The organism is Pseudomonas sp. R4-34-07 (genome assembly GCF_003852375.1).
In the GTDB taxonomy this organism is placed as follows: domain Bacteria; phylum Pseudomonadota; class Gammaproteobacteria; order Pseudomonadales; family Pseudomonadaceae; genus Aquipseudomonas.
The window spans coordinates 56,744-172,086 of the sequence record NZ_CP027760.1 but is presented as its reverse complement, the minus strand read 5'-3'; the positions used below and the strand labels follow the sequence as shown (position 1 = coordinate 172,086).

At 59.8% G+C, this 115,343-nt stretch carries 83 protein-coding genes, 2 tRNA genes and 4 rRNA genes (2 of these 89 running past the window's edge); 43 read left to right on the top strand and 46 right to left on the bottom strand.

Going from position 1 to position 115,343, the window contains the following annotated elements:
- The 4 genes from C4J85_RS00710 to C4J85_RS00695 form a co-directional block, all read left to right on the top strand.
- A protein-coding gene (locus C4J85_RS00710) for an outer membrane assembly lipoprotein YfiO (protein ID WP_124408751.1) crosses the window boundary here: on the top strand, positions 1-2,112 show its 3' portion. It extends 51 nt beyond the left edge of the window; the window shows 2,112 of its 2,163 coding nt (coding positions 52-2,163); its start codon lies off the left edge, out of view; the stop codon is at positions 2,110-2,112.
- Complete coding sequence (locus C4J85_RS00705; protein ID WP_124408750.1) at positions 2,109-2,813, top strand: DUF3142 domain-containing protein; 705 nt, start codon at positions 2,109-2,111, stop codon at positions 2,811-2,813. The genes C4J85_RS00710 and C4J85_RS00705 overlap by 4 nt, the downstream gene beginning before the upstream one ends.
- 105 nt (positions 2,814-2,918) lie before the next feature.
- The gene (locus C4J85_RS00700) at positions 2,919-3,278 is read left to right on the top strand and encodes a helix-turn-helix transcriptional regulator (RefSeq protein ID WP_124408749.1); all 360 of its coding nucleotides are present in this window, start codon (positions 2,919-2,921) and stop codon (positions 3,276-3,278) included.
- Positions 3,256-4,479: a type II toxin-antitoxin system HipA family toxin gene (locus C4J85_RS00695; protein WP_124408748.1), complete on the top strand. Its 1,224-nt coding sequence runs from the start codon at positions 3,256-3,258 to the stop codon at positions 4,477-4,479. The genes C4J85_RS00700 and C4J85_RS00695 overlap by 23 nt, the downstream gene beginning before the upstream one ends.
- A 36-nt stretch (positions 4,480-4,515) precedes the next feature.
- Here C4J85_RS00695 and C4J85_RS00690 read toward each other — a convergent pair whose 3' ends face one another.
- The 8 genes from C4J85_RS00690 to C4J85_RS00655 all read right to left on the bottom strand — a co-directional run bounded on the left by C4J85_RS00690 (position 4,516) and on the right by C4J85_RS00655 (position 15,875).
- The gene (locus tag C4J85_RS00690; RefSeq protein ID WP_124408747.1) at positions 4,516-5,964 is read right to left on the bottom strand and encodes an efflux transporter outer membrane subunit; all 1,449 of its coding nucleotides are present in this window, start codon (positions 5,962-5,964) and stop codon (positions 4,516-4,518) included.
- Positions 5,961-7,019 (bottom strand): HlyD family secretion protein, encoded by a 1,059-nt coding sequence (locus tag C4J85_RS00685; protein ID WP_124365327.1) that lies wholly within the window; start codon positions 7,017-7,019, stop codon positions 5,961-5,963. The genes C4J85_RS00690 and C4J85_RS00685 overlap by 4 nt, the downstream gene beginning before the upstream one ends.
- Positions 7,020-7,034: 15 nt before the next feature.
- On the bottom strand, positions 7,035-8,570 hold the full coding sequence (locus C4J85_RS00680; protein WP_124408746.1) for an MFS transporter: 1,536 nt from the start codon (positions 8,568-8,570) through the stop codon (positions 7,035-7,037).
- 335 nt (positions 8,571-8,905) lie between these two features.
- Positions 8,906-9,826: a LysR family transcriptional regulator gene (locus C4J85_RS00675; protein ID WP_124365325.1), complete on the bottom strand. Its 921-nt coding sequence runs from the start codon at positions 9,824-9,826 to the stop codon at positions 8,906-8,908.
- A 60-nt stretch (positions 9,827-9,886) separates the two neighbouring features.
- Positions 9,887-10,753, bottom strand: a complete 867-nt coding sequence (locus C4J85_RS00670) for a TauD/TfdA family dioxygenase (protein ID WP_124408745.1) — start codon at positions 10,751-10,753, stop codon at positions 9,887-9,889.
- Positions 10,754-10,966: 213 nt separating this feature from the next.
- Positions 10,967-12,331 (bottom strand): HlyD family type I secretion periplasmic adaptor subunit, encoded by a 1,365-nt coding sequence (locus tag C4J85_RS00665; RefSeq protein ID WP_124360684.1) that lies wholly within the window; start codon positions 12,329-12,331, stop codon positions 10,967-10,969.
- Positions 12,321-14,477: a type I secretion system permease/ATPase gene (locus C4J85_RS00660; protein WP_124365323.1), complete on the bottom strand. Its 2,157-nt coding sequence runs from the start codon at positions 14,475-14,477 to the stop codon at positions 12,321-12,323. The genes C4J85_RS00665 and C4J85_RS00660 overlap by 11 nt, the downstream gene beginning before the upstream one ends.
- 39 nt (positions 14,478-14,516) lie before the next feature.
- Positions 14,517-15,875, bottom strand: coding sequence for a TolC family outer membrane protein (locus C4J85_RS00655; protein WP_124360682.1), 1,359 nt, complete (start codon positions 15,873-15,875; stop codon positions 14,517-14,519).
- A 338-nt stretch (positions 15,876-16,213) separates the two neighbouring features.
- On the opposite strand from C4J85_RS00655, the gene C4J85_RS00650 reads away from it, so the two are divergent.
- A complete protein-coding gene (locus C4J85_RS00650) occupies positions 16,214-32,290 on the top strand; it encodes a LapA family giant adhesin (protein WP_124408744.1) in 16,077 nt (5,358 codons plus the stop codon).
- Positions 32,291-32,441: 151 nt separating this feature from the next.
- Positions 32,442-32,780, top strand: a complete 339-nt coding sequence (locus C4J85_RS00645; RefSeq protein WP_124408743.1) for a tryptophan synthase subunit beta — start codon at positions 32,442-32,444, stop codon at positions 32,778-32,780.
- Positions 32,781-32,904: 124 nt separating this feature from the next.
- Here C4J85_RS00645 and lapD read toward each other — a convergent pair whose 3' ends face one another.
- Both lapD and lapG read right to left on the bottom strand, forming a co-directional pair.
- On the bottom strand, positions 32,905-34,851 hold the full coding sequence (gene lapD, locus C4J85_RS00640; protein ID WP_124408742.1) for a cyclic di-GMP receptor LapD: 1,947 nt from the start codon (positions 34,849-34,851) through the stop codon (positions 32,905-32,907).
- A gap of 14 nt (positions 34,852-34,865) precedes the next feature.
- Positions 34,866-35,558, bottom strand: coding sequence for a cysteine protease LapG (gene lapG, locus C4J85_RS00635; RefSeq protein ID WP_124360679.1), 693 nt, complete (start codon positions 35,556-35,558; stop codon positions 34,866-34,868).
- 250 nt (positions 35,559-35,808) lie between these two features.
- On the opposite strand from lapG, the gene C4J85_RS00630 reads away from it, so the two are divergent.
- From C4J85_RS00630 to C4J85_RS00615, 4 genes are all read left to right on the top strand, one after another.
- Positions 35,809-36,519, top strand: coding sequence for a GntR family transcriptional regulator (locus tag C4J85_RS00630; RefSeq protein ID WP_124369113.1), 711 nt, complete (start codon positions 35,809-35,811; stop codon positions 36,517-36,519).
- A 373-nt stretch (positions 36,520-36,892) separates the two neighbouring features.
- Complete coding sequence (locus C4J85_RS00625; protein WP_124369112.1) at positions 36,893-37,651, top strand: DUF3050 domain-containing protein; 759 nt, start codon at positions 36,893-36,895, stop codon at positions 37,649-37,651.
- Positions 37,648-38,595, top strand: a complete 948-nt coding sequence (locus tag C4J85_RS00620; protein WP_124408741.1) for a diiron oxygenase — start codon at positions 37,648-37,650, stop codon at positions 38,593-38,595. Before C4J85_RS00625 ends, C4J85_RS00620 begins: the two co-directional genes overlap by 4 nt.
- Positions 38,592-41,966 carry an amino acid adenylation domain-containing protein gene (locus C4J85_RS00615; RefSeq protein WP_124408740.1) on the top strand — a complete coding sequence of 1,125 codons (3,375 nt, stop codon included), beginning with the start codon at positions 38,592-38,594 and terminating at the stop codon, positions 41,964-41,966. Before C4J85_RS00620 ends, C4J85_RS00615 begins: the two co-directional genes overlap by 4 nt.
- 69 nt (positions 41,967-42,035) lie before the next feature.
- Here C4J85_RS00615 and C4J85_RS00610 read toward each other — a convergent pair whose 3' ends face one another.
- From C4J85_RS00610 to C4J85_RS00565, 9 genes are all read right to left on the bottom strand, one after another.
- Positions 42,036-43,916 (bottom strand): methyl-accepting chemotaxis protein, encoded by a 1,881-nt coding sequence (locus C4J85_RS00610; protein WP_124360674.1) that lies wholly within the window; start codon positions 43,914-43,916, stop codon positions 42,036-42,038.
- Between the two features lie 274 nt (positions 43,917-44,190).
- A 5S ribosomal RNA gene (gene rrf, locus C4J85_RS00605) occupies positions 44,191-44,306 on the bottom strand.
- A 109-nt stretch (positions 44,307-44,415) separates the two neighbouring features.
- Positions 44,416-44,531 (bottom strand): 5S ribosomal RNA (gene rrf, locus C4J85_RS00600).
- A 168-nt stretch (positions 44,532-44,699) separates the two neighbouring features.
- Positions 44,700-47,591: ribosomal RNA gene (locus C4J85_RS00595) — 23S ribosomal RNA — on the bottom strand.
- A gap of 249 nt (positions 47,592-47,840) precedes the next feature.
- A tRNA-Ala gene (locus C4J85_RS00590) sits at positions 47,841-47,916 on the bottom strand.
- Between the two features lie 30 nt (positions 47,917-47,946).
- A tRNA-Ile gene (locus C4J85_RS00585) sits at positions 47,947-48,023 on the bottom strand.
- Positions 48,024-48,184: 161 nt separating this feature from the next.
- Positions 48,185-49,721: ribosomal RNA gene (locus tag C4J85_RS00580) — 16S ribosomal RNA — on the bottom strand.
- The 16S, 23S and 5S rRNA genes sit together here with 2 tRNA genes alongside, the layout of an rRNA operon.
- 564 nt (positions 49,722-50,285) lie before the next feature.
- Positions 50,286-51,506, bottom strand: coding sequence for a CaiB/BaiF CoA-transferase family protein (locus C4J85_RS00570; protein ID WP_124408739.1), 1,221 nt, complete (start codon positions 51,504-51,506; stop codon positions 50,286-50,288).
- Positions 51,507-51,519: 13 nt separating this feature from the next.
- Positions 51,520-52,701, bottom strand: a complete 1,182-nt coding sequence (locus tag C4J85_RS00565; RefSeq protein WP_124360672.1) for an acyl-CoA dehydrogenase — start codon at positions 52,699-52,701, stop codon at positions 51,520-51,522.
- A gap of 157 nt (positions 52,702-52,858) precedes the next feature.
- Here C4J85_RS00565 and C4J85_RS00560 point away from each other — a divergent pair, with 157 nt between their 5' ends.
- The 19 genes from C4J85_RS00560 (at position 52,859) to C4J85_RS00470 (ending at position 73,240) form a co-directional block, all read left to right on the top strand.
- A complete protein-coding gene (locus tag C4J85_RS00560) occupies positions 52,859-53,758 on the top strand; it encodes a LysR family transcriptional regulator (protein WP_124408738.1) in 900 nt (299 codons plus the stop codon).
- 452 nt (positions 53,759-54,210) lie between these two features.
- Positions 54,211-55,332 (top strand): Re/Si-specific NAD(P)(+) transhydrogenase subunit alpha, encoded by a 1,122-nt coding sequence (locus C4J85_RS00555; protein ID WP_124408737.1) that lies wholly within the window; start codon positions 54,211-54,213, stop codon positions 55,330-55,332.
- A 15-nt stretch (positions 55,333-55,347) separates the two neighbouring features.
- Positions 55,348-55,668: an NAD(P) transhydrogenase subunit alpha gene (locus C4J85_RS00550; RefSeq protein ID WP_003187417.1), complete on the top strand. Its 321-nt coding sequence runs from the start codon at positions 55,348-55,350 to the stop codon at positions 55,666-55,668.
- Positions 55,668-57,104 carry an NAD(P)(+) transhydrogenase (Re/Si-specific) subunit beta gene (locus C4J85_RS00545; protein ID WP_124369107.1) on the top strand — a complete coding sequence of 479 codons (1,437 nt, stop codon included), beginning with the start codon at positions 55,668-55,670 and terminating at the stop codon, positions 57,102-57,104. The genes C4J85_RS00550 and C4J85_RS00545 overlap by 1 nt, the downstream gene beginning before the upstream one ends.
- A gap of 233 nt (positions 57,105-57,337) precedes the next feature.
- Positions 57,338-58,831, top strand: coding sequence for an acetyl-CoA hydrolase/transferase family protein (locus tag C4J85_RS00540; RefSeq protein WP_124408736.1), 1,494 nt, complete (start codon positions 57,338-57,340; stop codon positions 58,829-58,831).
- 318 nt (positions 58,832-59,149) lie between these two features.
- A complete protein-coding gene (locus tag C4J85_RS00535; protein WP_003187413.1) occupies positions 59,150-59,365 on the top strand; it encodes a DUF1127 domain-containing protein in 216 nt (71 codons plus the stop codon).
- Between the two features lie 331 nt (positions 59,366-59,696).
- On the top strand, positions 59,697-60,017 hold the full coding sequence (locus C4J85_RS00530; protein ID WP_057725665.1) for a DUF2388 domain-containing protein: 321 nt from the start codon (positions 59,697-59,699) through the stop codon (positions 60,015-60,017).
- An 81-nt stretch (positions 60,018-60,098) separates the two neighbouring features.
- A complete protein-coding gene (locus C4J85_RS00525; RefSeq protein WP_124360666.1) occupies positions 60,099-60,407 on the top strand; it encodes a DUF2388 domain-containing protein in 309 nt (102 codons plus the stop codon).
- 38 nt (positions 60,408-60,445) lie between these two features.
- The gene (locus tag C4J85_RS00520; protein ID WP_124405927.1) at positions 60,446-60,766 is read left to right on the top strand and encodes a DUF2388 domain-containing protein; all 321 of its coding nucleotides are present in this window, start codon (positions 60,446-60,448) and stop codon (positions 60,764-60,766) included.
- On the top strand, positions 60,763-62,724 hold the full coding sequence (locus tag C4J85_RS00515; RefSeq protein ID WP_124408735.1) for a DUF4105 domain-containing protein: 1,962 nt from the start codon (positions 60,763-60,765) through the stop codon (positions 62,722-62,724). The genes C4J85_RS00520 and C4J85_RS00515 overlap by 4 nt, the downstream gene beginning before the upstream one ends.
- A gap of 368 nt (positions 62,725-63,092) precedes the next feature.
- Positions 63,093-64,400 (top strand): CitMHS family transporter, encoded by a 1,308-nt coding sequence (locus tag C4J85_RS00510; RefSeq protein WP_049710719.1) that lies wholly within the window; start codon positions 63,093-63,095, stop codon positions 64,398-64,400.
- A 68-nt stretch (positions 64,401-64,468) separates the two neighbouring features.
- On the top strand, positions 64,469-65,236 hold the full coding sequence (locus C4J85_RS00505; protein WP_124408734.1) for a TerC family protein: 768 nt from the start codon (positions 64,469-64,471) through the stop codon (positions 65,234-65,236).
- A 251-nt stretch (positions 65,237-65,487) separates the two neighbouring features.
- Complete coding sequence (locus C4J85_RS00500; RefSeq protein ID WP_124408733.1) at positions 65,488-67,146, top strand: Na/Pi cotransporter family protein; 1,659 nt, start codon at positions 65,488-65,490, stop codon at positions 67,144-67,146.
- A 58-nt stretch (positions 67,147-67,204) separates the two neighbouring features.
- Positions 67,205-68,587 (top strand): pitrilysin family protein, encoded by a 1,383-nt coding sequence (locus C4J85_RS00495; protein ID WP_124408732.1) that lies wholly within the window; start codon positions 67,205-67,207, stop codon positions 68,585-68,587.
- A 70-nt stretch (positions 68,588-68,657) separates the two neighbouring features.
- Complete coding sequence (locus C4J85_RS00490; protein ID WP_124365304.1) at positions 68,658-69,689, top strand: DUF5924 family protein; 1,032 nt, start codon at positions 68,658-68,660, stop codon at positions 69,687-69,689.
- A gap of 54 nt (positions 69,690-69,743) precedes the next feature.
- Positions 69,744-70,892, top strand: coding sequence for an ABC transporter permease (locus C4J85_RS00485; RefSeq protein WP_124365303.1), 1,149 nt, complete (start codon positions 69,744-69,746; stop codon positions 70,890-70,892).
- The gene (locus C4J85_RS00480) at positions 70,889-71,692 is read left to right on the top strand and encodes an ABC transporter ATP-binding protein (RefSeq protein WP_124365302.1); all 804 of its coding nucleotides are present in this window, start codon (positions 70,889-70,891) and stop codon (positions 71,690-71,692) included. Before C4J85_RS00485 ends, C4J85_RS00480 begins: the two co-directional genes overlap by 4 nt.
- A 1-nt stretch (position 71,693) precedes the next feature.
- Positions 71,694-72,632 carry an MlaD family protein gene (locus C4J85_RS00475; protein WP_124369096.1) on the top strand — a complete coding sequence of 313 codons (939 nt, stop codon included), beginning with the start codon at positions 71,694-71,696 and terminating at the stop codon, positions 72,630-72,632.
- Complete coding sequence (locus C4J85_RS00470) at positions 72,629-73,240, top strand: ABC-type transport auxiliary lipoprotein family protein (RefSeq protein ID WP_124408731.1); 612 nt, start codon at positions 72,629-72,631, stop codon at positions 73,238-73,240. The genes C4J85_RS00475 and C4J85_RS00470 overlap by 4 nt, the downstream gene beginning before the upstream one ends.
- A 40-nt stretch (positions 73,241-73,280) precedes the next feature.
- On the opposite strand, the gene C4J85_RS00465 is transcribed toward C4J85_RS00470, so the two are convergent.
- From C4J85_RS00465 to C4J85_RS00445, 5 genes are all read right to left on the bottom strand, one after another.
- Positions 73,281-74,510, bottom strand: a complete 1,230-nt coding sequence (locus C4J85_RS00465; RefSeq protein WP_048721443.1) for a nucleoside recognition domain-containing protein — start codon at positions 74,508-74,510, stop codon at positions 73,281-73,283.
- A 98-nt stretch (positions 74,511-74,608) separates the two neighbouring features.
- Positions 74,609-75,940: a glutamate/aspartate:proton symporter GltP gene (gene gltP, locus C4J85_RS00460; RefSeq protein WP_124360655.1), complete on the bottom strand. Its 1,332-nt coding sequence runs from the start codon at positions 75,938-75,940 to the stop codon at positions 74,609-74,611.
- Between the two features lie 715 nt (positions 75,941-76,655).
- Positions 76,656-77,123 (bottom strand): inhibitor of vertebrate lysozyme family protein, encoded by a 468-nt coding sequence (locus C4J85_RS00455; protein ID WP_124405923.1) that lies wholly within the window; start codon positions 77,121-77,123, stop codon positions 76,656-76,658.
- 2 nt (positions 77,124-77,125) lie between these two features.
- The gene (locus C4J85_RS00450) at positions 77,126-77,290 is read right to left on the bottom strand and encodes a DUF1328 domain-containing protein (RefSeq protein ID WP_003170804.1); all 165 of its coding nucleotides are present in this window, start codon (positions 77,288-77,290) and stop codon (positions 77,126-77,128) included.
- Positions 77,291-77,368: 78 nt separating this feature from the next.
- Positions 77,369-77,653, bottom strand: a complete 285-nt coding sequence (locus tag C4J85_RS00445; RefSeq protein WP_124360653.1) for a hypothetical protein — start codon at positions 77,651-77,653, stop codon at positions 77,369-77,371.
- Positions 77,654-78,052: 399 nt separating this feature from the next.
- Here C4J85_RS00445 and algB point away from each other — a divergent pair, with 399 nt between their 5' ends.
- Both algB and C4J85_RS00435 read left to right on the top strand, forming a co-directional pair.
- Positions 78,053-79,399, top strand: coding sequence for a sigma-54-dependent response regulator transcription factor AlgB (algB, locus tag C4J85_RS00440; protein WP_124405922.1), 1,347 nt, complete (start codon positions 78,053-78,055; stop codon positions 79,397-79,399).
- 10 nt (positions 79,400-79,409) lie between these two features.
- On the top strand, positions 79,410-81,197 hold the full coding sequence (locus tag C4J85_RS00435) for a KinB sensor domain-containing domain (protein WP_124408730.1): 1,788 nt from the start codon (positions 79,410-79,412) through the stop codon (positions 81,195-81,197).
- Positions 81,198-81,255: 58 nt separating this feature from the next.
- Here the strand turns inward: C4J85_RS00435 and C4J85_RS00430 are convergent, their stop codons facing one another.
- The 6 genes from C4J85_RS00430 to C4J85_RS27590 form a co-directional block, all read right to left on the bottom strand.
- The gene (locus C4J85_RS00430; protein WP_124365298.1) at positions 81,256-82,032 is read right to left on the bottom strand and encodes an N-acetylmuramoyl-L-alanine amidase; all 777 of its coding nucleotides are present in this window, start codon (positions 82,030-82,032) and stop codon (positions 81,256-81,258) included.
- An 88-nt stretch (positions 82,033-82,120) separates the two neighbouring features.
- Positions 82,121-84,166: a GGDEF domain-containing protein gene (locus C4J85_RS00425; RefSeq protein ID WP_124408729.1), complete on the bottom strand. Its 2,046-nt coding sequence runs from the start codon at positions 84,164-84,166 to the stop codon at positions 82,121-82,123.
- Entirely contained in the window at positions 84,163-85,041 is an 879-nt protein-coding gene (locus C4J85_RS00420) for an endonuclease/exonuclease/phosphatase family protein (protein WP_124402603.1), read from the bottom strand. The genes C4J85_RS00425 and C4J85_RS00420 overlap by 4 nt, the downstream gene beginning before the upstream one ends.
- Positions 85,042-85,051: 10 nt before the next feature.
- The gene (locus tag C4J85_RS00415) at positions 85,052-85,687 is read right to left on the bottom strand and encodes a thiol:disulfide interchange protein DsbA/DsbL (RefSeq protein WP_124408728.1); all 636 of its coding nucleotides are present in this window, start codon (positions 85,685-85,687) and stop codon (positions 85,052-85,054) included.
- A 168-nt stretch (positions 85,688-85,855) separates the two neighbouring features.
- Entirely contained in the window at positions 85,856-86,467 is a 612-nt protein-coding gene (locus C4J85_RS00410) for a cytochrome c4 (RefSeq protein WP_124408727.1), read from the bottom strand.
- 33 nt (positions 86,468-86,500) lie between these two features.
- Entirely contained in the window at positions 86,501-86,647 is a 147-nt protein-coding gene (locus C4J85_RS27590; RefSeq protein WP_372237514.1) for a cytochrome C, read from the bottom strand.
- Between the two features lie 266 nt (positions 86,648-86,913).
- Between C4J85_RS27590 and yihA the strand changes: the two genes are divergently transcribed.
- Positions 86,914-87,555, top strand: coding sequence for a ribosome biogenesis GTP-binding protein YihA/YsxC (gene yihA / locus C4J85_RS00400; protein ID WP_124360645.1), 642 nt, complete (start codon positions 86,914-86,916; stop codon positions 87,553-87,555).
- Positions 87,556-87,825: 270 nt separating this feature from the next.
- Here the strand turns inward: yihA and polA are convergent, their stop codons facing one another.
- A complete protein-coding gene (gene polA, locus C4J85_RS00395) occupies positions 87,826-90,621 on the bottom strand; it encodes a DNA polymerase I (protein WP_124408726.1) in 2,796 nt (931 codons plus the stop codon).
- 74 nt (positions 90,622-90,695) lie between these two features.
- Here polA and C4J85_RS00390 point away from each other — a divergent pair, with 74 nt between their 5' ends.
- Both C4J85_RS00390 and C4J85_RS00385 read left to right on the top strand, forming a co-directional pair.
- Positions 90,696-90,986 (top strand): DUF2782 domain-containing protein, encoded by a 291-nt coding sequence (locus tag C4J85_RS00390; RefSeq protein ID WP_124360643.1) that lies wholly within the window; start codon positions 90,696-90,698, stop codon positions 90,984-90,986.
- 55 nt (positions 90,987-91,041) lie between these two features.
- Entirely contained in the window at positions 91,042-91,995 is a 954-nt protein-coding gene (locus C4J85_RS00385) for a homoserine kinase (RefSeq protein ID WP_124408725.1), read from the top strand.
- Between the two features lie 126 nt (positions 91,996-92,121).
- Here C4J85_RS00385 and C4J85_RS00380 read toward each other — a convergent pair whose 3' ends face one another.
- Positions 92,122-93,051, bottom strand: a complete 930-nt coding sequence (locus tag C4J85_RS00380) for a zinc ABC transporter substrate-binding protein (protein ID WP_124369085.1) — start codon at positions 93,049-93,051, stop codon at positions 92,122-92,124.
- 58 nt (positions 93,052-93,109) lie between these two features.
- Between C4J85_RS00380 and zur the strand changes: the two genes are divergently transcribed.
- From zur to C4J85_RS00360, 4 genes are read left to right on the top strand one after another with little or no spacing between them, the layout of a single operon-like run.
- Positions 93,110-93,592, top strand: coding sequence for a zinc uptake transcriptional repressor Zur (gene zur, locus C4J85_RS00375; protein ID WP_124365291.1), 483 nt, complete (start codon positions 93,110-93,112; stop codon positions 93,590-93,592).
- Complete coding sequence (gene znuC, locus C4J85_RS00370; RefSeq protein WP_124369084.1) at positions 93,592-94,377, top strand: zinc ABC transporter ATP-binding protein ZnuC; 786 nt, start codon at positions 93,592-93,594, stop codon at positions 94,375-94,377. The genes zur and znuC overlap by 1 nt, the downstream gene beginning before the upstream one ends.
- A complete protein-coding gene (znuB, locus tag C4J85_RS00365) occupies positions 94,370-95,158 on the top strand; it encodes a zinc ABC transporter permease subunit ZnuB (RefSeq protein ID WP_124360638.1) in 789 nt (262 codons plus the stop codon). The genes znuC and znuB overlap by 8 nt, the downstream gene beginning before the upstream one ends.
- Positions 95,159-95,195: 37 nt before the next feature.
- Entirely contained in the window at positions 95,196-95,915 is a 720-nt protein-coding gene (locus C4J85_RS00360) for a PA5502 family lipoprotein (RefSeq protein ID WP_124405916.1), read from the top strand.
- Positions 95,916-96,031: 116 nt separating this feature from the next.
- Here the strand turns inward: C4J85_RS00360 and katE are convergent, their stop codons facing one another.
- Positions 96,032-98,173, bottom strand: coding sequence for a catalase HPII (gene katE / locus C4J85_RS00355; protein ID WP_124408724.1), 2,142 nt, complete (start codon positions 98,171-98,173; stop codon positions 96,032-96,034).
- A 265-nt stretch (positions 98,174-98,438) separates the two neighbouring features.
- On the opposite strand from katE, the gene C4J85_RS00350 reads away from it, so the two are divergent.
- Genes C4J85_RS00350 through C4J85_RS00340 form a run of 3 tightly spaced genes read left to right on the top strand, consistent with a single transcriptional unit; the run spans position 98,439 to position 100,942 of the window.
- Positions 98,439-99,446 (top strand): methionine ABC transporter ATP-binding protein, encoded by a 1,008-nt coding sequence (locus C4J85_RS00350; protein ID WP_124365288.1) that lies wholly within the window; start codon positions 98,439-98,441, stop codon positions 99,444-99,446.
- Complete coding sequence (locus C4J85_RS00345; protein ID WP_124365287.1) at positions 99,446-100,120, top strand: methionine ABC transporter permease; 675 nt, start codon at positions 99,446-99,448, stop codon at positions 100,118-100,120. Before C4J85_RS00350 ends, C4J85_RS00345 begins: the two co-directional genes overlap by 1 nt.
- Positions 100,121-100,171: 51 nt before the next feature.
- Positions 100,172-100,942 (top strand): MetQ/NlpA family ABC transporter substrate-binding protein, encoded by a 771-nt coding sequence (locus C4J85_RS00340; RefSeq protein ID WP_124365286.1) that lies wholly within the window; start codon positions 100,172-100,174, stop codon positions 100,940-100,942.
- 130 nt (positions 100,943-101,072) lie between these two features.
- On the opposite strand, the gene C4J85_RS00335 is transcribed toward C4J85_RS00340, so the two are convergent.
- From C4J85_RS00335 to C4J85_RS00315, 5 genes are read right to left on the bottom strand one after another with little or no spacing between them, the layout of a single operon-like run.
- On the bottom strand, positions 101,073-101,708 hold the full coding sequence (locus C4J85_RS00335) for an SCO family protein (protein ID WP_124408723.1): 636 nt from the start codon (positions 101,706-101,708) through the stop codon (positions 101,073-101,075).
- Complete coding sequence (gene cyoE, locus C4J85_RS00330; protein ID WP_124365285.1) at positions 101,705-102,604, bottom strand: heme o synthase; 900 nt, start codon at positions 102,602-102,604, stop codon at positions 101,705-101,707. The genes C4J85_RS00335 and cyoE overlap by 4 nt, the downstream gene beginning before the upstream one ends.
- Positions 102,592-103,671 carry a heme A synthase gene (locus tag C4J85_RS00325; protein ID WP_124408722.1) on the bottom strand — a complete coding sequence of 360 codons (1,080 nt, stop codon included), beginning with the start codon at positions 103,669-103,671 and terminating at the stop codon, positions 102,592-102,594. The genes cyoE and C4J85_RS00325 overlap by 13 nt, the downstream gene beginning before the upstream one ends.
- A 10-nt stretch (positions 103,672-103,681) precedes the next feature.
- Positions 103,682-104,266, bottom strand: a complete 585-nt coding sequence (locus C4J85_RS00320; RefSeq protein WP_124365284.1) for a hypothetical protein — start codon at positions 104,264-104,266, stop codon at positions 103,682-103,684.
- Positions 104,232-104,996, bottom strand: a complete 765-nt coding sequence (locus C4J85_RS00315) for an SURF1 family protein (protein WP_124408721.1) — start codon at positions 104,994-104,996, stop codon at positions 104,232-104,234. Before C4J85_RS00315 ends, C4J85_RS00320 begins: the two co-directional genes overlap by 35 nt.
- A 32-nt stretch (positions 104,997-105,028) precedes the next feature.
- On the opposite strand from C4J85_RS00315, the gene C4J85_RS00310 reads away from it, so the two are divergent.
- Complete coding sequence (locus C4J85_RS00310; RefSeq protein WP_124365282.1) at positions 105,029-105,232, top strand: twin transmembrane helix small protein; 204 nt, start codon at positions 105,029-105,031, stop codon at positions 105,230-105,232.
- Between the two features lie 6 nt (positions 105,233-105,238).
- Here the strand turns inward: C4J85_RS00310 and C4J85_RS00305 are convergent, their stop codons facing one another.
- The 4 genes from C4J85_RS00305 to coxB all read right to left on the bottom strand — a co-directional run bounded on the left by C4J85_RS00305 (position 105,239) and on the right by coxB (position 109,633).
- The gene (locus C4J85_RS00305; RefSeq protein ID WP_124365281.1) at positions 105,239-106,126 is read right to left on the bottom strand and encodes a cytochrome c oxidase subunit 3; all 888 of its coding nucleotides are present in this window, start codon (positions 106,124-106,126) and stop codon (positions 105,239-105,241) included.
- 35 nt (positions 106,127-106,161) lie between these two features.
- On the bottom strand, positions 106,162-106,713 hold the full coding sequence (locus tag C4J85_RS00300; RefSeq protein ID WP_124408720.1) for a cytochrome c oxidase assembly protein: 552 nt from the start codon (positions 106,711-106,713) through the stop codon (positions 106,162-106,164).
- A gap of 147 nt (positions 106,714-106,860) precedes the next feature.
- A complete protein-coding gene (gene ctaD / locus C4J85_RS00295; RefSeq protein ID WP_124360624.1) occupies positions 106,861-108,447 on the bottom strand; it encodes a cytochrome c oxidase subunit I in 1,587 nt (528 codons plus the stop codon).
- A gap of 58 nt (positions 108,448-108,505) precedes the next feature.
- Positions 108,506-109,633, bottom strand: a complete 1,128-nt coding sequence (gene coxB / locus C4J85_RS00290) for a cytochrome c oxidase subunit II (RefSeq protein WP_124408719.1) — start codon at positions 109,631-109,633, stop codon at positions 108,506-108,508.
- Positions 109,634-109,998: 365 nt separating this feature from the next.
- On the opposite strand from coxB, the gene C4J85_RS00285 reads away from it, so the two are divergent.
- Positions 109,999-110,646, top strand: coding sequence for a hypothetical protein (locus C4J85_RS00285; protein ID WP_124408718.1), 648 nt, complete (start codon positions 109,999-110,001; stop codon positions 110,644-110,646).
- Positions 110,647-110,774: 128 nt separating this feature from the next.
- On the opposite strand, the gene C4J85_RS00280 is transcribed toward C4J85_RS00285, so the two are convergent.
- The 4 genes from C4J85_RS00280 to C4J85_RS00265 all read right to left on the bottom strand — a co-directional run.
- The gene (locus C4J85_RS00280; RefSeq protein ID WP_124360621.1) at positions 110,775-112,322 is read right to left on the bottom strand and encodes a SulP family inorganic anion transporter; all 1,548 of its coding nucleotides are present in this window, start codon (positions 112,320-112,322) and stop codon (positions 110,775-110,777) included.
- Between the two features lie 85 nt (positions 112,323-112,407).
- Positions 112,408-113,136 carry a carbonic anhydrase gene (locus C4J85_RS00275; protein WP_124402587.1) on the bottom strand — a complete coding sequence of 243 codons (729 nt, stop codon included), beginning with the start codon at positions 113,134-113,136 and terminating at the stop codon, positions 112,408-112,410.
- 230 nt (positions 113,137-113,366) lie between these two features.
- Entirely contained in the window at positions 113,367-114,425 is a 1,059-nt protein-coding gene (locus tag C4J85_RS00270; protein WP_124365274.1) for a PA0069 family radical SAM protein, read from the bottom strand.
- Between the two features lie 70 nt (positions 114,426-114,495).
- Positions 114,496-115,343, bottom strand: partial view of a cytochrome c gene (locus C4J85_RS00265; protein WP_124408717.1) — the 3' portion only. The gene runs 451 nt beyond the window's last position; 848 of the gene's 1,299 nt are visible here — the last part of the coding sequence; the start codon falls outside the window, past its right edge — the gene reads right to left on this strand; the stop codon is at positions 114,496-114,498.

Below are 115,343 nucleotides of genomic sequence, written 5' to 3'. Positions count from 1 at the left end.
CCCCTGGCAGCCCAGGCCAGTTCCGACGACTCGTGCTACCCCGACTGGCGGGTGTCGCGTGACAGTCTCGAACCCTGCAGCAACCAACCCTTTCTCAGCCCAGGCAACGATAGCCGGGTAAACCTGCGCCTGTTGCTGGCCGACAAAAAGGCCGCACCCCTGGCGCCGAATGCCCTGGGCGAAGACGACCTGGCCCAGGGTTTCGGCCCGGTGCCGTTTCCGGTGTATCGCCTGGTGCCGGTTCCGGCCGCAGAGGACGAACCCGATAACCAAGCGGACGATTCGCGCACCGCCGAGCTCGACACCCTGCTCGCGCCGCTGGGCATCAAGCGTGAGGAGTACAAGACGGCAGGCGAAGCGTTTCTCGATGGCGAAGGCAGCCGCTGCCGCAGCAACGCTGATGACAGCGCCACCGCGTTTATCAGCCAGGTGATCAAGGCCGATATGCCGCCCGCCGAGCGCGACCTGCTGGTGAAAGCACGTCTGCAGCTGCTGACCACCTGTGACTGGGACGGCCAGGTGGTGGATGCGCAGCTGACCCCTTCGGCCAGCGCCCAACTGTTTCGCACTTATCTGCAGGCCGCCGCTGACTTCTACAGCGGCCGCTTCGGTAACGCCGAGCGCGGTTTCGCCGCCGCCGCGACCAGCGATGTGCCCTGGCTGAAGGAAACCGCGCTGTACATGACCGCGCGCACCTCGCTGAACCAAGCCCAGGCCGAAGCCTTCGACGAATACGGTGTGCCCCAGCGCGAGCATGTGGACAAGGCCGCGTTGAGCGACGCCGAAGAAGGCTTTCTCGGCTACCTGAAAACCTACCCGCAGGGCGCTTACGTCGCGTCCGCCCGTGGCCTGCTGCGTCGGGTGCACTGGCTGGCGAATGACGAGGCCAAGCTCGCCGCAGACTTCACCTGGCAATTCACCGAGGCCAGCGACGCCCAGCGCAATGTGAGCGTGGACGCGTTGGTGGAAGAAGCCGACCTCAAATTGCTGATGGCCAGCAACCAGGCGGCCAACAGCCCGATGCTGCAAGTGGTCAGCGACCTGATGGCCATGCGTGCCCATACCCCGCCCCTGTTGAGTCGCGAAGCCCTCGACAAGCAAAGGAGCACCTTCGCCAACGAGCCGGCCTTGTTCGACTACCTGCAAGCGGCGTATGCCCTGTACGTCGAGCACCAACCCGACACGGCCCTGAAGCATCTGCCGACGGACCTGCCGTCAAACCTGGATTACTTCGCCTTCAGCCAGCAGACCCTGCGCGCCCTGGCCCTGGAAGCCAAGCAAGACTGGAAAGGCGCCGAAGCGCTGTGGCTGCAACTGCTGCCGCTGGCCAAGCAACCGCTGCAACGCGATCAATTGGAGCTGGCGCTGGCGATGAACTACGAGCGCAGCGGCCAACTGGCCAAGGTGTTCGCCGCCGACTCGCCGATCAGTGCCAGGCAGGTGCGCTATATCCTGCTGCGCAACGTGGCCGGTCCCGACCTGTTGCGCCAGCAGATCGCCAAGGCCAACGACCCCACTGAACGCCAGACCGCCCAATTCGTGCTGCTCTACAAAGACCTGCTGCACCGCCAGTTCGCGACCTTCGCCGACGACCTCAAGCAGGCCTCGCTGTCTGACGACAAACTCGGCACCAGCCTGGGTTACACCTACAGCGGCGGGCAAAGCTTGAAGCTGTTCCAGTGGAACGGTGACAAGGCCGAATCCGGCTATGCCTGCCCGAGCGTCGCGCAAACCGCCGCGACCTTGCAAAGCGACGCAAAAAACCCGCAAGCCCTCAACTGCCTGGGGGAATTCATCCTGCGCAATGGCCTGGACGGCATGCCGCTGGAGCAAGCTCGCGCCACCGGCAGCCTCGGCAGCACCGCCTCGGAGTTCAAAGGTGAAACCTTCTCGCGCCTGGACGGCTACCAGCAGGTGATCGCCAATGCCAAGGCGCCCAAAACCGACCGGGCCTACGCACTGTTTCGCGCGATCAATTGCTACGCGCCGGCCGGCTACAACAGCTGCGGCGGCGAAGACGTGGCGCCGGCCGTGCGCAAAGGCTGGTTCCGCCAGCTCAAGAGCGGTTTCGCCGACACTCAGTGGGGCAAATCGCTGCAGTACTACTGGTGAAAACCCTGTGGCTGGGCCTGCTATTGCTGGCAAGCCCAGCCTTCGGCGCTGTTGACGCCCGTGACTACGACGCTTTCTGGCTGTGGAGCGGCGTCGCGCCCCAGCCGGTGCTCACGCAGGCCAAGACCCTCTACATCCTGCAGGGCCAGATCAACTCCACCCGCCGCGCTCCACAACGCGGTGTGCAACTGATCGCCCAGGGCATGAACGTGCCGCGCATTACCCAGGGCGACATCTGGGTGGTCTACCGCGCCCATACTCTGCGATGGCCGGAACAGGTCTACACCCAACTGCTTGGCCAGGTGCAACGCTGGCGCGAGGCGGGCAACCCGGTGGTCGGCATCCAGATCGACTTCGACGCCCGCACTCAATACCTGCACGAATACGCGGCCTTCCTGCGCGACCTGCGCCAACGTCTGCCGACCGACCTGCGCTTGAGCATCACCGGCCTGTTGGACTGGAGCAGCAACGCCGACCCCGCCGCCATCGCCCAGCTCAAGGGCGTGGTGGATGAAGTGGTGGTACAGACCTATCAAGGGCGGCACAGCATCCCCGACTACGCCGCGTATTTGCCCCGCATGAACCGGCTGGGCGTGCCGTTCAAGGTCGGCCTGATTCAGGGCGGGGACTGGCAAGCGCCGGAGTATTTACAGGGGAGTGAGTGGTTTCGGGGGTATGTGGTGTTTTTGCAGAACCGGTAAGTCCTCCGACAGGGAAAAATCCGCATCGAGCTGGAGTTTATGCACACTGGCTTAAACAGAGTGGATGATATAAGTTACTCTTACCGCATTAAAGGGTGATATATCATGCAACCGTCGGGCAAGCCGAACCCTCACAAAGGGTACATCTCAGAGCGAAGCGATGAGCTGATGAAAGGTATCGGAAACGGTATCGAAATAGCCCGTGTTCGTCGTCGGCTGAAAATTTCCACCATATGCAGCCGCGCGGGTATCACCCGGCAAACGTATCAACGACTGAGACAGGGAGAAGCCGGCGTATCCCTCGGTGTACTGATGAATGTGCTCAGCGCGATGGACCTGGAGGAAGGGATGGCGAGCATCGCATCGCCAGACCTTGACCAGGTTGGGATAACCCTGAGCCTCGCCCGTGAGCCTGACCGAATTCGCACAGAAGGAGACCCTCATGTCCTGGAAGCCGATTGGTAATGCATTTGTTTTTTCGGCTCACTCAGTCGGTGATCCGGTCCCCGTCGGTGAAGTGGCGATGCACGGGGGCGGGTTCGTTTTTCGCTACGCGAACAGCTGGCTCGCAAGACCCAACGCATTCGCGATTGACCCGCTGAATTTGCCACTGACCTCTAACCAATATTCCTCCACGCGCATGTTTGGGGTGCTTGACGACGCCACTCCGGACAATTGGGGCCGGCGTGTTCTGCTGGCCACTCACAAGCAGCATCCACAAAACGACATAGAATGGCTGCTTGCCTCGCGGGGTGCCGGGGTTGGATGCCTGCTTTTCAGTGCTTCACGACATCTGTTACCTACCCTGCACCAGCCGCCACAATTTGAAGATCTCGAAAAAATCATGGTGGGCCTCGATCAAGTCGAGAAAGGCGATGTAGACCTCCCTGCGGAAATCGCACGGCTATTCGAGTTCGGAAGCTCTATGGGCGGCGCCAGACCCAAGGTCACCGTGACTCATGAAGGTAAGGAATGGATTGCCAAGTTCGGCCGTAGCGACGATGTTTTCGATCAGCCCCGTGCTGAATTTGCCAGCCTGCAAATGGCGAACGCGGCGGGTCTACCGGCAGCGGGGCACAAGTTGGTCGAGGTAGCCGGCAGGCCGGTATTGATGGTCGAGCGCTTTGACCGGCATGAAGGAACGGGCCGCGAGCACTATGTCAGCTGCAACTCTTTGGTAAGCGCCGAGAAGCCGAGAATGCGCGTTGGCGCGGTTGATAGTGACGTTTCCTATTCCAGAATCGCCGACGTTTTGAAGAAGGTCAGCGACGATGCAACGCTCGACATGCGTGAACTTTATCGACGCATGGCATTCAATGTGCTCATCGGAAATAGCGACGACCACCTGAAACAAACCGGACTGCTGTTGACCAGCTCGTCGGGCTACTCCCTTGCGCCAGTATTTGACGTGCTGCCCCATCCGACGCAACCAGGCTTGCAGGCGCTGATCATCGGGAATGAAGGAAGGGTATCGTCTATCAGCAATTTGCTGAGTACGCCCGAGCGCTTTGGCTTGGGAATGGATGAAGCAAGATCCATCGTCACTGACGTCTATGCCGTCGTGCGAGAAGCCTCCGGCTTTTTTGAGGCCACAGGCTGCAGCAGTGCCGATACCAGCATGCTTTCCAAGGTATGCACCCGGTTTGAAACGCAGCTGATGGCATGACCCGGGTGCGCAGCCGAAGACGACCTCACGTCCGTCCTATTGCGCATCTGAACGCGCCAGTGGATACACCGACTCCCAGCCGCCACCCAACGCTTTATACAAGCCCACCATCGCCAACGACACACTCGTAGAGCTTTCCACCCACTGTTCCTGGGTCGCCAGCAGCGCGCTTTGCACGGTGAGCACGTTGACGAAATCCGCCACGCCTTCGACGTACTGGTGTTGTGCGGTGGTCAAGGCGATCTGGTTCTGGCGCACGGCTTCGGCGAGGCTGTCGCGGCGCAGTTGGCTGGCGTTGTAGCGGGTCAACTGGTCGTCGATTTCATGCCAGGCGCGCAGCACGGTTTGCTGGTAGGCCAGCGCCGCTTCCTGTTGCTGGGCTTCGCGCAGATTCACCATGCCTTGCAGGCGCCCGCCGTTGAATAGCGGCAGGCTTAACTGCGGGCCGAAGGCAAAGGCGCGCGAGCCCCAGGAGCCGAGATCCGCGAGCTGCATGGCCTGGGAGCCGAGGCTGCCGGACAGGGTGATGCGCGGGTAGAAATCGCCCTTGGCCACGCCGATGCTGGCGGTGGCAGCGTGCAAGCGGGCTTCGGCCTGGCGGATGTCCGGGCGGCGCTCGGCCAGTTCCGACGGCAGGCCGATAGCGACCTGGCGCTGGGTCTGCGGCACGGCGGCGTCCTTGGACAGCTGCGCGTGCAGGGCCTGCGGAGGCTCGCCCATCAGCAGGCTCAGGGCGTTGATCAACTGGTCCTGGCGCTGCTGCAAATCCGGCAGGCGCGCTTCGATGGCGGCGACTTGGGCGGCGGCTTCGGCCACGTCCAGGTCGGTCGCCACGCCATCGGCCAGGCGCAGTTGCGAAAGCTTGAGGCTGTGGCGGGCGACGTCGAGGTTCTGCTCGGTGACGGCGCGGGTGTTTTGTACGCCGCGCAGTTGGATGTAGTCCTGGGCGGTCTCGGCCAGCACCGACAGCAACACGGCGCGGCGGTCGTTTTCCGCGATTTCCAGGGTGGCGTCGGCGGCTTCGGTCTCGCGCTTGACCCGGCCCCAGAAGTCCACTTCCCAAGCGGCGGAAAAGCCCATGTCCCATTGGTTGAACGCCGAGCGGCCGTTCTCGCCGGAGGGGTCGTTCAAGCCTTTGCCACTGTTGCGCTTACGCTGGTAAGCGCCGCCCGCGTCGACGTTGGGGTAACGCTCGGCGGTGGTTACCTGGCGCACGGCGCGACTTTGTTGCAGGCGGCTGCTGGCCAGTTTCAGGTCGAGGTTATCCCTGAGGGCGCGGCGTGTGAGGGCCGACAGTTGCTCGTCGTGGAATACGTCCCACCAGCGCTCTTGCAACGGGTCGCTGGTGGCGCGACTGGCCGCCTGACGCCCCTGGGGCTCAGTCCATTGGGCCACAGACGGCCCCTGCGGCCGCTGGAAATCCGGGCCGACGGTGCAAGCGCTCAAACTGATCAGGCTCAGGGTGAGCCAGGCGAGATGTCTCATTGCTGGGCCACCTCATGTTGTTGTGCGGCGGCGTGGGTGTCGACACTGGCTTCCACCGACATCCCTACGCGCAAGCGTTCGGTCAGCGGTTGGTTTGGCTCAAGCACAATCTTCACCGGAATACGCTGCACCACCTTGGTGAAGTTACCGGTGGCGTTGTCCGGCTTGACCGAGGCAAAGGTCACCCCCGTGGCAGGCGCCAGGCTTTCCAGATGGCCGTTGAGCAACTCGCCATCGAGACTGTCGACCCGCACCTGCACGGCTTGGCCGGCCTGCATGTGAGACAGTTGCGTCTCCTGGAAATTGGCCACGACATAGGCTTGGGCCAGCGGCACCACGGCGAGGATCTTGCTGCCCGGCGTGACATAGGCGCCCACCCGTACCGCACGCTCACCGACCATGCCGTCCACCGGCGCGACGATGCGGGTGTAGGAAAGCTGATAACTGGCCATTTCCAGCGCGGCCTGTGCACGCTTGAGACCGCCTTCGGCAGCGTCACGCTGGGCGGTGAGAATTTCCACTTGCTTGCGTTCGGCTGCCAGCACCGCCGTGGATTTGGCCAGGCGCGCGGTGGCCTGGTCGATGCGGGTCTTGGCTTGCTGGGCGTTCTGCACGGTGCCCGCGCCGACGCCGGCGAGGTGGTTGTAGCGGTTCAGTTCGTGTTCGGCAAACGCCACTTCGGCGCGATCCGCGGCCACGGTGGCTTGGGCCTGGGCGATCACCGAGCTTTGGCGTTCAAGGGTCGCGGTGGCGTTTTTCAGTTGGGCCTGGGCGACCAGGGTGTCGGCGTCGGCAGCCTGGGCGGCGGCGCGAAAGTCACGGTCGTCGATCAGCGCCAACAGCTGGCCGGCCTTGACGCGCTGGTTGTCTTCCACCAGCACGTCCTTGATGAACCCGGCAACGCGGGGTGCAACCAGGGTGAAATCGGCGGCGACGAAGGCATCGTTGGTGGTCTGGCGCTGGCTGCCCAGGATGCCCGGCGCAACCAGGTACACCAGCACGCCCACGGCAAATACGGCGATGACGGAGACGGCAATTTTGTCTTTGCGTTTCATGAGAAATCCTTGGGGTCAGGTCGGTGCACGAGGCGGGAAAATCCGCGTGGGCATCCAGAAAATCAGCAGGATCAACGCCACCGCGACACCGGCCATGACGACATACAGATCCGAAGAGGTGAGCACCACGGTCTGCTCGTGCAGGCGGTGCGCCAGGCCCGGCGCGTCGCCGTCGGCCAGGGGAGAGTTGCCCAGGCGGTCCACCAGCATGGTCGAGTGGAAATGCCCGCGCTGGGTGGTCAGCGTATCCAGCACCGCCGTGGCGATCACGGCGGACAGACCCTTGACGGTATTGAACCATGCCGAGGCGAATGGCCCTTCGATGGGTTGAATACTGCCGGTGGACAGCATCAGCAACGGCAGAACCGCCATCGGCTGAGCGAAAATCTGCAGCAGGTACCAGCCATAAAAATCATCGCGAATCCACGCCGAGGTCAGGTGCGAACTGCCGATGCAGCACACCACCAGCATGCTCAGGCCAATGCCCAGCACCCAGCGGCAATCGACCCAGCGCAGATTGCACAGCGCCGCCACCAGTGGCAGCGCGATCAACTGCGGCAGCGCCATCAACAGCATCACCGGCGCGGTTTGCAGCGGCCGGTAGCCCTGGACCTGGGCGAGAAAACTCGAGGGGATGATGATCACCGAGGTCAGTACCATCAACACCCCGGCCAGTACGATCAAGGCGAACGACAGGTTGCGCAGGCCGAGCATCTGCAGCTTGAAGAATGGCAGCGGCTGCGACCATTCGTTGAGCATGAACAGTACCAGCAGCAGCGCGCCGCCACTGAGCAAAAAGGTGATCAGGCCCGACTCGAACCAGTCCAGGCGATTGCCTTGCAACAGGCCGATCACCAGCATGCAGATCGCCGGGAAGCCCAACAGCAGACCACGCCAGTTGAACTGTTTGAAGCGTTCCAGGCGCAGCGGATCCTGCGGCAAGCCGTAGGCCACGGCGGCCATCGCCAACAGGCACGGCCCGACGATCTGCCAGAACGCCCATTGCCAGCCGACGTATTCGGTCCACAGCGCCGCCAATGGCGTGCCCAGGCTCGGGCCGAAAGTGGCCGTCAACGCATAGCCGGCCAACCCGTACAATTTGACGTTGGCCGGCAGAAAGCGTAGCGCCACGGTCATCAACATCGGCGGCAACGCGCCACCGGCCAGGCCTTGCACGGTGCGCAGCAGCAACAGGCTTTCGTAGTTCGGTGCAAACGGGCACAGGATGCCGAGCAGCGTGAACACGCCAATGGCACCCAGGGTGAAACGGCGCAGGGAGAGCGTCACCGCGCACCACGGCGCGAACGCCATGGCTGCGACGGAAGTGGCGGTGTACGCCGCGACCAGCCAGGTGCCTTCGTCAAAGCCGATGTACAGCGCACCCCGGATATCGGCGAGGGCGACCTTGGTCACCATCTCATTGAGGCCAGACACCAGCACCGCCAGCAACACGCCGACCAGGCCGATGATGATGCGCGGGCCGAACACCGGAGGGCTGGGCGCAGTGGGTTTGGCTGCGGCCTCGAAGGCGGGGGCAGCGAGGGAAGTCATGGACAGGTAACTCGGAATGGAAATACCCGAGTAGTTTAATCAGGCAAATGCATGACAAAAAGTGACTTGTTGGCAGGTTATAAGTGCGTCAGGCGCAATCCAACGGGTAATGCAGGGCTTTTAATGTGGGAGGGGGCTTGCCCTAATGCCGGTCAGTTAAGAAGTAGCAGGAGCGAGAACTAACTTGTGGCGAGGGAGCTTGCTCCCGCTGGCGCGCGAAGCGGCCCCAAACAATGGGACTGCTGCGCAGTCCAGCGGGAGCAAGCTCCCTCGCCACAGGTTCGGTGTCGCCTTAACTAACTGGCATTAGGGCTTGCCCCCTGCCACATTTGATTTCAGCCCGGCTGGGCTTCCAGCCAGGTGGCGTGGCAGCTCTCGCGCATGGTCTCGCGCAGCCATTTGTGCGCCGGGTCTTTGTCGAAACGCGGGTGCCAGGATTGCGCCAATACCAGGGTCGGCAGCGAAATCGGCAAGGCGAACGAGCGCAGCGGCAGCTTCAGGCGCTTGGCGCTCAGGAGGGCTTCCTTGGGCACCGGCAGCAGCAGGTCGGAGTCGGGCAACATGAACATCGCGCCGTGAAAGCCGGGGGCGATCATTGCCACGTGGCGCTCCAGGCCCTGGGCATTCAAGGCGGTATCGATAGGCCCACGGGCGATGCCGCGTCGCGAGATGCTGATGTGGGAATAGCTGGCAAACCGAGCGGCGGTGATCTCTTCGTCGAACAGCGGGTGATCTTCCCGGGCCAGGCCGACAAACGTGGTCGAGAACAGATTCTGCACCTTCACTTCGGGCCCGGCCGGCATGGTATTGCTCACCCGCAGGTCCAACCGCCCTTCGCGCAGCGCTTCATCGTCGGTGTCGCCTTCGGGCACGAAGCGCAGTTCGCAGAACGGCGCCGCGCGTTGCAGGGTGTCGAACAGCCGACCGCCATACACACCGATGAAAAAGTCATTGGCGCGCACGCTGAAGCGGCGGCGCAAAGTGCTCAAATCGACTTGGTCCGCCGAGCGAAACAACAACGCCGCCTGCTCCACCACGTTGCGCACCTGGCCTTGCAGCTCAAGCGCCTTGGGCGTCGGCACCAGGCCGCGGCCGGCACGCACCAGGATCGGATCACCCACCGCCTCGCGGATACGCGTGAGGGTACGGCTCATGGCCGCCGGGCTCAGGTTCATCCGTCGCGCGGCGCCCACCACGCTGCCTTCATCGAGCAAGGCGTCGAGGGCGACCAGCAGGTTCATGTCCGGTAGTTGCATGCCAAGCACTCATGTTCGGTTGGGAGTGAACTGGACGCAATCCTAGCAGGCTTTAGCGGTTCAGAACGGCGCGTCGCCCTGGATGGTGGTGCGGAACAACTTGCGGCGCAGATGGCTCGGGCAGCCGGCCGCCAGGTGGATCAGCGAGCGGTTGTCCCAGAACACCAAGTCATGGGGCTGCCACTGGTGGCGGTAGATGTTTGCCGGCAGCACGCTGTGGGCGTAGAGCTGGGCCAGCAGGTCGCGGCTTTCGTCCTCTGGCAGGCCGACGATGCGGGTGGTGAAGCCCGCGCTGACGAACAGGGCCTTGCGGCCGTTTTCCGGGTGGGTGCGCACGATCGGGTGCTCCACTTCGGCCACTTGGGCGAGCTGTTCAGGGGTCAGGGTGGGACGCCAGTTGCCCTCGAATTTGCTCTCGCTGTAACGCGCGGTATAGGAATGCGCGGCGCGGCGCCCTTCGACGGCGTTGCGCAGGTGCTCGGGCAATTGCTCCCAGGCTTTGTGCATGTCGGCAAACAGCGTGTCGCCGCCTTCGGACGGCAGTTCCTGGGCATGCAGCATCGAGCCCAGGCTGGGCAGCTCCTTGTACGACAGGTCCGAGTGCCAGAATTTGCCTGCATCGCCCAGGCCGATGGACTGGCCGTTTTCGATGATGTTGGAGACGATCAGGATCTCCGGGTGGTTGGCCAGCAGGAACTGTTTGAGCACATGGATTTGCAGCACGCCGAAGCGGCGGCTGAAGGCGATCTGTTGTTCGGGGGTGATGCGCTGGTCGCGGAACACGATGACGTGGTGGTCCAGGTGTGCGCGATGGATGCGGGCGAAGTCCTGGTCGTTGAAGGGTTGGGATAGATCCAGGCCGATGATTTCGGCGCCGACACTGCCGGGGAAGGGGCGGATGTCGAAGGTTTGGTTGATGGTGGACATTGGATTCACTTCCGGCAGACAGGGGAGTGAATTTATAGGTCTAAGAATGGAAGTTTAAATACTGTTAGGGCATATCCATATGCTTTGGTGATGCTGATGGCCTCATCGGGGGCAAGCCCCCTCCCACACTTGATTTGTGAATACATTCAAATGTGGGAGGGGCGGTGCGACGATTCGACTTGCCCCCGATGAGGCCCGCAAGGGCGATAGAGATTACCGCTCGTGCAACGCCTCGGCCCGCGCCTTGATGATCGGTTTGAGCAGGTAGCTGAGGATGCTTTTCTTGCCGGTGATGATGTCCACCGAGGCGACCATGCCGGGGATGATCAGCAGCGGCTTCTCATCGGTGCCCAGGTGGCTGCGGTCGGTGCGCAGGGTGATCATGTAGTAGGTGGTTTTCTTGTCTTCATCGGTGATGGTGTCAGCGCCGATGCGTTCGAGCTTGGCCTTCAGGCCACCGTAGATGGTGTAGTCATAAGCGGTGAATTTGACCACCGCTTCTTGCCCAGGGTGCAGGAACGCGATGTCTTGCGGGCGGATCTTGGCTTCCACCAGCAGGGTGTCGTTCAGCGGCACGATTTCTACCATGTCACTGCCCGGCTGGATCACGCCGCCGACGGTGTTGACCAGCAGCTGCTTGACGATGCCGCGCACCGGCGAGGTGACCAGGGTACGGCTGACACGGTCTTCCAGGGCACGACCGGTGGACTCGGCCTTGTTCAGTTCGGTGCGGGCCTCGTTGAGTTGGGTCAAAGCTTCGCTGCGGAATTTGCCACGGGTTTCGTCGATCTTGCGCTGCACTTCCTTGATCGCCGATTCGGCGCGGGGGATTGCCAGGGTGGTGGCGTCCAGCTGGCCGCGGGTTTCCATTTCGGCGCGCTTGAGGCGCAGCACTTCAACCGGCGACACCGCGCCCTGGGCCACCAGCGGCTCGGACATGTTGATTTCCTGGCGTTGCAGGGACAGCTGGCTGCGGTACTGGCCTTGCTTGGAGGTGAACTCGCGCAATTCCTGCTGGCGCTGCACCAGTTGTTCCTGCAAGCCGCCAACTTCGTCTTTCAACTGCTGGCGACGGCTTTCATACAGCGAGCGTTCGTTGGCGGCCTGGCTGGGCGCGGCCTTGAGCACCTCGTCGGGAATGTTCAGGGGGCGATCATCCACCTGCGCGCTCAGGCGCTCGACGCGCAATTGCATGGCCAGGCGCAGGGCTTCGGTTTCCCCGGCGTTGGACACGAACCGCGTGTCATCCAGGCGAATCAGCGGCGCACCGGCCTCGACGATCTGGCCTTCCTTGACGTACAGCTCGGCGACGATGCCGCCTTCCAGGTTCTGGATTTTCTGCAATTTGGACGACGGAATCGCCTTGCCGTCGCCACGGGTCACTTCGTCGATTTCGGAGAAACCCGCCCACACCACCAGGAACAGGAAGAAGGCAATGATGGCCCAGATGGTCAGGCGAATGACTCGCGGCGCATCTTCGATCAACGCTTTGTTGACCTCGGGCAGCGGCTGGCCGTGCAGCGAGTCGGAACCTTTGAAGTAGCGGCCGACCGCGTTTTTGATGGAGTTAAGCAACACTGATCTGCCCCTTCTTCAACGCTTCCATGACCACGGCTTTCGGGCCGTCCGCAAGAATCTGCCCACGGTCGACCACCAGCAGGCGGTCTACCAGGGAGAGCAGCGAGGCACGGTGCGTCACCAACACCACGGTCTTGTTTTGCACCACGGCGTGCAGGCGTTGTTTCAAGCGTTCTTCACCGGTGTTGTCCATGGCACTGGTGGGTTCGTCCAGCAGCAGGATGGGCGGGTTGAGCAGCAGCGCACGGGCCAGGGCGACGTTCTGGCGCTGGCCGCCGGACAGGTTCTGCCCACGCTCGCCGACTTGCAGTTCGTAGCCTTGCGGGTGCAGGCGCGCAAATTCGTGCACGCCGGCCAGTTCCGCCGCTTGCAGGACCATTTCGTCTTCGACGTAGCGTGCGCCGCTGACCAGGTTGTCACGCAGGGTGCCGGCCAGCAGTTGGATATCCTGGGCGACATAGCCGATGTTGTGGCGCAGTTCGCTGACATCGATCTGGCGCACGTCCACGCCGTCCACCAGCAACGCGCCGGAGTCGGGCTGGTAAAGGCCGACGATCAATTTGGCCAGGGAGCTTTTGCCCGAGCCGCTGCGGCCGATGATGCCGATTTTTTCCCCTGGCTTGATCACCAGATTGATATTTTTCAGCGCAGCGTTCTGTTGGTTTGGATACGTGAAGTTCAGGCCCCGGCACTCGATGGCGCCTTGCAGGGTGCGGCGGCTCATGGGGCGCTCTTCGAAGTTGCGCTCCTGGGGCAGTTCCATCATCTGGTCCACCGAGGTCATGGTGACCTTGGCTTGCTGGTAGCGCGTGAGCAGGCCCGACAGCGAAGCCAGCGGGCTCAACGCGCGGCCACTGAGCATGTAGCAGGCAATCAGGCCGCCCATGCTCAGGTTGCCGTCGATGATCTGGTACACGCCGAACACGATCATGATCACGCCGGCCAGTTGCTGGATCAGCAGGGTCATGTTCATCGACAGGCCCGACAGCAACTTCACCCGCAGTTCGAGCCGGCTCAAGGTGCCGATGGTCTGTTCCCAGCCGTACTGGCGTTCGCTCTCGGCGTTGTTGACCTTGACCGCGTCCAGCCCGGCGAGGGTCTCGATCAGGCTCGACTGGCGCTCGGCGGCCAGGGCCATGGTGCGTTCCATGGTCGCGACCAAAGGCTTCTGCAGGGCGTAACCGATACCCAGGGCAATCGGGAACGCCAGCACCGGGATCCACACCAGATGGCCGCCGAGCAGGGCGATCACCAGGAAGATCAGCAGCGTGAACGGCAGGTCGATCAGGCTGGTAAGGGTCAGCGAGGCGAGGAAGTCGCGCAGGCTCTGAAACTCATGGATGTTCTGCGCAAAGCTGCCGACCCGCGCCGGGCGGTACTTCATCGACATGCCGACGATGCGCTCGAACAAGGTGGCGGAGATGATCAGGTCGGTTTTTTTACCGGCCAGGTCCAGGCACAGACTGCGCAGGCTTTTGAGCACCAGGTCGAACAGGTACGCGCCACAGATGCCCACGGCCAGCACCCACAGGGTGGCGGTGGCCTGGTTCGGAACCACGCGGTCGTACACGTTCATCACGAACAGCGGCGCGGCCATGGCGATGATGTTGATCAAAAAACTGGCGGCGATGGCGTCGGTGTACAGCCAGCGCGAGCGCTTGAGGGTGTCGCGAAACCAGGACCGCGCCCGCGGGATCAGGGTGCCATGGTTGACGTCGAATTTGTGCTGCGGTTGGGCGAAGAAGACTTTGCCGATGTAGTCAGCGGCCAGCAGTTCGCGCTTGATCAGCACTTCCCCGCCGTCGCTTTCGCTGAGCAGCACCCGCGCTTCATCGTCGCCCTGCCAGCCGACCAGCACAGTACTGCGCCCGTCCTTGAGCAGCAGCAGCGCCGGCAACGCGATGGCCGGGATCTGTTCGAGCTTGCGTTGCAACAGCCGGCCCTGCAGCCCGGCACGCGCGGCGGCACGCGACAACAACTCGGCACTCAGGCGCTGCGAAGGCAGCGGCAGGCCGGTGGTGAGCATGGCCGCGCTGGCCGGTTTCTGGTGCAGGGCGCAGAGTGCCAACAACCCGTCGAGTAACGGGTCGTCGTGCAGCGTGCGTGGATCATGACTGAGATGAACTCGACTGACTTCGGATTCCACGCGGTGCACTCTCGACTAACAGATGGGGCTACGGATGACTCAGTTCATCCCAGGCAGTTGGACTTTGGGCTTCACATCGTTTTGCACGATCGAGGCCATTGGAGCGACTACGCCTTGGCTTTTGAGCAATTGGCCCATGGTCGCCTTGATTCGGTACTGAGTAAATAACTGAATGTTCTTGATCTCTTCCAGGCGACGCGAAGCGGTGAACAATTCGTTCTCGCTGTCGAGCAGGTCCAGCAGGGTACGTTGGCCCAGGCTGAACTGTTGCTGGTAGGAGGTGCGCACGCGCGTGCTGTGGTCCACATACTGCTGGGCCACCGGCAGTTGCGCGTTGGCATTGTTCAAGGCGTTCCAGGCCAGGCCCAGTTCTTCATTGAGCTGGCGCAGGGCGTTGTTGCGGATGTCCAGGGCCTGGTTGGCCTGGTACGACTTCGATTGCAGGTCGGCCTTGTTGCTGCCACCGGCAAACAGGTTGAAGCGCATGCGCACCATGGCTTCCCAGCCGTTGCTGTGGTTGGCGTCGCCGCCGACGTTGTTGTCGGCATTGGTGCCAAGCTCAGCATCAAAGCGCGGGTAGAAGCTGGACTTGGCGGCGGCGTACTGCTTCTCGGCGGCAGAGATGTCCGACTCGGCCGAGCGCAGGACCGGGCTGTTGTCGAGCATCTGGCGACGCGCTTCATTCAGGTCGGCCGGGAGCATGGCCATGAACGGCGCCGGGCGCTCAAGCTGGTCGGGCATCTGGCCAACGGCGCTGAGGTAGTTGGTTTGCGCATCCGCCAGGTTGGTCTGCTCGGTGATCAGGTTGTTGCGGGCCTGGGCCAGACGCGCTTCGGCCTGGTCCTGGTCGGCACCGTTACCGACGCCGCGCTGGGTGCGCAGCTTGATCTGATCGTAAATGCGTTCGTGGTTGCGCAGGTTGTCTTCGGCCAGGCGCACGAACTCGCGACGGGTCAACACTTCCAGGTAGACCTGGGCAACGGTCAACGCGGTGCGCTCGGATGTACCGAGCAGGGAATAGGCACGGGCGTTGACGTTGGCTTGTTGACGCCCGACTTCGCTGGAGGTGGCGAAACCGTCAAAAATCATTTGTTGCAGGCGCAGGCTGGACTCGCCGCGATTGAGGGTTTCCCAGTGGTTGCCGCCTGTGCCATTGGCGAGGCGGGTGGAGGCGTTATCGGTGCCTGCACGGCCATAGCCGGCATTCAAATCGACACGCGGCAGATACCCACCCTGCGCCGCACGCAGCTGGTAATCGGCGGCGATACGGCTGTTCACACCGGCCTGAATCTCAGGGTGCACATCCAGTGCCTGCTGCATGGCTTGGGGCAGTGTTTGAGCCTGGACAAAACTGGCGGCGAGAACGAACGGTATTGCCTTAAGCAGGTGCAGACGCATTAAAAAATTCCCCAGGACTTCTTGTCTCAAATCACAGCGATTGGCGCCGCTGCGTCGGATAATGGCTACCGTAATGACCGTACGTCGGAAAGTTCAAATAGCGGAACTGCTTCACACATGTAGGACGGTTCGCCGCATAAATATCAATGTGACATTACGGAGGCGATTGTTTAGGATGGCGACCATAAGGTCAATAGTTTGGCAGAAACTAGATAACTAAAAATTCCAGCCAAATATTTGACGCCAGTAACTATCTAGACTACGCCCCCTCCAGTTTGGCCCTACTCTTAAGTGGCCACATGGAAATCATCAGAAACGGATCGCCGGAGAAATATTTAATGAGCAATGTTGTTGCCATCGTCAAAAGCATTGTTGGTCAAGTGTTCGTTATTTCTCCGGAAGGAACGCGCCGTGTTCTGGTTGAGGGTGATCGCCTGTTCGCGGGCGACCAGATTGACACGGGCCTGTCGGGCGCGGTGAGCCTGGAACTGGCTGATGGGCGCACACTGGACCTGGGCCGCGACACCCAGTGGAGCGCCGACATGCCGGACTCCACTGCCGACCTGGCCGCCGCCACCGAACAGGCCGCGCCGTCGGTAGCCGAACTGCAACAAGCCATCGCCGCCGGTGCCGACCCGACCACCGACCTGGAAGCCACGGCCGCTGGCGCAACCGCTGCCGGTAATGGCGCCGCAGGCGGGGGCCACAGCTTTGTGGTGCTGGACGCGACCGCCGGCCGTGTCGATCCGACCATCGGTTTTCCCACCGCCCCTATCGGCCAGGGCACGTCAACCCTGAACACCTTTACGGGTGCCCAGGCTTCTACCGGCAACGGCAACCTGGCGCTGCAGCCTGCGACCCTGAGCCTGAGCGCCACGCCTAGCATCACCGAAGCCGGAGGCGTGCTGACCTACACCGCCACAGTGACCCAGCCCGGCACCAGCGACTTGACCATTACTCTGTCCAACGGCGCGGTGATTACCATCCCGTCCGGCCAACTGACCGGCACCGTCAACGTGCCCCTGGCACCTAACGACAGCCCGTACATCGACGCCAGCCAGATCAGCGTCAACGTCACCGGCACCACCGGCGGCAACAACCTGGTGCTGACCCTCGACCCTAACCCGGCCGTGACGCAGATTACCGACACCCTCGACACCACCACCGTGACCTTGACGGCCGGTTCGAGCGTGACCGAAGGCGGGCAGATCACTTACACCGCGACCTTGACCAACCCGGCGCAGACGCCGGTGAACGTCACTTTGAGCAATGGCTCGGTGATCACTATCAAAGCCGGCGAGTCGACGGGTACGGTCGTGGTCGATACTCCGGCCAACGACGTCTACGTTAATGGGTCGACTGTCAGCACCACTATTACCGGCGCAACCGGCGGCAACTTTGAAAACCTGGTGCCGAGCACCACGCCTGCGGTCACTACGATTACCGATTCGGTTGATACCACCACCGTCACGCTGACGGCGGGTTCGACTGTGACCGAAGGCGGTCAGATCACCTACACCGCTACCCTGACCAACCCGGCGCAGACGCCGGTGAACGTCACCCTGAGCAATGGCTCGGTGATCACCATCAAGGCCGGCGAGTCCGTGGGCACCGTTGTGGTCGATACCCCGGCCAACGATGTCTACGTTAACGGTTCAACCGTCAGCACCACGATCACCGGTGCCACCGGCGGTAATTTTGAAAACCTGGTACCGAGCACAACGCCTGCCGTTACGACCATCACTGATTCGGTCGACGCCACCGCCGTTACGCTGACAGCCGACACGAGCGTGACCGAAGGCGGCCAGATCACCTACACCGCTACCCTGACCAACCCGGCGCAGACGCCGGTGAACGTCACCTTGAGCAATGGCTCGGTGATCACTATCAAGGCCGGCGAGTCCGTGGGCACCGTGGTGGTCGATACCCCTGCCAACGATGTCTACGTTAACGGTTCGACCGTCAGCACCACGATCACCGGTGCCAGCGGCGGCAACTTTGAAAACCTGGTACCGAGCACAACGCCTGCCGTTACGACCATCAATGACTCGGTCGACGCCACCGCCGTTACGCTGACTGCCGACACGAACGTGACCGAAGGTGGCCAGATCACCTACACCGCCACCCTGACCAACCCAGCGCAGACGCCGGTGAACGTCACCTTGAGCAATGGCTCGGTGATCACCATCAAGGCGGGCGAGTCGGTAGGCAGCGTGGTCGTCGACACGCCGGCGAACGATGTCTACGTCAACGGCAGCACCATCAGCACCACCATTACTGGCGCAACCGGCGGTAACTTCGAAAGCCTGGTGCCGAGCACGACGCCAGCGGTTACCACCATTACCGACTCCATCGACGCCACCACTGTCACCCTGACAGCCGACACGGCTGTGAGCGAAGGCGGGCAGATCACTTACACTGCCACCCTGACCAATCCGGCGCTAACGCCGGTGAACGTCACCTTGAGCAATGGCTCGGTGATCACTATCAAGGCCGGCGAGTCCGTGGGCAGCATAGTCGTCGATACGCCGCCCAACGATGTCTACGTCAACGGCAGCACCATCAGCACCACCATTACTGGCGCAACCGGCGGCAACTTTGAAAACCTGGTGCCGAGTACGACGCCTGCCGTTACGACCATCACTGATTCGGTCGACGCCACCGCCGTTACGCTAACAGCCGACGCGAACGTCACCGAAGGCGGCCAGATCACCTACACCGCCACCTTGACCAATCCGGCGCAAACGCCGGTGAACGTCACTTTGAGCAATGGCTCGGTAATTACTATCAAGGCGGGTGAATCGACCGGAACGGTTGTGGTCGATACCCCAGCCAACGATGTCTACGTTAATGGTTCGACTGTCACCACTACTATCACGAGTGCCACCGGCGGCAACTTCGAAAGCCTAGTACCGAGCACAACGCCTGCCGTTACGAACATCACTGATTCGGTTGATACCACCGCCGTTACGCTAACAGCCGACGCGAACGTCACCGAAGGCGGCCAGATCACCTACACCGCCACCTTGACCAACCTGGCGCAGACGCCGGTGAACGTGACCTTGAGCAATGGCTCGGTGATCACTATCAAGGCGGGTGAATCGACGGGCACGGTCGTGGTCGATACCCCGGCCAACGATGTCTACGTTAACGGTTCGACTGTCAGCACTACCATCACGGGCGTAACCGGCGGCAACTTTGAAAATCTGGTGCCGAGTACGACGCCTGCGATCACCACCATTACCGACTCCATCGACACCACGACCGTCACGCTGACAGCGCCGATCACGGCGAGCGAAGGTGGGCAGATTACGTACACGGCGACGCTTTCCAATAAGGCGGACACTGATGTAACGCTGAAATTGGATAATGGGTCGTCGATTACCATCAAGGCTGGCGATACCGTGGGCACTGTGACGGTGCCTGCGCCGACCGATGACGTGTTCATCGATAAAAGCACTCAAACGGTCAAGATCACCGACGCGACTGGTGGCAACTTCGAGAAGCTGGAAGTTGCGGGTAGCGGTGCGACCACTACGATCAACGACACTATCGACAAAGTCGACGTTGTTCTGACCGCTACCACCACCGTTGGCGAAGGCGGCAACATTGTTTACACCGCCAGCCTTGTGGATAAAAACGGCGCACCGGTGACTAACATCACCAATCCGCTGACCGTTACTCTGGATAATGGCCAGAGCATCACCATCGGTGTGAATCAGTCGAGCGGTAGCGTTTCGGTTGTTGCGCCGGATGATGTGTACAAGGGCGACCAAACCGTCACGGCCGCTATCAAGGACGTGACCGGTGGCGAACACTTTGAAAACTTGGTGCCAGGTACTGCTCCGGTTAACACGACCGTAACCGATACGCCGGGTACCGATAACACCACGACCGTGACGTTGGCGGCTCCGTCCGAGGCGAGCGAGGGTGGTCAGATCACCTACACCGCGACGTTGAGCAACAAGGCCGGTACTGACGTCACTCTGAAGCTGGATAACGGTTCATCAATCACGATCAAAGCGGGCGATACAGTCGGCACCGTGACCGTCCCTGCGCCAAGCGATGACGTGTTCATCGATAAGAGCACTCAGACCGTTCGGATAACCGAGACCACTGGCGGCAACTTCGAAAAGCTGGAAGTTGCGGGTAACGGTGCGACGACGACAATCAACGACACCATCGACAAGGTCGATGTTGTTCTGACCGCCACGACCACCGTCGGCGAAGGCGGCAACATTGTTTACACCGCCAGCCTTGTGGATAAAAACGGCGCACCGGTGACTAACATCACCAATCCGCTGACCGTCACTTTGGATAATGGCCAGAGCATCACCATTGGTGTGAATCAGTCGAGCGGCAGCGTTTCGGTTGTTGCGCCGGATGACGTGTACAAGGGCGACCAGACCGTCACCGCCGCTATTCAAACTGTCACTGGCGGTGAGCATTTCGAAAACCTGGTTCCTGGCCCCACGCCGGTAAACACCACCGTTACTGATACTCCAGGCACTGACAACACCACCACCGTCACGCTGACAGCTCCGGCCGAGGCGAACGAAGGTGGTCAGATCACCTACACCGCTACGCTTTCTAATAAAGCGGGCAGTGACGTTACGCTGAAGTTGGACAACGGTTCGAGCATCACCATCAAGGCTGGCGACACCGTCGGCACTGTAACTGTGCCTGCGCCGATCGATGACGTGTTTATCGACAAGAGCAGCCAAACGGTCAAGATCACCGACGCCACGGGCGGCAACTTCGAAAAATTGGAAGTTGCGGGTAACGGTGCGACGACGACAATCAACGACACTATCGACAAGGTCGACGTGGTTCTGACCGCCACAAACACCGTCGGCGAAGGCGGCAACATCGTCTACACCGCCAGCCTTGTGGATAAGAACGGCGCGCCGGTGACTAACGTTACCAATCCGCTGACCGTCACTTTGGATAATGGCCAGAGCATCACCATTGGTGTGAATCAGTCGAGCGGCAGCGTTTCGGTTGTTGCGCCGGACGACGTGTACAAGGGCGACCAGACCGTCACCACTGCTATTCAAACTGTCACTGGTGGCGAGCACTTCGAGAATTTGGTGCCTGGCACTACGCCGGTTAACACCACCGTTACTGATACTCCAGGCACTGACAACACCACGACGGTCACGCTGACAGCTCCGGCCGCGGCGAACGAAGGTGGTCAGATCACCTACACCGCAACCTTGAGCAACAAGGCCGGTACTGACGTCACGCTGAAACTCGATAACGGTTCAAGCATCACCATCAAGGCTGGCGATACCGTTGGCACTGTGACCGTACCTGCTCCGACCGATGACGTGTTTATCGACAAGAGCAGCCAAACGGTCAAGATCACCGACGCCACCGGCGGCAATTTCGAAAAACTGGAAGTTGCAGGTAACGGTGCAACCACCACGATCAACGACACCATCGACAAAGTCGATGTAGTCCTGACCGCCACCACCACCGTTGGTGAAGGCGGCAATATTGTTTATACCGCCAGCCTTGTGGATAAAAACGGCGCGGCTGTAACCAACATCACCAATCCGTTGACCGTCACCTTGGATAACGGCCAGAACATCACCATTGGTGTGAATCAGTCGAGCGGTTCTGTTTCGGTTGTTGCGCCGGATGATGTCTACAAAGGCGACCAAACCGTTACTACGGCTATCAAAGACGTGACCGGTGGCGAGCATTTCGAGAATTTGGTGCCAGGTACTGCTCCAGTCAACACGACCGTAACCGATACGCCGGGTACCGATAACACTACGACCGTTACGCTGACTGCACCAAGCGCCGTTAGTGAAGGTGGTCAAATCACCTACACCGCCACGCTCTCAAATAAAGCGGGCAGTGACGTTACGCTGAAGTTGGACAACGGTTCGAGCATCACCATTAAAGCCGGCGATACCGTCGGGACCGTGACCGTCCCTGCGCCAAGCGATGATGTGTTTATCGATCAGAGCGCTCAGACCGTCAAGATCAGTGACGCCACTGGCGGCAACTTCGAAAAACTGGAAGTTGCGGGCGATGGCGCAAGCACCACGATCAACGACACCATCGACAAAGTCGATGTAGTCCTGACCGCCACCACCACCGTTGGCGAGGGCGGCAACATTGTTTATACCGCCAGCCTTGTGGATAAAAACGGCGCGGCTGTAACCAACATCACCAGCCCGCTGACCGTCACCCTGGATAACGGCCAGACGATCACCATCGGGGTAAACCAATCGAGCGGCAGCGTTTCGGTTGTAGCTCCCGATGATGTGTACAAGGGCGACCAAACCGTTACTACGGCTATCAAAGACGTGACCGGTGGCGAGCATTTCGAGAATTTGGTACCAGGTACTGCTCCGGTCAACACGACCGTAACCGATACGCCGGGTACAGATAACACCACGACTGTCACGCTGACCGCGCCAAGCGCCGTCAATGAAGGTGGCCAGATCACCTACACCGCCACCTTGAGCAACAAGGCCGGCAGTGACGTCACCCTGAAGTTGGATAACGGCTCCTCAATCATTGTTAAGGCTGGCGACACCGTCGGCACCGTGACCGTGGCAGCACCGAGCGATGACGTGTTCATCGACAAGAGCACTCAAACAGTCAAGATCACCGACGCTTCCGGCGGCAACTTCGAAAAACTGGAAGTCGCAGGCAACGGCGCGACCACCACGGTCAACGACACCATCGACAAGGTCGACGTGGTCCTGACCGCCACAAACACCGTCGGCGAAGGCGGCAACATCGTCTACACCGCCAGCCTTGTGGATAAAAACGGCACGCCGGTGAGCAACATCACCAATCCGCTGACTGTCACCCTGGATAACGGCCAAAGCATCACCATTGGTGTGAATCAATCGAGCGGTTCTGTTTCGGTTGTTGCGCCGGATGACGTCTACAAAGGCGATCAAACTGTCACCGCCGCTATCAATGGCGTGACCGGTGGCGAGCACTTCGAAAACCTAGTGCCGGGCACCGATAAAGTCACTACAGCTGTGACTGACACCCCAGGCACTGATAACACCACCACCGTAACCCTGACTGCGCCAAGCGCCGTCAACGAAGGTGGTCAGATCACCTACACCGCAACCTTGAGCAACAAGGCCGGCAGTGACGTCACCCTGAAGTTGGATAACGGCTCGTCGATCACTGTTAAGGCTGGCGACACTGTCGGCACCGTAACTGTGCCTGCTCCGACCGATGATGTGTTTATCGATAAGAGCACCCAGACCGTCAAGATCACCGACGCTTCCGGCGGCAACTTCGAGAAACTGGAAGTTGCAGGTAATGGTGCAACCACCACAATCAACGACACCATCGACAAGGTCGACGTGGTTCTGACCGCCACAACCACCGTTGGCGAAGGCGGCAACATCGTCTACACCGCCAGCCTTGTGGATAAAAACGGCGCGCCGGTGACTAACATCACCAATCCGCTGACCGTCACCCTGGATAACGGCCAGAGCATCACCATTGGGGTAAACCAATCGAGCGGTTCTGTTTCGGTTGTTGCACCGGATGACGTGTACAAGGGCGACCAGACTGTCACGGCCGCTATCAAGGGCGTGACCGGTGGCGAGCATTTCGAAAATCTCGTGCCTGGTACTGCTCCGGTCAACACGACCGTTACTGACACCCCAGGCACTGACAACGCCACCACAGTGACGCTGACTGCTCCGGCTGAAGCGAACGAAGGTGGTCAGATTACGTATACCGCGACCTTGAGCAACAAGGCCGGTACTGACGTAACTTTGAAGCTGGATCATGGCTCGTCGATCACCATCAAAGCGGGTGACACCGTCGGTACTGTGACCGTACCCGCACCGACCGATGACGTGTTCATCGACAAGAGCAGTCAGACTGTTCAGATCACCGAGACCACTGGTGGCAACTTCGAAAAACTGGAAGTTGCGGGTAACGGTGCGACGACAACGATTAACGACACCATCGACAAGATCGATGTAGTTCTGACCGCTACGACTACCGTTGGCGAAGGCGGCAGCATCGTCTACACCGCCAGCCTTGTGGATAAGAACGGCACGCCGGTGAATAACATCACCAATCCGCTGACTGTCACTCTGGATAACGGGCAGAGCATTACCATCGGTGTAAACCAAACGAGCGGTAGTGTTTCGGTTGTTGCGCCAGATGATGTGTACAAGGGCGACCAGACCGTCACCGCAGCCATCAAAGGCGTGACCGGTGGCGAGCATTTTGAAAACCTGGTGCCAGGTACTACAGCGGTTAACACTACTGTCACGGACACTCCGGGCACAGCTGATACCACTACCGTCACCCTGACTGCGCCAAGTGCAGTTAACGAAGGTGGTCAGATCACCTACACCGCGACCTTGAGCAACAAGGCAGGTACTGATGTAACGCTGAAACTCGACAACGGTTCGAGCATCATCATCAAGGCTGGCGATACCGTCGGCACCGTGACCGTGCCTGCTCCGACTGATGACGTGTTTATCGATAAGAGCGCTCAGACCGTCAAAATCACCGACGCTTCTGGCGGCAACTTCGAAAAACTGGAAGTCGCAGGCAACGGCGCAACCACCACGATCAACGACACCATCGACAAAGTTGACGTCGTCCTGACCGCCACTCCTACCGTCGGCGAAGGCGGCAATATCGTCTACACCGCTACCCTTGTGGATAAAAACGGCGCGCTGGTGAGCAACATCACCAATCCGCTGACTGTCACTCTGGACAACGGTAAAACCATCACCATCGGCGTGAACCAATCCAGCGGCACGGTTACCAGCGTGGCACCAAACGACGTCTACAAAGGCGATCAAACCGTCACCGCATCAATCAAAGGCGTCACCGGTGGCGAGCACTTTGAAAATCTGGTGCCGGGTTCCACGCCGGTTAACACCACTGTTACCGATACACCGGGCACTGACAACACCACTACCGTCACACTGACCGCGCCAACCGCCGTGAACGAAGGTGGCCAGATTACGTACACCGCCACGCTTTCCAACAAAGCAGGCAGCGACGTCACCCTGAAGTTGGATAACGGTTCGAGCATCACCATCAAGGCCGGCAACACCGTCGGCACCGTGACCGTACCTGCTCCGACCGATGACGTGTTCATCGACAAGAGCACTCAGACGGTTCAGATTACCGAAACCACTGGCGGCAACTTCGAGAAACTGGAAGTTGCAGGCAACGGCGCAACCACCACCATCAACGACACCATCGACAAGGTCGATGTAGTTCTGACCGCCACTCCTACCGTTGGCGAAGGCGGCAACATCGTCTACACCGCTACCCTTGTGGATAAAAACGGCGCGCCGGTGACTAACATCACCAACCCGCTGACCGTGACCCTGGATAACGGCCAAAGCATCACCATCGGCGTGAACCAATCCAGCGGCACGGTTACCAGCGTGGCACCGAACGACGTCTACAAAGGCGATCAAACCGTCACCACCGCCATTAAAGGCGTGACCGGTGGCGAGCACTTTGAAAATCTGGTGCCGGGTACCACAGCGGTTAACACGACCGTCACGGATACCCCGGGCAGCACCGACCTCACCAGCGTCACGCTGACCGCGCCGAGCGCCGTCAACGAAGGTGGTCAAATCACCTACACCGCCACGCTTTCTAATAAAGCAGGCAGCGACGTCACGTTAAAATTGGATAACGGCTCTTCGATCACTATTAAAGCGGGCGACACCGTCGGTACCGTGACTGTGCCTGCTCCGACCGATGATGTGTTCATCGACAAGAGCACTCAAACGGTCAAGATTACTGACGCCACGGGCGGCAACTTCGAGAAACTGGAAGTCGCAGGCAATGGCGCAACCACCACCATCAACGACACCATCGACAAGGTCGATGTAGTTCTGACCGCCACTCCTACCGTTGGCGAGGGCGGCAATATCGTCTACACCGCTACCCTTGTGGATAAAAACGGCGCGTTGGTGAACAACACCACCAATCCGCTAACCGTCACTCTGGACAACGGCAAAACCATCACCATCGGCGTGAACCAATCCAGCGGCACGGTTACCAGCGTGGCACCAAACGACGTCTACAAAGGCGATCAAACCGTCAACGCAGCTATCAAAGGCGTGACCGGTGGCGAACATTTCGAAAATCTGGTGCCAGGCACCACCGCAGTGAATACCACTGTCACGGATACTCCGGGCACTGCTGATACCACTACTGTCACCCTGACCGCGCCAAGTGCAGTTAACGAAGGTGGACAGATCACCTACACCGCGACCCTGAGCAACAAGGCCGGCAGTGACGTCACCCTGAAGTTGGATAACGGTTCGAGCATTACAATCAAGGCTGGCGACACTGTCGGCACCGTAACTGTGCCTGCCCCTACCGATGATGTGTTCATCGACAAAAGCACCCAGACCGTCAAGATCACCGACGCGACTGGTGGCAACTTCGAGAAGCTTGCAGTCGCGGGCAACGGCGCAACCACCACCATCAACGACACCATCGACAAGGTCGATGTGGTTCTGACCGCCACTCCTACCGTCGGCGAAGGCGGCAACATCGTCTACACCGCCAGCCTTGTGGATAAGAACGGCACGCCGGTGAATAACATCACCAATCCGCTGACTGTCACTCTGGATAACGGGCAGAGCATTACCATCGGTGTAAACCAAACGAGCGGTAGTGTTTCGGTTGTTGCGCCAGATGATGTGTACAAGGGCGACCAGACCGTCACCGCAGCCATCAAAGGCGTGACCGGTGGCGAGCATTTTGAAAACCTGGTGCCAGGTACTACAGCGGTTAACACTACTGTCACGGACACTCCGGGCACAGCTGATACCACTACCGTCACCCTGACTGCGCCAAGTGCAGTTAACGAAGGTGGTCAGATCACCTACACCGCGACCTTGAGCAACAAGGCAGGTACTGATGTAACGCTGAAACTCGACAACGGTTCGAGCATCATCATCAAGGCTGGCGATACCGTCGGCACCGTGACCGTGCCTGCTCCGACTGATGACGTGTTTATCGATAAGAGCGCTCAGACCGTCAAAATCACCGACGCTTCCGGCGGCAACTTCGAAAAACTGGAAGTCGCAGGCAACGGCGCAACCACCACCATCAACGACACCATCGACAAAGTTGACGTCGTCCTGACCGCCACTCCTACCGTCGGCGAAGGCGGCAATATCGTCTACACCGCTACCCTTGTGGATAAAAACGGCGCGCTGGTGAATAACATCACCAATCCGCTGACTGTCACTCTGGATAACGGTAAAACCATCACCATCGGCGTAAACCAATCCAGCGGCACGCTCACCACCGTGGCACCAAACGACGTTTACAAAGGCGATCAAACCGTCACCGCAGCTATCAAAGGCGTGACCGGTGGCGAACATTTCGAAAATCTGGTGCCGGGAACTACAGCGGTTAACACGACCGTCACGGATACTCCGGGCACTGCTGATACCACTACCGTCACCCTGACAGCGCCAACCGCAGTCAACGAAGGTGGACAGATTACGTACACCGCTACGCTTTCCAACAAAGCAGGCAGTGACGTCACGCTGAAACTCGACAACGGCTCGTCGATCACCATCAAAGCGGGTAATACCGTCGGCACCGTGACCGTACCTGCTCCGACCGATGATGTGTTCATCGACAAGAGCACCCAAACGGTCAAGATCACCGACGCAACTGGCGGCAACTTCGAAAAACTGGAAGTCGCGGGCAATGGCGCAACCACCACGATCAACGACACCATCGACAAGGTCGATGTGGTTCTGACCGCCACTCCTACCGTCGGCGAAGGCGGCAATATCGCCTACACCGCTACCCTTGTGGATAAAAACGGCGCGCTGGTGAACAACACTACCAATCCGCTGACCGTCACTCTGGACAACGGCAAAACCATCACCATTGGTGTAAACCAATCCAGCGGCACGCTCACCACGGTGGCACCAAACGACGTTTACAAAGGCGATCAAACCGTCACCACCTCTATCAAAAGCGTGACCGGTGGCGAGCATTTCGAAAACCTGGTGCCGGGTACCACAGCGGTTAATACGACCGTCACGGATACCCCAGGCAACACCGACCTCACCAGCGTCACGCTGACCGCGCCAAGCGCCGTCAACGAGGGTGGCCAGATCACCTACACCGCCACCTTGAGCAACAAGGCCGGCAGCGACGTCACCCTGAAGTTGGATAACGGTTCGAGCATCACGATCAAGGCTGGCGAGACCGTTGGCACCGTAACTGTGCCCGCGCCAAGCGATGACGTGTTCATCGACAAGAGCACTCAAACGGTCAAGATCACCGACGCAACTGGCGGCAACTTCGAAAAACTGGCAGTCGCAGACAACGGCGCAACGACGACGATCAACGACACCATCGACGATGTAACCGTGGTGCTCAAGGCCACGGGTTCGGTCAGCGAGGGCGGGCAGATCGTCTACACCGCGTCGCTGGTCGACAAAAATGGTGCGGCGGTGACCAACGTCGGTTCCGACCTGGTGGTGAAGCTGGATAACGGCTCGACCATTACCATCGGCAGCGGCAAGTCCAGCAGCTTCACCACCGCCACCGCGCCGAACGATGCGTATGTCGGCGCCAATGATGTCACTGCCAAAATCAGTGCCGTAGTCAGTGGCGGCGACAAATACGAACACTTGATGGTCGACGGCAGCACCGTGGTCACCAAAGTCACGGATGTGGTCACCAACACTACCCTCAGCATCAGCGGCGACGCTTCGGTGACCGAAGGTGGTACGGCGCACTACGCCCTGACCTTGAGCAACCCGGCGCAAACCGACGTGACCGTCACCCTCAAGTACAGCGGCACGGCCACCGATGGTTCGGATTTCAATGGTGTGTACACCGTGAAGATCCCGGCCGGCGCCAGCAGCGTGCCGTTTGATATCCGCACACTTGACGACCGAATCACCGAGCCGACCGAAAAAATCGTCATCACCATCGACAAGGCCACCGGGGGCAACTTCGAGAACCTGGTGATCGACAAGGGCACGGTCAGCACTGACATCCTCGACAACGATGCGCCGCCGGTTATCGACCTGGACGCCAACAACTCCAGCGGTGCCAGCGGCAACGACTTCAAGACCTCCTTCACCGAAGGCACCGCCGGGCCGGGTGTGTCGATTGCCGACACCGATATCAAGATCACCGATCCGGACAGCACCCTGCTGACGGGCGCAACGGTCACCCTGACCAACGCCCAAGCCGGTGATGCCTTGAACCTGGGCAACAGCGTGAACGGCATCAGCGTCAGCACCAACAATCAGACGGGCACCATCACCCTGACGTTGTCGGGCAGCGCGACGCTGGCTGACTACATGCAGCGTATCCAGAACATCACGTTCACCAACACCAGCCACGACCCAAGCACCACGCCGCGCACCATTACCGTGGCGGTGACCGACGGCGGCAATTACTCCAACGTCGCCACCACCACAGTCAACGTGGTGGCGGTCAACGATGCGCCAGTGGCAACGGGCGGGGCCGTGACCGGTACGGAAGACACTGCGCTGGCCTTGACCTGGGCAAACTTCGGCGTGAGCGACGTGGACTCGCCATCAGCCAGCCTCGGCGTGAAAATCACCGACCTGCCGGTGGCCGGCAAACTGCAATACCTGGCAACCGACGGCACCACCTGGACCAACGTGACCAGCGGCCAGACCTTTACCAAAGCCCAGATCGATGGCGGCCAGTTACGCTTTACGCCAAACGCCAACGAGTCCGGCACCGACGGTTATGGCGGCACGGGCATCGGTAATAAGCAGGCCGATTACGCACAGTTCAAGTTCCAGCCCACCGACGGCAAGGACCTGGGCACCAGCGCCACGGTGAAAGTCGATATCACCCCGGTGGCCGACGCGCCAACCCTGGGTGTGGCTGACAACAACGTCAACTCGGTCGGCCTGATCAAGCAGAGCTGGAACAGCCTTCCCGGCCTTGGCACCAACGGCAACGGCGCCGCACCGGACGTGCTGAAAAAAGCCATCGATGGCGCCGGCACGCCGAACAGCACGGCGGTGGTGACCAATGTCGAGTCCACCACCGACGTTACCCCCGGTTCAGGCGGAAAAATCTCCGGCCTGATGTATATGGAAGCCGGTAAGAACTACACCTTCAGCGGCGTCGCCGATGACAGCCTGCTGATCAACGTCGGCGGTAAAGACGTGGCCAGCGGCCTGTGGGGCACCAACAGCGGCAAGTTCAGCGGCACGTTCACGCCGGCGGTCAGCGGTTACTACAGCCTTGAGATCTATCAGGCCAACCAGGCGGGCCCCGGTAGCTTTGACGTCAACCTGTCGATCAATGGCGGCGCGACGCAGAACTTGAGCACCAGCAACGTCCCGCTGTACACCGGCATTGCCGACCTGACCAACGCCGGCGTGACCGTGTCCGACCTGCATGGCAGCAACGGTGACGGTTACTACGTGGGTTATAAGCTCAACGAAGGCCTGGAAAACGGCAGCGTCAAACTGTCCAAGATCACCACCGCGCTGACCGACACCGATGGTTCGGAAACCTTGGCGGTGAAGATCGGTGGCATTCCGGCAGGCTCGGTGCTTACCGACGCTTCGGGACACACCTTCACGGCGACGAAAACCGTGGGCGAAGTCAACGTCAACGGCTGGGACCTGGGCACCCTGACCATCAAGCCGCCGACCTATTACAGCGGCCAGTTCAACCTGACCGTGACCTCGACGTCTACCGAAAGCATCGGCGGCTCGGCGACCACCACCGCGCAATTGCCGGTGACGGTCTACCCGGCGGCGTATAACTCGGTAACCGGCACGTCGGGCAGCGACTCGATCATCGGCACCGACGGCAACGACATCGTCGTGGCCGACATCGGCGGCCTGAACGTGGTGCAGGGCAAGAACTACAACCTTGCCTTCATGGTGGACAGTTCCGGCAGCATGAGCACCGCATCGATCGACGCGGCGAAGGCTTCATTGACCACGGTGTTCAACTCGCTGAAAAACAGCCTGGGCGCCAACACATCGGGCACGGTGAATATCTTCCTGGCCGACTTCGATAGCCAGGTGAACAAGTCGATTGCCATCAACCTCAATGCCCCCAATGCGCTGGCCCAGCTCAAAGTGGTGCTCGACTCGATGGTGTCGGAAGGCGGCACCAACTACGAAGACGTGTTCAAGACCACCGCCAACTTCTTCCAGAGCGACCTGGCGAGCAAAAACACCGGTGCGACTAACCTGACGTACTTCATCACCGACGGCCAGCCGACGTTCTACCAGAGCGGCGAGCAGACCAACCTGACGCTGTACGGCAACGTCAAGTTCGACGACGTGGTGACGACGGCCAACTACACACCCGGCACCTCGGTCGGCAAATACCTGGATAACACCCATTACTTCAGCATCGACACCTCGGGTGCCGCTCAACTGCAAACCTGGAACGGCTTCTGGTGGACGGCCAACAATCTGGGCACGGTCCGCGCTCAGGGCGACGGCACCTTTGAGCTGTCCAATCTTGACGGCCGGGGCAACAGCACCGACACCGCAACAGCGGCCAACTCCAAGAGCGCCTTTGCGTTGCTGGGCGGGCTGTCGCAAGTGGAGGCGATCGGCATCAACAGCGACATCAGCCTCAGCGACCTGAAGCCTTACGACAGCGATGGCAAGCCACAGGCCAATATCGATCCGAAAGACCTGGCCAACGCCATCCTCGGCCATACCGAGGCGACTCTGCCGGGTGCGGACAGCATCAGCGGTGGCGACGGCAATGACATTCTCTTTGGCGACCTGGTGAGCTTCAGCGGGGTGACCGGCGAGGGTTACAACGCATTGCAGGCTTTCGTGGCGCAGAAAGCCGGTGTGGCTGTCTCGGCGGTTAGCACCTCGAACGTGCACCAGTACGTCACCGAGCATTACGCGGACTTCGACGTGTCCGGCGCCAAGGACGGCAACGACACGCTGCTCGGCGGCAATGGCGATGACATTCTGTTCGGCCAGGGCGGCAACGACGTGCTGGACGGCGGCAAGGGCAATGACATCTTGCTGGGCGGTACCGGCAACGACACGTTGATGGGCGGTCAGGGCAACGACATCCTGATCGGCGGTGCGGGTGCCGACACCTTCGTGTGGAAATCCGGTGACATCGGCAACGATGTGATCAAGGACTTCAAGGCGTCGGAAGGTGACCGGATTGACCTGCGTGATCTGTTGAAGGGCGAGACGGACAGCACCATCGACAACTACCTCAAGATCACCACGGTAGAAGGCGTGTCGACCCTGCAAGTGAGCAGCGAAGGCAAGCTCAACGCCGCCGGTGGCCTGGCCAATGCGGATGTGACCATCAAGCTGGAAGGCAATGATTGGTCCCACACCAACATCAACTCGCTGATCAGCGGTGCCGACCCGACCATCAAGATCGATCACACCGCCTAAGCTTGGGTTTATCGGCCGCCCTCGAGGCGGCCGATTTATTTGGGCGATACGTTGCTGGCCCTGGCGGCCGGTTGCATCGCATACTCGCGCTTATCAACACACGACCGCCCTATGCGGCAGACGATGTGTGGCTTTTTTCGAGGGGGTTCTTATGTTTTACGTGCAACGTGATGCGCAGGGCGCGTTGAGTCGCGTAGAGGCCGCCGCCTTTGCCGAATCCACCGAAACACTGCCGGCCGATCACCATGAGATCCAGGCCTGGTACGCCAACGAAGTGGTGGAAACCAGCCTGGCCCAGCTCAAACAGAGTGACCTGGAGATGATCCGGGTACTGGACGACTTGATCCAGGTGCTCACCCGCAAGGGCGTCATCAGCGTGACCGACCTGCCGCCTGCGGCCCAGGCCAAATTGATGGACCGTAACCAGGCGCGGGAAGCGTTGGGTGGGTTGAGCCAGTTGATCAATGATGATGAGGCTGGGCTTATTTAATTCCTGAAGCGAACCGGATCGAAAGGTGGGAGGGGGCTTGCTCCCGATAGCGGTAAATCAGTCGATATTTGGGTGACTGATACGCCGCTATCGGGAGCAAGCCCCCTCCCACATTGGATCTGCGTTATTTCCAGGGCGCGGGCTCGCCGAACAACTGCCCCTGCACGCCAAAAATCCCCATCTCACGAATCACCTTCAGCTCACCTTCGGTCTCCACACGTTCGGCAATCAACGGCAGATCGATGCTGTGGGCCGCGCGCTGGATGGCTTCGATAAACAGGCGCTTGTCGCTTTCCTGGTCGATGTCGCGGATGTAGCTGCCGTCGATTTTCAAGTAGGCCAGGCCCAGGCGGGCCAGGTTGCCGATCATGCTGAATCGCCCACCGAAACGCTGAAGGCTCAGGGAAAAGCCCAACTCGCGCAGGCGCTGGGTCATCTGTTCCAGCACAAGCTGTTCCGGCAGTTGCTCTTCACCGATCTCCAGGGTGAGGCGCGAGCCCAGGTTGCTGTGCTGGCGCAGCAGGTCATAAATGCGTTGCAGCGCCTGAGGATCCTGCAAGGTTGCGGCTGAGAGGTTCAGCGCCAGGTTGTGGCTGTGGCCGGTCATCTGTTTGAGCACCTGCTCCAGCATCATGCGGTCCAGGCGGGCTGACCAGCCGAAACGCTCGAGCCACGGCAGGAAACGCCCGGCGGGTAGGGTATGGCCGTCAAAGTCCTGCAAGCGCGACAGCACTTTGTAGTGCAAGACCAATTGCGGGTCCTGGCTGGCCACGACCGGCTGGAAGTACAACTCGAAACGCTGTTGGGTCAGCGCCTGGTCCAACAGTGTGTGCCAGGCATGGTGATCGTCACCGACGCTGGCGGCGGCACTGTGGTCGAGGCACGCCCAGGTGCTGTCACCCTGCCCTTCGGCTTGAGCCAAAGCTTGGTCGGCGAGGGTCAGCAGCGCCTGCGGCGCATCGCCATGGTTGAACGGTGCCAGGCCGATGTAGGCCACGGGCGTAACATCGCTGGCGCCGGTGGCCTGCAGGCTGAGCAACGTGCTCTCAAGGTTCTGCGCCAATTGCAGCGCTTCTTCACGCGTGAGCCCAGGCGCCAGCACGGCGAATTCGCCGCCTCGGATACGGGTCACGAGGTTATGGGTTTCCGGGTACGGCTCGCACTGGCGCAGCAGTTGTTCGCCGACCGCTTGCAGCAGTTGGTCGGTACGCTGGCCGCCCAGGCGCTGGTTCAGGCCGGCCAGGTCCTTGACGCGCAACACCAGCAAGTAGCCGGAGTTGGTTTCTTCGGGGTTGCTGACGCGGGCTTTGAGCTGCATCTCGAAATAGCGGCGGTTGGCCAGGCCGGTGAGGTTGTCCTGATAGGATTCAGTGCGCAACTTTTCGCTGCGCTCGGCCTGCTCCTGGAACAGCGCCTTGAGCTTTTCCACCATTTGGTTCATGGCCTGCACCACCCGGCGCAACTCCGGCGTGCGCGGCAGGTCAGGCAGGCTGAGGAATTCCCGACGGGCGATCGCGTGGGACTGCTTGACCATATAGTCCAACGGCTTTAATTGCCGGCGCAGCAACAGCCCGCCGAGCACCACGCTGACCGCACCGCACAGCAGCAACCAGCCAAGGCTGCCCAGGGCGCTCTGCCAGAGTTTGGCCAGGGCGAACATCGGATGGCTGACCACCTCGACTCGCGCCGCCTGCTCCCAACCACGGCTCACCAGCGCATCACCACCGGCCGGCTCCAGGCCGATCAATTTTACAAACCAAGGGGGCACGCCATTGTTGTCGGGTATGCCGCTGCGCTCGACGATGGTTTGGTCCGTGGCCAGGTCCACCACACGGATGCTGGCGTAGTAACCGCTGTCGAAGATCGAGCTGACCAGCAACTCCACCATGGCCGGGTCATCGATATTGGGGGTCAGCGACAGCGCCAGTGCCGTCGCGGCATCCTGCGCATGGGAGCGCAATTGGTTGACGTATTGCGTGCGCGAACTTTCCAGGCTGACCATGAAGCTGCCGCTGAAGGCGACCACCAGGAACAGACAGATTGCGATCAACAGCTGTTTGAACAAAGACATCCGATCAGTTACTCCTAGTTGGCAGGCTCGGCTGGGAAGCCTTCCGCACGCATTTTTCTCAACACATCCTGCCAGCGCGACAAGCGTTTGGTATCGCCGACTTTCTTGTTGCCCTTGGCGCCGGGCAGGTACAGCCCCTCGGCGTTGAATGAATACACCGGGATCAAATCGGTACGGCGGGTTGCCGGCAGAATGTCGTCCATCAGGCTGTCGAGCACCAACGGGATCGCGTCGGGGGTCGAATAGTAGGTCAGGACCATGTGCGCACGATTCTGACGCAAGGCCTTGACGTAGGTAATGCGCAATTTATCGCTGGACACGCCCAGATGACGCAAACTGAAATACTTGGCGATGGCGTAGTCCTCACAGTCACCGGCGCCCTTCCAGAGTGCTTCGATGGGTGTCTCCCAATAGTCGACCGCACGCCAGAGATCGATGTCTTCCACGTAGGTCATTTGTTTGTTGAAGAACACGTTGACGACCTTGAGCTGGTCTTGCTCGCTGACCTGTTTTTCGGTGCTCAGCAGCCGCTGCCACGCGTCAATACGTTGCTGGCCCTCGCCCAACGGCCCGTACAAGGCGCTGGCCTTGCGGCTGATCTGCGAGAAATCCCAATCGGCATGCAGCCCGCCGAGCATCAGGCCGGCCAATAAGATCGCTGATAAGAGCCAGCAAAAAACTCGATAGGGAATAAAACTTACCGCCAAGGCGTTCAGTCCATGAAGAGAGACGGAATTTCAAGGGATGGTGAAGCTTCGTCTCACAAAAAACAATGGCACAGTGCAATCATTCATCGGTGGAGCGAGTTTATAACCGCCTCCTGTGGGACGTACAAAATACACGCTGTGGGCCCTTACAAACGGAAACTCTGGCTGTTTGACAAGTACCTGGCCCATCTCTAGTGTTCATTGGATCCAATAAACACACTCTATTATTCAAAAGGAGGGTAGCGTAACCGTGACGCAGAAGCCGAACCCTTTAAGCAGTATCAAGGTCAGCGGACCTATTCCTGCTCATCTTGCCCGCGCCGTTATTGAAGAAACGTTGCGTAACGCCATTCTCGATGGCCGATTGCCCTGTGGCACTGCTATGCGCCAGCAAGAACTCGCCAGCCTGTTCGGCGTCAGCCGTATGCCGGTGCGCGAAGCTTTGCGCCAACTGGAGGCACAATCCCTGCTGCATGTGGTGACCCACAAAGGCGCTGTGGTTGCGCCCTTGATCGAGGACAATTCGGCTGAGACCTATGCCCTGCGCATGCTGTTGGAGTCCGAAGCCTTGCGCTTGTCGATCCCATTGCTCACGGAGTCGGACATCGCCGAGGCAGAGGCCTGTATCACTGCGCTGGAATGCGAGAAAGACTACAGCGAGATCGGTCGCCTCAATCGCCTGTTTCACATGATCCTGTATGGCAAGGCGCCTAACCATCGCCTGCTCAAATTGGTGGAGCATGGGCTGAATGAAGAGGAGCGGTTTCTGCGCTTCAACCTCGAGGCGATGGGACTGGGCGAGACGTCACAAGAGGATCACCGCGAACTGCTCAACCTAGTGGTGCAGAAGAAAATCGACGAAAGTATCCTGACACTGCGTAATCACTTGATGCGAGGCATGGAGGTCATCAATAGATACCTCAATAGCCTCGAAACTGCGAATAGAACAGCCGCGTTATAAAGGGCTCCTACCGTTTTTGAGCCTGTGCATCGCGGGGTACCGTTCCTTATCAGGAAGCGTCCCGCGTTGATACACTGTGAACAAACCGGCAAGCCTTATTCAAATCGGCGTCATATAAGGAAATCTCTCACACTTCAAACAACTATTTCTCCGGGAAGTTTTTATTCGCAAAACTATTTAATACATTCACAAGCTCATCCAAACGTTTAATCAGCTTATTATCAGCGACCCACCCAAAAACCTCGCAATTGCCGTCCGCGTATTGAGCCAGCGTTCCTCGCGTGGGCGCGCCTTAACGCTAATCTTCCAACTAACAACTACAAAATCCATCACTGCAACTAGAGCAGTCGCAACAACTTCATAGGCGTCAACCATGCATCATCATTTGCTTGAAAAAAAGAAACTTCAACTGTGCAGTCATCCGTTATTTGCAGAAATAACTTCTCTTAGCAAATTACAACACTTTATGGAAAGCCATGTATTTGCGGTTTGGGACTTCATGACCCTGACCAAACGCCTGCAGCAGGATCTTACTTGCACCCAAATACCCTGGCTCCCGCCGGCCAATCCGCAGGCCGCACGCCTGATCAATGAAATCGTGCTGGGCGAGGAGTCGGACGAACATCCGACGCGGGGCCATTGCAGTCACTTTGAGCTGTACCTGGAGGCCATGGCGGAGGTGGGCGCCAATACCCGTGTCATCGCACGTTTCATTGACCTGCAACACCAGGGTGTAGAGGTCAGCGCAGCGCTGCGAATGATCGGTGCGCCCCCCGGTGTGCCGCGCTTTGTCGACAGCACATGGCAGATCGCACTCAGCGCCCCCACCCACTGCGTCGCGGCGGCCTTCCTGCATGGTCGTGAAGGCGTCATTGCATCGATGTTCGAGCGCCTTCTGTGCAGCAGCCCCTTGATTGCTCGTCAGGCACCCATCTTGTGTCACTACCTCAACCGTCATATCGAGTTGGATAGCCAGGAGCACGGCCCGGCGGCGGAGCAGGTGCTCCAGCATTTGATCGGCGCAGACCCGACTCGCCAGCGACAAGCCGATAGCGCTGCCTTCGGTGCCCTGGAAAGCCGCATGACCTTCTGGGACGATGTACACGCCTCAATGCATGAGGTAAACCCATGAGCGCGACCGGCTATCACTCCTTTGCCGAAGACTGGGAGCGGCGCGCAACCATCCGCACACGCCCGCGCCGCATGTTGGAAAACGACGGCAAACTGATCTATCCCCTGAGCCGCCAACCCCTTGTACTGAGTGCGACCTTTCTCGAGCGCTGCTCGCAATGCCGCGACTTTGTGCTGACGCAAAGCTTTTATCGATTCATCCATGACATCGTGGTTTTCGAAACCGAGATCGTCGATAAGCTTGCCCGCCGTATTGCCAAGAATCGCTTCTCGCTGCCCCTCCCCCTCGCCTGCCGCTACGATGCAATGACCGTCGTGGTGGATGAGGATTACCACGCATTGGTGGCACTGGACTTCCTGCAGCAAGCCGTGGCGTTGACCGGTATCGAGCCCCTGGACCTGCCGGGGCAGATCGAACTGAGCCGCGCCTTGCCGGCCGCGCAGGCGCAGGCACCGGAGCACCTGCACGATGCCGTCGAGTTGATTGTCGTGGCCATCGCCGAAAACACCGTCACCCATGATGTGGCGGCCTTTTCCAAGGACGATAGTATCAAGTCGTCCGTACGCGGCTTGATGGCCGATCACCTGTTCGATGAAGGGCGCCACGCACAGTTCTGGACACAGTTGGTGCGTATCTACTGGCAGTCGGCAAGCGCGCAAGACCGCGACAGCATTGCCGGCGTGCTCCCGACTTTTCTGGCCCATTACCTGACCAACGACATACAGAAAGGCTTCGACCTGCAGTTGATCGAACACCTGGATGTCAGTACCGATATTCGTTTGGCGTTGCAGGATGAAATCGTTGCGTTGGATTTTCCTATCACCCGCCAGCACCCGTTGATGGGCAACATCATGAGCTTCCTGCACCACAGCGGCGTGCTGCACACCCCAAGCGTGGCACGCGCGCTGGACGACTACCTGCCCGCGGCGGGGAGGCTGGCATGAGGCGCTTGACGATTGAATGGGGCGGTACCAGTGAAGCACTGGGGGCCCTCAAGCAGGTGCTGGAACAATACGGGCACATCGCGGGGGCGGGGTCGGTCGACCTGGTGATTGAGGACGGCAGCCAGTCACCGTCAGCCTTATCCACCGATGCGCCGTGGATGAGCCTGCGCCTGGGCATCGGCCCCGTGTCCGAAACTGGGTTACCCGCACTGCAGTTTCGCTGCTATGACCGTGATCGGCGCCTGTTGGCCGTGCACGACGTCGCTGAGGAGCCCAGCGGCAACGGCCAGCGCCTGCGTCGTCGTGCGGCGCACGCTCTGGTGGAGTGGGTAGCGTCATTGGTCAGCGGATTCTCGAGAGACCCTGGTTGTTTCTGTGCAACGGCCAACCCGGGCACCTTGCCCGAACAGGGCTTGCGAGGACTGGAGTCACTGGCGTTCATGCATCGATTCAACCGTACAGCCGATCCGGCACTGCTGCGGGCGGCACAGGCGCCCATGATCGAACGGTTGCAGGCCAGCCTGAATACCTTCGCCGACCGTACAGCGCTGAATATTGCGGGTCGCAGGGTGACTTATCGCCAGCTTCAGGAAAAAGCCGTGGCGATTCAGCAACACCTGCTGCCCCTGTTGGAGGGCATTGAAACACCGATGGTGGGTGTGTGCCTGGAAAAATCTACCGAGCTTTACGCAAGCATTCTGGCGGTGCTGGGCTGTGGCGCGGTGTATTTGCCGCTGTCTCCGGACCATCCGGTAAAACGCCAGCACAGCATGCTCACAAGCGCAGGTGCAGGTGTATTACTGGAAAATGGCCTGCACCCGTTGCGGGATAAGTTCGTTTCACTTGATGTCAGTACGCTCACCCCACACGGCATCGACTCCACACAGCCGCTGATGCGCCATCGTCCCCACGCCGATGCGCCGTGCATGGCGCTTTTCACCTCTGGCACCACGGGGCAACCCAAGGGTGTGCTGCTCAGCCAACATAATCTGGCGCATTTCACAGCCTGGCTCGGTACCTGTGTGGCGCTGGACGATAAGAGCCGCGTCCTGCAATTTTCGCCGCTGAGCTTTGACTCGTCACTGATCGATATTTTCCCCGCCTTGATCGCGGGCGCAGCGTTGATTGTCCCCAGCGCAGAACAACGTCACGATCCCCGGCAATTGGTCGAGCTGATTCGCCTGCAACGCGTCACTCATGCTTTCTTGCCACCGGCACTGCTCGGCATCTTGCCGCTGGACCAGCCGCTGGGCCTCGCACACCTGCTCACCGGCGGCGACTTTTGCGAACCCTACGTGATCGAGCGAATGGCCGGCCAATGCCAGTTTCACAACCTCTATGGCCCCACCGAAGCCACGGTACTGGCAACCCATCGAACGTTTCGGCTCGGTGATAGCAATCGCAATATCGGCCTGCCCATCGCCAACAGCCAGGTCTTGATCCTGGACAAGCACCTGCAACCGGTGGACGAGCAGGTGATGGGCGATCTGTACCTCGCAGGACCGGGCGTGAGCCTGGGCTATATGAACGGACCACCGCAGGCCGACTCCCCGTTCATCAAACTGACGTTGCCTGACGGGCAATGGCTGCAGGCTTACCGCAGCGGCGACCTGGCGAAATGGACGCAAGACGGTATCGAGTTGGGCGGCCGACGGGATGACCAGGTCAAGATCCGCGGTTTTCGGGTCGAACCTCAGGAGATCGAGCACTGCCTGCGCAGCAGTCGGTTGTTTCGCCAAGTGGCAGTAGTGATTGATCAGACGCACAGAATCATCGGCTTTGCGGCCCAGCCCGAACCCGGCGCCACGCTGGCCAGCCTGAAGGAGCACGCACGGCAGTGGCTGCCTGAGCATATGCAACCTGTCGCCTGGAGCGAGCTGCCGAGCCTGCCCGCTTCGAGCAACGGCAAGATCGATCGCAAGGCGTTGCGGGAAACGCCGATTACCCGCGCCCAGGAGATGACGCGTTGCAGCACGCTCACGCCAGTCCAGGCGCAGTTGGTAGACCTGTGGGGGGAGTTGTTAGGGTTGCCTGCCGGTGACGTGTCGATCGACGACAGCTTTTTCAACCTGGGCGGCCATTCGATCCTGCTGTCCACCTTGTTGCTGCGCCTGCGCGAGCAGTTTGGCCGCAGCCTCTCCTTGAGCCAATTTTTTGAAGCGCCGACGATTCGTACGCTGGCCTTGCAGATGGAGGGCGCAGCGCTGCCGAATACATCGTTCAGCCAGATGGAAAAAGATGCGTCCCGAGCCTTGGCGCTTGAGGTGCTGCCCGAGGCCCGCGCCGGGGATCCACGCAAGGTGATTGTCACGGGGGCGAACAGCTTCGTCGGCGTGCATATCGTCCAGGCCTTGCTGGCGGGCGGGGCGCAGGAAGTAGCGTGCCTGGTCCGGGCGCTTCCAGGCCAGTCGGCGGCGGACCGATTCTCTCAGGCGTTGCGCGAATACCGCCTGGAACAGCTGGACCTGAGCCGAGTGCAGGTCTATGCCGCCGACCTGCGCCAACCCCGCCTGGGTCTGTCTGCAGAGGCGTACGACCACCTCGCCCGCAATCATGGTGTGCTGGTGCACAATGCGGCGCAGGTCAACCATGTGATGGACTACATAGCACTGGCCAACGACAACGTCGAACCGATGTTTGAATGCCTGCGCCTTTGCGAGACCCACTGTAAGAAAGTTTTCAATTTCATTTCAACGCTGTCGGCCTGCAGTCGCCTCGACACTGATGGGTATGTGCTCGAAGCATCCGCAAGCCGCGCGTTGCCGCTCTATGTAAAAAACGGCTACAACCTCTCGAAGTGGGTGGCCGAGCGTTTGTTGGGGCGTGCAGTCGAGCAAGGGGCCTGGGTGAATATTCATCGGCCCGGGAATATCAGTTTCAACAGCCGCAACGGTGTCTGCCAACCCCATAAAAATCGATTGATGTTGATGCTCAAGGGGTCGCTGCAGTTGGGCAGGGTTCCTCGAATGGAGGGCAATTTCGACCTGATGCCGGTGGACTTCCTGGCGCGCTTCATCGCGTTTCACAGCGCGCGTTTTGTCCCTGGGCGAAACGTCTTCAACCTGCACAATCCTCAGCCTTTGAGCTGGGACCAGTACCTTGATGCATTCAGCCAGGCCGGACACACCTTCGAACGGATAAGCCTTCAACATTGGCAAAGGGCGTTGCGCACAGTGCGCCACGACAATGCGTTGTTCGGCGTACTGGGCTTTTACCTTGATGGGTTGGGTGAAGACATCGGCGACACGTCGATGATCCATTACAGCAACGCGCAGTGGGGCCTGGAACAAATGGGCACACAGTATCCGCCAAAGAGCCCCGCACTGTTACGCAAGGGCTGTGACTACCTCAGGGCCATCGGCTTTCTCTGAGCGGCTTTGGGCCCGCATTGAAGTTGCTCGGCTGTATCGGAGCGAGGCCTCGCTCCGATACAGCGAGGATCAGATCTTGAAGCTGTCGACCAATTGCTTCAATCGACTGGCCTGCTGGGACAGCGCGTCGCAGTCTTTGAGCGTCTCGTTGAGATTGGCCACGCCTTGCTGGTTCAGCAGGTTGATCTGGTTGATGTCGACATTGAGGGTTTCAACCACCGCCGTTTGCTCCTCGGTGGCAGCGGCGACCGATTGGTTCATGCCGTCAATCTCAACGATTCGCTGTGTCACGCTGACCAGACGCTCGCCGGCCTGGTTAGCCACTTCAACGCTTTCTTCGCTGGAGACCTGGCTGGCGTTCATGGTGGTCACGGCTTCACGCGAACCCACTTGCAGCGAAGTGATCATTTTGTGGATCTCTTCTGCCGATTCCTGGGTACGGTGAGCCAGGTTACGCACTTCATCCGCCACCACGGCAAACCCACGCCCTGCTTCGCCGGCACGGGCAGCTTCGATTGCCGCGTTAAGCGCAAGTAAGTTGGTCTGCTGGGAGATGCCCTTGATCACATCGAGAATGTGTCCGATGTTGTCGGTGCTGGCGTTAAGGGTTTCGATCTGGGTACAGGACAGGCTGATTTTCTGCGACAGTTCCGACATCGCCTGGATGGTTTGCTCGACCACTTTGCGCCCATCATCAGCTTGCTCACTGGCACCGCTGGCATGCTGCGAGGCATCAGCGGCGTTACGTGCGATTTCCTGGGTAGCGGCACCCAGCTCGTTGATAGCGGCAGCCACGCTGTTGGTACGTGCACTTTGTTCATCGGAGCCGATGATCGACGCGTTGGACGAAGCCATTACGCGCTGGGACAGGTCATGCACCTGGCGGGTGGCCGAGGACACTTCGGAAATCGAGGCGTGGATCCGCTCGACAAACTGATTGAATGCGCTACCGACTTCGCCGAACTCATCTTTGCTGGTCACGTCGAGGCGGCGGGTCAGATCACCCTCGCCTTGGGCAATGTCCTGCATGGCAACGCCCATGGTGGTCAGCGGACGCAACAACACCTGAATCAGCACACTCAACAGTACGGCAATCGCCACCACGGCGATGAGCATTGCGATCAACGCTGAAGTGCGAAATTTACCCAGTGCGGCATAGGCTTTATCTTTGTCGATAGACAGACCGATGTACCAGTCAGCCCCCGGCAACCCGTTGATTGGTGTAAAGGATAGGATTCGGTCTTGTCCATTGAGGACAACCTCTTGGTTAACCTTCTCGATGCGCACCTGGGTGCCCGGGTAGATATCCTTGAGGTTTTTCATCACCTGGTCTTGGTCAGGACTGACGATGACCTGACCATCACCACTGACCAGGAATGCATGGCCAATACCGCCAAAATCCACCGAGTTGATGATCTTTACCAAGGTTTGCAGGCTCAAGTCGCCACCCACAACGCCCAACAACTCTCCGTTCTTCTTCACCGGCATGGCGATCGTCACGATCTGGCCGCCTACAGCCGCCATATAAGGCGGGGTAAGCATGGTTTTGTCGGCTGCTACGGCTTGCTTGTACCAAGGGCGCTGACGTGGGTCATAGCCTTCGGGCATCTTCGCGTCGGGGCGCTGAGTGAACACTCCATTGATTTGGCCAACGTAGGTGAACTGGAAGTTGGAGGTGAGCGCCGGTTGATCGACCAAGCCGGGAAGGTCGGCGGCGCTGCCTTGATGGGCAACGTTTTGTGCCAGGCTCTCGAGAACCAGGATGCGGCCGCTGAGCCAGTTCTGCACACTGCTGGCGGTAAGCTCTCCGGATTGCTGGATGGAGGACGCCAGGTTCTGCCTGATCGTGTTGCGCTGCAGGTAATCGTTGTAAAACGTGAATAGCGCGAAGGCCAGAACCACGACGCCTGACGCAGCCAGCAGAATTTTATGACTGAACTTGAGATTCATTTCATCGACTTCTTTTGCCAAAGGGGGGTGAGCGTGCCGAGTGGAACATTCCATGTATCGCGATAGGCGGACTCTGCGATCGCTCTATTTCGGTGCACGCATGGCTCGTCAGGCTTTCGGCCAGAAATCGATAAAACTTAGAGATTTGTGTGAATCTTCCGCTTTTAGCGTAAGAGAACGACAGGCGGTATGAGCACAGTCGACTATCAGCCACTTAGAGCCCTAAACGACAAAACCCCTGTCTGCGTAAGCAGACAGGGGTTTCGGAATTCAATCTTGACGATGACCTACTCTCACATGGGGAAACCCCACACTACCATCGGCGATGCATCGTTTCACTACTGAGTTCGGGATGGGATCAGGTGGTTCCAATGCTCTATGGTCGTCAAGAAATTCTGTGTACCAGATCGTTGCGCTAGCAACGTGCTGGTGAAATTCATGGACTTCTACATAAACAAAACCCCTGTTTGCGTACGCAAACAGGGGTTCTGGAATTTAATCTTGACGATGACCTACTCTCACATGGGGAAACCCCACACTACCATCGGCGATGCATCGTTTCACTACTGAGTTCGGGATGGGATCAGGTGGTTCCAATGCTCTATGGTCGTCAAGAAATTCGGGTACTGAGTCGTGGCCAGATGGCCTCGCTTCAGCAAATTGGGTATGCGATAGGTTTCGGTGTTTTGTGAGCATCGAACTTTCGGTTCATTGCGTCTTCACACACCGCAATCTGGCCTCTTTCGTCTTTCAACTAGGAGCAACAAATTGCTTGGGTGTTATATGGTCAAGCCTCACGGGCAATTAGTATTGGTTAGCTCAACGCCTCACAGCGCTTACACACCCAACCTATCAACGTCGTAGTCTTCGACGGCCCTTCAGGGGACTCAAGGTCCCAGTGAGATCTCATCTTGAGGCTAGTTTCCCGCTTAGATGCTTTCAGCGGTTATCTATTCCGAACATAGCTACCCGGCAATGCCACTGGCGTGACAACCGGAACACCAGAGGTTCGTCCACTCCGGTCCTCTCGTACTAGGAGCAGCCCCTCTCAAATCTCAAACGTCCACGGCAGATAGGGACCGAACTGTCTCACGACGTTCTAAACCCAGCTCGCGTACCACTTTAAATGGCGAACAGCCATACCCTTGGGACCGGCTTCAGCCCCAGGATGTGATGAGCCGACATCGAGGTGCCAAACACCGCCGTCGATATGAACTCTTGGGCGGTATCAGCCTGTTATCCCCGGAGTACCTTTTATCCGTTGAGCGATGGCCCTTCCATACAGAACCACCGGATCACTAAGACCTACTTTCGTACCTGCTCGACGTGTCTGTCTCGCAGTCAAGCGCGCTTTTGCCTTTATACTCTACGACCGATTTCCGACCGGTCTGAGCGCACCTTCGTACTCCTCCGTTACTCTTTAGGAGGAGACCGCCCCAGTCAAACTACCCACCATACACTGTCCTCGATCCGGATAACGGACCTGAGTTAGAACCTCAAAGTTGCCAGGGTGGTATTTCAAGGTTGGCTCCACGCGAACTGGCGTCCACGCTTCAAAGCCTCCCACCTATCCTACACAAGCAAATTCAAAGTCCAGTGCAAAGCTATAGTAAAGGTTCACGGGGTCTTTCCGTCTAGCCGCGGATACACTGCATCTTCACAGCGATTTCAATTTCACTGAGTCTCGGGTGGAGACAGCGCCGCCATCGTTACGCCATTCGTGCAGGTCGGAACTTACCCGACAAGGAATTTCGCTACCTTAGGACCGTTATAGTTACGGCCGCCGTTTACCGGGGCTTCGATCAAGAGCTTCGCGTTAGCTAACCCCATCAATTAACCTTCCGGCACCGGGCAGGCGTCACACCCTATACGTCCACTTTCGTGTTTGCAGAGTGCTGTGTTTTTAATAAACAGTCGCAGCGGCCTGGTATCTTCGACCGGCATGAGCTTACGGAGCAAGTCCTTCACCCTCACCGGCGCACCTTCTCCCGAAGTTACGGTGCCATTTTGCCTAGTTCCTTCACCCGAGTTCTCTCAAGCGCCTTGGTATTCTCTACCCAACCACCTGTGTCGGTTTGGGGTACGGTTCCTGGTTACCTGAAGCTTAGAAGCTTTTCTTGGAAGCATGGCATCAACCACTTCGTCATCTAAAAGACAACTCGTCATCAGCTCTCGGCCTTAGAATCCCGGATTTACCTAAGATTCCAGCCTACCACCTTAAACTTGGACAACCAACGCCAAGCTGGCCTAGCCTTCTCCGTCCCTCCATCGCAATAACCAGAAGTACAGGAATATTAACCTGTTTTCCATCGACTACGCTTTTCAGCCTCGCCTTAGGGACCGACTAACCCTGCGTCGATTAACGTTGCGCAGGAAACCTTGGTCTTTCGGCGTGGGTGTTTTTCACACCCATTGTCGTTACTCATGTCAGCATTCGCACTTCTGATACCTCCAGCAAGCTTCTCAACTCACCTTCACAGGCTTACAGAACGCTCCTCTACCGCATCACTTACGTGATACCCGTAGCTTCGGTGTATGGTTTGAGCCCCGTTACATCTTCCGCGCAGGCCGACTCGACTAGTGAGCTATTACGCTTTCTTTAAAGGGTGGCTGCTTCTAAGCCAACCTCCTAGCTGTCTAAGCCTTCCCACATCGTTTCCCACTTAACCATAACTTTGGGACCTTAGCTGACGGTCTGGGTTGTTTCCCTTTTCACGACGGACGTTAGCACCCGCCGTGTGTCTCCCATGCTCGGCACTTGTAGGTATTCGGAGTTTGCATCGGTTTGGTAAGTCGGGATGACCCCCTAGCCGAAACAGTGCTCTACCCCCTACAGTGATACATGAGGCGCTACCTAAATAGCTTTCGAGGAGAACCAGCTATCTCCGAGCTTGATTAGCCTTTCACTCCGATCCACAGGTCATCCGCTAACTTTTCAACGGTAGTCGGTTCGGTCCTCCAGTTAGTGTTACCCAACCTTCAACCTGCCCATGGATAGATCGCCCGGTTTCGGGTCTATTCCCAGCGACTAGACGCCCTATTAAGACTCGCTTTCGCTACGCCTCCCCTATTCGGTTAAGCTCGCCACTGAAAATAAGTCGCTGACCCATTATACAAAAGGTACGCAGTCACCTAACAAAGTAGGCTCCCACTGCTTGTACGCATACGGTTTCAGGATCTATTTCACTCCCCTCTCCGGGGTTCTTTTCGCCTTTCCCTCACGGTACTAGTTCACTATCGGTCAGTCAGTAGTATTTAGCCTTGGAGGATGGTCCCCCCATATTCAGACAAAGTTTCTCGTGCTCCGTCCTACTCGATTTCATGACTAAGAGATTTTCGCGTACAGGGCTATCACCCACTATGGCCGCACTTTCCAGAGCGTTCCGCTAATCTCAAAGCCACTTAAGGGCTAGTCCCCGTTCGCTCGCCACTACTAAGGGAATCTCGGTTGATTTCTTTTCCTCAGGGTACTTAGATGTTTCAGTTCCCCTGGTTCGCTCCATACACCTATGTATTCAGTGTAAGGTAACCATCTTATGATGGCTGGGTTCCCCCATTCAGACATCTCCGGATCAAAGTCTGTTTGCCGACTCCCCGAAGCTTTTCGCAGGCTACCACGTCTTTCATCGCCTCTGACTGCCAAGGCATCCACCGTATGCGCTTCTTCACTTGACCATATAACCCCAAGCAATCTGGTTATACTGTGAAGACAACATTCGCCGAAAATTCGATCATACTCAATTAAGAGCGACTCACAAATTTTACCTTAGCCTGAGCCGTTACCAGTGAAAGTAACGGTCAGTCTATCTTTCTATCACATACCCAAATTTTTAAAGAACGAACTAGTCAAAGACTAGAAATCAACATTCACCATCACAGCGATGGAATGCTCATTTCTAAGCTTTCTACAAACAGAAGCAGTAGTGGTGGAGCCAAACGGGATCGAACCGTTGACCTCCTGCGTGCAAGGCAGGCGCTCTCCCAGCTGAGCTATGGCCCCGTATTTCTACAGGCGTTTCCCACACAAAATTGGTGGGTCTGGGCAGATTCGAACTGCCGACCTCACCCTTATCAGGGGTGCGCTCTAACCAACTGAGCTACAGACCCAATTTCGAGCTGCTAAGGCCGACCTCACCCTGCTCTTTACCACAAAGCATGGGGTGCGCTCTAACCAACTAAGCTACAACCCTTTGGGCTGCTTCTTTTCGTCTTCTTCAATGAATCAAGCAATTCGTGTGGGAGCTCATGAAGCAGCTGATGTCGTCGATTAAGGAGGTGATCCAGCCGCAGGTTCCCCTACGGCTACCTTGTTACGACTTCACCCCAGTCATGAATCACACCGTGGTAACCGTCCTCCCGAAGGTTAGACTAGCTACTTCTGGTGCAACCCACTCCCATGGTGTGACGGGCGGTGTGTACAAGGCCCGGGAACGTATTCACCGCGACATTCTGATTCGCGATTACTAGCGATTCCGACTTCACGCAGTCGAGTTGCAGACTGCGATCCGGACTACGATCGGTTTTCTGGGATTAGCTCCACCTCGCGGCTTGGCAACCCTCTGTACCGACCATTGTAGCACGTGTGTAGCCCAGGCCGTAAGGGCCATGATGACTTGACGTCATCCCCACCTTCCTCCGGTTTGTCACCGGCAGTCTCCTTAGAGTGCCCACCATGACGTGCTGGTAACTAAGGACAAGGGTTGCGCTCGTTACGGGACTTAACCCAACATCTCACGACACGAGCTGACGACAGCCATGCAGCACCTGTCTCAATGTTCCCGAAGGCACCAATCCATCTCTGGAAAGTTCATTGGATGTCAAGGCCTGGTAAGGTTCTTCGCGTTGCTTCGAATTAAACCACATGCTCCACCGCTTGTGCGGGCCCCCGTCAATTCATTTGAGTTTTAACCTTGCGGCCGTACTCCCCAGGCGGTCAACTTAATGCGTTAGCTGCGCCACTAAGAGCTCAAGGCTCCCAACGGCTAGTTGACATCGTTTACGGCGTGGACTACCAGGGTATCTAATCCTGTTTGCTCCCCACGCTTTCGCACCTCAGTGTCAGTGTTGGTCCAGGTGGTCGCCTTCGCCACTGGTGTTCCTTCCTATATCTACGCATTTCACCGCTACACAGGAAATTCCACCACCCTCTACCACACTCTAGTCAGTCAGTTTTGAATGCAGTTCCCAGGTTGAGCCCGGGGATTTCACATCCAACTTAACAAACCACCTACGCGCGCTTTACGCCCAGTAATTCCGATTAACGCTTGCACCCTCTGTATTACCGCGGCTGCTGGCACAGAGTTAGCCGGTGCTTATTCTGTCGGTAACGTCAAAACAATCACGTATTAGGTAACTGCCCTTCCTCCCAACTTAAAGTGCTTTACAATCCGAAGACCTTCTTCACACACGCGGCATGGCTGGATCAGGCTTTCGCCCATTGTCCAATATTCCCCACTGCTGCCTCCCGTAGGAGTCTGGACCGTGTCTCAGTTCCAGTGTGACTGATCATCCTCTCAGACCAGTTACGGATCGTCGCCTTGGTGAGCCATTACCTCACCAACTAGCTAATCCGACCTAGGCTCATCTGATAGCGCAAGGCCCGAAGGTCCCCTGCTTTCTCCCGTAGGACGTATGCGGTATTAGCGTCCGTTTCCGAACGTTATCCCCCACTACCAGGCAGATTCCTAGGCATTACTCACCCGTCCGCCGCTCTCAAGAGAAGCAAGCTTCTCTCTACCGCTCGACTTGCATGTGTTAGGCCTGCCGCCAGCGTTCAATCTGAGCCATGATCAAACTCTTCAGTTCAAACATCTTTGGGTTTTTAAGAAACCCTAAACTTGGCTCAGCAATCGTTGGTTACATCTTTGATTTCTCGCGGAGTAACTTGTGATGCTGATAATCTTGTTGACTATCAGTCTGACTCCACAAGCACCCACACGAATTGCTTGATTCAGTTGTTAAAGAGCGGTTGGTTAAGAGTTATTCGTCTCAACCGAGGCGCGCATTCTACAGCAGCCTCATTTGGTGTCAAGCGGTTATTTTCAGAAGCTTTCGAAGAATTCCTCAACAACTTCAACCACTTGCGCTTGCGATCTCTCGTAAGCGGGAGGCGAATTCTACAGCGTTACACGCTGCTGTCAACACCTCTTTTTCAACTTCCTTTTGGCTTCGATGGACTGAAGCAACCTGCTATCGAAACCTACTTAACTCATTGTTTACCAAGGAGTTTTCCGTTTCGACTGCGCCGGAAGTGGGGCGAATTATAGGCGCACAGAATCTGCCGTCAACTTCTAATTTCGTTTTCTTATCAAATAGTTAGGATTGATCATAAAACGAACGACAGATACCTCTTCTATATAGAGAGCGCACTCAGATGACGCCAGCCTTTCTTAAAGCATCCACATTCAACGGCGTCAGCCCCAGTACACTCTGCAGCACTTGAAGCGTGTGCTCACCCAGCAGCGGCGGCGCACTGCGATACTCCACAGGCGTCTTGGAAAGCCGGATCGGGCTGGCGACCTGAGGCACCATCCCCGCCAAAGCATGAGGCAGCTCCATGGCCAGCCCCCGCGCCTTGACCTGCGGATCAGCGAACATTTGCGCCAGATCATTGATCGGCCCACACGGCACGCCTACTTTCTCCAGTTGCGATACCCACTCTGCCGTGGTCTTAAAGACCGTCGCCTGACGAATCAACGGGATCAGCGCCGCACGATTGGCAACCCGCATCTTGTTAGTAGAGAACTGCGGATCATCCGCCCACTGTGGCTGCCCAGCCACCTCGGCGAATTTGCGAAACTGCCCGTCATTTCCCACCGTCAGAATGAAATCACCATCGGCCGTAGGAAAGTCCTGATAAGGCACGATATTCGGATGCGCGTTGCCCAGGCGTTTTGGCGAGACTCCGGTCGTCAGGTAATTCATCGCCTGATTAGCCAGGCAAGCCACCTGTACATCCAGCAGCGCCATATCAATATGCTGCCCGCCGCCGTCGTGATCCCGGTGGGCAAGGGCGGCCAGGATAGCCACGGTTGAATAAAGCCCCGTGAGAATATCGGTCAATGCCACCCCAACCTTTACCGGCCCCGCGCCATCATCCCCTTCAGGCCGACCGGTCAGGCTCATCAACCCACCCAGTCCTTGAATCATGAAGTCATAGCCGGCACGCGTGGCATAAGGTCCGGTCTGGCCAAAGCCGGTGATCGAGCAATAGATCAGCTCCGGATTTATCTCCTTGAGCGACTCATAATCCAAACCATAAGCCGCCAGGCCACCGACTTTGAAGTTCTCGATCAGAATGTCCGACTTGGCAGCCAGGTCACGCACCAGCCTCTGCCCCTCAGGCTTGGTGAAGTCGATGGTCACCGATTCTTTATTTCGGTTGGCCGACAGGTAATACGCCGCCTCACTGGTGTTCTCACCATAAGCATCCTTGAGGAAGGGCGGCCCCCAGGCGCGCGTGTCGTCACCATTGCCCGGCCTTTCGACCTTGATTACCTCGGCCCCGAGGTCCGCAAGTATCTGTCCGGACCAAGGGCCCGCCAGTACTCGCGATAAATCCAGTACTCGCAGATGCGAAAGCGCGCCCATGCCCATGCTCCTATTAATAGAACGCCTGAAGACCGGTTTGCGCGCGCCCCAGGATCAAGGCATGCACGTCATGGGTACCTTCATAGGTGTTGACCACCTCCAGGTTGACCAAATGCCGCGCCACCCCAAACTCGTCGGAGATACCGTTACCACCCAACATGTCCCGGGCCATACGCGCGATATCCAGGGACTTGCCGCATGAGTTGCGCTTCATGATCGAAGTGATCTCGACCGCCGCCGTCCCTTCATCCTTCATCCGACCCAACCGCAGGCAGCCTTGCAGCGCCAACGTGATCTCGGTCTGCATGTCGGCCAGCTTCTTCTGGATCAACTGCGTCGCGGCCAATGGCCGGCCAAACTGGTGGCGATCAAGGGTGTACTGACGCGCGGTATGCCAGCAGAACTCCGCAGCGCCCAACGCGCCCCAGGAGATGCCGTATCGTGCCGAATTCAGGCAAGTAAAAGGTCCCTTCAAGCCACGCACATCCGGAAAGATGTTCTCTTCCGGGACAAATACGTTATCCATCACGATTTCGCCGGTGATAGACGCCCGCAGGCCGACCTTGCCGTGAATCGCCGGCGCGCTCAGGCCTTTCCAGCCCTTCTCCAGGACAAACCCGCGTATGTCGCCAGCGTCGTCCTTGCCCCACACCACAAACACGTCGGCGATCGGGCTGTTGGTAATCCACATCTTCGCGCCGCTCAGGCTGTAGCCGCCCTCCACTTTGCGCGCACGGGTGATCATCGCGCCCGGATCAGAACCATGATTGGGCTCGGTGAGACCGAAGCAGCCGATCCATTCGCCCGAGGCCAATTTCGGCAGGTACTTTTGCTTTTGCGCCTCGGTACCGAATTCATTGATCGGCACCATCACCAGTGAGGACTGCACGCTCATCATCGAGCGATAACCGGAATCGACACGCTCGACTTCACGGGCAATCAACCCATAGCTGACGTAGTTCAAGCCACTGCCACCGTATTGCTCGGGGATCATCGCTCCCAACAAGCCGGTTTCGCCCATCTCGCGGAAAATCGCAGGGTCGGTCTTTTCATGACGGAAAGCTTCAAGCACTCGAGGCGCCAACTTGTCCTGAGCAAATTGCTCGGCACTGTCACGCACCATGCGCTCTTCTTCGGTGAGCTGTTGATCCAGCAGCAGTGGATCGATCCAGTTGAAGCTTGCCTTGCCAGCCATGAATAAGTCCTCACGAAAAGAATCAAACGTCGTGCATGCAGACTAGGTCGGGACGGTGCAGAGGGCAAACGAGGTTTCTGCATGAGCTTGTGCTAATTTCTCACTTCGTGATGCTCGATAAGGCCAAAAATGCGCCTTACATGTGAGGACAATGTACATGCGCAGGAAAATCCCCAGCACTACCGCGCTCATCAGCTTTGAAGCAGCAGCCCGCCACGAGAGCTTCACCAAGGCGGCGCAGGAGCTTTCCATCACCCAAGGCGCGATCTGCCGGCAGATCGCCAGCCTTGAAGAGTTTTTGAGTGTCGAACTGTTTCGGCGCTCGCGGCGCGGAGTGAAGCTGACCGAGGCAGGGCTGTCCTATAGCCGCAGAGTGGCAACGCAACTGGACGCAGTGGAGCGCGACACCCTTTCCGTCATGGGCCAGCAGGGTGCGAATGTGATCGAACTGGCGGTGGTACCGACGTTTGGCACCCAGTGGCTGATCCCGCGCCTGAAGGACTTCCAACAGCAGCATCCGGAAGTGACGGTCAACCTGACCAACCGCACGCGCCCCTTCCTGTTTGCCGACACCGAGTTCGACGCTGCGATCTACTTCGGCGATGCCGACTGGTCCGGCACGGAATCCCATCGGCTCATGGGTGAAAACCCTGTGCCCGTCTGCAGCCCACGCTTACTCGGCGACCTTGCGCACTTCACTCCTCGGGAAATCGCCGAACTGCCCCTGCTGCAGCAGACAACCCGCCCTTATGCCTGGCGCCAGTGGTTCAACGCCCAGCAACTGAGCGTTCCCCGCGACATGACAGGCCCGCGTTACGAGCTATTCTCAATGTTGTCCCAGGCGGCTATGCATGACATGGGCATCGCGTTGATCCCGCCCTTCTTGATCCAGCGGGAGTTACAGGAGAAACAGTTGGTGATCGCCGCCAACCAAACTCTAAGCAGCGATAAGGCCTATTACTTGATGATTCCGGAGCGAAAAGTTGAATCTGCTTCATTGCATGCATTCCGAGACTGGCTTATTGGCCAATCTCAGCGCTACAACTCCGCTATCTAGGGGCATACGGCATTTTGCTGACCTTGTAGTCAGATAAACAAAAGCCCTACAGATATACGTAGATGTCGCATTTAAACAGACTGTACCTGCCGAACGAAGATAAGGCTCAAAGCCATGATTCTCATGGCCTATAGCGACTATCACGGGTCAATAACCGACTATTCACCATAAACATGTGTAAATCGACTGTCTCGCTGCAAAAAGGCTTAACTACCTGTATTCAATGAGGTTATCCCCACGCATTGCGACAATCAGTCACAGGGTGACTTGTAGTTAATTTTTCGTCACCCGTCATAATCCCTTGAAGGCCGTAAAGTTCGCCTGCAAAATGCCGCGCCCCGCTGTCATTTCAGCGGGATCGTGCTGATCGGCCGCCCCAGCTGTGCCACTCATGGCGCACTGGCCTTTTTACAAAAAGATCAAAAGCAAAAAGATCATGCAGGAGATTTGACGTGCACATTGGTGTTCCTCTCGAAACCCAGACCGGTGAAACGCGGGTGGCTGCCACCCCGGAAACCATCAAGAAGCTGATCGGCCAGGGCCATAAGGTCACTGTACAAAGCGGCGCAGGCATTAAAGCCAGCATCGTCGACAGTGCTTATGAAACGGCAGGCGCAACCATTGGCAGCGCCAACGATGCGTTTGGCGCCGAACTGATCCTCAAGGTGGTTGCCCCCAGCGACAGCGAACTGGCGCTGATCAAAAGCGGCACCGTATTGGTGGGCATGCTCAATCCGTTCAGCAACGAAACCATCGCCAAGCTCGCAGAATGCGGCATCACGGCCTTCGCTCTCGAAGCCGCGCCACGCACCTCGCGGGCCCAGAGCCTGGATGTGCTGTCTTCACAAGCCAACATCGCCGGTTACAAGGCGGTATTGCTGGCTGCCCACCACTACCCGCGCTTCATGCCGATGTTGATGACCGCCGCAGGCACCGTGAAAGCGGCCCGCGTGCTGATCCTTGGCGCTGGCGTCGCCGGTTTGCAGGCCATTGCCACGGCGAAACGCCTGGGTGCAGTAATCGAAGCCTCTGATGTACGCCCGCCCGTAAAGGAACAGATCGAATCCCTCGGCGCCAAGTTCGTCGATGTGCCTTACGAAACCGATGAGGAACGTGAATGCGCGGTCGGCGTCGGTGGTTACGCACGCCCGATGCCCACCAGTTGGATGCAGCGCCAGGCCCTGGCTGTGCACGAGCGCGCCAGGCAAGCAGATATCGTCATCACCACGGCATTGATCCCCGGTCGCAAAGCACCGACCTTGCTCAGCGCCGAAACCGTCGCACAGATGAAACCGGGCTCGGTCGTCATTGACCTCGCGGCAGCCCAGGGCGGCAACTGCCCGCTGACGGTCGCAGATCAAGTGGTGGTGGAAAACGGCGTGATCATTTGCGGCCCGACCAACCTGGCCGGCGCCGTGGCCGCCGATGCGTCGGCCTTGTATGCACGCAACCTGCTGGACTTCCTGAAGCTGGTGTTCACCAAGGAAGGGCAGTTTGAAATCAACCTCGAAGACGACATCGTCGCCGCGTGCCTGATGTGCCGCGACGGCCAAGTCATCCGCAAAAACGCCTAAGCAGGGATTCAGACGATGGAAGAGCTTATCTCCCCCGGTATCTACAACCTGATCATCTTTGTGCTGGCGATTTATGTCGGTTACCACGTGGTCTGGAACGTGACACCCGCGCTGCACACGCCGTTGATGGCCGTGACCAACGCCATTTCGGCTATCGTGATCGTCGGCGCCATGCTCGCCGCCGCTCTCACGGTGACGCCGCTGGGCAAGACGATGGGCACCCTGGCCGTGGCGCTGGCAGCGGTCAACGTATTTGGTGGCTTTCTGGTCACGCGGCGCATGCTTGAGATGTTCAAGAAAAAAGCCCCGAAAGTAAAAGAAGAGGCGCCAAAGTAATGAGCATGAACCTCGTCACGACGCTCTACCTGATTGCGTCGATCTGTTTCATCCAAGCCCTCAAAGGCCTCTCGCACCCGACCACTTCGCGGCGCGGCAACCTGTTCGGCATGCTCGGCATGGCGCTGGCGGTACTCACCACCGTCGGCCTCATCTATAAGCTCGGCGCTGAGCTGGCGACTGCCGGTATCGGTTACGTGATCGTCGGCCTGCTGATCGGCGGCACCGCCGGCTCGATCATGGCCAAGCGCGTAGAAATGACCAAGATGCCGGAGCTGGTAGCTTTCATGCACAGCATGATCGGCCTGGCCGCAGTGTTTATCGCCATCGCAGCTGTCGTCGAGCCGCAATCGCTGGGCATCGTCAAACACCTGGGCGACGCGATTCCTGCGGGCAACCGCCTGGAGCTGTTCCTCGGCGCCGCCATCGGCGCAATCACCTTCTCCGGTTCGGTGATCGCCTTCGGCAAGCTGTCGGGCAAGTACAAGTTCCGCCTGTTCCAGGGCGCACCGGTACAGTTCGGTGGCCAGCACAAGCTCAACCTGGTGCTGGGCCTGCTCACGCTGGGCCTGGGCCTGGCGTTCATGTTCACCGGCAACCTGACTGCCTTCGCAGTGATGCTGGCCCTGGCCTTCGTTCTGGGCGTGCTGATCATCATCCCGATCGGCGGCGCCGACATGCCGGTCGTCGTGTCGATGCTCAACAGCTACTCCGGCTGGGCAGCGGCGGGCATCGGCTTCTCGCTGAACAATTCGATGCTGATCATCGCCGGCTCCCTGGTGGGTTCCAGCGGCGCAATCCTCTCGTACATCATGTGCAAGGCGATGAACCGTTCCTTCTTTAATGTACTGCTCGGCGGTTTCGGCAACACGCCAGACGCCACCGCTGCGGCAGGCTCTAAAGAAGCACGGCCGGTGAAGTCCGGCTCGGCCGACGATGCCACGTTCCTGCTGACCAACGCCGACACCGTAATCATCGTGCCGGGCTACGGTCTGGCAGTGGCCCGGGCGCAGCACGCGCTCAAGGAACTGACCGAGAAGCTGACACACCGCGGCGTGACAGTGAAGTATGCGATCCACCCGGTGGCGGGCCGTATGCCTGGGCACATGAACGTACTGCTCGCCGAAGCAGAAGTACCGTACGACCAAGTGTTCGAGATGGAGGACATCAACTCCGAGTTCGGCCAGGCCGACGTGGTACTGGTGCTGGGCGCCAACGACGTGGTCAACCCGGCCGCCAAGAACGATCCGAACTCACCGATCGCCGGCATGCCGATCCTTGAAGCGTTCAAGGCCAAAACCATCATCGTCAACAAGCGCTCGATGGCCAGCGGCTACGCGGGCCTGGATAACGAGTTGTTCTACCTGGACAAGACCATGATGGTCTTCGGTGATGCCAAGAAGGTCATCGAAGACATGGTCAAGGCCGTCGAATAACACTGCGCCAGCGCAACACCCGAAACCCTGGCCTCACGTAGGCTGGGGTTTTTTCGTTCCCATGCTCTGCGTGGGAATGCAGCCGGGGACGTTGCACGTCCCGCTTGCACACTCATATGAAACCCGACCAAAGGCTCTAAATCGCTACTCGGCATTCGACCATGGTAGCGGGCCGAAACTTTTTGAAATCACTACACTGCCCACCTTGCTTCCGTAGCCCGAGATAACCATTCATGTACCGTGATCGTATCCGCTTGCCTTCATTGTTGAACAAGGTCATGAGCGCGGCAGACGCCGCCGCACTGATCGAAGACGGCATGACCGTCGGCATGAGCGGCTTCACCCGCGCCGGTGAAGCCAAGGCCGTTCCTCACGCCCTGGCCGAGCGCGCCAAGACTTCCCCGCTGAAAATCACCCTGATGACCGGCGCCAGCCTGGGCAACGACCTGGACAAGCAATTGACCGAAGCCGGCGTGCTGTCACGTCGCATGCCCTTTCAAGTGGACAGCACGCTGCGCAAGGCGATCAACGCGGGCGAGGTGATGTTTATCGACCAGCACCTGTCGGAAACTGTCGAGCAACTGCGCAATAACCAGCTCAAGTTGCCGGACATCGCGGTAATCGAAGCCGTTGCAATCACCGAGCTTGGGCATATCGTGCCCACCACCTCGGTAGGCAACTCGGCCAGCTTCGCGATTTTTGCCAAGCAAGTGATCGTCGAGATCAACCTGGCGCACAATCCGAACCTGGAAAGGCTGCACGATATTTACATCCCCTCCTATCGGCCAACCCGCACGCCGATTCCGCTGGTTAAAGTCGACGACCGCATTGGCAGCCCGGCGATTCCTATCCCGCCCGAAAAAATCGTCGCTATTGTGATCACCAATCAGGCGGATTCTGCGTCCACCGTGACGCCACCCGACGCCGATACCCAAGGCATCGCCAATCACCTGATCAACTTTCTGAAACAGGAAGTGGACGCCGGCCGCATGACCAACAAGCTCGGCCCGCTGCAGGCCGGTATCGGCAATATCGCTAACGCGGTGATGTGTGGCCTGATTGACTCGCCGTTCGAAGACTTGACCATGTATTCGGAAGTGCTGCAGGACTCGACGTTCGACTTGATCGACGCCGGCAAGCTGAGCTTCGCCTCCGGCAGCTCGATTACCCTGTCGGAGCGGCGCAATGCCGACGTGTTCGGCAATCTTGAGCACTACAAGGACAAATTGGTGCTGCGCCCGCAGGAGATTTCCAACCATCCTGAAGTGGTGCGTCGCCTGGGCATTATTGGTATCAACACCGCGCTGGAGTTCGATATCTACGGCAACGTCAATTCCACCCACGTTTGCGGCACGCGAATGATGAACGGTATTGGCGGCTCCGGGGACTTTGCGCGCAATGCACACCTGGCGATCTTCGTGACCAAGTCGATTGCCAAAGGCGGCGCGATTTCCAGCGTGGTACCGATGGTGAGCCATGTGGACCACACCGAACATGACGTAGACATCCTAGTGACCGAAGTGGGCCTGGCCGACTTGCGTGGCCTGGCGCCACGGGAGCGGGCCCGAGTGATCATCGACAACTGTGTGCACCCGGCGTATCGCGATGCGCTGAACAGTTACTTCGAGGCCGCCTGCGCGCTTGGCGGGCATACCCCGCACATCCTGCGTGATGCACTGAGCTGGCACATTAACCTGGAAGAAACCGGACACATGCTCAAAGGTTGAGGGGTACACAACCGGGTTGATGCCTGAACAGTTTCATCGACCCGGTCGTTTAAGCGGTGGTTACGTAAAAAACTGTACTGCTGTACCGGTCATTTCCTACCGAAATATCCTACGACCTACCTCTAAAATGCCTATTTCGCACTGCTTCAGTGCAAGCAGGTACAGTTGCCCTCATTTCGTACCGTACAGCCTCTATAAACAGTTAACTGGCCCCTCACAATACAGGTGAACTGTATCTAGAGAGTCTTGCGCGGGAGGAGGATGATTGGCATCAGTTAAACCACTACCTAATCCCGCCACAAGCGGAAGGATGTCATCATGGAACGTACACTCAGTTCCGAACTGTTCTTCGAAGAAAAAGCTGTTAACACCCAGGCTTCCCTGCCTCTGCGCGTTCTCGCCAACCTGATGTTGTGGCAGCGCCGCATCTCCAGCCGCCACCAACTGGCTCGCCTGGATTCGCGTCTGCTGGCCGATGCTGGTATCAGCGAAGCTCAACGCTACGAAGAGCTGAGCAAGCCGTTCTGGCGCTGATTGGCGCTCGCTGGCCCTGACCTGCCGGGTCCACTGCCAGCACTCTGATTTGTCAAAGCAAAGCCCGCCCCGGGAAACCGGAGGCGGGCTTTGCTGTTTCTGATGCGATGCAATTGAAACAGCGACGATCTGCCGAACCAATACAGTTTTTATATCTTAAAATATAACCATAACAGTTAAACGACGACTTCCGAATGGACAAGCGGTGGCCTAATATCCAATCACTACGTGGCGAACCTTGTAGAACGGGCGTCAGATGCCCAAATGCCAACGTCCGTTTCATTGTGGCCACTCTGTGCCACTTTATTTGCTCATCTACAGGAGTTACCCCATGTCCCGTCTTCGCCTGCTGTGCACTGCCGCCCTGTTGGCCGTTGCTGCCAATGCCAACGCGAGCAGCTTTATCGTCACCACCGATTCGATCGTTGGCGCACTGAAAGCCACTTCCGATGCCACCTCTGATGCCACGTCCTCCCTGCGCGACAACAAAGTGGTGCGAGCCGCCCGTGACGACGCGGCCAGTTTTGTCGCCAGCGAAGGCGCCATTCGAGGTGTGAAACTGGAAAGCGCCCTGGCCCAGATCCGCCAACAGGCGCCGCAGTTGAACACCGCCACTGACGCTCAATTGGCCCAGGCCATCCTGGCGATCTAAAACCAGGGGAAGGGCCAGTCGCACTGGCCCTCATCCGGTCATTGCGCTAGCCTTGGCGCTCGTTTTCAGTTGTCGAGTCCCATGGCTTTTTCATACCGCCTGTTGATTGTTCCTGTGATGTTCTGCGCCTGCTGGGCACCGCCGGCTTCGGCCTTTGACGTGTCCATCCAAAGCACCGTTGTCAGCGCGTACGCCACCAGCAAGGTGACCTCTGCGCCGTTCGACAACAAATTGGTACGGGTTGCCAAGGATGATGCTGCTGCTTTCATTGCCACTGACGGCCAATGGCGGGGCGCACGCTTGGAGTCCGCGCTGGATTACCTGCGCCGTACCCAGCCAAAACTTCATGCGAGCGACCTTGAACTGGCGCAGGCAATTCTCGTCCAATAATCATCTTTGTATGTCCATCTTTGTATTGGAGTCACCCCATGCGTAGCCCGTTGATCATCGCCGCCCTCGGCCTGCTGTTTTTGGCCGATGTCGCCCAGGCGCAAACCCTGAAGGCCACCAGTAACATCATCGTCCGTGCTTCGGCGCGCACCATTGATTTCACCTCGGACACCACCACCTCCATCCGCGACTCCAAGATCGTGCGCGAAGCCCACGATGATGCCGCCAGCTTCGTCGCCACCAACGGCGAGATTCGTGGCGCGCAACTCGAGGCGGCGTTCGACACCTTGCGCACCCGCGTGCCACAAGCCCGTGATGCCAGCGACCAGACGCTCGCCGAAGCTATCCTCGCTCTGTGAGGCGAATCAACGCCTGGCTCCTGGCCGGGGCAGTGCTGCTGTGTGCCGGTACAGCCCAGGCCGGCCTGCAACTGCGGCTCAAGACCGATGGCTTGAGCCCGGCGCAACAGCAGGCCAGCCAGGCGCTGCTCGATGAAGCGATGGGCGCCTTGCCGCCGCGTTTCATCGAGCAGTTGGACCGCCGTATCGACGTCGGCTGGACCGACAAGATGCCTGAAAACGCTTATGGCCAGGCCTCCCTGGTGTCCGAACTGGATCTTAACCAGAACCTGCTTGCCAGCCTGACCGACGGCAGCGCCGCCACGCAGAAAACCAACCGCCCCCACGGCACCGTGCGCAAGGAAATGCTCGCCACCGTGCTGCATGAACTGACCCATATCTACGACCGTGCGCGCCTCTGGTCCAAAGACGAGCGAGCCCTGATCCAGCGATGCAGCCGCCAGAACAGCATCACCGGTTTGATTGGCCTGCCCGATCAATGCCGTGGCCAGAATGACCGGCGCTTCACGCTCAGTGACGACCCACGCTTGCTGGACCTCGCCGGTTGGCCGCAATACGTCGGCCGTCGCGGCGAACGCGAACAGCACAATAATCAGGTGGTGCGCAGCCCGGATATCTACGAAACCACCAGCCCGCTGGAATTCGTCGCGGTCAACATGGAGTACTTCCTCCTCGACCCAAGCTACGCCTGCCGCCGCCCCGCGCTGGCGCGCTATTACAAGGAACATTTCGGCTGGGCACCGCCCGGGCAGGACGCCTGCGGCAATACCTACGCGTTTTTGAACGCCGGCAATGACTTCGCCAAAACCCCGCTGGGCCAGATCGACCCGGAGCGCGTGTATGAAATCGACTACCTGCTCGCCGAAGCCAATCAGAATCTGGTAAGCCGCTGGGGCCATAGCATGCTGCGTCTGGTGATCTGCGCGCCGGGCCGTCCGCGCGGGCCGGATTGCAGGCTGGACCTGGATCAGCATCTGGTGTTGTCCTACCGCGCCTTCGTCGGTGACGTCCAGCTGTCGAGCTGGGACGGCCTGGTGGGCAAATACCCGTCGCGCCTGTTTGTGCTGCCGCTGGCCCAGGTCATCGACGAATACACCAAGACCGAGCTGCGCAGCTTGGCATCCGTGCCGCTGAAGCTCAACCGCCAGGAAATCAACGACACGGTCGAACATGCCGCCGAGATGCACTGGAGCTACGACGGCAACTACTTCTTTATTTCCAACAACTGCGCGGTAGAAAGCCTGAAGCTGTTGCGCAGCGGCAGCGCCAACCCACAATTGACCGGCCTGGACAACATCACCCCCAACGGCTTGCTGGAAGTGCTCAGCGCACGTGGGTTGGCCGACACCAGCGTGCTGAACGACAAGCGCGAGGCGTTGCGCCTGGGTTATCACTTCGACTCGTTCCGCGAGCGCTACCAGGCGATGTTCGATGTACTGCGCAAGCGTCTGCCGATCAAGCAGAGCCAAGTCGAAGAGTGGCTGTCGCTGAATGCGCAAGAGCGCCGCCAATGGTTCAGCCAGGCCGATTTGCGCACCAGCGCCGCGTTGCTGTTGCTGGAACAAGCCAGCTATCGCAAACAACTGATGCTCGCCCAGGACGAAGTCAAACAACGCTACCTCAATGCCCGGGAGCTGAAAAACGGCGGCATGGAGAAAGCCAATAACACGCTGCAGCAAATTCTCGCCAACAGCGGCTTCCTCAGCCGTCCGGCCGAACTGCTCGACAGTGGCGGCTACGGCCTGCCGCAACCGTCGGAGGCCAAACGGCTGGAATCGGAAAGTGCCGAGCGCCAGAAGCAACTGCAGTCGCTGACCGGCGAACTGGATAAAGAGGTAAGGGCGCTGCTCGAGCCTGCCCGTGCTGCCGAGATTGCCGCTTGCGAAGCCAATCTCAAGCAGATGGGCGAACATCTGCGGGCGTTGCACAAGGCGGCCGGTGGTCTCGAACTGCCCTGAAGATTCAGCGGTACGCAAAACCCAATTGTGGGAGGGGGCTTGCTCCCGATGGCATTGGGTCAGCTGATATATGTGCTGGCTGACCCACCGCTATCGGGAGCAAGCCCCCTCCCACATTTGTATCTGAATAAGCCTCACGACCGTGTATCACCTGTTTTCTCAGCGAAAGCTGGCTGAAAGCTTACCCGTCTAGGATCACCCCCACTGTCGGCAACAGACCGACTGTTAACAACAACAATGGTGATTCCCGATGTCCGTCCGTACCCGCCTGTTTGCCCCAACTCCCCCCGTACGCCACGTGCCTTTCGTTCTGCGCTGACCCCACCCGGTTCGCCATTCCCTAGCCGCGCTACGCCTGGAGTATTCCTATGCTGACTTTCCTTGGCTTTGCCATGGTCATCACGTTCATGTTCCTGATCATGACCAAGCGCCTGTCTGCGCTGATCGCCTTGATCATCGTGCCTATCCTGTTCGCGCTGTTCGGCGGTTTCGCGCCGAAGATCGGCCCGATGATGCTCGAAGGCATCACCAAGCTCGCGCCGACCGGCGTGATGCTGATGTTCGCCATCCTCTACTTTGCCCTGATGATCGACTCCGGCCTGTTCGACCCGGCCGTGCGCAAGATCCTCAAGATGGTCAAGGGCGACCCGTTGAAAGTCTCGGTCGGCACCGCCGTGCTGGCCCTCGTGGTGTCCCTCGACGGTGACGGCGCCACCACTTACATGATCTGCGTCGCCGCCATGTTGCCGCTGTACCAGCGCATCGGCATGAGCCCGCGGATCATGGCCGGCCTGATCATTCTTGCCGGTGGCGTGATGAACATGACCCCCTGGGGTGGCCCGACGGCCCGCGCCGCCAGTGCGCTGCATGTGGACCCATCGGACATCTTCGTGCCGATGATCCCGGCCATGGCCGCCGGCGTGGTGGCGATCCTGGTGATTGCCTACATGTACGGCAAGCGCGAGCGCGCACGCCTGGGTGAACTGCACCTGCAGGGCGACGAGATCGACCACAGCGACATCAGCGTGTCGCAATTCCCCGACGCCCGCCGTCCGAAGCTGATCTGGTTCAACGGCGCGCTCACCCTTGCGCTGATGTGCACGCTCATCGCCGGCCTGTTGCCGCTGCCGGTGCTGTTCATGGTGGCGTTCAGTATCGCGATGATCGTCAACTACCCGTGCCTGCAACAACAGAAAGACCGCGTCGCGGCCCACGCCGGCAGCGTATTGGCGGTGGTCGGGTTGATCTTCGCCGCCGGTATCTTCACCGGCATCCTGTCGGGCACTGGCATGGTCGATGCCATGTCCAAGAGCCTGCTGGCGGTCATCCCTGAAGCCATGGGCCCGTACTTGGCGGTGATCACTGCGCTGGTGAGCATGCCGTTCACCTTCTTCATGTCCAACGATGCGTTCTATTATGGCGTGCTGCCGGTACTGGCCGAAGCCGCCAGCCACTACGGCATCACCGCTGTGGAAATGGCCCGTGCGTCGATCGTCGGGCAACCGGTGCATCTGCTGAGCCCACTGGTACCCTCGACCTACCTGCTGGTCGCGCTGGCGGGTATCGAGTTTGGCGATCACCAGCGCTTCACCCTCAAGTGGGCAGTACTGGTATGCCTGTGCATAATGTTCGCCGCGTTGCTGATGGGGATTTTTCCGCTGTTCAGCACTCTATAATCGTACCGACTCACCTACCGTGCGGCGCTACAGCTTGCGCGGTCTAACACTTGCTCAAAGGAATACACATGGAATGGCTGACCAATCCGGAAATCTGGATTGCCTTCTTCACCCTGACGGCCCTCGAGATCGTCCTGGGCATCGATAACATCATCATGATTTCGATCCTGGTCAGCCGCATGCCCAAGCACATGCAGGCACGCACCCGGATCTTCGGCCTCGCGCTGGCGATGGTCACGCGTATCCTGTTGCTGCTGTCGATCACCTGGGTCATGCAACTGACCGCCGACCTGTTCGTAGTGTTCGGCGAGGGCATTTCCGGTCGCGACCTGATCCTGTTCTTCGGTGGCCTGTTTCTGTTGTGGAAAAGCTCCCAGGAGATGTACCACGCCCTGGAAGGTGAAGATGAAACCACCGACGAGCCTAAAGGCGCCGGCGGCAAGTTCATCTACACCATCATCCAGATTGCGATCATCGACATTGTGTTCTCCCTAGATTCGGTCATCACCGCCGTCGGCATGGTTTCCCATGTGCCGGTAATGATTGCCGCTATCGTGGTTGCCGTACTGGTGATGATGCTGGCCGCTGGCACCATCAGCGAATTTATCGACAAGCACCCGTCGCTGAAGATGCTGGCGCTGTCGTTCCTGCTGGTAGTGGGTACCGTGCTGATCGCCGAATCCTTCGACGTGCACGTGCCAAAAGGCTACGTCTACTTCGCCATGGCGTTCTCGCTGGCAGTGGAAGCGGTGAACATCAAGATGCGCACCGCCATCGCGAAAAAGAAGAAACAGCAGGACCCGGTGAAACTGCGCAAGGACGTTCCGGGTCAATAAACCTGTAGGAGCGAGCTTGCTCGCGAAGAACCCAAGGACAACGCGTTAAACCAGGCAGTACGCGTAATCGTTGACGTTCTTCGCGAGCAAGCTCGCTCCTACATATGACAGTTTTGTTTCAATCCCGAGTTTAGCTATGCGATGCTGGCGCAGAGCCCATTCGCCAACTACAGCTTAAGTACAAGACGTAGAACGGCACGCGGCAACTTTCCTTCGCTCCTGTTGGAGCGCACCCACACGGGGGGCCGAGCATGCTGACCCTGCTCAATCTGCTTTCCGCCGTGACCCTGCTTATCTGGGGCACGCACATCGTCCGTACCGGCATCCTGCGGGTCTACGGCTCCAACTTGCGCCAAGTCATCGGGCAGAACATGTCCAAGCGCTGGCTGGCGTTTGTCGCCGGCATCCTGGTAACGGCCATGGTGCAGAGCAGCAATGCCACGGCGATGCTGGTGACGTCCTTTGTCGGCCAAGGCTTAATGAGCCTGACGCCCGCCTTGGCCACCATGCTCGGCGCCGACGTCGGCACCGCGTTGATGGCGCGGGTACTCACCCTGGACCTGTCCTGGTTATCGCCGCTGTTGATCTTCCTCGGGGTGATTTTTTTCCTGTCGCGCAAACAGACGCGGGCCGGGCAACTCGGCCGGGTCGGGATCGGCCTCGGGTTGATCATTCTCGCACTGCAATTGATCGTCGAAGCCGCCGGGCCGATTACCCATGCCCAAGGTGTCAAAGTCATCTTCGCTTCGCTGACCGGTGACATCTTGCTCGATGCCTTGGTCGGTGCGCTGTTCGCGATGATTTCCTACTCCAGCCTCGCCGCCGTGCTGCTGACGGCTACCCTGGCCGGTGCCGGCGTGATCGGTTTGCACGTGGCCATCGGCCTGGTGATCGGCGCCAACATCGGCAGTGGCATCCTGGCCTTTCTCAGCACCAGCATGCAGAACACCGCCGGGCGGCAAGTCGCCCTGGGCAGCCTGTTGTACAAGTTGATCGGCCTGCTGTTGATCATTCCGGTACTCGACCCACTCGTACGCTGGATGGACGGCCTGGACTACAGCACTCAGGCCATGGTCATCACGTTCCACCTGCTCTACAACGTCAGCCGCTGCCTGATTCTATTGCCCACCATCGGCCCGATGGCACGGCTGTGCGAATGGCTGCTGCCGGAGCGGCCAGAAACCGATGGCAAAGCCAAGCCGCGCCATCTGGACCTGGCCTCGCTGAATACGCCGAGCCTGGCGCTGGCCAACGCCGCCCGCGAAACCCTGCGGCTCGGCGACCTGATTGACAACATGCTCACCTCGATGCAGGAAGTGCTGCGCGGCAAACAAACCGCCATTACCCAGGAAATGCGCAGCCTCAGCGATGACGTCGAGGCGCTTTATAGCGCGATCAAACTTTACCTGGCGCAAATGCCCCGTGAAGACCTGAGTGAACAGGACAACCGACGCTGGGCGGAAATCATTGAGCTGTCCATCAACCTGAAGCTGGCGGGCGACTTGATCGAGCGCATGCTGCGCAAAGTCCAGCAGCAGAAGACTTCGCAACGTTGGCAATTTTCCGAGGTCGGCCTGGAAGAACTCAGCGGCCTGCACAGCCAGTTGATCGCCAACCTGCGCCTGGGCCTGTCGGTCTTCCTCAGCGGCGATCCGGAAAGTGCCCGCCAATTACTGCGTGAGAAGCGCCGCTTTCGCGCCCAGGAACGTCGCCTGGCCCACGCCCACGTCAGCCGCCTGCAACGTAAAATCGTGCAGAGCCTGGAAACCAGTTCCCTGCACCTGGAGCTGATTGCCGACATGAAGCGCTTGAACTCGTTGTTCTGCAGCAGCGCCTATGTCGTGTTGGAAACGTCCGACACCGGCGCACTCTCTGCTGAAGATATTGCCGACATCACCCATTCGCCCTGAACGTACGCCAGCCAGCGAAGTCAGTTAACAATGGACCTCGTTCGCCAGGAAGCTTGTTATGCGTCGCCTGTTACTCGCCTGCCTGCTGCTGGGCTCGGCACACACCTTTGCCTTTGACCGCCTGCAAGTCGAGGGCTACACCTTGCCCAACGGCCTGCAACTGTTGCTCAAACCGGGCACCGAGCGCGGGCATGTGGCCATCCGCCTTGTGGTTGGCGTGGGCCTGGACGATTTCAGCTGCGACCAGAAGGAACTGCCGCATCTGTTCGAACACCTGTTGTTCAGCGGCATCGATGGCGGTGGCGAAGGCGACCTCGAAGACCGCATGCAAGCCCTGGGCGGCGAGTGGAACGCCTACACCAGCAACGCCGACACCACGTTCGTCATCGAGGCGCCCGCGCAGAACCAGCGCAAGGTGCTGGACCTGCTGCTGGCAATCATCACCCGCACCCAACTGACCGACGCCCATATCAACGCTGCCAAGCAGGTGGTCGAGCGCGAGGACGGCGGTCATTACTCACACTTGCAACGCCTGCTCGACCGCCAGGACCTCGGCCACAACGCCAGCAACCAGTTAGCCGTCGAGCTGGGCCTCAAGTGCGCCGAACGCGCCGAGGTCAGCCACCTCGCGCGCGATCAGTTGGAGGCGCTGCGCAAAAATTGGTACGCGCCGAACAATATGACCCTGATCGTCGTCGGCGATCTGGACAAACTCCTGCCGGCCTACCTGGAACGCACCTTTGGCCAACTCGATCCGGTAGAGCCGAGCGAACACCGGCCGCTGCCGCAAATCCAGCATGCCGCTGCCGGCCAGCGTGACCTGATCCACGGCTGGGTCGGCGACAACGCCAAGCTGCACTGGCTGTTCCCGGAACCGGTGCTGGACGACCAGCATGATGAAACCTACGACCTGCTCAAGGACTACCTCGACTGGGCGTTGTACCGCCAACTGCGGCTCAGGCACGGTTTGTCTTACGGCCCATGGACCGAACGCGAAGTGCTCGGCGGCGTCGGTTTCCTCAGCCTGAACGCCGACCTCGAACGGGACAACCTCGAGCAAGCCGAACAGGTATTGCAAGACCTAAAGACGCAGTTGCTCAAGGACGGCCTCGACCCGGCGGTGTTCGCTCGCCTGCAGCAAGCCGCCATCGCCCGCCAGGCCTGGGCAGTGCAGGGCAACAGCGCGTTGGCCGACTATTATTGGAGCGCGGCCGGCGAATATGCCGATGGCCGCTTCGGCGACCCGGCCAAACGCATCAAGGCCGTGACCCTGGCGCAGACCAATCAGGCCATGCGCCAGGTGTTGGAGCAGCCGGGCTACTGGCGCGTCGAAAAGCCGTTGTTGAGCTATAACGCCCTGAGCTGGATCGGCGCGGGTGTGCTGGCACTGATCATCCTGGCTGGGGCGGCGCTACGGTTTTCTCGCAAACGGACCCTGTAATGAAGCACCGAACAACGGACTAAGACGTTATTCTGTCTCGGATTTTTCCCACACACATTGTGAATCGTCCATGCCGAACTTACCGCCCCTTATCCAGCGCGTTATAGAACTGATCAAACGCTACCCTGGGGTGATCGCACTCGGCGGTTTCATATCGGGTGTGGGCAGCTTCATCCTGGTGGACCGCCAGCAAGGCATGGCCAGCTGGATCGCCGTGATCATGCTGGTGAGCTGGCTGTGGCTGATGTTGGAAAACAGCTTCACGCAACTGTTTACCAAGCTGTTCAACCGCGAAATACCCGAACCGCTGCTGCGCTACGCCACCCAGATGATCCACCAGGAAAGTCTGTTTTTCGTGCTGCCGTTCTTTTTCGTCACCACGGCCTGGAACAGCGGCCAGTCGGTGTTCACCGGCCTGCTCGGTGCGGCGGCGCTGGTGTCGATCATCGACCCGCTGTACTACAAGTGGCTGGCGCCCAAGCGCTCCCTGTTCCTCGCCTTGCATACACTGACATTATTCGCCGCACTGCTGACCGCATTGCCGATCATTCTGCACCTGACCACCGCCGAGAGTTACAAGCTGGCCCTGGGCGTCGCCATGGCCCTGTCGATTCCGAGCCTGGCCGTCAGCCTGCCACTGCGCAGCATCAAGGGCTGGGCGATGCTGCTGGGGGTCACGGCCGCGATCGGCTGCGCCGGCTGGCTGCTGCGAAGCTGGGTGCCACCTGCCACCCTGTGGATGACCGAAGTGGCCATCAGCACCCAGCTCCAAGACCGCACACCGGGCGACGACCTCAAGCAGGTCAGCGCCGCCCAACTGCGCAGCGGCGGGCTGTACGCCTACACCGCCATCAACGCCCCGCGCGGCCTGGATGAGCGGATCTACCATGTGTGGAAATTCAACGGCAAGGAAGTCGACCGCATTGCCCTGGATATCCATGGCGGCCGCAAGGAGGGCTACCGCGCCTGGACCCACAAGCAGAACTTCCCGCCGGATTCGGTAGGCCGCTGGCAGGTACGGGTGCTGACCGAAGACGGCCAAGTCATTGGCGTGCTGCGCTTCAACGTCACCGACTCAGCACAAACGGACAACCCAGAGTAGGCCCGATCATGCTATTACGTAGGAATTGTGGATAGCCAAACAAGCTCGGAGCTTATGACCACTCGTACGACAGCCGGCGCGGCCCAACTCGATACGTCCAGCACACCGCCGCTGCTGCGGATTACCGGTGACTGGACGCTTGCCCACTATGCAAACCTGAAGAAGTTGTCGGCCACACTCGACGGCCGATACGACGCCGGCGCGCGCATCGACCTTAACGGCCTCGGCGCCCTGGATACCGCCGGTGCTTCGCTGCTGGTGGAGCTGCTGGGCCCCGACCGCATCGAACACTCCGCCGAGCAGACCGATTGCAGCCTGTCCGCCGCCGACCGGGCGCTGCTCAAGACGGTCTACCGCTCGCTGAATGATTTTTGCGTACCGCTCAAAGAACCGGAAGAGAGCACCAGCATCCAGGTGCTGGCGCGCATCGGCCGCGCCGTGGACACCGTCTGGCAAGACGGGATGAAACTGCTGGGCTTCATCGGCCTGATCCTCGAAACCTTCGTGCGCGGCATCTTGCGGCCTAAACGCTGGCGCCTGACGCCGATGGTGGCGCATATCGAACAGACCGGTCTCGACGCCGCGCCGATCGTCGCGCTGCTGACCTTCTTGGTCGGTGCCGTCGTGGCCTTCCTCGGCGCCACCGTGCTCAAGAGCTTTGGCGCGACGGTATTCACCGTGGACTTGGTGGCGTTCTCTTTCCTACGCGAATTCGGTGTATTGCTCACCGCCATCCTGATCGCCGGCCGCACGGCCAGTGCCTTTACTGCACAGATCGGCTCGATGAAAGCCAACGAAGAAATTGACGCGATCCGCACTCTGGGCCTGGACCCCATGGAGCTGCTGGTGCTGCCACGGGTGTTGGCGCTGCTGGTGGCGCTGCCGATGCTGACCTTCCTGGCGATGCTTTCAGGGATCGTCGGCGGCGGTGTGGTGTGTGCGGTGGCCCTGGATATTTCGCCAGCGATGTTTCTGTCGCTGCTGCAATCGGACATCGGCGTGCAGCATTTCCTGGTAGGCATGGTGAAAGCGCCGATTTTCGCGTTCCTGATCGCCGCAATTGGTTGCCTGGAAGGGTTCAAGGTCAGCGGCAGTGCCGAGTCCGTCGGCGCGCATACCACCTCCAGCGTGGTGCAATCGATTTTCGTGGTGATCGTGCTGGACGCGGTCGCCGCCATGTTTTTCATGGAGATGGGCTGGTGAGTCGTCTGCATCGAGCGCCCACTGAGGCGGTGATTGAGGTACGCGGCCTGTGCAACCGCTTTGGCAGCCAGAGCGTGCACGAAAACCTCGACCTGGATTTGTACAAGGGTGAAATCCTGGCGGTGGTCGGCGGCTCCGGCAGCGGCAAGTCGGTGTTGCTGCGCAGCATCGTCGGCCTGCGCCGGCCCAGCGAGGGGCAAGTTCGGGTGTTCGGCAAGAACCTGCCGAGCTTGCCCGAGCATGAACGCTCATTGGTGGAACGGCGCTTCGGCGTGCTGTTCCAGAAGGGCGCGTTGTTTTCCTCGCTGACCGTCACCGAGAACGTCGCCTTGCCGTTGATCGAGCACGCCGGGCTCAGCCGTGCGGATGCCGAGCATTTGGCGGCGGTCAAGCTGGCCCTGGCCGGGCTGCCGTTGTCGGCGGCCGACAAATACCCGGCGTCGCTGTCCGGCGGCATGATCAAGCGCGCCGCCCTGGCGCGCGCGCTGGCCCTGGATCCGGACATCCTGTTTCTCGACGAACCCACCGCCGGCCTCGACCCGATTGGCGCGGCGCAATTCGATCAACTGATCCTGACCCTGCGCGATGCGCTGGGCTTGAGTGTGTTCCTGGTGACCCACGACCTCGACACGCTGTACACCATCACCGACCGCGTGGCGGTGCTGGCGCAGAAGAAAGTGCTGGTGGCCGATGCCATTGATGTTGTCTCGGAAACCGACGACGCCTGGATTCACGAATATTTCCACGGCCCCCGAGGCCGCGCGGCATTGGATGCCGCTCAATCGCTCAACGAGGTATGACATGGAAACCCGAGCCCATCATGTGATGATCGGATTGTTCAGCGTAATTGTGGTGGTCGGCGCGATGCTGTTCGGCCTGTGGCTGGCCAAATCCAGCGTCGACAGTGCTTTCCGCGATTACGAGGTGGTGTTCAACGAAGCGGTCAGCGGCCTGTCCCAAGGCAGTTCGGTGCAGTACAGCGGGATCAAGGTGGGCGATGTCACCAGCCTGCGCCTGGACCCCAAGGACCCACGCCGCGTGCTGGCGCGCATCCGCCTGGCCGGGCAAACGCCGATCAAGGAAGACACCCAGGCCAAGCTGGCCCTGACCGGCATTACTGGCACCTCGATCATCCAGCTCAGCGGCGGCACCCCGCAAAGCCCGGAACTCAAGGGCAAAGATGGCAACCTGCCGGAAATCATCGCGTCGCCATCGCCCATCGCACGCCTGCTCAATAACAGTAACGACCTGATGACCAGCATCAACCTGCTGCTGCATAACGCCAACCAGCTGTTCTCCCGGGAAAACGTCGAACGCTTGAGCACGACCCTGGACAATCTGCAACAAACCACCGGCGCCATCGCCGACCAGCGCGGCGACATCAAAGTGGTGATGCAGCAATTGCTGCAAGTGAGCAAACAGGCCGGCGGTGCGCTGGAGCAGACCACCGTATTGATGCGCAACGCCAACGGCTTGCTCAATGATCAAGGCAAGCAAGCCTTTGGCAGCGCGGAGCAGGCGATGAAGTCTCTTGAGCAAAGCACCGCCACCCTCAACACGTTGCTGGCCAACAACAAGGACTCGGTGAACAGCGGCCTGCAGGGCCTCAATGAGCTGGCACCGGCCGTGCGCGAACTGCGCGAAACCCTCGGTTCGTTGCGCGCCATCTCGCGCCGCCTCGAAGCCAACCCCAGCGGTTACCTGCTGGGCAGTGACAAGAACAAGGAGTTCACGCCATGAAGCGTGCTTACCGAATGATCGCCCCGGCAGCCTTCGCGCTGATAAGCGCGTGCTCGATCCTGCCCAAGCCGGACCCGTCCGACGTGTACCGCCTGGCTTCGGCCCAGCCCGTCAGCCAAGGCGCGCCAGTAAGCTGGTCATTGCGCGTGACCAAGCCACAAACCAGTGAGTTTCTCGACAGCCCGCGCATCGCGGTGGTGCCCAATGGCGATTTGATCAGCAGCTATGCGAACTCGCGCTGGAGCGATCCGGCGCCGGTGCTGTTGCGTAATCGCCTGCTGGATGGCTTCCAGCGTGACGGCCGGGTGACGCTGTTGAGTACCGACGAGACTAACCTGCAAGCCGACTATGAGCTCGGCGGCCAGTTGCAGGCGTTTCAAAGTGAATATCACGGCAAGGCCGTGGACGTGGTGATTCGCCTGGATGCGCGGCTGGTGCGCGGCAGTGATCAGCGGATCATTGCCAGTCGCCGGTTTGAAGTGCGCCAGCCGGTGAGCGATACCCAGGTGCCGGCGGTGGTGGCTGGGTTTGGGCAGGCGGGGGATAGTTTGAACAGACAGGTGGTGGATTGGGTGGTCGCACAAGGCAATGCTGCTTCTAAACACTGATGGCCTAATCGGGGGCTTGCCCCCGATAGCTATCTAAGCCTCAACCAAAGAACCAGTAACACACCGCAATAGCCGCAACGACTCCGGCGAATTCTGCCAACAACGCACACCCCACCGCATGCCGCGCGCGCTGGATGCCCACCGACCCGAAGTACACCGCCAACACATAAAAAGTGGTCTCGGTACTGCCCTGGATCGTCGCCGCCACCAACGCCGGGAAGCTGTCTACACCCTGGGTCTGCATGGTCTCGATCAGCATCGCCCGCGCCGCGCTGCCGGAGAACGGCTTGACCATCGCGGTCGGCAGCGCGTCGACAAAGCGGGTGTCCATGCCGGTCCAGGCCACCAGGTGGCGAATCCCTTCCAGGCCGAAGTCCAGCGCGCCGGACGCACGTAACACACCCACCGCACAGAGCATCGCCACCAGATAGGGCAACAGGTTCTTGGCGACATCGAAGCCTTCCTTGGCGCCTTCGACGAAGGCCTCATACACCTTGACCTTGCGCAACGCGCCGATCACCAGGAACAGCATGATCAAGCCAAACAGCGTGAGGTTGCCCAGGATCGACGACAAACCGGCCAGTGCGGTCGCGGACAAGGTCGCCAGCAGCGCCATGAAGCCACCCAACACCAACGCGCCGGGAATCAGATAGGCCAGCACCACGGGGTCCCACAACCGCAGGCGCTGCATGACCGCCACCGACAGCAGGCCGACCAGGGTCGACGCGCTGGTGGCCAGCAGGATCGGCAGGAACACCAGCGTCGGGTCGGCAGCGCCTTGCTGGGCGCGGTACATGAAGATGGTCACGGGCAACAGCGTCAGCGAGGACGCATTGAGCACCAGAAACAGGATCTGCGCGTTGCTTGCCGTGTTGGGGATAGGGTTGAGTTCCTGCAGCGCCTTCATGGCTTTCAGGCCGATAGGCGTGGCGGCGTTGTCCAGGCCCAGGCCGTTGGCGGCGAAGTTGAGGGTGATCAGGCCGATGGCTGGGTGGCCGGCGGGTACTTCCGGCATCAGGCGGCGAAACAGCGGGCCCAGGGCCTTGGCCAGCCAATCGACGATCCCGGCTTTTTCGGCGATACGCAGAAAGCCCAGCCACAGCGTCAGGGTGCCGAACAGCAGCACCATGACCTCCACCGACAATTTGGCCATGGCGAAAATGCTTTCCACCATCGCCGCGAAAATTCCGGCGTTACCGCCCACCAGCCATTGCGCCAGTGCTGACACCATTGCCACGACAAAGAAGCCAAGCCACAGGCCATTGAGCATCAGTTAAATCCCCCGAAAGTTGGGGCGAATGATAGCGGGGCTGGCAGAAACGACAAACCCCGGAATTATCCGGGGTTTGTGTCAGCGCAATCGCGCGATCAGCCGCGCGTGATCTCGCCGGCCGGCAGCGCTTCTTTGCTGCGCCAGTGCGGCAGCGAATTCCAGTAGCGCTCGCCCTTGGCATCGTCGTACATACCTTCCCAGCGCGAGATAACCAGCACGGCCAAAGCGTTGCCGATCACGTTCAGCGCGGTACGCGCCATGTCCATCACACGGTCGACACCCGCGATAAACGCCAGGCCTTCCAATGGGATGCCCACACTGCCCAGGGTCGCCAGCAACACAACGAAGGACACACCCGGCACACCGGCAATACCTTTGGAGGTGACCATCAGGGTCAGGACCAGCATCAGTTGCTGGCCGATCGACAGGTCGATGCCGTACAGCTGCGCGATGAAGATTGCAGCGATGCTCTGGTACAGGGTCGAACCGTCGAGGTTGAACGAGTAACCCGTCGGCACCACGAAGCTGCAGATCGCCTTCGGCGCGCCGTAGGCTTCCATCTTCTCGATCACGCGCGGCAGCACGGTTTCAGAGCTGGCGGTGGAGTAGGCCAGCACCAGCTCATCCTTGAAGATGCGCATCAGCTTGAGGATCGAGAAACCAAACAGGCGGGCGATCATGCCCAGCACCGCAAACGCGAAGAACAGAATCGCGACGTACACCAGGATCACCAGCTTGGCCAACGGCAGCAGCGAGGCGAAGCCGAAGTTAGCGACCGTTACCGCGATCAGGGCAAATACACCGATAGGGGCGTACTTCATGATCATGTGAGTGACTTTGAACATGCTCTCGGACACGCCCTGGAACATGGTCACCAACGGCTCGCGCAGTTCCGGCTTGAGGCTCGACAAGCCCAGGCCGAACAGCACGGAGAAGAAAATGATCGGCAGCATCTCGCCGCGCGCAACGGCAGCGAAGATGTTCGACGGGATCAGGTTGAGAATGGTCTCGATGAACGCATGCTCATGCTGCACCTCGGCGGCGGTTGCCTGGTACTTGGAGATGTCGACTGTACCCAGGGTACTCATGTCGATGCCCGCGCCCGGATGGAACAGGTTGGCCAGCAACAGGCCGACCACAATGGCGATGGTGGTGACGACTTCAAAGTAGAGGATGGTTTTGACACCGATGCGACCGAGCTTTTTCGCGTCACCAACGCCAGCAATGCCCACGATCAGCGAGGAAATCACGATTGGGATGACGATCATCTTGATCAGGCGGATAAAGATATCGCCCGCCGGCTGCAGCACGTTGCTGATCCACCAGGCCTTTTCAGCACTGAAATGGTTGAGCACTGCGCCGATCGCGATCCCCAGTACCAAACCGATGAGGATCTGCCAGGCGAGGCTTAGCTTTGCCTTCTTCATGTCATTACCCTTACTTCAAGTGAACTTAAGGCAAATGCGCCAGCTGGACCGCTCGAAAGCGAAAAAGTGTGTGCATCTGCCTCCATGGAAGGTCACCGCAGCGTGGCCGAAATGGCTTACTGGCAGGCGAAAAAAGCCGCAACTATTCCCATGCAAGGGAGCGACGTCTAATGCCGTAAACGCCTACCCTATGCCGAATCGGCATGGCTATTCTTGAAAATAATTGTCTGAACGGTCAGTTCGAATGCGCCATTCAAGCGGGTGAACCTGCCGTGAAGCTGCCAATTCCGGTATGCACAGAGATACCGAATGGCTAGAGGGGTTTGCTGAAAATGCTTGGAAAATCCGCAGCCTGGCGTAAGAAACTGCCTATAGCGTCAGCAAAGTTTTCTCGATAGATGGTCGCGCCGACACACAAGGTAATGGTTGGCGGGAGGAAAAACGATGAATGTCGGCTATGGGCGGCATGACGCGCGAACGATGAACAGCATAAGCCCGCCGCAAGTTCAGCAAGCTTGAGGACTTGTGAACTTGCGTCGCAGCTTTTCGCCTGACCCGGCCCTTGCGCAGGCACTCCCTGTACCCGTAGGTCGCGCCGATCCTGATCGATCAGAGCAACCCGGCCCCCTGGTCATGCATCGCCCTTGGCGAGCGATGCAAACAGAAAGAAGCGAACTGGCTTCTTTCTATGGACGCCGGCTCCGTGAGACGGAACCTAGTACCAATTCGGATCTTTCTTCAGCTGCTCCATCAGCAGCTTTTTCATGCCTTCGTCCGGCTTACCGAGAAAACGGTAATCGGCGTGGCGTGTTGGGGACTTGTCCTTCGGCAGACCTGCCGGGACTTCCACCAACATCGCGTAGGCATCTTCCTTATCGAGGCTGAAGGCGACGATCAGGCGCTTGTTCAGGCAGGTATCTGCCGTTTCACACAGCGGCCCCACCAGATACTTGTCGCCATCCTCTTCGACCGCGTTCATCTGCTCAGCCGTACCCGACAGGTTCATCACCCATTCCGGCAGGCGCTCTTCTTTCTTCACCACGCCTTGCCAGGTTTCACGGTACTGCGCATCCGTGCTGAGCAATTCGTTGGCCCGGGATTGGCCGTCGTTGGCGGCCATCACCAGGCCACTGCCGCTCAACAGCACGGCAGCAGCAATGGCTTTGAGGGACAAAGTGGTCATATTCAGCCTCGGCCGCGACGACCAAAGAAGAACGAAGCGATGAACATCACCAGGAACACCACGAACAGAATCTTTGCGATACCCGTGGCGGTGCCCGCGATACCACCGAAGCCCAGGACTGCAGCCACAATGGCGATGATCAGAAATGTGATTGCCCAACTCAACATGGTGATTCTCCTTAAGCTTTCATAGAGGTAACAGCAGTGATGCCATGCGGCCGCTCGGCATGAGCGACGTTTTGTTGCTTAGAACACCCAGCGTTCCTGGACCGGCAGTTCGCTCAGGGTGGAATCCTGGTCTGCCACTCTCAGTTGCGGGGCGGTTACATCGACAGCCGTGCTGGCGACGGAACGGAAGTGGGTCTGGGTCATGACGGGACGTTCGAACTGCGCAGTCGGCTGCTGACTCTGCTGCCAATGCTGCATCTGCTGGCCGGCGATCAGCGTGACCATCAACGCCAGACTGGCGAACAGGCCTTGCTGCAGATGCAGTGGCGATACACGCAATTGGCTTAGGCTTTGGCGAGTCATACTGCTTTCTCCCGCATTCTGATTATTCGTTCATGACGCTCTATGCATTACCTATTGCAGAGCGCATGCCAGGTTTATTGCAAAATAAAGCGCTTTAAAATCAATAAGATATAGATTATTTAAAAGCGCGCTGCACAGCATCCTGCACGATGCCCCCTGTAGGGCCGTGCGAAATGCACGATGGCCAGTGGTCGGGTTGACGGAGCGAAAGTAGCTGCAGGATTGCCGAAGCGGCGAGAAGATATGAAAACGCCACTAGCGCGGGGCTTTAGCGGGGCGCGTAGGAAGGTATGCAGATAGCTGCGCGACGTTGCCTTTTATCGATCAGAATAAACCATGCAACTTGCCCGATTATTCCGGGACTAAACACCAACATTCATAGTTAGGAGCGCGGGACAGATGGAATCAGCCAAGGAACTTCAAGGCCGCATTCTTTTAGTGGATGACGAGTCCGCGATCCTCCGTACCTTCCGTTATTGCCTGGAAGATGAAGGCTACACCGTCGCCACCGCCAACAGCGCGGCCCAAGCCGATGCCTTGATGCAACGCCAAGTGTTCGATCTGTGCTTCCTCGATTTGCGCCTGGGCGAAGACAATGGCCTGGATGTATTGGCCCAGATGCGTGTCCAGGCGCCATGGATGCGTGTCGTGATCGTGACGGCCCACTCCGCCGTGGACACCGCAGTAGACGCCATTCAAGCCGGCGCCGCCGATTACCTGGTCAAACCCTGCAGCCCGGACCAGTTGCGCCTGGCCACCGCCAAACAATTGGAAGTGCGCCAGCTGTCGGCACGCCTGGAAGTGCTGGAAGGCGCGGTACGCCAATCCAAGGACGGTCTCGACTCCCACAGCCCGGCGATGATGGTGGTACTGGAAACCGCACGCCAAGTGGCAGGGACCGACGCCAATATTTTGATTCTCGGCGAGTCGGGCACCGGTAAAGGCGAGTTGGCGCGGGCCATTCACGGCTGGAGCAAACGCTCGAAGAAATCCTGCGTAACCATCAACTGCCCCTCGTTGACCGCAGAACTGATGGAAAGCGAATTGTTCGGCCACAGCCGCGGCGCCTTTACCGGTGCCAGCGAAAGCACGTTGGGCCGCGTTAACCAGGCGGACGGCGGCACCTTGTTTCTTGACGAGATCGGCGATTTTCCGCTCACCTTGCAGCCAAAACTGCTGCGTTTCATTCAGGACAAGGAATACGAGCGTGTCGGCGACCCGGTTACCCGTCGCGCTGACGTGCGCATCCTCGCCGCCACCAACCTCAACCTGGAAGACATGGTGCGCGACGGCCGCTTCCGTGAAGACCTGCTGTATCGCCTCAACGTCATCACCCTCCACCTGCCGCCGCTACGCGAACGCAGTGAAGACATCCTCGCCCTGGCCGACCGGTTCCTGGCGCGCTTCGTCAAGGAGTATGCCCGCCCGGCTCGCGGCTTCAGCGATCAGGCACGCGAAGCACTGCTCAACTACCGTTGGCCCGGCAACATCCGGGAGCTGCGCAACGTGGTGGAACGCGCCAGCATCATCTGCCCTCAGGAAAAGGTCGAGATCAGCCACCTTGGCATGGCCGAGCAACCGACCAACAACGCACCGCGCATTGGTGCGGCACTGAGCCTGGACGAGCTGGAGAAAGCCCATATCGGCGCCGTCCTGGCCACCAGCGATACGCTGGACCAGGCCGCGCGCACCCTTGGCATCGATGCGTCGACGCTGTATCGCAAACGTAAACAGTACAACCTATGAGCTGTACCTCATGAAGCTCGCGATGAAACTGCGTACTCGACTATTTCTGAGCATCTCAGCGCTGATCACCGTGGCCCTGCTGGGGCTGGTCCTGGGCCTGGTCAGCGTGATGCAGATGGCCAAGACCCAGGAATCGTTGATTCGCAGCAACTTCGTCACCCTGGAGCTGGGTCTCAAGTTGCGCCAGAGCCTGGGCGATCAACTGATGATGATGCTCGAAAAGCGCCCAGATCCGGCTGCCTTGCAAGCTTCCAAGCAGCAATACTTCGACCTGCTGGACCAGGGCATCGCCCATGAACAGCGTGACGGACTGACCCACGGTTTCAGTCAGGCACGCGACGACTACCAGCACCTGCTGCAGGCATTTGACGAATTCCAGCAGAACCCACCTGTACCGGGCAGCAAGGAAAAGCTCACTGAAACCTTCAATACCCTGCGCAATGGGCTAATCGTTCACCACAAACAGGCGCTGGAAAATATCAGCACGAGCGAGCACAGATCCCGCGAACGGGCGCTGTTGATTGCCAGCTTACTGGGGCTGGTAGGCCTTGCGGTGCTGATCATCGGTTTTGTGACCGCGCATGGCATTGCCCGGCGATTCGGCGGGCCAATCGAAGCGCTGGCCAAGGCTGCCGACAAAATCGGGCAAGGCGATTTCGAAGTGACATTGCCGATATCGTCGGCGGCGGAAATGAACCAGCTGACCCGTCGCTTCGGCATCATGGCCGAGGCATTGCGCCAACATCAGGCCACCAATGTCGATGAGCTGCTCGCCGGCCAGCAGCGCTTGCAAGCAGTACTCGACAGCATTGACGACGGCTTGCTGATGATTGATCGCCAGGGCCATCTCGAGCACCTCAACCCTGTGGCGCAACGCCAGCTGGGTTGGGACGAAGAACGCCTCGGCCAGGGCCTGGGCGAAGCGCTGGGTCGTCCGGAAATGGATGAACAGCTGCACTTGGTGCTGCGCGGCGGCAACCTGGAGCGGGCGCCGGAGGATCTGGAAGTTGAAGTCGAAGGCGAGCTGCGTCTGCTGACGTACAGCCTGACCCCGGTCAGCCATACACAGGGGCACATTCTGGGCGCTGTGATGGTGCTGCATGACGTCACCGAGCAGCGGGCTTTTGAACGGGTACGCAGCGAGTTCGTGTTGCGCGCCTCCCACGAGCTGCGGACACCGGTGACCGGCATGCACATGGCCTTCGGACTGTTCCGCGAACGGGCCAAGTTCCCGGCGGAATCACGCGAAGCGGACCTGCTGGATACGGTCAATGAAGAAATGCAGCGGTTGATGCAGTTGATCAACGATTTGCTCAACTTCTCGCGCTATCAGAACGGCCTGCAGAAACTCACGCTCGGGCCATGCGATGTGACTGACCTGCTCGAGCATGCCCGCGCTCGATTCGCCGAGCCGGCGGGCGCGCAAGGTATTGAACTGATGGTGGAGGTGCAATCTGATCTGCCTCGCCTGTATGCCGACCAGGCACAACTGGAGCGCGTGCTAGACAACCTGCTGGGTAACGCCATGCGACACACGGCCGAGAGAGGGCAGATTCGCTTGCAGGCTCGGCGTCATGGTGAGCGGGTAATTATCAGCGTCGAGGACAACGGCGAAGGCATTGCGTACGGCCAGCAAGGACGCATCTTCGAACCTTTCGTGCAGGTGGGGCGCAAAAAAGGCGGCGCCGGCCTGGGGCTGGCGCTGTGCAAGGAGATCGTGCAATTGCACGGCGGCCGCATGGGTGTGTACTCACGGCCGGGGCAGGGCACACAGTTCTATATGGCCTTGCCTCTGTAGGCGCGCGCTTTTGTGGCGAGGGTGCTTGCTGCCTTGCCACAAAAACTTGCCAGCCATTTCAGCGCTGGTTCAAGGCATGCAGGATCGCCGCACTTTCCGCATCCGGCGTTCCGTCAAACAGCGATGGACGGAAATGCATCTGGAACGCGGCGATTACATGACGCGTGGCCACATCCAACTCGCCGGTCTGTGGGGTCTGGTAACCCAGACGGGCCAGTTCTTGCTGGAACCAACTGATGCTTGGCAGTTGCGTGGCGTACTGCGCCTGGAATCGAGCCACCGCCTGGGCATCCGGCCAAATCCCCAGGCCTTCATCGGCCAGACGCTTCCAAGGGAACAACGGGCCAGGGTCCAGCTTGCGCAGCGGGGCGATGTCGCTGTGCCCAATGATGTTCTTGGGGGCGATCCCGTTACGCTTGCTGATGTCCTTGAGCAACACCACCAGTGATTTCACCTGAGCTTCGGAGTACGGGTACCACACCCGACCGGTCGGGGTGTCGCTATAGCCCGGGTTGACGATCTCGATGCCGATGGAGCTGGAATTGAGCCAGGTGCGCCCCATCCACTCACTTTCCCCGGCGTGCCAGGCACGCTGGCTTTCATCAACCAGCTTGTAGAGGGTGCCTGAAGCGTCATCGCCGATCAGGTAATGGCTGCTGACCTGACCATGGGTCAATAACGCCAGGGAGCGCTCAAGGTTGGCCGAGGTGTAATGCACCACAACGAACTGCACACGGTTGTCGTGATTAACCGAAGGATGGCTGGTGTTCAGGCGCGGGCCGCTGGAGCAACCGGCGAGCACAAGAACGGCAAAAGCAATAAAGAGAGATTTCATGGCAGAAGGCATTACGCAGAGGACGATAATGCAACAGTGTAACGTAACGTCAAATCCCAGGCGGCGAAATTACAAAATGGAACATCTTTTACGCCGCCTGCACCTGGTTACGTCCCGCTGCCTTCGCCCTGTAAAGCGCCTCATCTGCGCGCTTGAGCGCCAGGTCACTGCGCTCGCCTGGTTGAAACTGCGCGACCCCCATGGATACCGTGATGGTTACCGGCACGCCCTTGAAGTGAAACGGGCAAGCCTCGATGGCCGCCCGCAACCCTTCACCCACGGCCAGGGCATCCGCCAAGGCTGAGTCGGGCATCAACAACACAAATTCTTCGCCGCCGAAGCGCGCAATAAAATCGGTCGGCCGCAGGCGCTTGCGCAGCACACTGGCAATGATCTTCAGCACTCTATCGCCGGCCAAGTGGCCGTAGCCGTCGTTGATGCGCTTGAAGTGGTCCAGGTCCAGCATGGCCAGTGACAGACTGTTGCCACGTTGATGCCAGGCATTGACCTCCTGATCCAGGCGCTCACTCCAGGCTGCGCGGTTGGGCAGGCCGGTGAGTGGATCGATCAGCGCCTTCTGGCGCTGTATTTCCAAATGCTCACGATAGCCCTGGGCTTCCTGCTCCATGTTCGCCACCCGCTCCGCCAGGCCCTGGAGGCGTGCGGCCACTTCCTGTTCGCGTTGGTCGCGCTGCTGGCGGTGTTCGTCCATGGTGCCGAGCAAGCCTTCAAGGTGGCTCTCCAGCAGTTGCTTGAGGCTGTCCAGATCGGCAGCTTCCTGCACGCTGCTTTGCAGGCCGTCCACTTGCTCGCGAATCTGCGTGTCCAACTGGCGCGCAGCGGAGCGACTGTCGGCGTGACCTTCGCTGGCAACCTGCAGATGGCCCTGGAATGCCTCAAGGCGTTCGTTGAGCTGTTTAAGGTAAGCCTCGAACTCATGCTGGCCGCTGTCGGTGACAGCCAACATCAGCACCGCCAGGTCGTCGAGGATCGGCAGCAGTTCGTACCAGTTCAAGCCATGGGCAAGGCGTTCGCGCATGGCTTCGGCCTGAGGCCGGTGGCGCTCGGGCAGGGACAGGTCTTCCAGCAGGCCGAGCAAGGTGTTTTCAATGTGCTGGGCAACCGAGCTGTAGGACGGCTCGGGCGAATCGGGCAGCGCGTAGAGCCCCTCCGATTGCACTGCATCGGGATCAGGCTCTGCGGTATCCCATACGGGCGGGAGGGAAAGGCTGCCGATGAGGGTTTCTTCAGGCGTGTCGACTGAGTCTTGGGGCTCTTCGATAAAGGCAGCAAGTGCGCTTTCGGGAGCGGCTTCCTCAGCCGGCACCGCAGGCTCGGGGGTTTTGTCAGGCGTGGACACGGGTGACGTTTGAGCAGGCGCCTCGAACTCAAACGTTGCGCCGGCAGGCACAGGCTCTTTGACCGGTGCAACGGCCTCAGGCTCGGCGGCCGTCACTGTTTGTGGCAACGGTGCAAACGCGCGCAAGGCTTGTGTCAGTTCTTCGGACTGGGCCGGTTCCGCAGGCTCAGGGCCAGGTTTGGGCGCAACGGATTTTGCCGCAGGGAGCACCTCAGGCTCAGGCGCAGAGGTGTCATTGGAGACCTCTTTGGCACCAAACAAGCGTTGCAACAAACCGGGCCCGGAGCGTGAGGTTTCACCCTCTGGCTCCAGGTTTTGCAGCGCCTGCTCTTGCAGGTTGCTCAACTCGCTGAGCAGCAGCGGAATTTCCCGCGCCTGCCCCACCCGAGCGTCGAGCTGTTTGGCGAAGGTCTTCAGCGGGCGCGCCACCTCACGGGGCAGCGGCAGTTTCTGCAACTGCGCGACCAGGGCGGTGAGGGCGGAACTGATCTGGTCAACCCGCGTTTCGCGGCGCTGCTCGGAATCCAGCACGGCCTTTTCCAGACGCGGCAGCAGGGCAGCCAGGGCAGCGTCCATGTCGTCGGTGCGCACCACATCGCGCATTTCCTTCATGCATTGATCGACAGCGCGGTCAGTGCCTTCAGCCGCCAGCGTGCTGCGCACCAGCCCTCGGCGTAGCAGGTCGAGGCGGGCGGCCCAGCGGCGTTCGAGCTTGTCTTGTTGCTCGATGCTTTTAAGGTATTTCTCTTTCCAGCGCTGGGCGTCGTCGCTCATGCAAGAGGTCCGCGAGGGCCTGGGCTCAACGCGGGTAATGCATCAGCCGTAAGCGAACCCGGCAGACGAATCTCTACCGCGACCGGCAGGTGATCGGAAATGGGCTGCGCCAGCACCTGCACACTTTCCAGTGTGAGGCTCGGGCTGAGCAGGATATGGTCCAGACAGCGCTGCGGACGCCAGCTGGGAAACGTGGCTTCAACCTGCGGCGCCAGCAGGCCGAGGTCGCGCAGCGGGGAATTCTGCAGCAGGTCAGTGGCATGGGTGTTCATGTCACCCATCAGCACCTGGTGCTTGTAGTTGCCGATCAAGTCGCGCACGTAGGCCAACTGAAGGTTGCGCGTACGCCCGCCGAGGGCCAGGTGCATCATCACCACCACCAACGCTTCCGGACCTTCACCAAAACGCACAAGGATCGCGCCTCGCCCTTTGGGGCCCGGCAACGGGTGATCCTCGATGACGGTCGGCTTCAAGCGGCTGAGCACGCCATTGCTGTGCTGCGCCAGGCGCCCGAGGTTGCGATTGAGTTGCTGGTACCAGTAGGGGAAGGCGCCGAGCTGGGCAAGGTGCTCCACCTGGTTGATGTAGCCGGAGCGCAGGCTCCCGCCGTCGGCTTCCTGCAGGGCGACCAGGTCGAAGTCGCTGAGCAGGTCGCCGATTTTTTGCAGATTGCCGGTGCGCCCTTTGTGCGGCAGCAAATGCTGCCAGCCCCGCGTGAGGTAGTGCCGATATTTCTCGGTGCTGTTACCCACCTGGATATTGAAACTGAGCAGGCGCAGGCGGCTGTCTGCCGGCAGGCCTGTGGACTCCAGATGATGTTCGTTGACCCGCGGATCATGCAGGCCTACAACGCGTTCGGTACCCCAGCGGCGCATGGCGAGCCCCTTACTTGGCTGCGCGCTCTTTGGCGATCAGCTGGTCGGCCACGTTCAGCGCTTGTTCTTCGCCGCCGGCACTGCCGATGTCAAAGCGGTATTTGCCGTTGACGATCAGGGTCGGTACGCCTTGCACGCCGTATTTCTGGGCCAGTTCCTTGTATTGGGCCATCTTGCCCTTCACAGCGAACGAGTTGAATGTCTCCAGGAACTTGGTTTTGTCGACGCCTTGGGTGGCGACGAAATCGGCCATGTCTTCAGGCTTCACCAGGCGCTTGCCTTCTTTCTGGATGGCATTGAACACAGCTGCGTGAACCTTGTGTTCTACACCCATGGTGTCCAGGGTAATGAACAGCTGGCCGTGGGCGTCCCATGGGCCGCCGAACAGGGCAGGAATACGTTTGAAGTTCACGTCCTGAGGCAGCTTATCGACCCACGGGTTGATGACTGGCTCAAAAGCATAGCAATGCGGGCAACCGTACCAGAACAGCTCCACCACTTCGATCTTGCCGGGCACCGAAACCGGCACCGGGTTAGCCAATTCAACGTAGGTTTTACCGGCTTCAAGCGGCACGTCGGCAGCTTGTGCGGTCATGCCGAAGAGACTGGCAGTGACGAGGGCGGCGCTGAGGATCAGATTACGCATGCTTTACTCCTGGACAAATACGGTCGCCTCACGCGACCTTTAGGTGTGACAGGTCTACGCGGACATGAGTTCGTTAGTGTAACGGCAGCCGCCACAAAAAAGGGCGGCCGTAGCCACCCTTTTTATGCTTGCATCGATGGATTAATCGAGCGTTAACGTTGCAGGCTGTCAGTGCAAGCCTTGGATGTAACTGGAGATTGCCGCAATGTCTTCGTCACTCAGTTTCCGGGCGATGGTGCGCATGGTCATTGCGTCGCCATCGTTGGCGCGGCCGGCTTCTTCTTTGCGGAAGTCGGTCAACTGCTTGGCGATGTAAGTGGCGTGCTGGCCGCTCAGGTGCGGGAAGCCTGCCGGGGCGTTGCCTGCGCCATTGGGCGAATGGCAGCCGGTACAGGCGGGCAGGCCTTTGTCCAGGTCGCCGCCACGAAACAGCTTCTCGCCACGGGCGACCAGTTTCGGATCGGCAGCTCCCACGCTGCCTTTCTGACTGGCAAAATACGCCGCGATGTCAGCCATGTCCTGATCGCTGGAGTTGGCCAGCAAGCCGGTCATTTCCAGCACCACGCGCTTGCCATCCTTGATGTCGTGCATCTGCTTGGTCAGGTAACGTTCACCCTGGCCGGCGAGTTTGGGGAAGTTCGGTGCCGGGCTGTTACCGTCCGGTCCATGGCAAGCACCACACACGGCGGCTTTCGCCTGCCCCGCGGTAGCGTCGCCTGCAGCATGGGCAACACCGGTGATGCCCAAGGTCAACAGCAGACTCACGATCAGTTTGTTCATCAGCTAATCCAACTACGGCTAAGGGTTTAAGAGTTATCTACCGGGTTTACTCACCATCAACTCAATGATGGCCTGGTAATCCTCAGTACTGCAGTCCTTGCACAAACCACGCGGCGGCATTGCCTTGAAACCCCGGGTCACGCGTTGCACCGGCATGACCACGCAAACTCGGTTGTACAGCGCTTGCGGTTCCTGTGTAGCCTGGGCGCTTTAACGCGCGATCAGGACACCGAAGCGAGTCACCATCAGGTCATACATCGACCTGTTCAGGGTTTGAGAGCGTTTTGCGTTCTAATGCGCAATGAAGGTCTTTCGCTCCCGTGAACTTCATCCTTCGCTGGGACAAAGCACACACAAAATCTGCGGCATTATATACTGGCGCTACTGAAACGGAAACGACACCGCTTGCCGCACCCTTTTTCGGCACCGCCCACATCGGAAATCTCATGCAACTCAAGAATCCCATCCTCGGCCTGTGCCAACAGTCCACCTTCATGCTCAGCGCCGCCAAAGTGGACCAATGCCCCGATGACGAAGGCTTTGAAGTCGCCTTCGCAGGCCGTTCCAACGCCGGTAAGTCCAGCGCACTGAACACCCTGACCCACGCCAGCCTGGCACGCACCTCGAAAACCCCGGGTCGCACGCAGCTGCTCAACTTCTTCAAGCTAGACGATGATCGGCGTCTGGTCGACCTGCCGGGCTACGGTTATGCAAAAGTCCCTATCCCATTGAAGCTGCATTGGCAGCGTCACCTGGAGGCTTACCTGGGTGGCCGGGAGAGTTTGAAGGGGTTGATCCTGATGATGGACATCCGTCATCCAATGACCGATTTCGACCTGTTGATGCTCGACTGGGCGGTCGCCAGCGGCATGCCGATGCATATCCTGCTGACCAAGGCCGACAAGCTGACCTACGGCGCAGCCAAGAACACCCTGCTCAAAGTGCAGACCGAGATCCGTAAGGGTTGGGGCGACGCAATCAGCATCCAACTGTTCTCCGCGCCAAAGCGCATGGGCCTGGAAGATGCCTACACTGTACTGGCCGGCTGGATGGAATTGGCGGACAAAGGCGCTGAGATCGCCGAGTAACTTTTGCGCGGGCAAAAAAAAAACCCCGGACTTCGTATGGGGAGGGAAGTTCGGGGTCCAAGTTCCGGACCGCTAGGGCGGGGTCCAGATATCTGCCAACACTTAACACAACATAGGAGCATTGAAGGGCTTCACCACCCATTCAGTAACTCTGAGTGACGGTTCACGGGTTAAGTTCCGGCGGGTTCAAAAAACTCTTGGAAATAACTGACGGCAGTTTCCGATCTAAAGCGCCGTGCCATCACGCGCGGTGATGGCGTGGCCGCAGAATCAATGGGCCTCGTCCCAGTTATCGCCAACGCCGACGTCCACCACCAGGGGCACGTCCAACTGCGCGGCGGCGCTCATGTGCTCGCGGATCCTCTCGCTGACCTCAGGGATCAGATCCTCACGCACCTCCAGTACCAATTCATCGTGCACCTGGAGGATGACCTTGGCATCCAGCCCCGACTCGGTCAGCCAGTTGTCCACCTTCACCATGGCTTTCTTGATGATGTCCGCCGCCGTGCCCTGCATGGGCGCGTTGATCGCGGTGCGTTCTGCCGCCGCGCGCTCCTGGGGCTTGTTGGAGTTGATATCCGGCACGTACAGGCGCCGCCCGAAAAAAGTTTCCACAAAGCCCTGGTCCGCCGCCTGGGCGCGGGTGCGCTCCATGTATTCGCGCACGCCGGGATAGCGGGCGAAGTACACATCGATATAAGCCTTGGCGGTCTTGGTGTCGACGCCGATGTCCTTGCCGAGCTTCTGGGCGCCCATGCCGTAGATCAGGCCGAAGTTGATCGCTTTGGCACTGCGGCGCTGGTTGGAGGTGACCTCGGTCAATTCGACCTTGAAGACCTCGGCAGCCGTGGCGGTGTGCACGTCCAGATCGTTGCGAAAGGCGTTCATCAGGCCTTCGTCCTTCGACAGGTGCGCCATGATCCGCAGTTCGATCTGCGAATAGTCCGCTGCCAGCAGCTTGTAGCCCTTGGGCGCGACAAACGCCTGGCGAATGCGTCGCCCCTCGGCGGTGCGCACCGGGATGTTCTGCAGGTTCGGATCGCTGGAGGACAAACGCCCGGTCGCCGCCACCGCCTGATGGTAAGACGTATGAATACGCCCGGTACGTGGGTTGATCTGTTCCGGCAGGCGGTCGGTATAGGTGCTTTTCAGCTTGCTCATGCTGCGGTACTGCATGAGCACCTTGGGCAGCGGAAAATCATCCTCGGCCAGCTTGGCCAGCACTTCTTCAGCCGTGGATGCCTGGCCCTTGCCGGTTTTTTTCAACACCGGCATCCCGAGTTTCTCGTAGAGAATCGCCCCGAGCTGCTTGGGCGAACCCAGGTTGAATTCCTCACCGGCAATCTCGAACGCCTGGCGCTCCAGCTCGACCATCTTGTTGCCCAGCTCGATGCTCTGGATGCCGAGCAGTGCCTTGTCCACCAGGGCGCCCTGGCGCTCGATACGCGCCAGCACCGGCACCAACGGCATCTCGATCTCCGTCAGCACACTGGCCAGGCTCGGGATCGCCGCCAGCTGCGCGTGCAGTTTTTGGTGCAGGCGCAACGTCACATCGGCGTCTTCGGCCGCATACGGGCCGGCTTGCTCAAGGGCGATCTGGTCGAATGTCAGCTGCTTGGCGCCCCGGCCGGCGATGTCCTGGAAGCTGACGGTGTCGTGGTCCAGGTATTTTTTCGCCAGGCTGTCCATGTCATGGCGCGTCGCGGTGGAGTTCAGCACGTAGGATTCGAGCATGGTATCGAAGGCGATGCCGCGCACGGTGATGCCCTGCGCAGGGTCACCGCCGATAGCGCAGTTGGCCAGGATATTCATGTCGAACTTGGCGTGCTGGCCGACCTTGAGCTTGGTCGGATCTTCCAGCAACGGCTTCAAGGCCAGCAGCACGGTGTCACGGTCCAATTGATCCGGCACGCCAGTGTAGGCATGTGTCAGCGGGATATAGGCCGCTTCATGGGGCTGCACCGCGAACGAAAGCCCAACCAACTGGGCCTGTTGGGCGTCGATCCCGGTGGTCTCGGTGTCGAAGGCAAACAACGGCGCGTCGTTGAGCTTCTTCAGCCACAGATCGAACGTGGCCTGGTCCAGGATGGTGGTGTAAACCGACTCCACCGGCACCGCTATCACCGCCTCAACCGACGCTTGGGCGACGGGCGCAACCTCGTTTGCCGTCTTGAGCTCGACACGCTTGGTATCGCGCTGGATCTCTTCGTACCAGCTCTTGAACTCAAGCAGCGTGTACAACTCAAGCAGCTTTTCGCGATCCGGCTCGATCAGGTGCAGGTCGTCCAGGCCGATATCCAGGGGCACGTCGATCTTGATCGTCGCCAACTGGTAAGACAGGAACGCCATCTCCTTATGCTCTTCCAGCTTCGCCGGCAGCGTCTTGGCGCCACGAATCGGCAGGGTCGGCACAATATCCAGTTGCTCATACAGCTCTTTCAGGCCGCCATTCACACCCACCAGCAAACCGGAGGCGGTCTTCGGGCCAATTCCGGGAACGCCAGGGATGTTGTCGGACGAATCGCCCATCAACGCCAGGTAATCAATGATCTGCTCTGGAGCGACGCCGAATTTCTCCTTTACGCCCTCGATGTCCATCGAACTACCGGTCATGGTGTTGACCAAGGTAATGTGCCCGTCCACCAGTTGCGCCATGTCCTTGTCGCCGGTGGAGATCACCACGGGACGGTCAGCGGCCGCGCTGCTGCGGGCCAGGGTGCCGATCACGTCATCGGCCTCGACGCCTTCGACGCACAGCAACGGGAAGCCCAGGGCGATCACGCTCTGGTGCAGGGGCTCGATCTGCAGGCGCATGTCATCGGGCATGCTCGGGCGATTGGCCTTGTATTCGGCGTACATGTCATCGCGAAAGGTCCCGCCCTTGGCGTCGAACACCACGGCGAACGGGCTGTTCGGGTATTGCCTGCGCAGGCTCTTGAGCATGTTCAACACGCCCTTGACCGCGCCGGTGGGCAGGCCTTTGGAGGTGGTCAGCGGTGGCAGCGCGTGGAAGGCGCGGTACAGATAAGAAGAACCGTCCACCAGGACGAGAGGCGCTTGGCTCATGAGCAGGATCAACCTTTTCGGCGGGTCAGGCGCTAGAATAGCCGGACCAATGAAAACAAAGGGACAAGGTTATCATGCGTACATTCAATCGCCTGCTGTTCACTGGCTTGATTGCACTCGCTCCGATGGCTGCCATGGCGGCAGACGATGCGCCTTCGGCCGATCCGGAAGTGACCATTCGCACGGAAGGCGACAAGACTATCCAGGAGTACCGCCAAAACGGCTTTTTGTACGCCATCAAGGTCACGCCAAAAGGTGCTCCACCGTATTTCCTGGTACGCGCTGACGGAACCGACGCGAACTTCATCCGTTCCGACCAGCCGGATATGCTGATCCCGTCATGGAAGATCTTCGAATGGAAATGATTCCCTAACTTCAACGGCGCCGCCCTGAGCGGCGCCCGTAACGGCAGTTTTAACCATGTCTGTGTTCACCCCCCTGGCTCGGCCCGAGCTGGAAACCTTTCTTGCCCCTTACGGGCTCGGCCGCCTGCTTGATTTCCAGGGGATTGCCGCCGGTAGCGAAAACACCAATTTCTTTATCAGCCTGGAACAGGGCGAGTACGTCCTGACCCTGGTTGAACGTGGCCCCGTTGCGGAAATGCCATTCTTCATCGAACTGCTCGACGTACTCCACGACGCCGACCTGCCCGTGCCTTACGCCCTGCGCACCACCGACGGCGTTGCCCTGCGCACGCTGGCCGGCAAGCCGGCGCTGCTGCAACCACGCTTGGCCGGCAAACACATCAAGGACGCCAACGCCCAGCATTGCGCCCAGGTCGGCGACTTGCTCGGTCACCTGCATCTGGCGACCCAGGGCGACAAGGTGCTGGAACGCAAGACCGATCGTGGGCTGGATTGGATGCTCACTGAAGGCGCGCAGTTGATTTCGCACCTGAACGACGCGCAACAGCGGCTTCTGCAGGACGCCTTGAGCGAGATCCAGGCCTGCAAGACGCAGATCCTTGCCCTGCCGCGCGCCAACGTACACGCCGACCTGTTCCGCGACAACGCGATGTTCGAAGGCACGCACCTGACCGGCCTGATCGACTTCTACAACGCCTGCTCGGGGCCGATGCTGTACGACGTCGCCATCGCCTTGAATGACTGGTGTTCGGATGCCAACGGCGTGATCGATGGGCAGCGCGCCCGTGCATTGCTTGGGGCTTACGCGGGGCTGCGGCCGTTTACCGCGAAGGAAGCCGAGCTGTGGCCGACCCTGTTGCGAGTGGCGTGTGTGCGCTTCTGGCTGTCGCGGCTGATCGCGGCGCAGGCGTTTGCCGGGCAGGATGTGCTGATTCATGACCCGGCGGAGTTCGAGCAGCGGCTGATGCAGCGTCAGCAAGTAGCTGTCCACTTGCCGTTCGCCCTCTAAAGATACACACGATCAAAAATGTGGGAGGGGGCTTGCTCCCGATTAGGGTGGGTCAGCCAATGATGTGCTCACTGACACTCCCACATCGGGAGCAAGCCCCCTCCCACATTTGATCTGCAGTGGCAGTCAGAGCGATTCCAGGCACCCGGCCAGATCATTGCCCAGTTTTTCCAGCACCTGCTCGTAACCCTGGGCCGTGGCCGGGGTGTAGCCACCCAGCGCGTCCAACTCCGCCAGCTTCACCGGCAAACCTGCCACCAGCGTCTCCGCCAACCTTGGTCGCAACGGTGGCTCGCTGAACACACAGGTCTTGCCCACTTCCTGTAACCGCGTGCGCATCGCCGCCACATGCTGGGCGCCTGGCTGCACTTCGGCTGCAACGGCAAACACGCCGGCGTGCTTCAAGCCGTAGGCGTCTTCGAAGTAATCAAAAGCTTCGTGAAACACAAAGTAAGGTTTGCCCTCAACGCCGGCCAAACGCTGCTTCAGGCGCACATCCAGCGCATCGAGGCGATCCTCGAAGGCCTTTGCGTTGCTCTGGTAACGCGCGGCATTGGCCGGGTCGGCGGCACTGAGGTCAGCCGCCATACGCGCCGCGATCACCCGCGCATTCACCGTCGACAGCCACAGATGTGCATCCACACTGCCGGGGCGATGATCGTGGTCATGTTCGTCGGCTTCATCGGCGTGGGAGTGACTATCTTCGCCGAACCGGCGCAGTTTCATGCCCGGCAGGTCCTGCACGGCCACCGTTGTCGCCGTACGGCCTTTCAGCACGCGCGGCAGAAATGTTTCCATGTCCGGCCCGATCCAGTAGAGCAGGTCTACCGACTGCACGCGCCGTACGTCGGATGGGCGCAATGCGAAGTTATGCGGCGACGCACCCGGTGGCAGCAACACCTCCGGAACCGCTACACCGTCCTGCACAGCAGCGGCAATCAGCTGCAGCGGTTTGATGCTGGTCAGCACCTTGACCTCGGCCTGAGCGGCGCCAGCCATGAACAAACTGGTGACAAATACGACAAAAACGGGAAAAAGTCGGGACACGATGACCACTCAATGGCGTAGGAACGGGTAACATAATAACGTCTCTATCAAATATCTGTCGCCGCTCATGCCTATAACACCGCTTGCCAGCCGTCCCCACGATCACTCTCACTGCGTTCACACTGCGCTGTCGGAGGCCGACACCCTGTGCGCGCAGAAGGGTTTGCGCCTGACCGCACTGCGTCGTCGCGTGCTGGAGCTGGTGTGGCAAAGCCACAAGCCGCTCGGCGCGTACGACATCCTCGGCGTACTCAGCGAGCAGGACGGCCGCCGCGCTGCGCCGCCCACGGTTTATCGCGCGCTGGATTTCCTGCTGGAAAACGGCCTGGTGCACCGCATCGCCTCGCTCAACGCCTTTGTCGGCTGTAACCACCCGGAACACGCGCATCAGGGCCAGTTCCTGATTTGCCGCCAGTGCCACGCCGCCATCGAGCTTGAACAAAAAAGCATCAGTGACGCCATCATCAAAAGCGCCGCTGAAGTCGGCTTCAGCGTCGAAGGGCAAACGGTCGAAGTGGTCGGCCTGTGCTCGGGCTGTCAGGGGGCGTGATGAGCAATGCGTTAATCCGCCTGGAGCAGGTTGGGGTCACGTTCGCCGGGCAAAACGTGCTGGATGACATCGCATTGAGCGTGGAGCCGGGGCAGATCGTTACCCTGATCGGCCCCAATGGCGCCGGCAAGACCACGCTGGTGCGCGCCGTGCTGGGCCTGCTCAAGCCCGACCGTGGCAGCGTATGGCGCAGGCCCAAACTGCGCGTGGGCTATATGCCGCAGAAGCTGCACGTAGACCCGACACTCCCGCTTTCCGTACTACGTTTCCTGCGCCTGGTACCGGCGGTTGACCGTGCCCGCGCGCAGGCGGCGCTCAAGGAAGTCGGCGCCGAACAGGTGATCGACAGCCCGGTGCAGAGCATCTCCGGCGGTGAAATGCAGCGCGTGCTGCTGGCCCGCGCGCTGTTGCGCGAGCCAGAGCTGCTGGTGCTCGATGAGCCCGTGCAAGGCGTCGACGTCGCCGGGCAAGCCGAGCTATACAGCCTGATCACCCGCTTGCGCGACCGTCACGGCTGCGGTGTGCTGATGGTTTCCCACGATTTGCACCTGGTGATGAGCACCACCGACCAGGTGGTCTGCCTCAACCGTCACGTGTGCTGTTCCGGCCACCCGGAGCAGGTCAGCGGCGACCCGGCGTTCGTCGAGCTGTTCGGTAAGAACGCACAAAGCCTGGCGATCTATCATCACCACCACGACCACGCCCATGATCTGCACGGCGCCGTGGTTGACGACCCCGCCGCTCCCCACCCTCATGTTCATGGAGATAGCTGCAAGCATGGCTGATTTTCTGCTCTACGCCCTGCTGGCAGGCTTGGCTTTGGCGCTGGTGGCGGGCCCGTTGGGCTCGTTCGTGGTCTGGCGGCGCATGGCGTACTTTGGCGACACGCTGTCCCATGCCGCGTTGCTCGGCGTGGCCATGGGCTTCCTGCTGGATGTGAGCCCGACCATCGCCGTAACGGTCGGCTGCCTGCTGCTGGCGGTGTTATTGGTGACGCTGCAACAGCGCCAGCCACTGGCCTCCGATACGCTGTTGGGCATCCTGGCGCCAAGTACCTTGTCCCTGGGCCTGGTGGTGCTGAGCTTCATGCATGAAGTGCGCATTGACCTGATGGCCTACCTGTTTGGCGATCTGCTGGCGATCAGCCCTGTCGATCTTATGTGGATCCTGGGCGGCAGCGCGGCGGTGCTGGTGCTGCTGGTGAGCCTGTGGCGCCCGCTGCTGGCGATTACCGTGCACGAGGAACTCGCCACGGTAGAAGGTTTGCCCGTGCCGGCCCTGCGCCTGGCGCTGATGTTGTTGATCGCGGTGGTGATCGCTGTCGCGATGAAGATTGTCGGCGTATTGTTGATCACGTCGCTGTTGATCATTCCCGCAGCCGCCGCTCAGCGCCATGCTCGTTCGCCGGAGCAAATGGCAATCGGCGCAAGCCTGTTGGGCATGCTGGCAGTGTGTGGAGGCCTGGCATTGTCATGGTTCAAGGACACACCGGCCGGGCCGTCGATCGTAGTATCGGCGGCCGCCCTGTTTCTGCTGAGTTTTGTCCTGCCCCGTCGAGGGGTGTAGACTTGCTCGCTTTTTGCGCAAATAGAGAGTCGCAGGAATGAAGCCGTTCACCTTCCGTTATCTGCTCCTTGCCGCATTTTCCCTGCTGCTGGGCGCCTGTCAAAGCACACCGCCCGCCGCCCCCGAAGCGCTGGACCCGCGTGCTGCGGCCATCGCGCAACTGGAGCAAAACCTGGCCAGCAGCGAATTGGCCACCGCCGAAGACCAGCTCGCCACGTTGCAGGCCCAATCGCCCAACGATCCGGCGCTCGAGGCTTACCAGCGGCAATTGGCCGAAGCCTACCTGCAGCGCAGCCAGATCGTGCTGCAAAAGGGTGATGTCAACGCCGCCGCCACAGCCCTGAGCCGTGCCCGCGCGCTGATGCCCAAGGCCCCGGCCCTGACCGGTGGCGTCAACAGCGCCATCAGCCATGCGCGCAAAGCCGAGCTGGATCAGGCCGAGGCCGCGTTGAAAGCCGCCGAAGCCAAGCCCGCCGCCAAGGTCATCGACCCGGCGGCGCCGAGCACCACCGTGGCGTTGAACCTGGCGGATGTCGAAGCCATGCGCCATCAGCTGGATGCCATCGCCACCGATGTGGTGAATTACCAGTGCGACGTCAGCCTCCAGGTGCCACGCACCGAGGATTACCCGTGGTTGGCCACGTTGCTGACCAAACGGGTGAAGCGCATTGATGCAGGGTATGACCTGAAGATTCACCGGCAAATTTTGAAACACATTCCGGCGCAGGTTGTGTTGATTCCGCGTAAGGCAGATTAAAAGCATCGGGGGCAAGCCCCCTCCCACATTTTGAACTGTGAATACGTTCAAGTGTGGGAGGGGCGGTGCGACGATTCGACTTGCCCCCGATGGCGATCTAACAAACAACCCAATAATTAAGCCGGAATCGCCTTGGCCTTAGGCTCCCGATCCCAGACCCGATGCTGGGCAATCGCGGCGAAGAACGCCTTGAACGCCTTGGCATCCGCACCCACGATCAACCCCGCATCCGCCTCCAGCTTCAGCAGATCCAACAAAGGCTTCACGTCATTGGCCACCAAAATGGCCTTCAGGTGTTTGTACGCTTCCAGCACGTAGTGCAGCGCCACACCGTCGCCGCTCAGCGCTTTGACCGACTCTTTACCGCCAGGGATAAACACTGCGTCAAACGCAATGGACGGCATGCCTTCCATCGACGCATCCACCGGCAGCGACTTGCCATCGGCGGTGGTCACAGGCGCCGAAGTCGGCCCCAGCAACTTGGCGTGCGCACCTTCAGCCTCAAGTGCGGCTTTGAGTGCATCAATCGCTGCACCGTCCACGCCGTTAGCCGCCAGAATCGCCACTTTGCGCGTCTTGATGTCGCCGGACAGCAAATTCACCTGGCTCAATGCCGGCGATTGCTTCAACGATGTTTCACGTACCGGCACCGTGCCTTTGGTCGGCGCTGGCAGGCCCAGGTTCTGCGCCACGCGCTTGGCCAGTTCCAGGTCGATGTTGGCCAGGATTTCATTCACCTGGCGGGCACGAATATGTTCGCGCTCGACCTTGCCCAACTCGAAGCTGTAGGCGGCGATGATGTGCTCTTTCTCGTGGTGGCTCATGCTGTTGAAAAACAGCGTGGCCTGGGAGAAATGGTCGCCAAACGACTCGCTGCGCTCGCGGACCTTGTTCGCATCGATGCGCTCGTAGTAGGACTCAAAACCGCCGTCGGTTGGACCTGCCGGCGTTTCCTTCGGCCACCCGCCGTCGATGGAGTTCGGCTCGTAGGCTGCGCGGCCCTTATCGATCACGCTGCGATGCAGCGCATCGCGCTGGTTGTTGTGGTTTGGTGCGACCGGGCGATTGATCGGGATCTCATGGAAGTTCGGGCCACCGAGACGGCTGATCTGGGTGTCCGTGTAGGAAAACAGACGACCTTGCAGCAGCGGGTCGTTGGTGAAATCGATACCCGGCACGATATGGCCTGGGCAGAACGCAACCTGCTCGACCTCGGCAAAGAAATTGTCCGGGTTGCGGTTAAGCACCATCTTGCCCAGCGGGGTGATCGGCACCAGTTCCTCTGGGATGATCTTGGTCGGGTCGAGCAGGTCGAAGTCGAACTTATGCTCGTCTTCTTCTGCAACGATCTGCACGCCCAGTTCCCATTCGGGGTAGTCGCCGCTCTCAATCGCTTCCCACAGGTCGCGACGGTGGTAATCGGTATCTTTACCCGCCAGCTTTTGCGCTTCGTCCCACACAAGCGAGCAGGTACCGACCTTTGGCCGCCAGTGAAACTTCACAAAGCTCGATTTGCCTTCGGTGTTGATCAAACGGAAGGTATGCACGCCGAAACCCTGCATTGCACGCAGGCTTTTCGGAATGGCGCGGTCAGACATCGCCCACACCACCATATGCGCCGACTCCGGTACCAGCGAGACAAAGTCCCAGAACGTATCGTGGGCCGAGCCGCCTGTAGGAATCTCGTTGTGCGGTTCAGGCTTAACGGCGTGCACGAAATCAGGAAACTTGATCGCGTCCTGAATGAAGAACACCGGCATGTTGTTGCCCACCAGGTCGAAGTTGCCTTCGTCGGTGAAAAACTTCACGGCAAAACCGCGCACGTCACGCACGGTGTCACCGGAACCGCGCGGCCCCTGCACCGTGGAAAAACGCGCGAACACCGGCGTTTTATGCTCCGGAGTACGTAGGAAACCAGCCTTGGTCAGCGCCGAATGGTCGCCGTAGCTTTGGAAATAGCCATGGGCGCCGGTACCGCGGGCATGCACGATGCGCTCCGGGATGCGCTCATGGTCAAAGTGCGTGATTTTTTCACGCATGATGAAGTCTTCCAGCAACGAAGGGCCACGGGCACCGACCTTCAAGGTGTTCTGGTTGTCGGAGATCTTCACGCCCTGGTTAGTGCGCAGGGCCTGGCCGGTCGCATCGGAACGGAATTCTTCCAACGCCTGCAATTTGGTGTTGGTATTGCCTCGGTCCAGGGTATCGGTACCCGCGAGTTCACTCTTCGGCGGGGTGCCTGGCTTCTTGGTACTCATCAGTCAAAACTCCTTAGTCAAAGTGGCCAGAGCGGTCCCCGGCTCGTTTGAATGAAGCCCCGGGCACGGCACCCGGAACATCGCATTGCTTTAGTAGTGACTGATAGCGTTATGAGCCGTTCCCTTTTTATGACCTTCGGTCTCGTTATTGCCAAATCGCAGGATAGATACGAAATAAATGCTAAGAATCACTGGATGGACAGGCTAAAATGCGCGCCCGGCTAACCGCTGATCCCTTTTCCATGCGCCCCACAAGGTTCGCTACGTGATCGAGTTTCAAAACGTCCATAAAACCTACCGCGTCGCCGGTAAGGATATTCCAGCCCTGCACTCCACCAGCCTGCGCGTCGAAAACGGCCAGGTGTTTGGCCTGATTGGCCACTCGGGTGCGGGAAAAAGTACCCTGCTGCGCCTGATCAATCGCCTTGAAGAGCCCAGTGGCGGGCAGATCAGTGTCGACGGCGAAGAAGTCACCGCACTGGATGCCAACGGCCTGCGCCGTTTCCGTCAGCAAGTCGGCATGATTTTCCAGCACTTCAACTTGCTGGCGTCCAAGACCGTTGCAGACAACGTGGCGCTGCCGCTGACATTGGCCGGCGAATTGTCGCGCAAGGAAATCGACCTGCGTGTCGCCGAGCTGCTCGCCCGCGTCGGCCTGTCGGACCACGCCCGCAAGTACCCGGCGCAATTGTCTGGCGGCCAGAAACAGCGCGTCGGCATCGCTCGCGCCCTGGCGACCAAACCCAAGATTCTGCTGTGCGATGAAGCCACCAGCGCCCTCGACCCGCAAACCACCGCGTCGGTCCTGCAATTGCTGGCGGAAATCAACCGCGAGCTGAAGCTGACCATCGTGTTGATCACCCATGAAATGGACGTGATTCGTCGCGTGTGCGACCAGGTGGCCGTGATGGACGCCGGCGTGATCGTCGAGCAGGGCTCGGTGGCCGATGTGTTCCTGCATCCCAAGCATCCGACCACCAAGCGCTTCGTCCAGGAAGCCGAACAGGTCGATGAAGGCGAACAGCACGATGACTTCGCCCACGTACCGGGCCGTATCGTGCGCCTGACGTTCCAAGGGGACGCGACCTACGCGCCATTGCTGGGTACCGTCGCCCGGGAAACGGGGGTGGACTACAGCATCCTTGCCGGTCGTATCGACCGCATCAAAGATATCCCCTACGGGCAATTGACCCTCGCCGTCACCGGCGGTGACATGGAAGCCGCGTTTGCGCGCTTCACCGCCGCTGACGTTCATATGGAGGTGCTGCGCTGATGGACGTTTTCCTGAGCTTCTTTGCCAACATCGACTGGTCCGAAATCTGGCTCGCCACCGGCGATACCATGACTATGTTGTTCGGTTCGCTGTTCTTCACGGTCGTGCTGGGCCTGCCGTTGGGTGTGTTGCTGTTCTTGACCAGCCCACGTCAGCTGTTCGAGCAAAAAGGCTTGTACGCGCTGCTGTCGTTGATCGTGAACATCCTGCGCTCGCTGCCGTTCATCATCCTGTTGATCGTGATGATTCCGTTCACCGTGCTGCTCACTGGCACATCGCTGGGCGTAGCGGGTGCGATTCCGCCGCTGGTGGTGGGCGCCACGCCATTCTTTGCGCGCCTGGTGGAAACCGCCCTGCGTGAAGTGGACCGCGGCATCATCGAGGCCACGCAGTCGATGGGTGCCAGCACGCGCCAGATCATCATCAACGCGTTGCTGCCCGAGGCACGCCCCGGCATTTTTGCGGCAATTACCGTAACGGCGATTACACTGGTTTCCTACACGGCGATGGCCGGCGTGGTCGGTGCCGGTGGCCTGGGCGACCTGGCGATCCGTTTCGGTTACCAGCGTTTCCAGACCGACGTGATGGTAGTCACCGTGGTGATGCTGTTGATCCTGGTGCAAATTCTGCAGACCGTCGGCGACAAGCTGGTGGTGCACTTTTCTCGAAAATAACGGCCATGGCCGGCCTGGTGCCGGCAGATGCCCGAACAAGGAGCTTGCTGGATGAAAAAACTACTGGTTGCTTTCGCCGCCGTCGCCGCGTTTTCTGCCCATGCCGAGACCCTCACGGTCGCCGCCTCGCCAGTGCCGCATGCAGAAATCCTGGAATTCGTGAAACCCGCGCTGGCCAAAGAAGGCGTGGACCTGCAGGTCAAAGTCTTTACCGACTATGTGCAGCCGAACGTACAGGTGGCTGAAAAGCGCCTGGACGCCAACTTCTTCCAGCACCAGCCGTACCTGGATGAATTCAACAAGGCCAAGGGCACTCACCTGGTGAGCGTCGGCGGCGTGCACCTGGAACCGCTGGGCGCGTACTCGAGCAAATACAAGAAGCTGGACGAGCTGCCGGACGGCGCAAATGTGGTGATCCCGAACGACGCCACCAACGGCGGCCGCGCCCTGTTGCTGCTGGCCAACAACGGCCTGATTACCCTGAAGGACCCGACCAACATCCTGTCGACCACCAAGGACATCACCGGTAACAGCAAAAACCTGAAGTTCCGCGAACTCGAAGCCGCCACCCTGCCGCGCGTGCTGACCCAGGTCGACCTGGCCCTGATCAACACCAACTACGCGCTGGAAGCCAAGCTGGACCCATCCAAGGACGCCCTGGTGATCGAAGGCAGCGACTCGCCTTACGTGAACATCCTGGTGACCCGTGAAGACAACAAGGATTCGGACGCGGTGAAGAAGCTGGTAGCCGCCCTGCACACACCTGAAGTGAAGCAATTCATCGAAGAGAAGTACAAAGGCGCGATCAAGCCAGCGTTCTGATCCAACACGCTGGAGATCAAAAATGTGGGAGGGGGCTTGCTCCCGATAGCGGCAGGTCAGTCAACATCTTCATCGACTGACACTCTGCTATCGGGGGCAAGCCCCCTCCCACATTGTTTTGTGTCGTGAGCTATTTACGCTGCAGCAGAACTGGCAACTGCGCCACCAGCTTCTGGTTATTCAACGGCGCGCGAATGAACCCACGCTGGGTACCGTCCGGCCCGATCAGCGCCAGGTTACCGCTGTGATCGACGGTGTAGTTGGGCTTGCTGGTGTCCGCCGGGATGAACGGGATGCTCACCGCATTCGAGACCGTCTGCACCTCCTGCACATTCGCACCGGTCAGCCCCTGGAACTGCGGATCGAAATAGCCCAGGTACTGCTTGAGCTGGGCCGGGGTGTCGCGGTTCGGGTCGACGCTGACCAGGATCACTTGCAACTTATCCACCGCGTCCTTGGGCAGTTCGCTCTTGATCTGGCGCAGCTGGGCGAGGGTGGTCGGGCAGATATCCGGGCAGAAGGTGTAGCCGAAGAACAGCAGGCTCCACTTGCCTTTCAGCTCATCGACCAGCACCGGCTGGCCGTCCTGGTTGGTCATGCTCACCGCAGGCAGCTGGCGACTTTGCGGCAGCAGGATGATGCCGGCGTCGATCAGCGCAGTGGGATCGCCCTGGCCTTTGCCCGATAGCACCTTGTTGACAGTCAGGCCCATGATCAACGCCACCAGGGCCACGAGAATGAAGACAGTTTTCTGAGTTCGAGTCATAGGTTCAACAGTAGGTAGTGGTCGACGAGCAGGGCGATAAACAGTAGCAGCAGGTACCAGATGGAGTACTTGAAGGTGTTGATCGCCGCGTGCGGCTGGCTGCCACGGTACAGCACCCAGGCCCATTGCAGAAAGCGCCCGCCCAATACCAGCGCACAGACCAGGTACAGCAACCCGCTCATATGGATCACATAGGGCATCAGGCTCACCGCCAGCAGGGCAAAGGTGTAGAGCAGGATATGCACCTTGGTGTAATGCTCGCCGTGGGTGACCGGCAGCATCGGGATGTCAGCCTTGGCGTACTCCTCCTTGCGGTGAATGGCCAGCGCCCAGAAGTGCGGCGGCGTCCAGGCAAAGATGATCAGCACCAGCAGCAGGGGTTCAGCGCTGATATGCCCGGTTACCGCGACCCAGCCCAACAGCGGCGGCGCGGCGCCGGCCAGGCCACCGATGACGATGTTCTGCGGCGTCGCGCGTTTGAGAAAGCCGGTGTAGATCACCGCATAGCCCAGCAACGAGGCCAACGTCAGCCATGCCGCCAGCGGGTTGGTAAAGGCCAGCAGCAGCGCCAGGCCCGCCACCGCCAGCAACAACGCAAAAGCCAGTGCCGCAGCCGGCGAGACGCGCCCCTCGGCCAATGGTCGTTTGTGCGTACGCGCCATCAACGCATCGATGCGCCGGTCCACCACATGATTGACCGCCGCCGCCGCGCCCGCACACAAGGCGATGCCCAGGTTGCCGAAAACCAGCACCGTCCACGGCACTCCGGCGCGGGTGGCGAGGAACATGCCCACCAGCGAGGTGATCAGCATCAGCACCACCACCTTCGGCTTGGTCAGCTCCAGATAGTCGCGCCAGATAGCCTGGCCGTGACCCGCGCCGATCAAGGACGCCATGGCATCTCTCCTTTAAGGGTTATCAGGCCCGATACCTGTTTGCGCGGAATAAACCGCCAGGCAATCGGGCGTGGAACGCGCACCCGGACCAGGCTGGTACGCGCGTAATAATTGACCAGTACCAGGCTCAGCAATAGCGCCGCGCCCCCGGCGTTGTGAGCCACCGCCACCGGCAGTGGCAAGCCGAACGCCACATTGCTCAGGCCCAGGCTGATTTGCGCCGCCAGGGCGATCAACAGCAAGCCCGCCAGGCGCGTCATGCCCACCGCGCGCAGTTGCCAGGCCAGGCCCAGCAGCACCAGCGTGACCAGCACCGCCCCGACGCGATGGGTGAGGTGAATGGCCGTACGCGCATCGCTGTCCAGTTGCCCGCCGAGGTAGTTAGGGCCGATATGCTGGGTCAGGTGAAAGCCGTTGGCAAAGTCCGCTGCCGGCCACCATTGGCCGTGGCACGTTGGCAAATCGACACAGGCCACCGCCGCGTAGTTGGAGCTGACCCATCCGCCCAGCGCAATCTGCCCGATCACCAGCACCAACCCCGCCGTTGCCCAATATTGCAGGCGCCTGGGCACGATCAACGCGGGCAACACACCGGACAAGCGCAGGGTCAACAGGAACAGCAGGCTCAAGGTGGCAAAGCCGCCCAACAGGTGCCCCGTCACGACTTGCGGCCACAGCTTGAGGGTCACCGTCCACATGCCGAACGCCGCCTGCGCGATCACCACCATCAACACGAACAGCGGTAATTTCACCGGCTGGCCGGGGTCGCGTCGGTGGCTCCACGCACGCGCCGCCAGCAGCGCGATCAGCAGGGCGAGGGTGCCGGCAAAGTAGCGGTGAGTCATCTCGGCCCAGCCTTTGTCGGCCTCCACCGGCGTATCCGGATAATGCAGCTCGGCATGGGCCAACTGGGCTGCGCTCTGCGGCACGCTGATAAAGCCGTAGCAACCCGGCCAGTCCGGGCAACCCAGGCCAGCATGGGTCAGGCGGGTATAGGCGCCAAGCAACACGACGATCAGCGCCAGCAAGGTGGCAAACAACGCGAGGCGAAATCCAGGCTTGGCCATGATGATGCCCTTATCCGATGTTCGACAGTTTCAACAGCAGGCGCAGGTCGTTGAGCAAATCCTTGCCGTTGACCTTGGCGTCGTAGCGCAGCACCAGGTTACCGTGGGGGTCGACGATCCACAGGTGCGCATCGCCCGGCGCGGCGGCATTGCGGTTGAAGGTCGACAGGTCCAGTGAGTAGCGTTGCAATTGCGGGTACTCGGCCTTGAGCCTGGCGTCGTAGTCGGTTGCGACCGGCTGCGCACTGGCCAGCGCGTGACTGGCGCGGGACGCATCGCGACCGAGGCCGATCTGCAGTTGGCGCGCGAGGTACACCAGTTGCTGGCATTCGGCGGCGCAAGCGGCGGGGGCGGTGACCAACAGTTGCCAGCGCTGCTCATCGGCCTGCACGCCGATGTCGGCGCGGGTCTGGCCGTTACCGATCATTTCACCGTGATAACTGCGATTGTCCGGCACCCAGAACTGCAGCTTGTACATAAAGGTCGCCAGCACCATCGGGCCCACCACCATCAGCAGAATCAGGATCAGCTGAAAGCGGCCTTTACGCCGGTCCGGCGCCTCAGACATGTTGAGTGGATTCATGGCGGCTCCCATGGTGCTTCTCCTTTGCGTTGTGCCATCCGAGGTAGAGGTAAAGCGCCAGCAGCGCCAGTGACATGGCAAACCACTGCACGGCATACCCCAGGTGTTTTTCCGGGCCCATGGCGACCACCGGCCAGGTGGTGTCGTAGGTACCGGGGCCGGCTTCGGCGCGCAGCTCGTAGGCGAACCCTCTGCGGCGCAATTCAGCCCACAGCGCGACGGGATGCAACGCGGTCAACAGGCGCGGCCACTGCGCGGTTGTGGGGTCGACGCGCAATTGGAAGGTTTCGCCGGGGGCGACGTACACCCAGGCGACAAGACTCACCGGTTGATCCGGGGTGGTGAAAAGCGGTGGCGTGCGGCGGTCCGGCCAGGGCAGCCAGCCGCGATTGAGCAACAACCACAGGCCGCTGGCCTGGTCATGGAAGGGTTGTAACAGCTCAACCCCGGCCCTGCCGTCGCGCATACGGTTGTCGAGCAGCACGCTGTGTTCGGCATCGAAGTTGCCGCGCAGACGAACCCGGCGGAAGGCTGGGTCGGCACTGGCTGCAAGCTGCTCGCTGCCCAGGGGCTCGGCCGCACGCCGCTCTGCGTAAGTGTCGACCAAGCGCTGTTTTTCCTGACCGCGCGACAGTTGCCAGAACCCCAGGCCGACCATCAACGGCAGCAACAGCAGCACCACCAAGGTCGGCGCGATGCCGGGCCGCAGGCGCTGCTTGGCACTGGCTATACTGAATCTCATTGCCCCCTCCCCCTGAAGCCCGGAGCCAGACCATGCTCAAAGCCGCCATTGCCCTGATGCTGATCGCGACTGTCGCGAGCCTGTTCAGTGGCTTGTTCTTCCTGGTCAAGGACGAGGGCCGTTCCAACCGCCTCGTCACTGCCCTGACCGTGCGTGTCGTGTTGGCCGCCATCACCGTCGGGCTGATCGCCTGGGGCTTTTTCAGTGGCCAGTTGGTCTCGCATGCGCCGTGGTAGAACGGTTCACAGCACATACACAAAGAAAAACAGCCCGATCCACACCACGTCCACGAAGTGCCAATACCAACTGGCCGCCTCGAAACCAAACTGGTGCTCGGCATTGAAATGCCCCTTCAGGATGCGCATCAGCATCACAAACAGAATGATCGTGCCGATGGTCACGTGGGCACCGTGAAACCCGGTGAGCATGAAGAACGTCGCGCCGTACACGCCCGAACCCAGCGTCAGGCCCAGCTCTTTATAGGCGTGGATGTACTCCTCGGCCTGGAACCCGAGAAACGCCAGGCCCAGTAGCACGGTGAGCGCCAGCCAGATCTTCAGCGCGCCACGGTGCCCTTTGCGCAAGGCATGGTGGGCGATGGTGATGGTCACGCTGGAACTCACCAGCAGGATAGTGTTTACCAACGGCAGGCCCCACGGGCTGATTGTGCCTTTGGGCGCCGGATACAGCTTGGGGTCCGGGTTGTTCAGCAAGGGCCAGGCGAATTCGAAATTCGGCCACAGCATATGCGCGACGCCCTTGGGTCCCTCACCTGCCAGCCATGGCCCCGCCCAGGTACGCACATAGAACAGCGCGCCGAAGAACGCGATGAAAAACATCACTTCGGAAAAGATGAACCAGGTCATGCCCCAGCGAAACGAACGGTCCATTTGCGCACTGTACAAGCCGGCGCGGCTTTCCTTGATCACCGCGCCGAACCAGCCGAACAGCATGTAGGCCAGCAACAGACCGCCGACGAAGAAGATCCACGGGCCGTGGGATTCCGGGCGCAACGCTTTGAGATCGTTGAACCACACGGCCAGTCCATACACGGTGACCAACAGGCCAATCGTGGCAATGATCGGCCATTTGCTTTGCGCTGGTACGTAGTACGTATCATGAGTCGACATGTATTCGCTCTCCTGATTGAGCGGGCAAACAGTAGCTAGCCGCCGCTGTGGGCCGCCACGGGCGGCTGGCGCGCAGTGATATCAAACAGCGTGTAGGCCAAGGTCAAATGCTTCACATCCTTGGGCATGGCGCGATCGACGATGAAGCGCACTGGCATCTCGATACGTTCGCCTGGCTGCAACACTTGCTGGGTGAAGCAAAAACACTCGGTCTTGTGGAAGTACATCGCCGCTTCGGCCGGGGAAATACTCGGCACCGCCTGGGCGGTCATCGGTTTGTCAGTCGGGTTGTACGCGACGAACAGCATCTCGGTCACAGCACCCGGGTTGACCACCACCTCGTCGGCCTTGGCATAGAAATCCCAGACCATATCGATGGCGTTGGTGGACAGGAACTGCACCCGCACCTGGCGCGACGGGTCGACGACCTGCTCGCCTTCGTACTGCCCGCCGGTCTTGCCGTTGATGCCGAATGCCTTGCACATCACGTCATAGATCGGCACCAGGGCGAAGCCGAAGGCGAACATCGCCAGCACCAGGATAAGCAGGCGCGTGACCAGGCGCTTGAGGGGTATGGAGTCAGCCATGACGCCCACCTGAGGTGAATGCGGTCAGTGTGGGAGGGGGCTTGCTCCCGATGGCGGTTTTACCACCCATGATGAGGGTGGCTGACACACCGCTATCGGGAGCAAGCCCCCTCCCACAGTGACCGCGTTCGCAGCGCGCAAAGGTATTCATTTCACCTCCGGCGGCGTGGTGAAGGTGTGGTACGGCGCAGGCGAGGGCACGCTCCACTCCAGGCCTTCGGCGCCGTCCCAAGGCTTGGCCGGCGCGGGCGGGCCGCCGCGGATGCACTTGATCACGATGAACAGGAAGAAAATCTGCGTGGCGCCGAACATGAACGCGCCAATGGACGAGACCATGTTGAAGTCGGCGAACTGCAGGTTGTAGTCCGGCACCCGGCGCGGCATGCCGGCCAGGCCCACGAAGTGCATCGGGAAGAACGCCATGTTCATGCCGACGAAGGACAGCCAGAAGTGCAGCTTGCCCAGGGTTTCGTCGTACATGTGGCCGGTCCATTTAGGCAGCCAGTAGTAGGCCGAAGCAAAGATGCCGAAGATCGCGCCGGGCACCAGCACGTAATGGAAATGCGCCACCACGAAGTAGGTGTCGTGGTACTGGAAGTCCGCCGGCGCGATCGCCAGCATCAACCCGGAAAAACCGCCGATGGTAAACAGGATCACGAAGGCCACCGCGAACAGCATCGGCGTCTCGAAGGTCAGCGAACCTTGCCACATGGTGCTGACCCAGTTGAACACCTTGACTCCGGTGGGCACCGCGATCAGCAGGGTGGCGTACATGAAGAACAGTTCGCCCACCAGCGGAATACCGACCACGAACATATGGTGCGCCCACACGATGAACGACAGGAACGCGATGCTGGCCGTGGCGTAGACCATTGAGGTGTAGCCAAACAACGGCTTGCGCGAGAAGGTCGGAATGATCGAGCTGACGGCCCCGAACGCCGGCAGGATCATGATGTACACCTCAGGGTGGCCAAAAAACCAGAACACGTGCTGGAACAGCACCGGATCACCACCGCCCGCCGCGCTGAAAAAGCTGGTGCCGAAGTGGATATCCATCAGCATCATGGTCACGCAACCGGCCAGCACCGGCATCACCGCAATCAGCAGGAACGCGGTGATCAGCCAGGTCCACACGAACAGCGGCATTTTCATCAGGGTCATGCCCGGCGCGCGCAAGTTGAGGATGGTCGCCACCACGTTGATCGCGCCCATGATCGAACTGATGCCCATCAGGTGGATGGCGAAGATGAAGAAGGTCACGCTTTCCGGCGCATAGGTGGTGGAGAGCGGGGCGTAGAACGTCCAGCCGAAATTCGGCCCGCCGCCGGGGCTGAACAGGGTCGAGACCAGTAACAGGAACGCCGCCGGCAACAGCCAGAAACTGAAGTTGTTCATGCGCGGCAGGGCCATGTCCGGTGCGCCGATCATCAACGGGATCATCCAGTTGGCCAGGCCGACAAAGGCCGGCATCACCGCGCCGAACACCATGATCAGGCCATGCATGGTGGTCATCTGGTTGAAGAACGCCGGCTGCACGATCTGCAGGCCGGGCTGGAACAGTTCGGCGCGAATCACCATGGCGAACGAACCGCCCAGCAGGAACATGGTGAAGGCAAACCACAGGTACATCGTGCCGATGTCTTTATGGTTGGTGGTCAGCACCCAGCGCATCAATCCCTTCGCAGGGCCGTGGGCGTGGTCGGCGTGACCATGGTCATCGATCACAGTGCTCATGACCGTTCTCCTGCAAGCGAGTGGGCGGGGCGGGTCTGGACGGTGGCAAGGGAGGCTGTCATTTACTTTGCGCCTGTTTGATGGCCAGCACGTCTTTTGGCGTGACCATGTCGCCTTTGTTGTTGCCCCAGGCATTGCGTTCGTAGGTCACGACCGCAGCGATATCGACTTCCGAGAGTTGTTTGCCGAACGCGGCCATCGCGGTACCTGGCTTGCCGTGATAAACCAGGTTCAGGTGATCGGCGGCAGGCCCGGTGGCGATTTTCGAGCCCTTGAGCGCCGGGAACATGGGCGGCAGGCCCTGGCCCTCAGCCTGGTGACAGGCCACGCAGGTGGTGTGGTAGACCTTGTCGCCGCGGGCCACCAGTTCGTCGAGTGTCCATTCCTTGGAGGTCAATTCCTTGAGCTTGGCCGCCTCTTGCTTGCGCTCGCCAAGCCAGGTGTCGTAGTCGGCCCTGGACTTGACCTCGACCACGATGGGCATGAACCCGTGGTCCTTGCCGCACAATTCGGCGCACTGGCCGCGATAGATGCCGGGTTTCTCGACACGGGTCCAGGCTTCATTGACGAAGCCGGGAATGGCGTCACGCTTGACCGCAAAGGCCGGCACCCACCAGGAGTGAATCACGTCGGCGGCGGTCACCAAAAAGCGCACTTTTGCCCCCACCGGCAACACCAGCGGCTGGTCGACTTCGAGAAGGTAGTGCTCGCCCTTGGTGGCCTGGTTATGGATTTGCTCGGCCGGCGTGGCCAGGTTGCTGAAGAACTCCACGTCCTGGCCCAGGTATTTGTAATGCCACTTCCACTGATAGCCGGTGACCTGGATATCGATATCCGACTCACTGCTGTCGTAGATGTTGATCAGCGTCTTGGTCGCCGGAATGGCCATGGCCACCAGGATCAGCAATGGCACCACGGTCCAGAGAATTTCCACCGTGGTGCTTTCGTGGAACTTGGCCGCTACCTGGCCCGTGGATCGGCGGTGCAGGATCATCGACCAGAACATCGCGCCAAACACGACGATGCCGATCACTACACAAATCCAGAAAATGGTCATGTGCAGGTCAAACACAGCGTGACTGACTTCAGTAGCACCTGGCGCCATATTCGTTGTCCAGGCGGCGTGGGCCTGGCCGAATACCGACGACAACACTAAGCCCATCCAAACGTGTGGATGTCGCGTCATTGCGGGTTCCCCTTTTATGTTTCTTGTTATCCCGCCGGTTTGCACCTGCGGCGAAGGGAGCGGCTTCCAAACTGCTTACCACCGCCAAGCCTTGCTGCGTCATGCAGTCGGGCGTCATCAGCCAATTGCCTACAAATCCGAGTATAGACAGCCGCAGCGACCCCGCAATGTGTAGGGGCAAATGAGTGAAAACAGACAGACGGGCCCAATAAAACGGGCGGCGGAATCGTTTATCCGACGAGCGATGGCAATTCGATATAACGTGTGCGTATAACCATGAAATAATTATGACAAATGCGTCTTAGGTGCTCGTATAACCGAGCTACCTTATCCTCTCCCTTTTCCTACGCCTGACCGGAGCCTTCATGAACACCGCCGCATTGCGCGAGCAGATTTCCCGTGCCCATCAACACGAAGCAACCACGGGCCAGCTTGCCCAGCAATTGGAAAAGCAATTGCCGCACCTGCATTCGGCCATTTCCCTGGTTGACGGTGATCGCAACATTATCATGACCCGCTTTGTCACCGCGTACATCGACCTCGTCCCGGATTTGCTCGAAGCCGCCAACGACGTAGCGCGCGAAGCCGGAATCGAAAGCCAGATCAAGCCTGTGCTGAAGATTGCCGAGCACTTCTTCCTGCAGCCGCCGGCAATTCTGGCGGGCCACGAAGGCCTGGACGGTTTGCTGGACGAAGCCTACCTGGCCCATCGCCTGGTAGAGGAGGTCAACGACCTGTATATCAAGCATTTCGGCCAGCCGCTGATCCCGGCGGACACCACGGTCGCCAACCTGATTGCCCACCAATTGATCGGTGAAGACTTCGCCAATCAGCTGGATGAAGCGGTGCACATGGCAGTGGATGAGATGCTTGACGAAGAGAGCTTTGCGCTGGAGTCGGTCGAGACATACCGCGAGCAGTTGAAAAGCCCGGACACGGAAGCGGCATGGAAGCGCTGGCCGTGCCTGTCGCGCCAGCTTGGAGTGGAGTTGGCGCTGGATCAGCCGACTTAATCCCAAATTGGACACAAAACAAATGTGGGAGGGGGCTTGCCCCCGATAGCGGTGGACCAGTCAAAATCTATTTGGCTGACACACCCCAATCGGGAGCAAGCCCCCTCCCACATTTTGAACCGGCTCCGTCAGCCGATTGAGGGCGCCGAGCCGATCCCCGTGGTGGTCCTTATCCGGCCTTCCAACCGGCGCTTCAACCCACGCGCCTCGATCACCAGTTTCGAGCCCTTGGCCGCATTGGCCCGGCCCCATTCCTCCAGCAGCTCCAGGCAGGAATGGTCGATATAACTCAGGTTATTGAGCGGCACATGCACGGTGGTTCCCATCGGCACCGTCGACAGCACCTGGGTCAACGCCGGCACTTTCAGGAACGTCGCGGCACCGATCAGTCGCAACTCCATCTCGCCGTCCTGAGGCAAGTCGATCAGGCTGATTTTCAGCCGTGAGGCCTTGAAGGCCAGCTTGACCAGCGTCAGCCCGAAGCCCACCAGTACACCGGTCAGCAGGTCGGTGAAGATGATCGCCAGCGCCGTGGCCGCGTAGGTGAACATCGGCATGCGGCCATAACGCCCCAATGCCTTGAACGCCTTCACGTCCACCAGCTTGATCCCGGTATACACCAGCACGCCCGCCAGGCTCGCCACCGGGATGCTCTGCAGCACACTCGACAGCAACAACACGAAGCCCAGCAGCCACAGGCCGTGGAACATCGCTGACAAGCGCGTGGTGGCGCCCGCCTGGACGTTGGCCGAGCTGCGTACAATCACGCCGGTCATCGGCAGGGCACCGACCAGTCCGCACAGCATGTTGCCTACGCCTTGAGCGGACAACTCCTTATCGAAATCCGAACGCTGGCCGCTGTGCATGCGGTCGACCGCTGCGGCGGACAGCAGCGTTTCGGCGCTGGCGATAAAGGCGACGGCAAATGCGGCGATCAGCAGCTGCGGGTCAGCCAGGTTGAGCAGGTCGCTGGGGCGCAGCCAATCGATGGCGTCGGCCAGGTTTTCCGGCACTTCCACACGTTTGACCTGCAACGCCAGCACCAGGCTGGTCACCGTTGCCAGGCCTACGCCCAGCAGAGCCCCTGGCACGAAGCGCAGTTGTTGTGGACGGAATTTATCCCACAGGTACATCACCAGCATCGTCGATACACCGAGCAAGCCCGCCTGCCAGCCGAGCCCGCCGCCGAGGGTGGGTATCGCTTCGATCAATGCCGCCGGGAAGCCTGCCAAGTTATCCAACCCTGAAGGTTTGGGCGCACTGTCGAGCATCACATGGACCTGCGACAGCACAATCAGTACGCCGATCCCCGCCAGCATGCCGTACACCACCGCCGGCGCCGTCACGCGGAACCAGCAGCCCAGGCGCAGACGCCCGGCCACCAATTGCAGGAAGCCCGCCAGCAACAGGATTGGCCCCAGCATCAGCATGCCGTGCTGGCGTACCAGCTCGAACACCAACACCGCCAACCCCGCTGCCGGGCCACTGACTTGCAGCGGAGAACCCGCCAACCAGCCCACCACCAGACCACCGATGATCCCGGTGATCAAGCCCTTGGCCGGCGGCATGCCGGATGCGATCGCGATACCCATGCACAAAGGCAGGGCGACCAGAAACACCACCACGGAGGCGAGCAGCTCCCGAGGCAAAACAGCTTTCAATTGAGCAGCACGCATGATGACTCTCCCGAGGCATTCGCCGGGCGCGGTAAAGCCTGGCTGCATCCATGGCAGCCACCGCTTTACCCGGCAGGGAAGTGTGTTAGAAGCGCGCTTTAGGCGTCGCGGATGGAATCGGACCTTCACCGCCCAACGGTCGGAACGCCGACTGATCCGCGTCGTAGGCCCGGATCTCGCTGGTTTCGATGTTGTAGATCCAGCCGTGGATAAACAATTGGCCATTGGCCATGCGCGAGGCCACGGAAGGGTGGGTGCGCAAGTGCTGCAACTGGGCGATGACGTTTTCTTCGGTCAGCACCTTCATGCTCTCGCCTTCATTGGCGCAGTCGCAGTTGTCGTGGACCATGGTCTTGGCCACCTCGGCATGCCGCAACCAGGCCTTGACCGTTGGCATTTTCTCGAGGCTGTCGGGATTGAGCACCGCACGCATGGCGCCGCAGTCGGAGTGCCCGCACACGATGATGTGCTGCACGCCCAGCGCCAGTACCGCGTACTCGATGGCCGTGGACACGCCGCCGTTCATCTGGCCATAAGGCGGCACTACGTTACCCACGTTACGGGTGACGAACAGATCGCCAGGGGAGCTTTGGGTGATCAGCTCCGGCACGATGCGCGAATCGGCGCAGGTGATGAACATCGCACGGGGACTTTGAGCCGTGGCAAGTTTCTTGAAGAGTTCTTCCTGCTGGGGGAAGACGTCGTGATGGAAATGCAAAAAGCCGTCAACAATGTGCTGCAGCGCTGCATCGGCGGTTTCCGCCTGAGAGGCTGAAGCCGACGCAGCCAACGGCTGTTTATCCTTATCACTCATGATTCATCCTCTTGATCAATGCAGGGTAAGTGTTCCAGGCCAGTTCGACGTCCGGGCAGTGAAAAAGTTGGGAAACCTCCACAGCCCAGGGCGCCGACTCATCAGTCACTCGCTGAACAAGGTACCCACCGAAACTTAACTCAAACTGAATCAACCGCTCTAGATCGCGGGTTTCAGTGATATCAAAACGCGATTATTCCTACAGATGTTTCGCATTTCTCCTCTTGAGTCTACAACAATGCCATTTGCCGGCCAGGTGGACAAAACGCCGTGCAATCCAGATCGAAGCCTTCACGGCGATTGAGCCCCAGACGTTTGATCGCCTTGCTGAAACGCTGCGCCAGCAAATCGGCAAACGGCCCTTCGCCGCGCATGCGCACGCCGAAGCGGCTGTCGTACACCGCGCCACCGCGCACCTGACGCACCAGGCTCATCACGTGCGCCGCGCGCTGCGGGTAATGCGCCGCCAGCCACTCTTCGAACAGCGGCGCCACCTCGAGCGGCAAGCGCAGCATCATGTATGCGGCACTTTGCGCACCGGCGGCATGGGCCTCGGTGAGCAGGCTTTCCAACTCGCTGTCGTTGATCATCGGAATCATCGGCGAACACAGCACACCGACCGGAATACCCGCCGCGCGCATCACCCGTATCGCCCGTAACCGCGCCTTGGGCGCCGCGGTGCGCGGCTCCAGTATGCGCTTGAGTTCATCGTCCAGGCTGGTAAGGCTGATCATCACGGCCACGAGTCGTTGGCTGGCCAGCTCGGCGAGCAGGTCCAGATCGCGCAGGATCAGGGAGCCTTTGGTGATGATGGTCACCGGGTGCCGATAGCGCAGCAGCACCTCAAGGGTTTGCCGGGTAATCTTGTATTCGCGCTCGATCGGCTGGTAAGGGTCGGTGTTGGAGCCCAGGTTGATCGGCGCGCACACATACCCCGGCTTCGACAGCTGCTGCTCCAGCACGTCGGCGGCGTTGCTCTTGGCAATCAGTTTGGTTTCGAAATCCAACCCCGGCGACATGTCCCAATACGCGTGGCTGGGCCGCGCATAGCAGTAGATGCAGCCGTGCTCGCAGCCACGATAAGGGTTGATCGAGCGATCGAACGGCAAGTCCGGCGAGTTATTGCGGGTGATGATGGTCTTGGCCGTTTCGATACGCACTTCGGTGCCCTGGGTGGGCGGCACTTCCTGAAACCAGCCGTCGTCCTCGGCCACGCTGACGGTGGGCGCGAAACGGTTGTGCAGGTTGGTGGCCGTGCCCCGGCCACGGGGTGGCAGTGCAGTCGTCATGAAAACGCCTCGATACTGTTTTTATATACAGTATCGAGGCGTGAGGGTTCTGACCAGTGCCGTTTGGCGGTCAGTGCTTTTGCGTGACCTGCCCCAAATCATCCCCCGAGGTGGTGTGCATATCGTTCTTGCGCAGGTCGGCCACGTCACTGGCGCTCACTGGCGTGCCTTGATTGCCCCAACTGCCACGGATGAAACTGACTACATCCGCCACTTCCTGGTCCGACAGGCGCCAGGCAAATGCCGGCATGGTGAAGGTCGACGGCGCGGCGTGGGTGGCTGGCAAGGTGCCGCCGTTCAACACGATGTTGATCAGCGACGTGGCATCTGCCGTCTGCAGCACCGGGTTGCCCGCCAGCGCCGGGAACACCCGCGTGTAGCCATGCCCGTCGGTACGGTGACAAGCCGCGCAGTTGTCGATGTACACCGAGGCGCCCGGCTGGCTGTCATCACCCTTCCAGAGCGCCTGGGCCACTTGCTTGTCGTACTGGTGCGGCGGGTTCTTGGGATCCACCGCCGGCAGGCTCTTGAGGTAACGAGCGATAGCGGTCAGGTCGTCTTCCGACATGTATTGCATGCTGTGGACTACAACATCGCTCATGCCGCCAAACACCGCACTACGATCACTGCGCCCGGTCTTGAGAAATTGCACCAATTGCTCTTCGCTCCAACTGCCGAGGCCGTCCTTGTGGTCGCCGCGCAGGCTTTTCGCAATCCAGCCTTCCAGCGGCGCGCTACCGGACAGGAACGCGTTGCCGTCAGCGGCGCTCAGGGCCTTTTCCTGCATGGTCAGGGCGCGCGGCGTGTGACACGCACCGCAATGGCCGAGGCCTTCGACCAGGTAAGCGCCACGGCTGACCACAGGGTCGGCGGCGGCCTGTACCTGTTGCTCCTCGACTGCCGGCGCGAACATCCAGC

Excerpts from the sequence above, each read along its gene's own strand:
- gltP (WP_124360655.1), bottom strand. The coding sequence starts at position 75,940 with ATGAAGAAGGCAAAGCTAAGCCTCGCCTGGCAGATCCTCATCGGTTTG.
- C4J85_RS00505 (WP_124408734.1), top strand. The coding sequence starts at position 64,469 with ATGGAATGGCTGACCAATCCGGAAATCTGGATTGCCTTCTTCACCCTG.
- C4J85_RS00410 (WP_124408727.1), bottom strand. The coding sequence starts at position 86,467 with ATGAACAAACTGATCGTGAGTCTGCTGTTGACCTTGGGCATCACCGGT.
- C4J85_RS00535 (WP_003187413.1), top strand. The coding sequence starts at position 59,150 with ATGGAACGTACACTCAGTTCCGAACTGTTCTTCGAAGAAAAAGCTGTT.
- C4J85_RS00340 (WP_124365286.1), top strand. The coding sequence starts at position 100,172 with ATGAAAAAACTACTGGTTGCTTTCGCCGCCGTCGCCGCGTTTTCTGCC.
- C4J85_RS00450 (WP_003170804.1), bottom strand. The coding sequence starts at position 77,290 with ATGTTGAGTTGGGCAATCACATTTCTGATCATCGCCATTGTGGCTGCA.
- C4J85_RS00525 (WP_124360666.1), top strand. The coding sequence starts at position 60,099 with ATGGCTTTTTCATACCGCCTGTTGATTGTTCCTGTGATGTTCTGCGCC.
- C4J85_RS00310 (WP_124365282.1), top strand. The coding sequence starts at position 105,029 with ATGCTCAAAGCCGCCATTGCCCTGATGCTGATCGCGACTGTCGCGAGC.
- C4J85_RS00615 (WP_124408740.1), top strand. The coding sequence starts at position 38,592 with ATGAGGCGCTTGACGATTGAATGGGGCGGTACCAGTGAAGCACTGGGG.
- C4J85_RS00305 (WP_124365281.1), bottom strand. The coding sequence starts at position 106,126 with ATGTCGACTCATGATACGTACTACGTACCAGCGCAAAGCAAATGGCCG.
- C4J85_RS00280 (WP_124360621.1), bottom strand. The coding sequence starts at position 112,322 with ATGCGTGCTGCTCAATTGAAAGCTGTTTTGCCTCGGGAGCTGCTCGCC.
- C4J85_RS00620 (WP_124408741.1), top strand. The coding sequence starts at position 37,648 with ATGAGCGCGACCGGCTATCACTCCTTTGCCGAAGACTGGGAGCGGCGC.
- katE (WP_124408724.1), bottom strand. The coding sequence starts at position 98,173 with ATGAGTACCAAGAAGCCAGGCACCCCGCCGAAGAGTGAACTCGCGGGT.
- C4J85_RS00435 (WP_124408730.1), top strand. The coding sequence starts at position 79,410 with ATGAAGCTCGCGATGAAACTGCGTACTCGACTATTTCTGAGCATCTCA.
- C4J85_RS00475 (WP_124369096.1), top strand. The coding sequence starts at position 71,694 with ATGGAAACCCGAGCCCATCATGTGATGATCGGATTGTTCAGCGTAATT.
- C4J85_RS00645 (WP_124408743.1), top strand. The coding sequence starts at position 32,442 with ATGTTTTACGTGCAACGTGATGCGCAGGGCGCGTTGAGTCGCGTAGAG.
- C4J85_RS00570 (WP_124408739.1), bottom strand. The coding sequence starts at position 51,506 with ATGGGCGCGCTTTCGCATCTGCGAGTACTGGATTTATCGCGAGTACTG.
- C4J85_RS00345 (WP_124365287.1), top strand. The coding sequence starts at position 99,446 with ATGGACGTTTTCCTGAGCTTCTTTGCCAACATCGACTGGTCCGAAATC.
- C4J85_RS00315 (WP_124408721.1), bottom strand. The coding sequence starts at position 104,996 with ATGAGATTCAGTATAGCCAGTGCCAAGCAGCGCCTGCGGCCCGGCATC.
- C4J85_RS00415 (WP_124408728.1), bottom strand. The coding sequence starts at position 85,687 with ATGCGTAATCTGATCCTCAGCGCCGCCCTCGTCACTGCCAGTCTCTTC.
- C4J85_RS00625 (WP_124369112.1), top strand. The coding sequence starts at position 36,893 with ATGCATCATCATTTGCTTGAAAAAAAGAAACTTCAACTGTGCAGTCAT.
- yihA (WP_124360645.1), top strand. The coding sequence starts at position 86,914 with ATGCAACTCAAGAATCCCATCCTCGGCCTGTGCCAACAGTCCACCTTC.
- C4J85_RS00425 (WP_124408729.1), bottom strand. The coding sequence starts at position 84,166 with ATGAGCGACGACGCCCAGCGCTGGAAAGAGAAATACCTTAAAAGCATC.
- C4J85_RS00430 (WP_124365298.1), bottom strand. The coding sequence starts at position 82,032 with ATGAAATCTCTCTTTATTGCTTTTGCCGTTCTTGTGCTCGCCGGTTGC.
- cyoE (WP_124365285.1), bottom strand. The coding sequence starts at position 102,604 with ATGGCGTCCTTGATCGGCGCGGGTCACGGCCAGGCTATCTGGCGCGAC.
- C4J85_RS00655 (WP_124360682.1), bottom strand. The coding sequence starts at position 15,875 with ATGCGTCTGCACCTGCTTAAGGCAATACCGTTCGTTCTCGCCGCCAGT.
- C4J85_RS00385 (WP_124408725.1), top strand. The coding sequence starts at position 91,042 with ATGTCTGTGTTCACCCCCCTGGCTCGGCCCGAGCTGGAAACCTTTCTT.
- C4J85_RS00300 (WP_124408720.1), bottom strand. The coding sequence starts at position 106,713 with ATGGCTGACTCCATACCCCTCAAGCGCCTGGTCACGCGCCTGCTTATC.
- C4J85_RS00500 (WP_124408733.1), top strand. The coding sequence starts at position 65,488 with ATGCTGACCCTGCTCAATCTGCTTTCCGCCGTGACCCTGCTTATCTGG.
- zur (WP_124365291.1), top strand. The coding sequence starts at position 93,110 with ATGCCTATAACACCGCTTGCCAGCCGTCCCCACGATCACTCTCACTGC.
- polA (WP_124408726.1), bottom strand. The coding sequence starts at position 90,621 with ATGAGCCAAGCGCCTCTCGTCCTGGTGGACGGTTCTTCTTATCTGTAC.
- C4J85_RS00510 (WP_049710719.1), top strand. The coding sequence starts at position 63,093 with ATGCTGACTTTCCTTGGCTTTGCCATGGTCATCACGTTCATGTTCCTG.
- C4J85_RS00695 (WP_124408748.1), top strand. The coding sequence starts at position 3,256 with ATGTCCTGGAAGCCGATTGGTAATGCATTTGTTTTTTCGGCTCACTCA.
- C4J85_RS00275 (WP_124402587.1), bottom strand. The coding sequence starts at position 113,136 with ATGAGTGATAAGGATAAACAGCCGTTGGCTGCGTCGGCTTCAGCCTCT.
- C4J85_RS00700 (WP_124408749.1), top strand. The coding sequence starts at position 2,919 with ATGCAACCGTCGGGCAAGCCGAACCCTCACAAAGGGTACATCTCAGAG.
- C4J85_RS00675 (WP_124365325.1), bottom strand. The coding sequence starts at position 9,826 with ATGCAACTACCGGACATGAACCTGCTGGTCGCCCTCGACGCCTTGCTC.
- C4J85_RS00445 (WP_124360653.1), bottom strand. The coding sequence starts at position 77,653 with ATGACTCGCCAAAGCCTAAGCCAATTGCGTGTATCGCCACTGCATCTG.
- C4J85_RS00670 (WP_124408745.1), bottom strand. The coding sequence starts at position 10,753 with ATGTCCACCATCAACCAAACCTTCGACATCCGCCCCTTCCCCGGCAGT.
- C4J85_RS00285 (WP_124408718.1), top strand. The coding sequence starts at position 109,999 with ATGAACACCGCCGCATTGCGCGAGCAGATTTCCCGTGCCCATCAACAC.
- C4J85_RS00465 (WP_048721443.1), bottom strand. The coding sequence starts at position 74,510 with ATGCTCAATGGCCTGTGGCTTGGCTTCTTTGTCGTGGCAATGGTGTCA.
- C4J85_RS00565 (WP_124360672.1), bottom strand. The coding sequence starts at position 52,701 with ATGGCTGGCAAGGCAAGCTTCAACTGGATCGATCCACTGCTGCTGGAT.
- C4J85_RS00485 (WP_124365303.1), top strand. The coding sequence starts at position 69,744 with ATGACCACTCGTACGACAGCCGGCGCGGCCCAACTCGATACGTCCAGC.
- C4J85_RS00560 (WP_124408738.1), top strand. The coding sequence starts at position 52,859 with ATGCGCAGGAAAATCCCCAGCACTACCGCGCTCATCAGCTTTGAAGCA.
- C4J85_RS00270 (WP_124365274.1), bottom strand. The coding sequence starts at position 114,425 with ATGACGACTGCACTGCCACCCCGTGGCCGGGGCACGGCCACCAACCTG.
- C4J85_RS00650 (WP_124408744.1), top strand. The coding sequence starts at position 16,214 with ATGAGCAATGTTGTTGCCATCGTCAAAAGCATTGTTGGTCAAGTGTTC.
- coxB (WP_124408719.1), bottom strand. The coding sequence starts at position 109,633 with ATGACGCGACATCCACACGTTTGGATGGGCTTAGTGTTGTCGTCGGTA.
- znuB (WP_124360638.1), top strand. The coding sequence starts at position 94,370 with ATGGCTGATTTTCTGCTCTACGCCCTGCTGGCAGGCTTGGCTTTGGCG.
- C4J85_RS00690 (WP_124408747.1), bottom strand. The coding sequence starts at position 5,964 with ATGAGACATCTCGCCTGGCTCACCCTGAGCCTGATCAGTTTGAGCGCT.
- C4J85_RS00545 (WP_124369107.1), top strand. The coding sequence starts at position 55,668 with ATGAGCATGAACCTCGTCACGACGCTCTACCTGATTGCGTCGATCTGT.
- lapD (WP_124408742.1), bottom strand. The coding sequence starts at position 34,851 with ATGTCTTTGTTCAAACAGCTGTTGATCGCAATCTGTCTGTTCCTGGTG.
- C4J85_RS00455 (WP_124405923.1), bottom strand. The coding sequence starts at position 77,123 with ATGACCACTTTGTCCCTCAAAGCCATTGCTGCTGCCGTGCTGTTGAGC.
- C4J85_RS00490 (WP_124365304.1), top strand. The coding sequence starts at position 68,658 with ATGCCGAACTTACCGCCCCTTATCCAGCGCGTTATAGAACTGATCAAA.
- C4J85_RS00320 (WP_124365284.1), bottom strand. The coding sequence starts at position 104,266 with ATGGGAGCCGCCATGAATCCACTCAACATGTCTGAGGCGCCGGACCGG.
- C4J85_RS00685 (WP_124365327.1), bottom strand. The coding sequence starts at position 7,019 with ATGAAACGCAAAGACAAAATTGCCGTCTCCGTCATCGCCGTATTTGCC.
- C4J85_RS00530 (WP_057725665.1), top strand. The coding sequence starts at position 59,697 with ATGTCCCGTCTTCGCCTGCTGTGCACTGCCGCCCTGTTGGCCGTTGCT.
- C4J85_RS00680 (WP_124408746.1), bottom strand. The coding sequence starts at position 8,570 with ATGACTTCCCTCGCTGCCCCCGCCTTCGAGGCCGCAGCCAAACCCACT.
- ctaD (WP_124360624.1), bottom strand. The coding sequence starts at position 108,447 with ATGAGCACTGTGATCGATGACCATGGTCACGCCGACCACGCCCACGGC.
- C4J85_RS00325 (WP_124408722.1), bottom strand. The coding sequence starts at position 103,671 with ATGGCCAAGCCTGGATTTCGCCTCGCGTTGTTTGCCACCTTGCTGGCG.
- C4J85_RS00420 (WP_124402603.1), bottom strand. The coding sequence starts at position 85,041 with ATGCGCCGCTGGGGTACCGAACGCGTTGTAGGCCTGCATGATCCGCGG.
- C4J85_RS00520 (WP_124405927.1), top strand. The coding sequence starts at position 60,446 with ATGCGTAGCCCGTTGATCATCGCCGCCCTCGGCCTGCTGTTTTTGGCC.
- C4J85_RS00610 (WP_124360674.1), bottom strand. The coding sequence starts at position 43,916 with ATGAATCTCAAGTTCAGTCATAAAATTCTGCTGGCTGCGTCAGGCGTC.
- C4J85_RS00550 (WP_003187417.1), top strand. The coding sequence starts at position 55,348 with ATGGAAGAGCTTATCTCCCCCGGTATCTACAACCTGATCATCTTTGTG.
- algB (WP_124405922.1), top strand. The coding sequence starts at position 78,053 with ATGGAATCAGCCAAGGAACTTCAAGGCCGCATTCTTTTAGTGGATGAC.
- C4J85_RS00495 (WP_124408732.1), top strand. The coding sequence starts at position 67,205 with ATGCGTCGCCTGTTACTCGCCTGCCTGCTGCTGGGCTCGGCACACACC.
- C4J85_RS00470 (WP_124408731.1), top strand. The coding sequence starts at position 72,629 with ATGAAGCGTGCTTACCGAATGATCGCCCCGGCAGCCTTCGCGCTGATA.
- znuC (WP_124369084.1), top strand. The coding sequence starts at position 93,592 with ATGAGCAATGCGTTAATCCGCCTGGAGCAGGTTGGGGTCACGTTCGCC.
- C4J85_RS00390 (WP_124360643.1), top strand. The coding sequence starts at position 90,696 with ATGCGTACATTCAATCGCCTGCTGTTCACTGGCTTGATTGCACTCGCT.
- C4J85_RS00360 (WP_124405916.1), top strand. The coding sequence starts at position 95,196 with ATGAAGCCGTTCACCTTCCGTTATCTGCTCCTTGCCGCATTTTCCCTG.
- C4J85_RS00335 (WP_124408723.1), bottom strand. The coding sequence starts at position 101,708 with ATGACTCGAACTCAGAAAACTGTCTTCATTCTCGTGGCCCTGGTGGCG.
- C4J85_RS00540 (WP_124408736.1), top strand. The coding sequence starts at position 57,338 with ATGTACCGTGATCGTATCCGCTTGCCTTCATTGTTGAACAAGGTCATG.